The organism is Granulicella mallensis (assembly GCF_014203225.1).
Classification (GTDB): Bacteria; Acidobacteriota; Terriglobia; order Terriglobales; family Acidobacteriaceae; genus Granulicella; species Granulicella mallensis_A.
Genome location: NZ_JACHIO010000008.1, coordinates 115,344 through 230,686 on the forward strand (window position 1 = coordinate 115,344; position 115,343 = coordinate 230,686).

Below are 115,343 nucleotides of genomic sequence, written 5' to 3' on the forward strand. Positions count from 1 at the left end.
GGACGAGCCCCATCGCCCCCAAAAGAGCAACGATCAGGCGACGGCGAGCAAGGATAAGCCAGGGACGGATCATGCGGTGAAGCCTCAGAGGTTGGCGTTAGATCTCAAGACGGCGATAGAAGTAGCCGGCGAGCCATAAGAAGGCTGCCGACAGAACGATGGGAATGAGAAAGACGGCATACGGTGGTGGCGGCCCGGCGTCCATGTAGAGAAAACGAAACCAGGCAGAAAACCTGTGGCCGGCGTGGGCAAGATATCCGCCGAGGATACCCTCGCTCGCGCCGACGATCAGTATCAGGAAGATCGTGGAAGGCTTGATGTTGCCGGGCGCCGAAGTTTTCTTTCCCTTTCCCCACGGTTGCAGGTAGAGGGCGAGCAAAGCACTGAAGATCAGCGTGGCAGTCGTGAGAAGGGAGAGCATCAAGCGCGGGAGCGATGATTGCAGCAATCGGATCAAGTGCCATGCCTGGAGTGAACTCGTGTTGCCGAGGAAAACCATTCTGACGGGATGCGAACCGGAGGCCGAGCCAGGGGGAACGTGCGTTGCTATGTCCATAAGATGCCGCCAGACAGGACCGTAAACGGCGAGCAGAAGAAGAAACGAGACGAGGAGCGCGAAGATGATTCCGGAGAGAAGACTTGCGAGCGCGAGGCCAACGCGGCTCCAGAAAAGGAACGACAACGAGAGTGGGCGGGTACGGAAGAAGTCGGCCTGCTTCGGGACCTTCAGGGGAGCGACAGCGATTGCGCCGGTAAGGAAGGCGAAAAAAGCCGCAACCATCGTGACGGAAAGAAAGTTATGGAGGTAGCTATACCAGACACGTTGCGATAGCGTGAGGTCGATCCCTGAGCGGTCCACACTACTCGGCAAAAGGCTGGCACTAAGGAAGATGAAGAAAATCCAGGCAAGGAGGGATCCCCCTATCCGAGCGAGCGCCGCTTGCTGACGAAGATACGTCCGCTGCGGGAGCGGGAATCGACGGAGGAAGATTCCAGGTGTGGCTTCAGGAGCTGGATCGAAGGGCTTTGGCGGTACATCGCCGGCTAACCCGAGTGCGGCACGCTTACGGAGCACCCTGATGCGGCCAAAGACGATGAGCACAATCAGAGGTGCGAAAAGAGCCAGGACAATGGCGAAAGCGGAATCGATATTCATGCGAGGGTCTCAGACCTCCAGCCGGGTTACGAGATAGCGGGCAAGAGCCATGAAGATGACCGAAAGAGCAATCGGAACAAGGGCAAATCCATAAGGCGGTGGCGGACCGAGATAGTCATAAATAAACAACTCCTGCGGAAGGTGGGCATGCTCGAAAATATTGAAGAGGTTCCAAAGAGACGGGGCGGCAGCACCCACGATAAAGATCGGCACTAGGAAGCGGACTCCGGAGGTACCTGGGTTCTTGCGGGGAATAGTAACCATGACGAGCATGGCGCTAAAAAGCATCAGGATGGTCGTGAGAGTGGAAAGAAGCACACGTGGAACAGAGGTAACGAGGAGGTTGAGGTAATCCCGCGCAATATCGGCATCCTCGGGACCGAGAGACCGTGGAATAGCGCTGGGAAGATGCTGCCATATGGGTCCCTTGAGCGCGAAAACCAACCCATAGCCGATAGCAAGGCTTGTTGCCACGGCGACGATGAGTGCAAACAGGAGAGGAAGTAAGCGCGCCCAGAAAAGGAAATCGATGCTAAGTGGGCGTGTGCGATAGTAGCGGGCTTCTCCCCCCAAGCAGAGCGGAGATATCGTTATAAAAGCGTCGAAAAACAACATACTGCCCATCACATGGACAGCGCTGACCTCGCCGCCAAGGAACCGGAACCAGAAAAGCGCCGATGGATTAAACCAGAGGCTGGCTGTCGCCGGCTGTCCTAAAAAAGGCAGACTCAGCATAAAGAGGAAGATCCAGCCAAGAAAGAGATAGACCCAGGCAGACAACTTCAGCTGTTGCCTGAGATAGACACGTTGTGGAGGAGTAAAGCGACGAAGCAACGCTCCGGGAGACTCTGCTCGAGGCTCAAAGGGAGCAGCGTAGCGTTCGGCTTCCTTCATTGATCTGTTGATGCGCCAGATTTGGTAAAAGAGCGCACAGAGGAGCGGCGCTGCAAAGATAGTCAGGCCTATTGCAATGGCATAGGTAGAGCTCATGCAGAAACCTCTTCCCTGGTCTCTTCCGTCTTTTCGCTCCTGCGGCACACCTCGAGGAAGATTTCAGTGAGCGAGAGCGGCGCAGCATCGAGGATGATGGCGCCGTTGCGCTGCAGGTTTTGTGCAAAGGTGTCGGGCGCATCGCGAACGATGTATTGTGTCGCGTGCCCCTCTCGCTTCGTCGAGAGGATGGAGGGATCTTCAGCAGGCAGCGCGGCTCCGGTAACCGTGAGCCGGCGGAAGCTGGAGCGGATGTCGTCCAAGGAGCCTTCGAGGAGAATCTTGCCGCGATCCATAATGCCGATATGGTCGGCAATCTGTTCGATCTCGGGAAGCTGGTGCGTGGAGAGAAAGATGGTGCGCCCTTCCGCAGTGCAGTCTTCGACGAGCAGGCGAAGGAGTTCGTCCATGACCACAGGATCGAGACCTGTAGTGGGCTCATCGAGGATCAGCAGGCGCGAGCGCTGTGCGATGGCAGCAGCAAGCGTGGACTTGGTCTTGTTGCCCAGCGAAAGCCGCGGATAGATCGTATCGAGGGGCAGTTCGAGACGGTCGCAAACCTTGCGGGCAAGCGCGTCGGACCAGGTCGCGGGATAAAAGCTGCGGTTGAGCTCCAGAAGCTTGCGCGCGGTGAGAGACCCGACCAGCGTCTTGTCCTCGGGCACATAACCAACCTGTTCGAGGACACGGACACGCTCGGGATCTTTCGCCGGGTTGAGGCCGAAGACCTCGATGGAGCCGGAGGTGGGCCGGGCAAGCCCCATCGCCATGCGGATGGTGGTAGTCTTACCGGCGCTGTTGCGGCCGAGCAGCCCGTAGATGGAACCTTCCGGCACGTTGAGCGAAAGTCCATCGACGGCGCGGATCTGCTTGCGGCCGGTGCCGTAAGTTTTGACGAGAGAGTGCGTCTGAATGGCGAAGGTCGTCATTGGTCTCCTTCTGGCGAATCTGAAGTGGAGGGGGGAATGTGGCTGAGGCGGGACTGCTCGAGCTCCTGCAGCTCGAAGTCGAGCAGCTTATGGAGATCGGCGGAGGAGAAGCGGAGTTGCGAGGCTTCGACAGCCAACTGGGCCACGAGGGGACGCAGGCGGCGAAGCTTTTCGGCCTTCAACAGGCCGGGCCCGAGAGCAGTAAGGCTGGCAACGAAGGTTCCGCCGCCAGGTACGGTACGAATGACGCCTTCGCGTTCGAGGTTCTGGAAAGCACGAGCGACGGTGTTGGGATTGATCCGAAGATCGGCGGCGGTGCGGCGCGTGGAAGGCAGTGGGTCGCCGGCGTGCAGGACTCCGGAGGCGATTGCCTGCTTGATCTGCTGCTCCAGCTGCAGATAGACAGGAACGCCGGAGCTCGCGGAGATGCGCAACGACAGCATGACTGTACTAATACAATAATACGGTCAAGAAATGCAACACCGTTTCGCGAAAAGGCACAAAGTTAGAGGACATACGCCCTATAGAGCAAGCACGGAACTAAGCCCTGCAGGGGCGGCCCATCATAGCTTTTGCTTATTCCCGCCACAAAGACGTCATCCTGAGCGAAGCGTCCCGGCCCTTTGGGGACGCGGAGTCGAAGGACCCCGAGGATTGCAGTCTTGCCCATGCCCGTCGGAACCTTTTCCACTTCAAGCGCTCGAGCCTGCGCCTTCGTGCTGGAGAAGGTCCCAACATCATGGGCAAGATCAAATCCCTCGGGGTCCTTCGACTCCGCACCTCGCAAAAGCGCGAGGCGCTACGCTCAGGATGACGATTCTGGGGGAGAGATGAACAAGGCCCTTCGCTCTATCTGCAACATCTTCATTCTTCGATGAAACTGACACTCACCGCTCCGACGCAGGAGTTTAACAATCGCCAAAAATTGACGGAATCTTGTAGTCTGTCTGCGCATCCAATCGCAAGAAATGCAACACCTGTTGCGTAAAATGCATGTGTTGCTTATATTTCAAGTGTTGTCCAAGTTTCGAGGAGAGATTATGAAGAGTTTTGCAATGGCAGGTCTGGCCGCAGCAATCGTGCTGGCGGTGGGTGCGGGTTCGATGAGCGCGCAGGTGACGACGTGGAAGATCGATCCGATGCACTCGGAGAGCGATTTTGCCATCAAGCATATGGCGATCAACACAGTACACGGCTCGTTCCGCGGAGTTTCGGGAGTCATCACTCTGGATGAGAAGAACCTGTCGAAGTCAGGCGTGGAAGCCACGATCGATGTGACCACCGTGGATACCGGCGTGGCGCAGCGCGACGGCCACCTGAAGAGCCCGGACTTCTTCGACGTGGCGAAGTTCCCGACCATGACCTTCAAGAGCACCGGCGTGACCAAGGCCGGCGATCACTTTGACGTCGCCGGATTACTGACGATCCACGGCGTGACCAAGCCAGTCGTGCTGTCGCTCGAAGCACTAGCCAAGCCGCAGACGATGGACGGCAAGAGCCTGCATCGTGGATTTACCGCTACGACGGTCATCAACCGGCAGGACTTCGGCCTGACCTGGAATGGCCCGCTCCAGAGTGGCGACAAGGTCCTCGGAGACCAGGTCAAGATCGAACTGGATATCGAAGCAGTACAGCAGTAAGAGCAGGAAACAGGAAACAGTTGGGAGGGCGGACACTTCGGTGTCCGCCCTTTTTGTTTGTGGGCACAGATCGAAGAGGCTGTTGGATCAGATCGTGTGTTGTTGTATGTTTTTCGTCGTCATCCTGAAGCGTAGCTGAAGGCCCCCGCATTGGTAGTGGCACAGCCGCTCGGGGGCCCCTAGACGAACGTGTTGGGCTGGTGAGCAGCATTCGCTCCAGTGGCAACGTGCAGAATGCGGGGGTCCTTCGCCGATCCACCCCAGCAAGCGCAAAATGCGCGCTCGCCGGGGACCCCGGTATGGCTCAGGATGACGACGAAAAACAAACAACGGCAAAACAACAGGCAACGGCAACAACATCCGTAGCTTATGGACAGACTCTTGGGAAGGCCTTTCAGGCGGCGCGTAAGACAGCCTCAGCATCGTATGAGCAGGTTTGCCGGGAGGATTTGGATATGGCTACTTCTGCTGAGACGAAGGAACAACTCGGAGGAAAGACGATGCAGGGAGATCATGGGGACGCCAAGGCACAGCCCTCAGGGCCTCGTGGAGATAATCCTGCTACCGCTGGGCAGGGAGAGACCCAGGTGAAATCGAAGACCTCTGAAAATGCTGAGGAGAAGATTAATCCCTCTGCTCCGGGAGAGACGGGAACGACTCCGGGGACGAACGGGAAGGCGATCGCGGCGAAGGAATGAGGGTTCTTTCGTACTGATGCTGGATAGCTGTGTCTCCGCGAGCGGGAAGCAGATTCCCTCCGGGAATGACAACAAGAAAAGCAAAGGCAAGAACTGTGACGCGCCGTTCATTCATCCAAGAGTAGCTCGTTCAACGAACTAAAGGCTCAAGACAACATAACGGCAGAAACAAGAGCAAAAATAAAACGTCCCTGCCTTGCTACAAAGGAGGGACGTTTTATTTTTACGGTTGACGTTTAGTGGTTGTGACCAGGTGAGAAGCCGAAGATCACCGAGAACATAACACTGCGACCCGGCAGAATGCTGACAGCGTCCTGGCCGTTGATGGGTGTAGGCCCAATGGTATTGAGGTTGTCAGGATACGTCGTTCCATTCGCCAGGAGGTTCGCTGCCGGGACAGCCTTAGCAGAATACGAGATACCCGTGACATTGTGCTCGTCGAAGAGGTTATTGAAGCTCACGCGCAGTTTGGTCTGATCGAAGCGACCACCTGTGCGAAGAGTGTAGTTGATGAACGCGTTGGTCAGGCTGAAAGGTTGAACCGTTCCTTGATTATGATAGGCGCCGTTATCGAGATAGAAGGTACCGACGCGCTTGTTGAAGAGACCGAGGTCCCAGGCTTTGTGCTGATAGGTGAGAGCTTCTGTCTCGGTATCGGAGGGCGTCTGCTGCACCCAGAACGTACTCTTGGGGACTGGTTGAATCAGTTGCGGGGTTGTAGCGGTGCAAGCTGGCGCTTTGCCGCTGCAGGTGTCGTACTGATTGCCGGTGTAGTAGGCCCTGGCAACGGTGGCATTGAGATAGAGGCTGAGGCCGTTGTAGATATAGATGTTGCTCTCAGCCTCAAAGCCCTTGGTAATGGAGGGAGGCTGAAGGAAGTAGACCTCGGCGTTGGCATCTTCCTGATCGCTTCCTGAAGAGTAGCTGTTGTCGAAGCGGACGTGGTAGAAGTCCGCATCGAAGGTAGCGCGCTTCAGCTTGAGGACCGTGCCGGTCTGGTAGGTGGTGGACTTCTGTTGCTTGGGCAAGGTCTCGACGGGAATGAAGGCAGCGCCGGGAGTCGTCGATTGAGCGTAGTCGAAGGTGCTGCTCGGCGGAACGATGCTGCCTGTAGCCACCTGGCCATAGACGGACCAGTTGTTCATGATGCGGTAGTTTCCGTCGAGGGAGGGGAGCGTCTTGTAGTAGTTTCCGCCGTTGATGATGAAGGCATTTGGATTGCCAGTGCCGGCCGTACCAGGCGTAGGACCAGTGCCGAGGTTACCGATCGTCTTGCCGTCGTCCGCGTACTGTTTGGTGGAGATGGTGTAGTAAGAGAACTTCGTGCCAGCGGTTATATCGAGACGCTTAGTGACATGGAACTGATACTCGAGATAGGGCTGATAGGAGTTCGTCACAAACTTCTCGTTGAAGTTGGAGAGCGCCTGATCGGCCCAGTTGTTGAGCGGGTCGGAGGGAAACTGGTGACGGTTGGTGTTCGCCCACTCATACCAGGCGCCAGCGCGGAAGATGCCGAACTTTGAAGACTGACTGACCTGTCCGACTTCACCGTACTTGCGATAGCTGTTGTACTTGTCGACGCCGCAGGGCAGTTTGCCTTTGACCTGCACGTTGCAAGGCGCAACAGTGATTCCATACCAGGTCTTCGAGTTTGGATTGCCGTTGTAAGCAACCGTGGTGGATTCCGTAATCGGAGCGACGTTGCTGTACTTTTCAGAGTTGTCGTAGTCGTAGGTGTAGGGCTTGAAGTCGAACACGATACCGTGGCCGAAGGTCTTGTTTACATCGACGTATTCGAAGTCGGTGGGCACATGGTAGTAGTTGTACTTGTAGTCGAGGTAGTTGACCGGATCGGAGTTATTGGCATTGAGGAACTGGATGCCCGCACCGGTATACGGAAGAACGGGGGTTGTATCGCCTTTAGCGACAGGCCCTCCTGCTGAGGCTACCGTGCAACCATACGCGTTGGTTGCCGAGACACCGTACATCTGGCAGCGTGTGGCGCTGAAGTTCGGGGTATTGGCATCGAGCCAGATCACGCCGGAGAAACCAGTGATGACCATGCTGTCGGAAGGCCGGTACTGCACCTGGATGGCGCCGGCGTTGCGGGTCTGGTAGTTGAAGGTCTCATAGCCGTCCGATTGCAGATGATGGACATCGACCATCACATTGAACTTGTGGCCAGGGCCAAACTGTCCGCTGTCATACTCTCCGTCATAGAGAAAGGTATGGAAAGAACCGCCGGAGAACTCGCCGCGAACGTTCTGAATAGGATCAAACGGCTTGGAGAGCAGATGAATGGAGCCACCGAAGGGCGTGGGTCCGATGGTTGAGGCTGTGCCGGGGCTGCGATCGAAGTCGATGCCGCCGAGCCACTGCGAGGGGAAGAACGCCCAGGAGTGATGCGTCGGGCTATTCGTGTCGTAGAAGGGGATGCCATCGAAGTCGATGTCGTAGAAGCCATCGGGAAAGCCGCGGAAGAAGGTCTTCGACTGACCGAGGCCGACGCCGTTGCCGTTGGTGGTGAAGGTTCCGGGAGCCATCTCAACGGCTTCGCCGAAGTCGGCGACCGGTGACATGAAATTCTGGATGGTAGCTTCGGTGATCTCGGTGCGAGCGGAGCGCTCGTCGAGCAGAGCGTCCATGGGCGCGAGCGCCGCGGCGATGGAGCCTGTGGTGTCGGCATCGACCGTAACCTCGGTGGTGGTGGAACCGATCGCGAGGGTGAGGGAGACTTCACTCGGCTGGCCGTCGGCAACCTGCACCGACTTGCGGGTTACACCCTGAAAGCCGGGGGCGACGGCTACAACGGTGTACGATCCTGCACGCAGGCCGGAGATGGAGAAGTGTCCCTGGCCGTCGGCAGTGGTAGTTGAAGCGTGACTGGTGGCGTCGTTGCGAACCGTGATGCTGGCGTTGGCGATCAGGCCGCCTTTGGAGTCGGCGACGGTTCCCTGCAGCGTGTCGCCGGCAGTCTGGGCCGCGGCCTGCGAAAGCATTCCCACAGCGGAGAACAGAAACAGGCAAACGGTAACGGCGATCCGGAGAGCTCGACGATAGGGTTTGTTCGATTGAACTTCAAAAACTTTCACGTGTATTTCCTTCCACGGTTTGTCGTACGTTGGTCGGGCCCGGCGGCGTTACTTTGGGTGAGAGCAGAGAAACTCAAAGGGCTCTTGTTCGCTACGCGTAGACGCAGAAAGTCGAGCATGGCCCATGGGCCTGCCTTCCAATCCGAGAGATACAAATCTCTCCTGAACCGATATTGCGTTTTAACAAGAGTGCGTGCGCCCTATGAATAAAGCGTTAAAAAGAGGTGAATCTGTGTTAAATACAAAAGGTAAGTTATTCAAAACAGAGGACTTACATTTAAGGAAAACTTAAGGTTTGGGTGCTTTCTTAAGAAACGCTGAAGGCGGCTTTCAGGCGTTCTTCAACAGTGAAGGAATGGGTGCATAGGGCACTGATGCCTGCGGGAGACGGGGATGCCGGAGGGAGGCTTCAGGAGATAAGTTCTTCTCTTCCAGAGGCATCCATCTGGCATTGGTCACGATAGAACGCTGCTGGCTGGCGCGCTCTTACGGTATGTTCGCGCGCGCCGTCGGCTTGAGTGGGGGCTTCTCTGGCTGATTCGGCACGGTATTTGGGGAGAGATTTTCTGGTAGCAGGCTTTTTCGCTTCGATCAACACAGTCGTGTGAGTCTCTGTCGCGGCAGGGGCCGACACTTCTGGGTGACACGGGCGAAGAACGGGAGGAAGCAGATTCACTCGCTACGCTCGGAATGACAACCAGAAAAGCAAAGACAAAGGCGAGAGCAAGGTCGTGGAGGTGCGGAGATTTTGTACTGCACTCCTTACGCCATACAATATTGACTTGGCTCGCTGAATCGATGGAGTTGCTTCATCGGCTGTAAGTCATTGCGGGGCCTGTAGCTCAACGGTTAGAGCAGGGGACTCATAATCCCTTGGTTGGGGGTTCAAATCCCTCCGGGCCCACCAAATTTCAAAAACCTAGCGAATACATCTAAACATCACAAAATAATATATTTACAATGCCATATCGCCTTACAAGGGTGCTAGGTCAGCTTTAGCAAAAGTCACTTGATTTTGCGCTTCGGTACAATTGCGGTACAGCGCTCGGTGAGCCGGCCTGTCCAGGAGGTACCGTGGCGACTATCGTCAAGACTCCATCTGCTACGTGGAAAGCAGTCATCCGCAAGACCGGCTGGCCCACGACAGCGAAGACCTTTCGCACCAAACGAGACGCTGAAGATTGGTCGCGACGCACTGAGGACGAGATGGTGCGTGGCGCGTACATTCAGCGGGCAGGCGCTGATCGCCTTACAGTAGCTGATGCTCTGACGCGATACCTAGCGGAGATAACTCCAAGCAAGCGGCCAAGCTCTCAAATATCAGATCGGCAGAGATCGGCAATCCTCACGAAGCACTTGGGCAAATACTCCCTGGCCGCAGTAACTCCCGAAGTCGCCGCGAAGTTTCGAGACCTACGGCTTGCCGGCGAAGATCGGAAGGACGCCATAGGCGGGCCCGTTCCACGCTCAAACGACACTGTTCGGCTCGACCTGGCATTATTGGGACACCTCTTCACAATTGCGATAAAAGAGTGGGGTATCGGTCTACCCGCGAATCCAGTCATGAACATCCGTAGACCAACGCCCGCTCCTGGTCGCAACCGTCGCCTCACTGCTGGCGAGGAAGCTAAGCTCCTTAAGGCTGTGGCTCTCCACAGTAACCCCATGCTCCGCTGGATCGTGGGCATCGCCCTCGAGACAGGGATGCGCTCCTCCGAGATCACCGGGCTTCGTCGAGTGCAAGTGGACTTGGATCGTCGAATTGTGCGGTTGCTGGAGACCAAAAACACGACACCGCGTACTGTCCCTCTAAGCAAAGATGCCGTCGAGATTTTCCGTGAGGCGATAACGCATCCTGTGCGCCCCATAGACACCGATCTGATCTTCTTCGGAGAACCCGGTCGAGATGGCAAGCGTCGTCCATACAACTTCAATCCTGTATGGCTGAACATCAAGCGCGAACAGGGGCTTGCCGATGTCCGCTTCCACGATCTGCGGCATGAGGCAGTAAGCCGATTCGTCGAAGCAGGCTTCTCGGACCAAGAGGTCTCCGCAATCAGTGGTCACAAGTCGATGCAAATGTTGAAGCGTTACACACATCTGCGAGCCGAGGACTTAGTGGCTCGTATGGACGAAGCCGCGTTACGACATAGAGGTCAATTGCGTGAAGCGTAGCCGCCAATTGATCTCTGAACATGCCTCGTGGTTCCGATTGCGAAACTATGAGAGCTTGGAGACCGCGACACCGCTTGTTTGGTTCACACAGTTTGCATTGCGCATTGACCTCCAGAGAATGCGCTCACTTTTGATCGGACCAGACGATCCAAGCGTTCAAGTGTTGCGCTCCGTGCATGATGGTGCCGTCGCGCTTGTTCGCTCCAAAGGTGTCATCAAAGGGGTCGCTCTCGCAAAGCTATTGCAATATGGTGAGGCTCTGTCTCCTGAGGGATTTTCTACATTACGCATGGCTAATGCCAACGGTGTTTATCTCCGACCTATGAATCTCGAAGATTTTTTTCGAGTTAGTGACGCCCTGAAGGCCATTCCTCCTTCTGGGCTGACCGCAAATGACTCCGCAGGTCGCAACGGTGGAGGGCTCTACCGGTCTTCGGCAAAGCATAGCCCGTCGCTGGATCTCTCGGACTCTCTCGACCTTCATGTTCGTCGATCATTGGTCAATCTATATGAGACTTTTGTCACCGTTGATCTCCGCCTCCCTCGCGCACTATTAATCAAACAATTCGCAGAGGTCATCGACATGCAGCGAAAGACGCTGGGGCCATTGCTTCCGCCAGCCAGGCAAACCAAGATGCCATCCGGTGAGGCCTGGGCGAAATCACAAGTGCTCCCATATATCGACCTCTGCCAGTGGCGCGACGAACTGAAAGATAACGAGATTAGAAGCCGAATCAGCGATGCCGATATTGCATCGATTCTAGAAATCGACCCCAAAACGCTCTCTGAAACGACCAAGAATCATGCGGATGCTCTCACCGACCCGCTGAGTTGGGTTTTTATGCACCTTATGGAGTCCGCAAGCAGCGACCATAGAATTCCACTTACTCCATTACGTAAGCAGGAAAGACGCCGAAGAGACACCCCGAAAAATTGAAATTAGATTTCCTGTCGATTCAAGATGCTCCATTCCGTAAATTTGCCCTAACGAACCGATTCCACCGTAATCGTTGGGTGACTCATGAGCATAGAAGAAACACTGATTGGCCAATACGGCCCCCTGCTGACCACTTCACAGCTTGCCAAAGTTCTAAACCGATCTCCCGAGGGACTGCGAATTAGCCTGCGGTCGAGTAGTACTTGGGTCAGCCAGGTCAATGCGTCGCGGTTACGGCTTGGCAGACGAGTGTATTTTAGGACGGCCGAGATTGCACTGATACTCGCCGGCACCTCGGGAGTTTCGCATTGATCCGCCTTACAATTTCTAACCAGCGCGGCGGGGTTGCGAAGACTACCACCGCACTCACCCTGGCCCGCAGCTTTGTGGAGCGCGGCCTTCGAGTCCTTTTGGTCGACGCTGACCCTCAGGGGTCAATAGGCGCGCTGCTTTCCCTGAAGCCGAGCGCCTTCCTGCACGATCTGCTGATCCGCAGATTGGCGCTGCGGGAGTGCCTGATGAGTGTTCGACCGGGCTTGGACATCATCTGTGGCAATCGATACACCACCGAGGCCGAGACCACGACGATGAGCCTTCCCTTTCGAGAATTCATCTTCAAGCATTTGCTGGGTGAATACGAGAAGAACTATGACGCCGTTCTGATCGACGTAGCACCCTCGATTAGTCTCTTCCAGACCTGCGCGATGGTGTACACGCAGCAAGTTCTCATCCCGGTAGACATGGACATCCTGAGCGTGCAAGGTGCGACCGCCAGCATTCAGGCGGGCGAGATGTTGAATGGGATGCTGGCTGGCGGTCTCAATATCCGGGTGGCCGGGCTGCTTCCGGTTAAATTGGACCGGAGACTTGCGATGACGGACGTGGTGCTCAATACCCTGTCGTCCATTTCAGAAAAGCGTCAAGTACCCATCTATGCGGGGATACGCACCGACCAATCGGTCGTCAAGGCTGCTCGAAGCAGACAGTTCCTCGCAGACTTCGACCCCCGTTCAAAAGCCCTTGAGGACTATGAGTCACTGGCTACCCGCTTGCTAAATCAGTTTGCTCCTGGTGAGGTCGTACGCATCGATGAAAAGACAGCATAATACTACGGAGCTTCTGGACTGGGAAGAGCTTGAGGCGGCCCCTAACACTCGCGGCGCATTCTCATTTCTGCGTCCCTCAAATGGGGTCATCAATATCCAAGAGCATCGGCGAGAAAGGCTGGACGACTCTGCCGGTTCGGAACGTCACGACAAAGCGTCCACGGTGGATAGTATGTCCACCGTGGACGTTCCAGCCACTGGACCTGTACCTCTCACACGGACCAGACCGTACAAAATTCATCCCTGCCACACGGTTCAAGATGGGCAGTCAGCGGGTGAAAACCAGCTTCTGTCAGTTCTGTGGAGGTCTGGCGTTGCCGATGGAGCTGTGAGCGATGATCCCGATACCAAGCGGGTAACGATGGGATGGGATCGGATGGCCCGCCAAGCTCGAATAAGCGACAAGGGAGCCAAACGAATCCTTACAAGGCTGATTCAAAAGTTGGCAGTGGAGTTAATTGCGTTCGAGGATAGTGCGACGAGGACTGGCCGGACCTATAGGGTTTATTCGTATGGAGCGATTCTGCGTCGCAGAGCTGCTGCGGGAATGCTTTACGTGGTGAAGGATAAGGGTGTTCGCTTCCTGACCAATTCGGAAGTGGAGACATTCTTGACAGAGCAGACGGCGAAGCGAGTTCGCAATGGGACCACCGTGGATATACCGTGCACGGTGGACATACCGTCCCCCGTTAGGCGGGACATACCATCCACGGATACCGGGGACAAAACGTCCGGGGATACGGGGGGCAGTATGTCCACCCCTTTAAGAAGATCTTTAACAAGTAAGAAAAGAAGAACGACGACGACAGGCATGAACTTCGCTCCAATCGTCGAGGCGCTATCGGCCTATGTCACCGCAGACCAAAATGCGGCCAAGCAAATTGCCGACAGAAGCATCGCCGCTTGTGAGAACGCAGACGTCGAAGAGATCGTTTCCGTCATCCATGAAAAAGCGCCGTCGATCATGCGCGATCGTTCGATAAAGAATCCGCTTGGGCTTCTCATCCATGCTGTACCCAAATGCTTCGAGGGGACTGGCATTCTCCAACTTCGCAGGCATTGGGCTGCGGAGAAAGAGCGCGATGCATCGCAGGAAATGGAGCGTGAACGCCAACATCGAGAGTTTATCGATTTGGTGAGACGTGAACGCTGTCAATGTGAGGTTACGCTGGCTGATCCAGCTTCAACACAAAAACAGAAAGCATCGGCTGAAAAGCAGCTTTCAGAACTGATGCGCTATGAATGACTGATCAGTACCACGTTGTCCGACACTATTGAGAATAGTCCGTAGTTCTTCCCTTATCGCAGCCGTCGTGCCGCGCAAATTAATGGTGGCGAAGGTTATAGTGTGTCCTTGAATCTCTGCATGCTCGTAGGTGAAGCCATCGACCGACGGGTGTAGAAATAGGCCGGCAGTCTTGTCCCATTCGATGCCGTTACCTTCTTGCGATCTGACATAAGCGTACATCTGATATAGGTATCCGCTCTTAAGACTTTCCCCACCAAATCGGCGGTTACCGAGGATTGAAGCAAACTTAGTGTCGACTACGATGCGCCGTCCAGACTTCGGTGAATCCAAAACAATATCGGTCACCATCCTTGGGAGAATTGCCGCGAGACCCTCGGACTTGGAGGTGACCTGCCAGTTCAGTTGAATACTTTCTCGCACATTCCATCCGAGCGGTACAAGTTCAACCCGCGCGAATCCAACCACCGCTTTTTCAAATAAGCGGCGGACCCATCTTTCTTCTCGCTCTGGCGCTACAAACGCGGTCGTACCCGACTCCTCCGTTGGGAGTGCCAACTCGAAGGCAAGCTGCGCCAGTGCGACCATAAAGCGGTCCTGGTCGTCATTCCGACCCATTTGATCTAGAGCTATGTCCGCGCGTGACGGTCTTATGCCACCCACTCCTGATCTAGCGAGAACGGAAGCCAATCCTCTGCATCGGTGTCCTAAAGCCACATCCTCGACAGCTCGCGCCATCAAATCAAGCGCTGCCCTGACAAGCCTGTTGCGCGGTGTGTCGATTGTCAATTCTTGGAAGCGGCAGAAGACTTCGCCTCTAGAGAGCAAGAGGCGAGCCTCGGTAGTGAGAATATCGATTCGACCCCGCACCCGCGTGAGGGCCGTCTGGCGATCTCGATAGCTGCGGGTTAGATTTCGCCGGAGACGAAAGTCCACGGCGTCGACTAAAAGACGAGCCACCATGTCTGGGAGGTCGTCGGGGTCAGCCTCCACGAGTGTATTGAATTGGTTTCTGTATCTCGTAAGCTCGGAGGCGTACAGCATTAGCAGCCAGAGATTTCGGACAGGGATTCTCCCGACCATTCGCTCTCCAGCAATCGACACCAGGGTCGTCACGGAAGCTCCGAAAATAGCTTTGTCTGTTCTTCTTTGGCGCGTTCCGGTGAATCGTACCAATACTCATCGAGCAACGGGCCTATTTCGGTCTCGATTCGCGCGCGAAACCAGGCGACACCGTCACCGACTTTTTCCTCCGGGGTCACATACGAATGTCCAATCCTGAATTGTGGCCCCAGTGAGCTTGCTGACGAAATCTCCAGATTGAGGGCGACGATCCGAGTTTCAATCAATGTAAGCATCGCTTCATCGAGTCCTCGTTCCGAACACCAGGCGCGCCAAGCAGGTCCCAGGTTTGGCTCAAGATCAACGAATGCGAACCTCCTGCGCAGGGCCAAATCAACAATAGCCAGCGAGCGATCTGCGACGTTCATGGTGCCGATGACGTAGAGGTTATTGGGCACATGCACCCGCTCGTCCCGCTTTCTCCGGTAGGCCAGTTCAATCGCCTCTGAAGGATTTCGCTTTGTGCTTTCCAACAAGGTCAACATCTCGCCGAATATCTGGGCTGGATTACCACGATTGATCTCTTCTATGACGAGGACATACGGACGATCCGGCTCACTTAGCGCTGCTTCTACCGCCTCCATAAGGAGGCCATCTACAAGTTCCAAGCGGCCCTCTCCTGCAGGCCGCCATCCACGCACGAAATCTTCATAGGCGAGGGACGGATGAAACTGAACTACCCGGATTCGGGAGCGTGTAGTTTCTCGATCCTTGGAGCCAACGAGCGCATACCCAAGTCGCTTCGCCAACCAAGTCTTTCCTGTGCCGGGCGGTCCCTGGAGCACTAGGTTTTTCTTTGAGCTCCATCGGTCTAGCATGCTCTGAAGATTTTCGGCTGCGATAAAGCAGCCATCATTCACAATGTCGGCAACCGTGTAGGCAGGCTCGTCCTCTGCCTCAAGGATCTCCGGTTCCTCAGACTTGAGAGAAGAAGGGTCCTTGGAGATTGCATCAGCTCCCGCTCCGTATTTGTCAGCCCAATACGGCTGATTTAGAAACCAAGCATAGTCCTGAGCAGCGCGGTGAAACACGAAGTTCACAAGGCGCTGGGCATCCTCCCTCTCCATATTGGCTTCCACGACCGTCGTCCGATACGTAAAGAAGTACCAATCTCGCGCGGCCGACGATGGCTCCCAGGCTACGTTCACTTTCTTGCCATCTTGGCTAGTTTCCTTCACCGTGCCGGTCGCCTTAATTCGCATGACGGAGACGGGCTTTCCTCCAACATCAAATGGAAGGCCGCGCTTCTGTACGAAGCTGGCCTTGATCGCAATCCGGTCACCGGGTTTCATACGGCGGACCAGGTCTGAGAATTGGTCGTCGTACCCATTTTCCCAAATTCCCTCAGATAGGAATCGCGGCGTCTGATCGTCTGCGCCATTCCACAACGCTCCGACGAACCAGTAGGACTCTCCGTCCTCCTCCGCATCTGAGGATTGAGGCGCAGGCACCTTCTCTTCGTCCATAGTGGAGCCTAGATGAGTAGCATCACGGACGCGCACATATAGAGCCCAAGTGTCTTCCGGGCTCAAGTGCGTATCGACGCCCTGTGGTGTCAGAGCCCACAATCCGCGCTTCGGGGAGCCGATTAATTTTGCTTTGGCTAAATAGAAACGAGCCCAATGAACGTCGTTCTCAAAGGTCGTTTGCTTGCCATTCTCAATGAGGCGCATCAGGTCTTTTGCAGGCACGTCGCTGTGTGATTTGATCCAAGCTATCGCCTCGACAGGGCGCATCGGATTCGGGGTCGATCGAAGTGCGTCTAGTAGCAGCGGAAAATACTTTGTAAATCTGTACGCTTTTACCTCGGCCACCGTACATCCTCCAGACGCAATACTGGCGCTTTTAATCACTGGAGCTGAGTATAGCCGTGCGCTTAGGGACGGCTTCGGTCCGCTAAATCTGAGAGGGTGCCCGCCAACCCGATCCAATCACTCGCTTGACTCTCAACAACCTGGGACGGGAACCCAAGTCTCAGCCGAGATCAGCCAAGGAGCAAGATTGGCATTTAGGTGACAGGCATGGAATGTTTGGAGGAGCTGTGTTGTTCCTAAGAATGCGGTGCCAGGAAGGAGGAAGGTCGTATAGGAACATAAAGGAAACACCTTTTTCTTGGCTCAGCAAGGACCTATCTTATTTTGTTTCATATAGTTATAGAACCTTGTTTTTGTCCATCAATAAGGTGGAAACACCTTGTATAGTTCTTGCATGAAAAAGCAGGCCAAAAAGACGTCTCTAAAAGTACAGCAAACCATATATTTAGACGATTTGAGCGTCAGTTATATCAATGATTTAGTAGCAGAAAAGAACTACAGATCGCCAAGTGAGTGTATTCGTTCCATCATCACAAAACACAGGATGGGGGAAGATCCGGCGTTACAAAACGCAGAAGAAAAGATCAATGCGACGATGCAGCAGATCAGCAAACGACATACTCGCGATATGCGACGTTTGCAGCTTACGTGCGATGCGCTGGATGCTATGGTGCAGGTTCTAACGCGAATGCTTTTGCTGAATATTCCAGAGCCTTCAGCAGATGCGAAGGCAGCACTACGCGCGACAGCAGAAGGGCGGTACAACAATCTTCTACGGTTAGCGCACAAGCAGTACGAGACGCACATCAATGAGCGTAAAGAACTCGAAAGCATCGCAGACTTGTAAGCGAGCGACGAGCACCTATTTCGCCAACCGGCTGTCACTCTTTGGTGCAGAAAATTGGATGATCCGCGATTGCGCTTTTCGAGTCTCTTCGCCGCCTGAACGTACAAATTCAGGCGGCGAAGAGACTCAGTTGGAAGCCTGTCCGCAGCAGTAGCAATCGATCCGCATCGAATGATGCTATAACAGGCCAACGTACTCGTTGAGCAAGGATTTGAGACGATATAGGAACGTAATCGTAGAGAATGTTCTTCTCGCCAGTTAAGCGGTGCGAGAGACATCCTCCAAGGCTTAGTCTACGATTTTGGGGTTGGTATGGGACCCCCTAAGGGGGTCGTACTCACGAGCATAATTAAGTAGAGGTAGAAACATGAACGATGTAAAGGGTTCGGCTGCTGAGTCGTATTCAACACCACGCCGCAATAAGAGTGCCCCAGAAGTGATGACACCTTTATCAATGCGGCTGCGTCGCTCTGTGCATGTACGCTTTATCGAATACGCGGATGAGAAACGCCTGTCCTACCCTGATGCGTTGGAAGATTTGCTCAACAAGACATTGCAGCGAAGGTCGTCGAAACGTAGAAAATAGGAAACTTGGCGAACAGTATTGTGCGTTCGGGCGAGCCATTAAAGATGGTTTTTTACGTGCTACATATACAGCACATCTGTCGCGGAAGGAGAGAATTATGAAGTCAGAAAACGATGGTCTAAAAACGTCCCAGAACGCCATCAAGAACCTGAAATCATCGACGACGCCAGTTATGAGCAAGCTATCGGTCGAGCACTCTCCGAATACCTTGTCGATGGAAGAGTGGGTGCAGAACGGCATCAACCGCCTGAACGATCAGACAACACCCTTTCCAAAAGTGTTCTAAGACCACTTACACGCTCTGAGTGCGTCAGCACTCGCTACGTTAGCCCAACGACGTTTCAGCACGAATCTGCTAACCTCATCCCATGAAGCGTGTCGGCCCACTCCTCTCGCTCATGCAACAGGCAGGGCTCGCGCTCACTATCGGCGTCATCGCCTCTCTTTCCTGGTTCGTTCAGATCCTCTTTCGATCCCATTCCCGCACTTCTTTCACTCTTTGGTTCCTCCTGTACTTCGTCGTCGGGCTGGGGACCTTCATAGCTTCGATCTGGATCAGCTATGACCTCCGGACAGGCATCGAATCCGGACGCTGGCCGGAAACCGAAATTGAACGCTTTCGCACCATCTTCGACAAGCCGTGGCTCAACGGTCTAAACGTTACGCTCGCTTTCGCTGCGGTTTTTTTCATGTTCTTCGAGCTTCTCGCAAGCCATCTTCATCATGTCCCTGGCTATGGGTATGGCCTGCTCTTTTTCTCTCAAATCCTTTCGCAGTTCTCAATGGCTGTTCGTCGCCCACGCCCACGTTCCACAGACCAGCATATCGATTGGCGCAACGCACCTCCCATCACCTCCGACCACTGGGGATCCCCGTCATAGCCAGAGTCCCTTATGAACTTGCAGGGCGATAGGGCTCTATCGGCAGCCATGCCGGAGGATGCCCTGGTCTACGTCTTCAGCCACGGTCAGTTCATGCAAGCCGCGCGTTCCATCGTCATGGATTTCGAACTGACCGAACGAGAGATGATGTGGAAGTTCGGGGGAAGGAAAGCGCGAAAAACAACAGAAATACCTTTCTTTATTCCCGTGAACATTCACGGTTTGACCCAGCTTTGCTTCACAGTGTATTCTCCGTGAATGTTCACGGAAACAAAACCAGACTCGACGGCCTTAGAACGGCAGCAAAGACGCATTAAACGCCTCAGGCAGCAGGGAGTCGTTCGATCGACTGTACTCGTGCATCAAGATTGCAAATTGGCGCTTGAGGGCCTACGCCCGTATTTCGTAGACCCAATCAAAGCGAAGCAGCTCATGCTTCTCACCGGGCAGATTCATGGAGCTGCAAAACCAATTAACGTCGCCCAGGTACGTCAACTTAGCCCATTGCGCTATCCAGGCGGGAAGACGTGGCTGGTGCCAGAGATTCGGAGCTGGCTGATAACGGCCAAGCGTAAGCCGACTCTTTTCATAGAGCCATTTGCCGGCGGTGCAATGGCCGGTCTCACAGTCGCAGCGGAAGATCTGGCAGATCACGTGTTGCTCTGCGAATTAGATGATGATGTCGCAGCGTTGTGGGAAACGATCTTCCAGGGAAACGCTGCAGACGTTCGGTGGCTTTGCAACAGCATCACGTCGTTTGATGTAACCCTAGAAAACGTGCGCCAGGTGTTGGACAGCGCACCCAAGGCTGTAAAGGGCCAAGCGTTTCGCACGATCGTCAAAAATCGTATGCAGCGTGGCGGTATCATGGCGGCCGGCGCGGGACTGGTGAAAGAAGGAGAGGCTGGCCGGGGTCTTCACTCGCGCTGGTATCCCCAAACGCTAGCCACACGCATCGATGCGCTGCACTCTTTCAAAGATCGAGTCGCCTTCCAGCATGCCGACGCCTTTGATGTGATCCGCGAACATGCTGATGATTCTGGGGCATGCTTCTTTATCGATCCGCCTTATACGGCTGGTGGGAAGAAGGCAGGAAGCCGGCTATATACGCACAACGAGGTCGACCACGCGGGTCTATTTGCGCTCATGGCAAGCGTCCACGGAACCGTAATGCTCACCTACGACGACTCGCCGGAGGTGCGGAAATTAGCCAAGCAGCACAAGTTCCGCATCGTCGAAATCCCGATGAAAAACACCCATCACGTAATCATTCGAGAGTTGCTTATTCTGAAACCTTGAAGACCTTGTTTGTACGCTGCGGGTCGTTGATGACGCCCTTTAGATTGTTCGTGAAATCAGCTTTAGCCAGGGGCTCTGTAGCGTTCAGGGCTCGCCGCGAGCTATCTAGCGTTGTGTAGTGAATCTCTGCGGTTCTAAGGCGCAGCGCATCGTCATAGTCGACGATGAACCAGACAATCGCAGCGTTGTCGCGGCGGGCGCGTTCATCACCGCGGATGTAAACGTCATCGAGCTTATTCATGTTGTCGAAGAAGAATTTGTCGATAACAATCGCTACTTTCTTCCCCCAGGCCTGGAGCACAGGCACCTTTACGTCGAGCTGCGGGGAGAGACGCTTCGGGCCGCTGCTGCGGTAGTCCGGCCGTCGCTTGCCCAAGGGAAACAGAATCCCCGTGGGAGCTGCGGCATATGCCTGAAACTCAGTAATCATTTTGCCACCGGAGAAATATAGAGCCTGAGTTTCGACGGCAGCCCACTCCAGTTCGTTCGCTTGCATGCTGGGCGGATTCACCACTAGCCAGTCGATGCGGCCTGCTTTCTTTTCCGCCTCTTCTTCTTCGACGACATCCTCAGCCACATCTTCATCGTGCGCCGCTTCCATCGGCAGCCGTGCATCTGAGATTTTCCGCAGGAATGGCGTTTCTTTAACGATGATGGGTTTCGGTTGGTCGAGCATCTTTTCGGAGATCCAGCTAAACAGGCTCTTGCCGTCCTCCACCTCAGCAACAAAGCGAGTCGGGCAAGTCGTCACGATTTTGTCACCGGGGACAAAGACGCCGGCCTTGTCTTCACCAGGAGCATATTTGCGGATGGAGCAGACGCCGCCGCGTTTGTTGCATCGAGCCCCAGGAAGCAGCGTTTCAAGGAACGGGCATGGCGGAGCATCAGGAAGGCTCCGTACAGATGCTTCCATCTGTTTTACGGAGAGAGCGCCGAAGACTTGCCTCTCTTCTGGCGTCAACGTCCCCATATCTTTACCGAACCACTCGGCGATTCCATAGCGGGGTGTGGCTTGGCGCGGTGGTCGAGGCGTAGTGTTGCGTGGGACTCTGGGCATCGGGTCAGGGTTCTTCCAGTTTAGATTCTCACTGAATAGTACCTAGATGGCTCGCTCCGGCCGAGCCTAAAGTGTTGCTGTAGTCGGTACCCATTGATTTTCACAGGGCAATCGTCGGGAAGGGTTTACGCTTGGTGCGTTCTCCTGGAGGCAGCAAATGACTACGTCGAAGAAAGACGCAAGCAAGGCCAGCAAGCTTCTTAGGACCAGCAAGAGCGCCACCGTACGCAGTGTGGCCGGGTCAGACCTTGCCGGGGCTAAGAAGAAGGCCACCAAGAAGAAAAAGTAGTATTTGGTGACCCCGAAGTGACGATTTTGGGCGCAAAAAGGAGCCGCATTTGCGGCCCCCTTTTGGGTTTTTGCTGGATTACGTCTACGCAACGAGTTTGCAAGTTCCGTTGCACTCGGTAAGCGCCAGCAGGTTGTCATTCCACTTGCCGTCAGCGTATGTGCGGAGATAGGGGTTCTTCCCTGCCTCACGGACAACGTCGATGTACACCTTGCGGTTAGTGGTGCGATCGAGCGTATAGAACGCCTCGGACTTGGCATCGATACGGCGAATTACTTCCTCGCGCGTCAGCATCCACTGACCAGTGATATTTCCGATGTGGGTGATGTGCTCGTGGCGGCTTTCGCGATTGGGCTTGGTGATGCAGGTTGTCAGGAACTCGGACATGGTGTGTCTCCTTGTGTAGCTCGGTCACCCATGAAAGAATCGAATTAGTGAAGGCGATCCCATCATGGGTGAACCGAGGCCGTAAAGCGCCCGGCTGGAACCGGTCGCGTTCTGCGGTTTTGCATGCTGGCGAGCGGCCCGACGATTCGGGCCGCTTTTCAGTACACGCCTAAAGCTCTGGGGCTAGTTCTAGCTGGGTCGCTATATCAGCAGCGGTTTCCGTATCGGCTAAAACTTTGCTCAACTCCGTCTTCTCACGGATGTACTTCATCAGCGATCGAATCGTATTTGCGCCGGCTTTACCTAGCGCTATTCTCGGCCGGCCTTGCGCGTCACGTACTACGTTGCCGGCTTCGTCAATCTCCTGCTGGCCCAGCAGGTTCAGCCAGTCGGGGTTATGGCGTGACCAGTCAATCTGACCGATACGCTCAATAAAATAGGTTCTATCCACGGGTGTCAGGGTCGCGCGGAAAGTCAGGTCGTTGAACAGTAGGCCCAACACCTGCAGGCCTGGCGACGTGTACAGAAGTGAATCGCGATCCTTGAGCTTTGGCCCGAGGTGCTGACCCAACGTCAAAAAATAAGTATGCAACTCGTCAGCACGCGTCTCGAAGTTCGCCCAAGTCAGGTTTGGTGTTTCTACACGGGCAGAATCGCTCTCTTGGAAGCTGCGGCCTTCCATTGCTCCGCGCACCGTTCGGACTAACGACTGCTGTGTAGTAAATGCAGTTGACTTCTTACCCAGCGAGGCCTTCCTGCGTTCAACACCGCCATGAGACTCAAAAAAATGCATCTCCCCAAGCTTGTTAGCTAGCTGAATGTATACGTCGGATTGATCCAGGGCGAGCGCCATCGCCGACGCCACGGTGGTCTGCAGCGCGTTGAAGTCGAAGAACAACTGCCCGAGCTGTTCGATGGTTAGAGTTTTGCCAGGCGCAGGGGCATAGAGAACCGTAGGGAACAAAAATAAGTTTTCCAGGTCGGCACTTTTTGGTTGCTCTAGCGCCCCTGTGACTCGAGCCAAGCCATCAAGCAAAATCCGAGTGCTCGCCATGGAGACCCAGGACGTACCCGCCGCGGTTTCTTCCCCATACGAATCTTTGAAGGGAGTGAATTCGATGGATTCCGTCAGTCCGATGCAGATCGCTGGAAACGCCCCCGGCAGCTTCGAATTGTCGAAACGGTGCTGGATATATTCGCCCGTCCCGGCCGATCGATCGCTTTTTGTCTTGCGCTGGGTGTTGTCATATATCGCACGCAGCTCGACAGGAAGATTTTTCCAGTTAGAGGAGCGAGGGTCATGTCCGAGGACGCCCAAAACGTCAGCGGTCGTCAGCTGCGCCGTAAACGTCTGCAAATGATGGCCAAATTTTCCACGAACCGAGTAAACCGGTATTCCTTTAATTGTGCTTGCCATCGGAGCTCCAAATGGAAAATATCGACCTATTCGGGCAAAGAGCGCACGAAGCTGGCTGATATTTTTAAATATACACGATTTAAAATGAAAATGCTGTTGCCGGCAAGCAATTCCCCGCACCGATTCGTATATTTTTCGCGTGCGGCATCTTGTGAGTTCTGAAATGTCCGTTAGAGCGAACGGGCACAGATCTCCACACTCGATTCCTCTCCGGCTTTAACATATTTGCATTTTACATATGATAAAGGAAGTTATCATATATAAATGAGGTGAACATGGCTAACATTGAAAACACATATAACTATGGCCGGCAGAAGCTTTGGCAGGCTGTCCATTCTCTCGCTACCGGCACAGGCAACATCCAAGAGAGGCTGGAAAGCGCAATGATGGGTTTGAATGGGCTGCAATCGAATCAAGAATGGCTTCCGGTGGAAGTGCGCCACAAGTTAGAAGCGATCATTCAGGAGCTCACCAGAACGCCAGCCCAAGGAAGCGAAGGAAGGATCAAAGCCACCCTCCGAATGATGAGCAATGAGGAAGGTTCAGAGCTCGCAGGGCGAATCTTTAGTCTCTATATAGAGCTTCGCGGCGGGATCTGATCGTATGGGACAGAAGATCAAACTGCCGGAGCCGGTCGCCGATATCTACCGGGCAGTCGTCCGGCTCGAAGAGCTGTATCCCGGTCGGAAGTTTACGCCAGACGGTCACCTGGTCGGCTCCATCGGTGAAGTGATCGCGGCCGAAGCGCTTGGCCTCACCCTCTATCCTGCGTCCTATGCTGGCTATGACGCCCACGACGGTAAGGGCGGCGACGTGCAAATCAAGATGACGGCCGGCCACAGCGTGGCGATGTATGCCGAGTGCATCCGCCTCGTCGTCCTCAAGGTCATTTCATCCGAAGAGGTGGAAATTGCTTATGACGGGCCGGGTGCCCCGGCTTGGTCTGCCGCCGGCAAGGTCGGCAAGAACGGGCAGCGTGTCGTGCGGCTCTCCCGGCTGCGCGCTCTGGCTGCGGAGCATGACGAATGAACGAGATTACTTCCCTACGGCCCGCCGTTGTCTCTAATCGCTTGCCAGCGCTCTTTCGAGCCGTCCCTCATGGCGGTCGTCGCTTCTGGGAGTTCTTCACTGTCAACATCCGCACCCCGAACACCCGCCGAGCCTACTTCAAAGCCGCCGAGGGATTCGCCGCCTGGTGTGAGGTCAAAGGCGTGGGGGATCTCTCCGGGGTGACGCCGGTGCACGTTGCGGCGTATATCGAGCAGCTCGGCCGCACCCACTCGAAGCCGACCGTCAAACAGCACCTCGCCGCGATCAGGATGCTCTTCGATTGGCTGGTGACCGGGCACGTCATGGAGACCAACCCGGCTCATGCGGTACGCGGACCGAAGCACAGCGTTAGAAAAGGCAAGACCTCCGTGCTCTCGTCCGACGAGATGCGCGAGCTGCTTGCCGCGATCGACACCTGTTCCCTGCTCGGGCTCCGCGACCGCGCCCTGATCGCCCTGATGGGTTACACCTTCGCCCGCGTCGGCGCAGCCACCGGAATGAAGGTCCAAGACTTTTACGTGCACAAGCGACGCGGCTGGGTGCGACTTCACGAGAAAGGCGGCAAGGTGACCGAGCTTCCCTGCCACCATAACCTGGACCAGTATTTAGAGGAGTGGATTGCGGCGTCCGGACTTGGCACTGAACCGGAGGCTCCACTCTTTCCTACCCTGCGCCATGGCCGGCTGACGGATCGCACTCCTCTGCCACAGGCCAATGTGCACATGATGATTCAGCGGCGGGCCCGAGCTGCAGGACTACAAACCAAGATCAGCGCTCACAGCTTCCGCGCCACCGGGATCACCACCTACCTGCAGAACGGCGGTAAGCTTGAGATCGCCCAGCAGATGGCCGGCCATGAATCCGCGCGAACCACTGGACTCTATGACCGGCGCAACGATGAGATTGCTCTTGATGAGGTGGAGCGGATTGCCTTTTGAAGTGTTTATAAAAAGTCAGAATCGAGTTTATTCCTTTAACGCTTTACAGTCCGGCCACATCCATTCCAGTCCCAAAGCACATTTGAATAGCCACGCCGAGCGGGATTCTTTCGCTTGCGTGACTGGTAAACTTGCGGACATCGAGGAGAACGCCTGATGACGATTAATCCCTTCAACTCCATCAATGAAGTTAAGAAGCTGGCCGAGAATCGGGTCCATCACAACAACAACAAATGTCCTTCCGGCTACGACATCCCCAAAAAAGAGCGCAGACCCGGAACAGCCGGCTATAGGTTGTGCCAGCACTGCAAAGACCTGAATGCTAAGGCGCGTTCAAAGGGCTAACACAATCGTGGTCGATTAAGCCCAAAGCTTCTGGCTCACAGAATCTTCCAACCAGAGCAGCTCCCGAGAATTTTCTTCCATCTCCAGCGTGAGGAGGTTATATTTGGCCCTCGCAGGTCTGTGAGGTTCGCCTATGTCACTAAAATCGATAGTTTTGGCTGCCGCGCTTTTTGTTTCAGCTCTGTGCCCCGCTTACGCAAACCCAACACCGGTTCCACACTTCCAGTCAGAGCAACAGGCTCAACAGCACTGCCCGCATGACGCGGTCGTTTGGGTGAACACTAAAACGGGCGTTTATCACCTTAAGGGAGAACGCTGGTATGGAGCTACCAAGGACGGTGCGTATGTATGCCGCAAGGAGGCGGACGCCGAAGGTGACCGAGTGACGAGGAATGGTCAATAAGGCAAACTTTTGAAAACGTGGCAGAGTGCTAATGCAGCGCCATAAGCAGGACTGAGTTCCTGTGATAGTCAAGGAAGTGTCTCTGCCCTTCGGAGAACTCGCCGACGTTCACCGGCTGGTCTGTCGATACTCCCATTCTTTGAAGCGAGGGGAGATGTGCGACTGGCGCAATAATTAGTCGCCCGGTATTTTCGAAGCTAATGAAACCACGGTCGAAGAGGTGATCAATTGAAGGTGTCAGGAGAAGACCATTCTCGCCATCCAGTCGCTCCTCGTTACTGACACAGTCTCTCCACGGTTTGCAATGACTGGCTCGAAGATGAGCAGGATTGTCGACTTTGGTGATCCTGCATTTGGATTCAATCTGCATGACACGCTGCTTGTAGAGACCCTGACCTCTCCGAGCAATAACGAGCGACTCCCGCTCCGTCTCGGAAAGATCTGGTTCCTCCTGGATGGTTTTTTCGATATGATTTTCCCAAACTTCGAGGTCTGCAGTTTCTCGCGCAGGCGCAGAGAACGGGTCGATGGCTGGCAGGTATCGGACGAGATTGATCGCTTCTGTGCCGATCAGCCCGATCAAGGTTTGAGCTAAGGGTTCTGAAACCATCGTTAGATACACGCCCTGATTGCCATTTCCAGAGGTCTGCAGCGGGGAGTACTTCGGAGGCAACACACTTTGAAGGACGTCCATATGGTCTTTTGGGCGAACCTGCCGGTTGAGCCGAGTAAATGTCACGCGTACACGCCAACCGATCGTGTTCCAATATGTTCCGACACCTCCGAACTCAGCTGGCTTCGGGTTCTCGTAGCAGTAGGAAATGACGATTCCAATGGCAATGATCTTGGTGTCGACGAACGAGAACACCACATCCCCAGGTACGACTTCTCTCATGAATTCGTAGAAAGGGTTTCTGGCGTCGTTGGCATTGCGCTTAGGGGACCAGAGGTAGCCACCCTCTAATTCTTGCCGGTGCGTCTGATTTTGATTGACCCACCAATAGCGCATTCGTTCGTGCACCTCAAGATCGAAGCCAGCATTTTGCAAAGATGCTAGCAGATCGGCTCCGAAGCTGCGGAGCAGTACCGGAACTGCAAGCTGTTATCTGACTGTAAACCTTCGCACCACTCACTCGCAGACTGCGTTGGGGAGCTTGTCCATTGATCCCTCTTCTCGCGTCCAGCTCGCCCGACAGGGCCCGTTTGGGCGGTGCACTAAAACTTTGTCCACAATAGCGTTTAGAACCTCTGGCGCGTCCTTCATGCCGTCAACCTCGCATAGGTGAGGCGTATACTTTAAGTCTTCTTGTGGCTGGGCTTTGGGTTCGGGAAGAGGTAGGCGCGGATGGGGATGAGGCTGCCAGAGAGTAGGCCGTCTATGATGCCGAATGCCCACCTCATCGACGGGCCAGCAATTGAGGAGAAGGCAGCAAAGATCAAAGCCACCAAGACAACAACGAACGCCGCGAGGATCACGTAAAGCATGACCCTCGCCATCTGTACACGTTGGATTGTTTCCCAGACCCTAGCTTGTGCTTCCGTAACTGGCAGATTCGCTTGACTCATCGAGGCTATAGAAAACAACTTTCTTCAGCGTTTGCGTTGGTAGCTCAAGTTCTTCCGGAAAGCCCTCGGCGTCTTCAGACGAACAGTGAATCACTGGCGGTAGGCCATCTTCACTTTCGGCTTCAGCAGCCACATGGCCATCGGGGCACATCACACCGATCTTCTTTGTAAAGACTCCCTGCCTCACGGCAGTTTCGAGAATGTTTACGGCTTCCCGATGGGATACTCCGAGCAAGCTTCTAACGTTCTCTACATAAATCTGATGAGTATCTAGCTGCGACAGCAGGCGCAACTGCTGGGCTGTCAGAGCAGCAGGCAGCAGCGACTTAATTGCTTGCAAGAATTTGTCGAATAAGCTCATCGCCGCTGCTCCCATCTTTAGAATACCGGGTAAAACCGATGAAGCCCTCCGTGGGGCTTACTGAAAAATTGCCGACGGCAGTGTGGGGTCCATGGCCTACAAACGTACACATCCTTAGTGGTCGTAGCCGAACATCCGCGTATACGCCAGGATTTGTTTTCTTGAGTTGCTTGGCTCCGTTCATGCTCTTCGAATCTGCTGAATCTGGCATGTCGAATCTCAACCGCGTGGCATCAATAAGATCCTTGGCCCACAGTGCTTTGATGCCCTTATTCAGATCCGCAGCGTAGATGTTGCCATCAGAAAGCAAACTTCCCGTCATGGCCTCTTCCGACGGAGCTTTTGAGCGAACCATGATTTGGCGGTCAAAGTAAGCAGAGAGATCCTTCTCCAAGACGACAAAGCGCACTAAAAGGTACTTCTTCGTCAGTTCGAGGCGGATCGGCCAAAGGAAGTCCATACTGCTGTTCTGCGGTGGGTCAAGCTTCACAACCTCATAGTGACGCTTGGCGATGTAAAGCGCGTGGTCAGGTGCTGAAGCAACCCGTTCAGCTCCAGAGAAATCTTCTGGCAGCACAAGATCCCCATCGTGTTCAAATACGTAGACGTGCTGTTTACAGAACGTCATCGTGGTATCTACAAATTGCGCAATATGGGCGAGATTTACTGGATCTGCCGACTTCGCGATCGCGGATGCAAGACCTTCCTTCAATCCACTCTTCTTAAAGAAAGCGCGAAGATTTACGGCTGGGAACAGTTCCAGCAAGCGTCGGCGCAATTCAGCCGATGATTCTTTCAGGATGGGCACGCCGCCATCTTAGCACCCAAGAGACACCCTCTGACCTTGCCTACGCTCGCTCGGGCGCGAAAAAGGTGCCGGACTTCCCGTAGGCAGCTCAATCGCCCTTTGCGTAAAGTACATATTTCTGAACTCTTTCGCTCAAAGCTTTAAGCGATCGCCCGTCACGTCAGACGGCCCCGCCAAGCGCTATGTCTGGATGCTCGGATCGTTGAAGATCTTCTCGTCCCGCGTCGCCGATAATGGAAGTAAAGCCGCGCCTCCACGCGTTCGCAGGTACGGTTCAGGTACAGGCGTCAGCTTTTGTCACTTACGATAAACTGGTCTAAATTACGGTGGCTCAACTACTTAGGGTTACGCTCGGATACGCCACAATTCGCTTTATTTTGTTAGACTTGCGGTATTGCGGAGCAACTCATAATCCCTTGGTTGGGGGTTCAAATCCCTCCGGGCCCACCATTTCTGTCTGCGTTTTGCAGATATCCCGCCTATTCGAAATTTCGACAGGACATCTCACGAAAAAGTGCGAAATCGTGCAGATTTCGTCTCGCCACGCGTAAAACGCTATTCCTGAACAGATACCCTTTAGCGATGCGGCTGACCGCGTTCGCGCATAGCTTTTGGTGATGCGCCGCATAAAAATAAGCTCTTGTGCGCAAACAGTGCTTGCTGTTCCGTGCGGCACTGGGTACGGTACAGCTACTGCAAGACAATTCTCAGCCTCTTTCATTGCCGCCCGGGAGCCTGCAAGCCAGCTCCAAAAGGGCCTGCCCTACGTGTTTTTATCGGGGACCTTTACCCCTTTTGCTTACTTAACCCGATCAAGGAGTCTTGCCATGCCCTCCGCCCGAACCCAGGAAGCACGTCCCTCCTTCTCGCACAAACTCATGCGCCTCAGCACACGGCTGCGCGATGCAGAGTGGCGCCGCTACGGCGCTACGCTTCTTGCCGGTAAAGTCCTCGGCGTCACCGCCGTGATGGCGGTGGCCGCTGTGGTCACCGAGCTTTGTTTCGCGAAGGTGTTCGCCGCGGATACTCCAGCGGTCAAAGTAGCAGACGTGATCAGCCCGATCAACACCATGTGGACGCTGGTCGCGGCCTTTCTCGTCTTCGGCATGCAGGTCGGCTTCACCATGCTGGAGGCGGGCTTCTGCCGCTCGCGCGAGACCGTCAATGTGCTGATGGAGTGCATCGTCGACACCTGCCTTTGCGGCCTGCTCTTCTATGCCATCGGCTTCGCCTTCATGTTCTCCCATGGCAACGGCTTTATCGGCTACCACTGGTTCTTCCTGAAGGACATTCCCACCACCTATGAATCGAGCGGCGTCAGCTTCCTCGCCTTCTGGATCTTCCAGTTCGCGTTCGCCGATACCTGCTCCACCATTACTTCGGGCGCCATGATCGGCCGCACCGGCTTTGTGGGCGACCTGCTCTACAGCCTTGCGGTTTCGGGCTTCATCTACCCGATCATCGGCCACTGGGCCTGGGGGCCGGACGGCTTCCTGGCCACGATGGGCACTGCAGGATACTTTCTTCCGCACCTGGGGCAGAGCTTCCATGACTTCGCCGGTTCGACGGTGGTCCATACGATCGGCGGCATGGTGGCACTGGCCGGATCGATCGTCCTGGGACCGCGGCTGGGACGCACCTTCAAGCGCGACGGCGGCGGGCCTATGCTGCCGCACGACCTGACCATCGCCGCCTCGGGAGCGCTGCTGCTGTGGTTCGGCTGGTATGGATTCAATCCCGGCTCGACGCTCTCCGCCATGGACTTCGAAGGCATCGGGCGCGTCTCCGCGAACACCACGCTGGCGGCGTGTGCTGCCGGTCTCAGCGCGATGTTTATGTCTTACCCGATGAGCAAGAAATGGGACATCAGCTTCACGGTCAACGGCTTTCTGGCCGGCCTGGTTGCAATTACCTGTCCCTGCTACTGGGTCAGCCCGACGGGCTCGATCCTTATCGGAGCGGTGGCGGGCGTCGTCGTAGTTCTCGGCGTGGAGTTGCTCGAGTATCTGCGCATCGACGATCCGATCGGAGCGGTTCCCGTGCACGGTCTCTGCGGAATCTGGGGAACGCTGTCGTTGGGTCTCTTCGCGATCGGCAAGTACGGCGTGAGCGGTCCTACAGCGCCTGATAACAGCGCACCGCTGACAGGCCTCTTCTACGGCGGCGGTCTTACGTTGATGAAGGCGCAGTTGATCGGCAGCGCGATCATTACGCTTTCCACCTTTGCCGTAGCCCTGCTGGTGATGTGGCTGGTGAACCTGACCGGAACGCTGCGTGTCTCGCACGAAGGCGAACTGTACGGGCTCGACCTTCACGAGCACGGCATCACGGCCTATCCCGAGTACGTCATCACGAGCCTCGGCTCTCCCTCCGGCCTCTCGGTACCCAGCGAGAAGTAGACCCTATCTGCTTGAAGAAGACACGATAAGCGAGGAACGACAATGACGAAAGTGGAAGCTATCATTCGCCCCAGCCAATTCGATAAGGTCCAGGAAGCGCTTGCCCAGCTCGGGATTGAAGGCATGACCGTGTCCGAAGTTCGCGGACACGGTCGCCAGAAAGGCCACACCGAGAGCTATAGGGGAAGGGAATATGCCATCAGCCTGATTCCCAAGGTGCGCATCGAGATTGTTGTCACCGATGAGCGCGTGGAACCTGTGATCGATACGATTCTTGCGAACGCCGCTACCGGAGAGATTGGGGATGGAAAGATATTCCTCTACAAGGCTGAGGATGCTATTCGTATTCGCAACCAGGATCGTGGTGAGATTGCGTTGTAGTTGAATTCCAATTGCACTATGCAAATCGTTTGTTGAGGCAAGAATTGGAAGGGCATGGTTTCAGCCATGCCGCAAAGGAAGCACGGAAAGCTCACACCTTGCTGCCGCAGGCTGGAGTGCAGGCGCAGCCGGAACGACTGAATTGCCTTCCTCTCTGCCGCCAAGACTGTGCAAGGCTCACAGGGATGTATCCGTAGCGAGGGGTGACTGGTTTCGCCATGATCAAAGAAGGCAATTTAGTCGTTGCGCCCTGCGGGCTCCACTCCAGCCTTCGGCAGAAAGGTACGGCCTTTGGCCTGCTATTTACGGCATGGCTGAAGCCATGCCCTTAACGAAACAATGCCGCAGCAAGCTGTTTGCACAATCCAACTTCATCCCAGATGCAATTTGATGACACGCCCTAGTCAATTCCCGGTTCAGGCCGAGAGGCTCCAGCAGGGACCTTAGTTGTACTGGAGCTCGTGTGGCGCGGGCCAGGTCATCGTACCGTCGGCGCGGTTCACGTACATGAAGACCTTGTGGTCGCCGTTCACGCGAACGGCGACGATGATGCCCGTGCCAAATGTGCCCGTGCCGTCGGTCTTCGAGATATCGACGTGATGCGAGAGGACGGGCCCCTTGACCGGGCTGTCGATGGTCCAGTCTTCGGTGAAGCGATTGAGCGAATAGCCGGAGTACTTGTCAGGGTGCTGCTGCCAGTTGGGATCGTTGTTATAGATACCGTAAGCCTTGCTGTAGTCCTTCGCCTCAAGCGCGTCGAAGAAGGTGTTCACCTTGTGCTCGGTGCTGAGGTTGGAGAAGAGCCATCCATGGCCCAGCATGAAGCCGGCAAGCGTCAGCACGACGAAGAGCAGAATAAGCACACCGCCGGCGATCAGCAGGTTGCGGTTCAGGTTTTCGCGGCGGGCATTGTAGGCAGGGGCGTCCAGCAGACTCATGATTCGGTTTCCTCTTCTGGAATATTAGACACCGGAGCGGGGCAATTCGGCATGGGCGGAGAAAGCATCGCGAAAGTGTTCGAACGCCGCCCCCTCGGGCAGCAGGTAGACCGAGAGCACATCGAAGCGGGTCGGGATGCGATCACGATGGGGTTCGGGGATCTGGCGAAGGTACGCCGCGGCCATGCGGCGGAGGACGCGCTGCTTGTAGAGGTCGACCTGGCTCTCGGCGGTGGCGAGGTCCCGGGCCGTGCGGGTCTTGACCTCGAAGATTACGAGCGTGTCTCCGTCCCAGGCGACGAGGTCGAGGTCTCCCTTGATGCGATCGGCCTTCCAGCGGCGTGCGACGATCGTATATCCCAGCGAGCGGAGGTGGAAGCAGGCTGCGTCTTCGCCTTGTTCTCCGGTAAGAAGATGCTGAGGTCTGGGACTGCCGCTGGACCTCACCGCAGCCAGACGCTGCAGCGCAAGATAGGCACGGCGTTCCAGGCCGAGCGTGAACGTGGCAAGGCTCATGCGGAGAGAATAACGCGAGAATGGGGCGTTTGTGACGGGACTCTTCGCAAAAAGGCCCAAAATATCGCACGAATCGCCGGATAGAGCCCAATATAATCCCGCGCGGGCGAGTCTTGCACAGGATCAGCGATATACTTGGATGTGCACACCAAGCACAACCCAAACCACCATTTGAAGAGGTCGCGGCTATGTCAGCAAAGTACATCTTTGTGACGGGCGGTGTTGTGTCATCGCTGGGTAAGGGGCTCGCAGCAGCCTCGATCGGTTGTTTACTCGAAGCGCGTGGACTACGCATCAATCTGATGAAATTCGACCCGTATCTGAACGTCGATCCGGGCACCATGTCACCGTTCCAGCACGGCGAGGTCTTCGTCACCGACGATGGCGCGGAGACCGATCTGGATCTCGGCCACTACGAACGGTTCACGCACGCGAAGCTGTCGCGTGACAACAACCTGACGACCGGCCGCATCTACGAGCAGATCATCACCAAGGAACGTCGTGGCGACTACCTCGGCAAGACGGTGCAGGTAATTCCTCACGTGACCAACGAGATTAAGAACGCGGCCAAGAAGATCGGCGCGGACTGCGATGTCGCCATCGTCGAGATCGGCGGAACGGTGGGCGATATCGAGTCGCTTCCCTTCCTCGAGGCCATTCGCCAGATGCGGCAGGAGCTGGGCCGCGATAACACCTGCTTCGTGCACGTCACGCTGATTCCGTGGATCGCCGCCGCACAGGAGCTGAAGACCAAGCCGACGCAGCACTCCGTGAAGGAGATGCTCAGCATCGGCATTCAACCGGACATCCTGCTCTGCCGCGCCGACCGCGCGGTGCCGCAGGAGATGCGGTCGAAGATCGCAGCCTTCTGCAACGTCGAAGAAGCTGCCGTCGTCGTCGCACGCGATGTGCCTTCGATCTATGAAGTCCCGCTGAACCTTGCGGCCGAGAACGTCGACACGCTGGCGATGAAGTATCTGCGGCTGGAGACGAAGACTCCGGATATGTCGCAGTGGGTCGATATCGTGCACCGGGCCTACAACCCGAAGGACGAGGTGTCGATCGGCATCGTCGGAAAGTATGTCGAGTATGAGGACAGCTACAAGTCTCTGAAGGAAGCGCTGGTACACGGAGCGCTGGCCGAAAACCTGAAGCTGAAGGTGACGTGGCTGGAGGCCGAGGGTCTCGAAGTGGAGAACTACTCTTCTCAGCTTGAGGGTCTGGACGGAATCCTGGTCCCGGGCGGCTTCGGCAAGCGTGGCATCGAAGGCATGCTGAACGCGATTCGCTATGCGCGCGAGAACAAGGTTCCCTACTTCGGCATCTGCCTGGGCATGCAGACGGCGTGCATCGAGTATGCGCGCAACGTGTGCGGTCTGACGGACGCCAACTCGGGCGAGTTCGACCCGGCCACTCCGCATCGCATCATCTATAAGCTGCGCGAGCTGATCGGCGTGGAGGAGATGGGTGGAACGATGCGTCTGGGCGCGTGGACGTGCGTCATGGAGCCGGACTCGCTCGCCGCAAAGGCTTACGGAACGACAGAGATCTCAGAGCGGCATCGGCATCGCTACGAGTTCAACCGCGAGTACGAGCCGGCACTGACCGCTGCGGGCCTGCGGCTGACGGGAACGACTCCCGATGCGACCTATGTCGAGATCGTGGAGATTCCGGACCATCCGTTCTTCCTCGGCTGCCAGTTCCATCCGGAGTTCAAGTCGAAGCCATTGGAGCCGCATCCGCTGTTTCATTCGTTTGTGAAGGCGAGCTATGCGAATCGTGGATTGTTGAAGGCGCAGGGTTTGGTGGAAGCTGAGGTCAAGGCGTAAGCAGGATCAAAGCCCAGGGTGTAGTTTCAGACGCACAAAAGAGAAGCGGGGTGAGAGTAGATCTCACCCCGCTTCTACTCGTTGGGGAAAGAAGAATGACTGAACATGGAGAGACGCCCAGGCTTTTGCTTTTCTGGTTGTCATTCCGAGCGCAGCGAGCGAACCTGCTGTCTCCCGTTCTTCGCAAATATCACCACAAATGTATGCGTCCGCCCAAAACTGCCCGATTTTAGCTCATATGTTTCTGGGTGATACGAACGAAAAGCGGGAGACAGCAGGTTCGCTCGCTACGCTCGGAATGACAACCAGAAAAGCAAGTGCAAAGGCAAAAGCAACGGCAAGCAGAGGGTCGCACTTCTGGCCCTTGCGACCTAGGTGAGGATAATGTCGTCCCTGTTGGTCTTGAGTTCTACAACACTTGTTGACCTAGCCAACAAGTGTTTTATTAGCGAATCGTCATCTCTTCCTATCTCAAGAGACGTGGGCCTCTCTAAAAAAGATGACATCGGCACCTCAAGAATAATTCTCTCTGCTACCGCGTCTTCTGCCGCGCATTTCCGTCTCTATCGGTAAGGGTTACCCAAAGGCTGGAGGGACGGACGATGCGGCAAGGATTAGCCGGGGCGGCAGTGTTGACGATATTGGCAAGCGCGATGCTCTTCCCTGCTTTCTCGGCGCGGGCGCAGGAGCCGGCGGAGCAAGGCTCGCAAAGAGGGCAGTTCGCCGGAATGCAGCGCGTCAGCGGTGAGATCACGGCGGTTTCAGGCACGAACGTGACCGTCAAGACCACCGAGGGGGAGACCGTCCAGATCACAACCACCCCCAATACGCGAGTGATGAAGGGCCGCGGCGTCACCGTAAAGATCACCGACCTGAAGGCGGGTGATGGCGTGCTGGCGATGGGCAATCTCGATGCGCCGAACAAGACCCTGCATGCGGCGATGGTGATGGCCACCGATGCCGCGCAGTTAAAGGCCATGAAGGAAAATCTCGGCAAGACCTACATCCTGGGCAAGGTGACGGCCATCGATGCGGACAACGCGAAGATGACGGTGCAACGACTGGATGGCGTCTCGCAGACGATTGGCTTTAATGAGACGACCTCCTTCAAACGCGGTCGCATCGGGCGCGGCATGGGCATGGGAGACGCCGGTGCAGGAAATGCAGCCGCCCCCACCCCGGCAGCTACAGGGGAGAGCATCACCCTGGCCGACATCAAAGTTGGCGACACCGTGAGCGGAACCGGATCTGTAAAGAGTGGCGTCTTCGTACCGGCCCAACTGACAGTCGCGGCCCCTGGACAGGGACGGCGGCGCGAAGGCCAGCCCCAGAGCGCACCTGCAGAGACACCTGGGCCAGGAACCAAATAGCGCAGACCAGCTAACTTGCGCGAATCATCATCCACAGGGGATGGGGCCAGTTCGATTGTGATCCGCCGAAGAGTTCGGCGACAGAGGGAGTGTACGTGGCTGTTTGGATAACGAAACGACGGGCGGCGATGGGACTCGCAGCGCTGACTCTGGTTGTAACCGCCGAGGCGCAGAACCCGGCTTCGCCGGATGCAGGCAGCACTCCTCCCCAGACCTCTGCTGCGCCTGCTCCCGCACAGAACACCGCCAGTGCTCCTTCCGCGCAGGGTGGCACGATTCACGGCACCGTCGTTGCCGGAACAGCGGGCAAGGCAGGTGGGGTTCCTCTGCCGGGAGTCGCCATCACCGCGACCAATACTTTGACGGGCAAGAAGTACACGACCTCGACGGACATCGACGGGGCCTATGCGATGAAGATTCCTCGTAACGGACGTTATGTTGTGCGCGCGGAACTGGCAGGGTTTGCCACAACAACCCAGGAGACCGTGCTGACCGGTGTCGAGGCCGAAGCGGCGGAGAAAGCTATCACCATCGTGGCGAAGCCGACCGACTTCGGCCTGCAGTTGGCCAGCCGCGCCGAGGCTGCCGCAGCCAAGCAGGAGGCGGCCACAACGTCCTCGCAGGGAGCAGGCGCAAGAGGAGCAAACCTGGCGCGTGGCGTACAAAGCCTGAGCCTGAGCGCAGGCGAACAGGACACCGTCGATGCCAGCGCGACGACCGGCAATGCAGGAGGCGGTGCGGGTGAAGCGCCCCCTTCCCTTTCCGGGCTCGGGGATAGCGGTGGGGCTGATTCCATTGCGGTGAGCGGCCAGCAGGGCCAGACGAATCCGCTGGCGAACTACAGCGAAGATGAGATTCGGCAACGAGTGCAGGACGCCGTCGATCAAGCCAAAGCCAATGGACAACTCCCTCCCGGTTCCGATCCGACCAACGCTATCGTAGGCATGTTCGGCGGCTTGATGGGTGGCGGCGCGGGTGGTAGTGGCCGTGGTGGTGGAGGCGGCGGTGGTCGCGGAGGACGTGGCGGCGGTGGTGGTGGCGGTGGATTTGGAAGCGGAGGATTCCGCAACTTCAATCCCGCACAGCCTCATGGCAGCATCTTCTACCAGGGCAGCAACTCGTCACTGAACTCTGCGCCGTGGTCTCCCTCGTTGCAGCCCCTGACCAATCCGTCCGCATACTCCAATCGGTTTGGCCTGAGTATCGCCGGGTCTCCTTATATTCCGGGGCTGACGAAACCGAGCACCAAACAGTTTGTCTTCATCAATCTGACGGGGCAGAAGAACCTGAACGCGTTTCTCGCTACAGGCCGCGTGCCGACAGCGCTGGAGCGCGAGGGAGATTTTTCGCAGTCGACCCTGGGCTCAGGCAACAATGCCACCCCGGTAGAGCTCTTTGATCCAACGACGGGAAACCCCATATCGGGAAACAACCTGGCCAATACCAGCCTTCCCATCTCTCCCGTGGCCCAGCAGTTGTTGAACTACTATCCTGCGCCGAATATTCCGGAAAACTCCCAGGCCTACAACTACCAGACGATCTCGAATGCAGGCAGCAACAACGTTGCGATCAACACGCGTTACATTCGGACGATCGGCAACGCCCCAAGCTTCGGACGAGGCAGCGGCGGCGGTGGCAGGCGCGGCGGCAATACGAATGCCCCGCCGGCGCTGCGGCAGAACGTCAACATCGGCTACAACTACTCGCACTCCGCGCAGGATAACCGGAACATCTTCCTGGCGCTGGGCGGCGCGAGCGAGACAGACGGCAATTCGCTGAATGCGGGTTATACGATCGGCTATGGAAGGCTCTCCAACAATGCCAGCCTGAACTGGAACCGGCTGGACTCAAAGACCCGCAACTACTTCACGGACACGGCGAACAATCCGTCGGCAACCGTGGGCCTGAACGTTCCCAACCAGGCCGGCGGCTTTGCCGACCCGCGCTTTTACAACGGCCTGCCGAGCTTCAGCATCAGTAACTTCCAGACGCTCTCGAACCAGACGCCGAGCCAGACCATCAACCAGACCATCAGCTTCTCGGACTTTGTAGCCTGGCGGCACAAGAAGCACAACATGCGCTATGGGCTCGACATTCGCCGGGTTCACGCGGATTCTATCGGCGGCAACAACCCCCTGGGCTCCTACACCTTTACCGGCTTTGCGACAGCAAGCCCCGCGGATCAACGCGCCGGAACCGCAGGACAGGCGAATGCCAGCGGCGATGGCTTCGCCGACTTCCTGCTTGGCCTGCCCGGCAGCACCAGCCTGCAGGCCGGACTGTACAAGATCTACCTGCGCGAGAACGTCTACGACGGCTATGGTCAGGATGACTACCGCGTATCGGCCGATGTGACGATCAGTGCCGGCCTGCGCTATGAGTACTTCGCGCCCTACACCGAGAAGAACAACCGGCTCGTGAACCTGGATCACGACGCGACCTTTTCCACGGCCTCGATTCATCCTGTGCAGCCGGGAGCTCCGGGATTTCCCACCAGCCTTGTCAATCCTGACCGCACGATGTTCTCGCCGCGCTTCGGGATTGCCTGGAAGCCCAAGTTCACCAAGGATACGGCGGTGCGCGGCGGCTATGGCATCAACTACAACACCGGGCAGTTTGCGACCTTTGCGAAGTTACTCTCACACCAGGTTCCCTTTGCGAACACACAGACCAACGATGTTCCAACGCCCACCGAAACCAATCCGAATCCAACGCCTACAGGCTGCACCACGCTTACACCTTCAACGCCCAATCCCACCCTTACCCTGGCGAATGGATTCGGCTGCTCGACAGCCGAGACCATCCAGAACAACTGGGCCGTGGACAAGAACTACCGGCTGGGCATGATTCAGGTCTACAACCTGAATATTCAGCGGACCTTTCCGTTGGGCATTGTGTTCAACATCGGCTACAGCGGCTCCAAGGGCAGCAAGCTCGATGTGGTGGGCTCGCCGAATGGAACGCCTTCCGGCACGACCACGCCGGGGATTGCGCCGTTCGACTTTGAAGAGGCAGCGGCGGAGTCGCGCTCCAACCAACTGGTCGTCAGCGCACAGAAGCGGCAGCAGAGGGGCATCGCGCTGGGCTTTACCTATACGTATTCGCACACCATCGACAATGCCTCGGGCGTGGGTGGAGCTGTCGGCACTCCGATCCAGAACTTCTATCGCCTGGACCTCGAAGAAGGCAACTCGAGCTTCGACCAGCGACACAACCTGACCGGCAGCTGGCTGCTTGAGCTTCCGTTCGGACCGAATCGCGCGTTCTTCAATAAGGGCGGCATGTCCTCCAAGCTGCTGGATGGCTTTTCGTTGAGCGGCACGTTCACCTTTGCGACAGGAAACTACTTCACGCCCACCTACCAAGGCAATCAGGCGGAGGCCGCATCGGGCAATACCTTCACGCAACGTCCGGATCGTGATTTCACTCAACCGTTGAAGGGTCCGGGATCGGTACTGAATTTCTTCAACAAGTCGGCGTTCACAGCACCCGCCTCAGGCCAGTATGGAACCGCTTCGCAGGGCTCGATCGAAGGCCCCGGAGTAGTGTTGGTCAACGCCTCTCTATCACGCACCGTGCAGCTCGGCGGCACCAACTCGTTCGAGGTCCGCGCGACGGCAAGCAATGTGTTCAACACCGTGCAGTACAACGGCATCAACACGACGGAGAACAGCGCGAACTTTGGCGAGGTCACCAGCGCCGCGACCATGCGCACGCTGCTGGTGCAGGCACGGTACAGGTTCTAGCAGCGGTTGTTTGCTCTTGTGTGCAACGTGGCGGCAGGCAGTGGGCTTTATCAGCTACGAGCGATGAGGGATTTAGCTATGAGGTTTTTGAGTTGGTCAGGAGTTTAGTATGCGGCGTCTTGTAGCAGCTTTGACGGTAGTAGGACTGGGGTTGGGAAACCCGATGGGCATTGCTGCGCAAAATGCTCCGCAGCAAAATGCTCAGGGGCAGTACACGATGACGGTGAATGCCAATATCGTACTGACTAACGTGGTGGTCCGCGACAAAAAAACCGGCGAACTGGTGAAGGGGCTGAAGGCCAGCGACTTCCATATCGTCGAAGACAAGAGGTCGCAGACCATCGCCAGCTTCGACTACCAGAACGTCGATCAGGCCGCGGTGCTCGCGGAGAAGACGACGGCTGCGGGCAAGGCCTCGATCGCCGACCTGCTGGAAAACAACTTTGCGGCCAGCCCCAAGCAGTTGCACGACCATCGCCTGATCGTGATGTTCTTCGACCTGAGCTCCATGCAGGATGAAGATATCGACCGTGCGGTGGATGCGGCGAACGATTACGTCAACAAGAAGATGGAGCCCGCGGACCTGGTTGCGCTGGTCAGCATGTCGACCGGCCTGACCATGGACCAGGACTTCACCAACGACAAAGCCGCCCTGCTGAAGGGGCTCGCCAAGTACAACGGCAGTGACGAGACGGGCTTTGCCAACGGCGGCACAGGATCAACCGACGGCACCAGCGACGACACCACCGCCTTCGCCGCGGATGACACGGAGTACAACAGCCTGAACACGGACCGCGAGCTGCTGGCCATTCGCGCCATCTCCAAGAGCCTGGAGCGCGTCGACCAGCGCAAGTCGATGCTGTACTTCTCCGGTGGGCTGACACGCAACGGCATCGAGAACCAGGCCAGTCTGCGCGCCGCCACGAACGAAGCCGCCAAGGCGAATCTCGCGATCTACAGCGTCGATACGCGCGGCCTGCAGGCGCTGCCGCCGGTAGGCGACGCCAGCAAGGGCAGTCTGCGCGGCAACTCGGCCTATAACGGCGCAGCCGCGACGGCACAGTTCAGCGCCAACTACGGCTCCCAGGAGACGCTGTCTACCCTGAGCGCGGACACGGGCGGCAAGGCCTTCTTCGACTCCAATGATTTTGGCCCGGCCTTCCAACAGGTACAGCACGACACCGAGGCTTACTACATCCTGGGCTTCCACTCGACCAACCAGGCGCACGATGGAACGTTCCGCCATCTCACCATTACGGTCGATCGCAAAGACGTGAAGATCGATTTCCGTCCAGGTTACTTCGCTCCAGCCGACTTCCAGCACCAGAAGACCGAGGACCGAGAACTCGCGCTGACCGAGCAGATGCGCAGCGACCTTCCAGCGACCGACGTTGCCGTCTATCTCCAGGCGCTCTACTTCCGGCAGAGCGAGAATCTTTTCTACGTTCCGGTCAGCCTGCTCGTTCCGGGATCGCAGATTCCGTTTGAGAAGAATGGCGACCGCGATAAGGCGAGCCTCGATATTCTTGGCCAGGTACGGAACGCGCAGGGGATTGCCGTGGGCAATGTGCGCGACACGGTCAAGCTGGCGCTCGATCAGCCGCAGCAGGTGCAGCGAAAGAACATTCAGTACTCGACCGGCTTCTCGCTCGCTCCGGGCAAGTATCACCTGAAGTTCGTGGTGCGCGAAAACCAGACCGGCAACCTGGGCAGCTTTGAGACGGATATCAATGTGCCCGACCTGAAGAAGGTTCCGCTGAAGCTGAGTTCTGTTGTACTGGCCAGCCAGCGCACTCCCAACACAGCCAAAAACTCGAAGAACCTGCTGGTGCGCGATGGCCTGGAGTGGGTGCCGAATGTCGCCCATGTCTTCCGGCAGGACCAGCACCTGTACTTCCTCTACGAGGTCTACGATCCTTCGAGACAGAAGGGCGCGGCAGAGCCTGCGGCCTCTCCTGGACTGGGGCGGCGCGAGGGCGGCCCGGTGCATGTGCTGACCAGCATCGAGTTTCTGAGCGGTGGCACCAAGGTCTACGAAACGCCCCTGGTAACGGCAAATGTCGTCAATACTCCGGACCGCGGAGCCGTGGCGTTCCAGTTCGACGTTCCGCTCGCGCAGTTGAAGGCTGGAACGTACATCTGCCAGGTAAACGTGATCGACGATGCGGACGGCAGCTTCAGCTTCCCACGCATGGCGCTGAGGGTTACGCCCGCGGCGGTAACGGCAACTCCGGCAGACGCGCCCAAGACGCCTCCGGCGGCGCCTGCGCAGTAGCTTTTGTCATGAGGTCCAGGGCGTGCCATCCCCCGGGGCTCCTGGCTCTTGTGACAAAACTAAGAGACTTGCCGGCTGCCGTTAGCGTCTAATCCTTCCAGACCTCGTATGATTCCTGCGACGGGGCTATGCGACGGGGATAATTTGCGTCTCCGATCGAACGAAGGAACTTATGTTCATGCGGTCACGTCTCGGTCTTCTTTTTTTTGCCCCTCTTCTATCCCTGGCAACAGTCTCTGCACAACAACTCCTGCCAGTCCATCCGCCTGCCAAGGTCGACAACGGCACGATCCATCTTGATGTCGTTACTACCGTCAAGGGCGGAGGTCCTCCCTTCGGGGGGCTGCAGGAGAAGGACTTCACGCTGCTCGATAACAAGAATCCGCAGCCTATCACCTCTTTCCGCGCAATCGGCAGCGAAGAGGTTCCGGTAGAGACGATCATTCTTGTCGATTCGGTCAATACGAACTACTCGAATGTCGCCTACATTCGCGACCAGATCGACAAGGTTCTGCACGCCAACGGCGGCAAACTCGACCATCCCACCGCGCTCGCCTTCCTGTCGGACGACGGGGTGAAGCTGCAGAATGGATTCTCGAAGGACGGCAATGCGCTCAGTGCCAGTCTCGATAGCTACTCGATCGGGCTGCGGACGCTTCGCCGGTCTTCAGGCTTCTACGGAGCCGACGACCGTTTTCAGATCTCGCTCACGGCGCTGCATCAGATTGCGGCGCATGAAGCCACCGTTCCCGGACGCAAGCTCATCCTGTGGGTCTCGCCCGGCTGGCCGATCCTCTCCGGCCCCGGCATCGAATTGGATAGTAAGCAGGAGCAGGGGATCTTCAACGACATCGTAAGCCTGTCGACCCAGCTTCGCGAGAACCGCATCACGCTCTACGCCGTCAATCCGCTCGGTACCGCCGAGGGTGTTGGCCGTTCCACCTATTACGAAGAGTTTCTCAAGGGAGTCAGTAAACCCAGCCAGGTCAACATCGGGAACCTCAGCCTGCAGGTGCTTGCGGCACAGAGTGGCGGCCTTGTCGCCGACGCCAGCAACGATATCTCCGCGCTGCTGAAGCGGTGCCTGGAGGACACGACGGCCTACTACGAGATCACCTTCAAGGCGGCTCCGGCGGAGCGTGCCAACGAGTATCACCATATTGAAATCAAGCTGTCCAGGCCGGAACTCGTCGCACGCACCCGCGATGGCTACTATTCCCAGCCCTGATTTCCGGCGCGGAGGGGGTCCATCTGGGCCCATGCGGGGCCCCTCCGCACCTGGGCGTATCTTTTTCTGCACCTTCTGGATTCAGCCACTTGACGATGGCACATTGCAGGTGCATTATGGATGCCGCTCAAAGGAGGGGCTTTGTGATGCGCCTGCACACTATAGCTCTAGCTTCGCTTTTGGCCGTAACACTCCCATCGGCCGCACTCTTCGCTCAACAAACTATCTCAGCCAAAGATGCACCCATAACCTCTCCGGCGACCCGTGCGCTGCAGCACAGTAGTCCGGTGTGGGCCATGATTGCGCCGCATCTTCCCAACCCTGAAACAGCCAGCGCCAAGGACCTCGAAACAGCAGGCGATGTGCTGCGTGCTCGCCGCTTTCCCGAAGACGCCCTGGACTACTACGGTTATGCCATGGCTCGCGGTGGAGACGTGAGCGTGCTACTCAACAAGATGGGCGTCACCAGACTGGAGCTGCGCCAAAACGCCCTGGCCCACGAGATGTTCCTGCGCACCGTGCGGCTGCATAAGAAGGACTCCATTGCCTGGAACAACCTCGGCGTGACAGAGTACGCCACAGGCAACTACCGAGCGGCAATCTCGGATTACAAACGCGCGTCGAAGCTGGACTCGAAGTCGGCGGTATACCACTCGAACCTTGGGATGGCGTACTTCGGCGGCAAGGATATGGAAAGCGCACGCAAGCAGTTTGCGCTGGCTATCCAGTTAGACCCGGAAGTGCTGCAGCATCGCGATAACAGCGGGACCACGGCACAGCTCATCGGCACCGAGAACTACAGCCAGCTCTGCTTCGAGATCGCCAGGCTGTACGCAAAGGAGCACAACGAGGCTGAGACACGGCTGTGGCTGGCCAAGGCCAGCGAAAGCGGCTTCGATGTGCGCAATGGCCTGCGCAACGATGCCGTCCTGCAGGCCTACGAGAAAGACCCTCAGTTGAAGTTGATGCTGGACAATGCGGCACAACTTAGAGCTAAAGGAATGGAACCCTCAGCGCCAGGCCTCGGAGAGGCCCCGCAGAGCGGCAGCCAAAACGGACGGTAATCCCCTATCCACCTACTACCCCACCCTCGGCGCGTAATTTTCGCGCTGCAGGGTGGGGCTTTTTTGTGCCCCAGATTACTTGTAAGGGCAATGGCGGCAGCTGGAGTTGCAGCAATAACCGCGGCGCAGATGATAGGCCGCGGTAAAGACCATGTATGGTCCTTCCATGTAAAAGTCTTCGGGACGCAGAGGGCCGTTCTCCGCCTCGGCGGCAGTGATCTGAATCTGTTCCTCTTCCCTGTTGAATTCCGGCGTGTCGCTCATGGGAAGAGTCCCGGAGAAACCACCGGCTGTGCCGCACGCGGGGAAACCGCCGCGGCGCGAAGGATGTCGGAGATGGAACGCTTGCGCTTTGGCGCAGCGGGGACGACAGTTACGCTCTCCTCTTCCACCACCGCCCCATTGCGGAAGGAGACTTCGCGGCCGGGAACCGCGGACACGCGCTCGCCGGGGACGATGATACCTGCGAGGTTAAGCGGATCGGCAGCGGCAACAACGATAGGTGCTTCCTCGGCGCGTGCGGTGGCTTCGCGACGTGCTGCGCGAAGCGACTCGACGGCTTCGGGAAGCGCATACTGTTCTCCGAAGGGACCGCTCACAAAGCGTCCTCCGCGTATCTCGCCCCGGGCTTCGAGTCGGCGCAACACAGGCAAGAGGTCGCGCCATTTGGGGGCATTCGATTCGCGGGCCAGCAGGTCGCGGAAGAGCACACCGTAGCGGCACAGCAGGATGCGGGCGTGAGCATCGAGCGCCACGGCAGCCTGTTTAGCGCGGGCGATCGCACCTTGTGGTCCCAGCTCTGTTGATGTGTTGACGGGGTCACAGAGCAGCGACCATCGTCCTGCGGTGGTGCGGGCAGCGGCACGTTTGCGCAGACTGGTAGCAGCCGTTTGCGCAACGGCAGCGGACTTGCGGCGAGGGTCCATCATGGCGCGAAGCTGATCGAAGCCGTCCGCGGAGGCCAGGCCGGCAGTAGCGAGCTCCCAGAGCGCGGTTGTCGTTTGCAGCTTGGTGAGGCCGCTGAGACGTTGCAGATCGGCAGTGAAAGCCGCGCCTCGTTCGCTGAGCAGGGCACGAAGCTGCTGGGCTTCCGGAGAGAGAGACTGTGTGAGGACCTGCTCCTCGACACACTTCGCGGCAAGCGCATGATGAAGCCACTCGGCGGACTCGCGCAGGAAGAACGTAATCGGCGCGGCTGTCGTGGGAATGACGCGGCGTGGTGCGGTGGCATCTGTCGTGGAGAGCCACGCAGGATGCGGCGAGATGCGTCCCCAGCCGACGACGCCCGCGAGGCACAGGTTGTCGAGCCAGCGAGGATCGTAGTTCGCGACACGCGCGGGCAGCAGCGTGCGCTCCCACTCAACAGCAGGAGCCTCGAAGCCTTCCAGTTGTTCGAGCGCCGCGAGCACGCCTTCTTCCCCGGTGAGCTGTGTCTGCGGCGCTACGTGATGCCAGGCCAGCAGCCAGCGCATGAAGACATTGGGAGCAACAGGCTCGACCTGCTTGCGCAGCGTGCCGAGCGTGAGGCGATGGATACGCTGCAGGATGCGGCGCTCGCACCACTCGATCTCGTGCGGCGCATCGTCCGCGGGCTTTGCATGTTCGAAGACGCCGCGCATCGCGAGGCCCTGCATCTCCATTGCGAGCAATGCCTGATGCAGCGAGCGCGGATGCAGGTGCGTGATTGTGGCGAGGCGTGCTGCAGTGGTCGGGCCGAGGAGTTGCAGCCAGCCTTGTGTGAGCTGGGTCGTCGCGGCGTCCCGTGGGGCGACTGAGGATGACGGTGGTTCGGGGGTTTCAAGAGCTACGAGCTGCGAGGTTGTGAGCGACGAGTGCGGAACATTCTCTTCAGGCCAGAGGAGCGCGGCATCGGCGAGGCGCTCAGAGGCGATCCATGCGGGTGAGCCATCGAGTTCGACGACGTGTACGCGACCCTTTGCGGCGAGACGCTCGAAGTACAGCGGCCAGTGCTGCAAAGGCTGTGCCTTCCCTGCTGCTTCGACAAACGCAACGGGCAGTACGACGAGTTGCAGCAGCAGATCGTGAAGCTCGTGCTCGTCTCGGATGTCGGGCCAGAGCTGCTGACGCACCGTATCGATTGCTGCTTGATCCAGGCGTCCTGCACCATCCGACACCGCATCCGGCAAGGAACGGCGCAGCATGACGGCCCGCGCGCGGCGCTCTTCAAGGCCTGCGTCGTCGAGGAACGCATACGGCATCGCGTTGATAAGTTCGTGCGCGAACAGCGAGGGTACAGGCGTATCGACAGCGATGCACTGGATCGCACCCGACTCGATGCCGCGCAGGATTTCGAGCAGGCCTTCGAGGTCCATCGCCTCGCCGAGTGTGTCTTTCATCACCTCGCGGACGAGTGGGTGATCCGGAATTTCAATATCGCCGACCATCGTCTCAGGACAGGCTGAGGCGTGCGGGAAGACGCTCGCGAGAAGATCATCGGAGCGCGTGCGCTGGATCTGCGGCGCAACGCGCTTGCCCTTCTGCATGCGCAGCAGTTGCAGGGAGCGGCCCGCGGCCCAGCGCCAGCGGTTCTTGAAGAGCGGCGAAGGGATCGCGGCCTGTTCCAATAGCTCTTTCGCTGTGTGCTCGGTGAGGAACTGGAAGACATCCGCGAGCGGAAAGCTGTGCTGCTCTGCGAGCGAGATGTTGATGCCATTGTCGGTCGCCGCGGCCTGCAGCTCGAAGTTGAAGCCTCGGCAGAAGCGTTTGCGCAGAGCAAGACCCCAGGCCTTGTTGATGCGTCCGCCGAAGGGAGCGTGCAAAATGAGTTGCTGGCCGCCGCCTTCGTCGAAGAAACGCTCGGCGATGATGGTGGTCTTGGTCGGCACCGCTCCCAGGGCTGCGCGGCCCGAGACGATATAGGTAATGAGCTGCAGCGCGGCGGATTCACTGACGAAGCAGTTCTGCTGGAGCCAGGCGATGCACTCCGCGACCTCCGGATGCACGGCGCTGACGGCGCTCGGCACAACTCCACACGTGCGCGCGTCGATCTCTCCGCGAAGATCGCCTACACCATCGCAGAGGACAGACGTGCGCTGCGGCGCTTCACCCTCCCAGAATGGAATGCTCGGCGGTGCGCCGTGAGCGTCTTCGACCAGCACCTTGCCTGCGGGGTCCACGCGCTGGATGCGCCAGCTCGTGTTGCCCAGCAGAACGACATCGCCGGGAGAAGAGTCCACCGCGAAGTGCTCGTCGAGCGTGGCGATCTGCACGTTCTCGGGCTGCAGCATCACGCTGTAGAGCGCGGTGTCCGGGATCGCTCCGCCGTTGGAGATCGCGATCATGCGCGCGCCGCGGCGGGCGTGAAGTTGCCCCTGCACGCGGTCGCGCAGCAGGTACGCGCCATAACGTCCGCGTGAGCTTTCGATGCCGTTGTGCAGCAGGCCAAGGAGTTCGTCATAGTGCTCGCGGGTGAGGTTGCGATACGGCCACGCACGGCGCAGCACCTCGTAGAGCGTGGTCTCGTCCCACGACTCCGCGCCGCAGGCCGCAACAATCTGCTGCATCAGCACATCGATGGGAAGCTCGGGGACTTCGAGGAGATCCAGCTCACCGGCCACCATCTTGCGCAGCAGCGCGGCCTGTTCGAGCAGATCGTCGCGGGTCGTAGCGAAGAAGCGGCCCTTGGGGATGGCTCCGCGCCAGTGGCCCGCGCGACCTACGCGCTGCATCGCGACAGCTACGGCGCGAGTGGTTGCAATCTGGCAGACGAGGTCCACGCTGCCGATGTCGATGCCGAGTTCGAGCGAGGCGGTAGCGATGAGGATCTTGATCTCGCCATTCTTCAGGCGCTGCTCGGCGTCCAGACGCAGAGCGCGGGAGAGGCTGCCGTGATGGGCGGCTACAGAGTCTTCGCCCAGGCGCTGGGCGAGCTCAAAGCTGATCTTTTCGACGAGCTTGCGCGTGTTGACGAAGACCAGCGTCGAGCGATGTTGATTCGCCAGGCCTGCGAGCTTGTCGAAGATCTCGCTCCACATCGCGGTGCTGGTGACGGCGCTGAGTTCATCGGAGGGGACCTCGAGAGCGAGGTCGAGAGTGCGGCGCTGGCCTACCTGGATGATCGTTGCTGGCTGACGCATTCCCTCCGGGGCTAAAGCCCCTTGCCCTTCAGGAGAATCAACGGAGGGGCTGAAGCCCCTCCCCTTCAAAACAGCGCCAGAGGACAAGACTGGGCTTGAGTCCAGAAGGGGGCCTGAGTGCTCAACAGTGCTTGAGTTCACGCCGACCAGGAAGTTCGCGACAAGTTCGATGGGGTTCTGCGTAGCAGAGAGACCGATGCGTTGCGGAGGTTGCGAGAGACCGGTTACAAACGTGCCTGGCGATAGGCGATTTTCGCCGCAGACCAGCGCGTCCAGTCTTTCAAGAGAGAGAGCGAGATGCGCACCGCGCTTGTCGTCGGCGATGGCGTGAATCTCGTCGACGATGACCGTTCGCACGCGTGTGAGATTCTCACGTGGCTTGCCTGCCGTGAGCAGGATGTAGAGCGACTCCGGCGTGGTGACAAGAATGTGCGGTGGATGCTTGAGCATCGCCGTGCGGTCCTTCGCGAGGGTGTCGCCGGTGCGCACCCCGGTGCGAATCTCGGGGCAGAGATAGCCGCGCGTGAGGGCCAGCTGCTGAATCTCCGCCAGCGGCCCGTCGAGGTTCTTCTGCACATCGTTCGAGAGCGCCTTGAGCGGCGAGACGTACACCACCTCCGTCTGCTGCGAGAGACGGCCTTCGATGGCCTTGCGTAGCAGCGTGTCGATGCAGACGAGAAAGGCGGTGAGCGTCTTACCGGAGCCGGTGGGCGCGGAGATCAACGTAGCTTCGCCGCGAAGGATCGCGGGCCAGCCGGCGATCTGCGGCTCGGTGGGAGAACCGAACTTCGCGAGGAACCACTCCTGCACAACCGGATGCGCCCAGGCGAGAGCCTCATGCGTGGCGGTATCCGTACTAGGAGACCCGAGGTGCATGGGGATATTGTAGCTGTTCGCAGTTTGTTCGCCTTGGAGCTAGCGATTTAAACAGAAATTTCAGGCGATCTTCGAGGGCTGAAGAAAATGCTGAAAGAGGAGCGTTTCGTTAAGGGCACGGGTTCAGGCCTCCTATCGTGTCACTCGGGAATTGCTGTAGCTTGAATCCATGAAGATTCTCAAGGAAGAAACACGCAGCACGAAACAAGGTCCCGCCGATTGGTTCAGCGGAACGGTATGGCTCGACCCCGTGGTTGCGGGAGAAGCCCCCTCGCGCATGAAGGCGACGCGTGTCTCGTTCGGGCCCGGCGCGCGGACGGCGTGGCATACGCATCCTCGCGGGCAGGCCCTGCATGTACTCAGCGGAGTCTGCCACGTGCAACTGCGCGGCGAGCCTGTGCAGGAGATCGCATCCGGAGACTCCGTCTGGATCGAGGCTGGCGAAGTTCACTGGCATGGCGCTGCGCCTGGACGCACGATGGTGCACCTGGCGATGCAGGAGACCGATGACAACGGCGTCGACGTAGTTTGGCTGGAACACGTAAGCGAGTAGAACGCGAAGAAGAAGTGTAACTAAGACTTCTCCGAAGCACTCTTTTCTCTTTCGTTAAATGCGAACTCTTCTATCAGGAGTTCGTCTCGACCAGCCCTCGCGGCGACCTCGGGATGCGCGATGATCCTGCCGCCGCGGACAGTGGCGCCTACGATAAGCCCGGCTGAGATGAGGACAAAGTTCTTGATGATGTACTGGCCTTCGAAGGTAGGTAAAAAAGGGAAATGCACCCACGTCTCGCGATGAAGCAGGAGGAGCGGAAGGAACGTGCCAGGAAGCTGCAGGAAGAGCAGAAACACGGTGAGCCGGAGGAAACGCCCGGTGAGCATACCAAGGCCAATCAGGCATTCAAAGAAGGCCAGAGTGTGGAGGCAGGTCTCGGGGCGGAACAGATGGAAGGTGATGAGGGTGAGAATCTTCTCGGCAAGCAGGTCGATGGGGAGCACCATGGGAAGAAACTTCAGGATGCCGAACCAGAGAAAGATGATGCCGAGCGCAATGCGGGTGACGAAGAGGCCGTGGTAAGCCATTCTGCGCACGATCCATTGTTCGGCATGGTAAGCGGCGGACATCGGATGCACGGAAAAGAAACGGCACAGGCGAACGAAAGATCCGAAGGAGGGAATGTTGGGATCGGCGATGGAGGCGGGAGATTTTAAGGATTCCGTTGGGGGCACATTGCTGCTTTGATCTCTCAGGAAATCCATGGGCATGCAAGTACCTCGAGTGTGTCACTCTAAGTACGCTGACGGAAGCTCACTGGATTGGCATAATGTGCCAATCCAAAACTTAACCATCGCCTGCAAGCCGGGACCTATACGGAAATGGCTCCAGACATGATCTCCGCTACATATTGCCGACGCCGATATCGGCGCGTTGCGACTCGGGATTTTCGGCATCTAGATATCGTTCGATCATCTCGTCGAGAATGCCGCGCGCATTGAGGATGAAGTCGATGGCATCGCGGCCCGCACCGAAGCCGCCGGACATCGGCGTCGTGTAGTGCGCGGCGGCCTTGACCTGGGGACGCGCGTTGGCCGTCGCAATCGCAAAGCCGACCCGGCGCATCACCGGCAGGTCGATGATGTCGTCGCCCACGTAGGCCAGTTCGTCGAGCGTGCAGCCTTCAGCGACGAGGATCTTCGCGATGGCTTCCATCTTGTGCGCCTGTCCTTGATACACGTGGTCGATCTTGAGGTCTCGTGCGCGGATGGCCACGACCTGCGAGTTGCGCTTGGTGACGAAGCCGATCTTCAATCCTGCCAGCCGTGCCAGAGAGATTCCAAGGCCATCATGCGCGGAGAAGCTCTTGACCTCAACACCCTTGAGTTCGGTATTGGGCGCACCGTTGGGGATGATCGTGATTTCGCCGTTGGTGAGGACACCATCGACATCGAAGAGCAGAACTTTGACGCGACGGGCACGATCTTCAGGGGAGAGCATCACAGCAGACATGAGGCGATGATACAAGGTGAGGGATGAGGGCTCAGAGCTCAGGGGCAAGAAAGCATCGCCTTCTGGCCCCTGAACCCTGAGCCCTCATCCCTGTTTCTTACCGGTGCCAGTGTCCTTCGATCCAGACATAGCCGCCACCGCGATTGGCCCAGTGGCCGGGGTCCCAGTGGGCATGCTCATAGGGAGGCTCCGCATAATGGCCCGGAACCCAGATGTAACCATGACCGTCCCAGCGGTGATAGCCCTCTTGCCAAACCCATCCGCGATGCTCGAACGGGGGAGGCGGAACACGCTCAACAGGGCGCGGAGGCGGTGGGCCGATGCGTACAACCACCTGTGCTCCCGCTGAAAGGGTTGCGGCCAGCATAAGACCGCCAACGATCGTAAATAAGTACTTCCTGGTACTGTTCATGCTCGAACTCCCAACGAGGGATGCCTCGTTCTTTTCTCAATCAGACGTGAATACGCCGGGGAAGTTGCGGAGAAAATGGAGCGGTTCGATGCAAGGCATCGGGTCGGCTATGCGTGCCGATGTTGGGCAGCGTGCAGCATCTCTACGGTGCGCGCGGCGAGAACGGGAAGACCGAACAGAGCGGCAGAGACCAGGCCTGTCGAAGCAAGGTCGTTGGCATAGAACGGGACAGCCGACGCATAGCAAGCGCTCAGACCTGCAAGGCTGTGCGCGTACATGCCGGAGCTGACCCACACCACAAAGTTGCTCAGCAGGAAGAAGCTGGTCGCCGAAGCGAAGACGCTCGCAACCACACGCAAGGCCGTTACCTTGCGCAGAAGGCTGCTGCCGATGAGGCAGACCGCCGCATACCATGCCCACGTCACCAGGTAGGCGCTCACGTGGAACGAAAGGCCGTAGACAGCCTTCGTCAGGTAGATATCGGTGAGTGCCATGACGGCGGCGGCTACGACAGCCTGCCAGCGCGGACGGCGCGAACCGAAGAAGAGCAGACCCGCACCCACAGCCGTAAAGTTCAATCCTACGGCGTGCATCGCGTGCGGAAGAAGTCGGCTAAGCGCGGCAAGCAGGAGAACGAGAATGGCTAGCATGGGGGGACCTCCCAAAAGGAGAAGTTGGCGCGCAAACAGCCTGTTCAATCATTGTAGTCCAGCGGCCAGAGACGCATTCCTGGCATTTTGCTTATTTCCCCACAAAATCGTCATCCTGAGCGTAGCGTCCCAGCCTTTGGGGACGCGGAGTCGAAGGACCCCGAGGGTTACCATCCTGCCCATGCCCTTCGCCCCTTTTCTACCTCGAGCGCTCGAGCCCAGGTTTTCGTGCAGGAAAAGGTCTCAACATTCTGGGTGAGATCAAGTCCCTCGGGGTCCTTCGACTGCGCGCCTCGCAAAAAAACGCGAGGCGCTTCGCTCAGGATGACGATTCTGCGTGGGGCGTGAAAATTCCTGATTAAAGTCGTTGCCCAGCTACTATCGCTACGACGCCTTTACTTCTGCTCTCGGCCATCCATGATCTGCCCGACAACACGATTGTGCGAGTCGATCTCGACCACCGCCGTAAGAGGAGTGTGATCTTCCGAGCGCAGCATGGGGACATCGCCCATAAAGCGCGGATCGCGGAAGATCACCCGCGTCGGAGCAAAGGGTTCCGGCTGGATGGCATCGATCAAGGGCATCGGCGACCAGTCGATGAAGGCGCGGCCCAGCGGGCTGGCCTCGGCGGCCAGCACAGCGGCGCTGCGATTCGGCTTGGGCAGTGTATGGTCGGCGAGATCAACCACCCCGTTGCGCGTGTCGATCTCCGCCAGCTGATAGAACGGCCCATAGTCGAGCACCGCTGACCAGTGGAACGGGCTGAGAGGATCGGGATTGGCAAGCACATGCTGCGGAGCGAGATAGGACTGAGGAGGCGCAGGTGGGGCCAGGGGGGCGTCTGCGGAGGCGGACGGGTCTACCACTGGCGCTGACGGAGCCACCGTGCTCTGCGCCAGCGCCAGCTGGATCGCGCGGGTATGCTCGACCTCGCGCAGCGTCCAGAGGGACACGATGCCCAGCAGTGCTGCAATAGCCAGGCCTCGTCCGGGGAACGGCTGCCGTCGCGCGCCGACCTCTGAACCAACCAGGCGAAAGAGGGCCGGAAGCACGAGACCTCCCAGCAGCAGCGCAAAGATCAGCGGATCGAAGATGAAGACGATGGAAGCCGCATACCAGTGGGAGTTGAACGGGAAGAACGGCCGGAGGCCGTAGTTGTTGGTGTAGTCCAGCAACAGGTGGCTGAGCAGCGCGAGCAGCGTGAAGAGATAGAGCAGGCCCCAGCGGACCGGGGCAGCGGTCAGCGGCTTTCGGGGAGATGAGCTCTCCCCGGTGACGCGCTGGCTTCTGGCCAGGCGCCAGCGATGCAGGCCGTAGATGGCCGCTACTACCAGCGCGGCCTCAAAGGGCAGGCCAAGGAACGTATGCGTGATGCCACGATGGTGCTGGAAGCCCTCGACCGGGCCGCGCAGGCTCCAGAGCGTGTCGATGTCGGGTAGTTCTGCCGCGACGGCCATGGCGAGCGTCGTATAGGCCGCTCGGCGGTTGAAGCCGGTGCGTGCCAGGCAGGCTCCGGTGAGGATGTGGGTGACCGGTTCCATTCGCGCAGTCTATCTTGAGCGCGCTCGCGAGGGAAGAGGCGGAGCATGACCGGCTCCGCGTATGCTCATGGAAGACGATGTCCCGCACTCCTCATCCCCGCAGTGACCGCGATCTACTCGCCAGGATCAGCCGCTCACCCGGCGGCAAAGCCGGCTACAAACAACTCATCCGCGAGCTTGGACTCGGCGGGGGACACGAACGCCGCCTGCTGGTAGAGCAGTTGACCGCCATGGTGGCACGCCGTGAACTGGTAGCGCTGCGCGAAGGCCTGTGGGCCATCCCCAAGCCGCCGGAGAGCGCGACTAACTCCTCCACCCCTCAGGCTCGAGATACAGGACGCCCGAAGTGGGATGGCATGGAGGCCGCCGCGCGTTCGGGACGGGATCGCCTGTTGAGCGGGCGGCTCGATCTGCATCGCGACGGCTTTGGATTCGTGCGGCCCGAAGCCGGTTCGGCAAGCGCCCAGAAGCTCGAAGACATCTTCATCCCGCCGAACGAGATCAACGGCGCCATGCAAGGCGATCTGGTGCTCGTGGACGAAGCTCCGCCGGGACGTGACGGGCGGCGCTCAGGCCGGATTGCGCGGGTGCTGACACGGCGTAATCCGACTGTGGTCGGAATCTTTCACTATGCACGGCCCCAGGGGCGGCGTGGCAACCGTGACCACGACTTCAACGACGCGGGCATGAGCGAGAACTACGTGACGCCGCTCGATGAGCGCATTAGCGGAATGATTGCGATCCCTGAGGGCGCGGAGGTTGTGGCTTCGACGGTCGATTCTCCCCACAGAATGCTGGGGGAAGAGGCGCGGAAGCAGGCCCTGGGGTGGAGTGGCGGCGAGAAGCAGATTCCCTTCGGGAATGACAACAAGAAAAGCAAAGGCAACAGCAAAAACGATATTGATTCGCAGTGGCCGCTCGAAGGTTTGGCGGTCGATGTCGAGATTACAAGTTTCCCCTCTGCCGGCAGGCCTGCGCGCGGGCGCTTGATCGAGGTGCTTGGTCCGCCGGATGCCTTCGGCGTCGATGTCGAGATCATCATCCGCAAGCACCATCTGCCGCATGCGTTTCCTGCGGCAGTGTTGGCGGAAGCCACCGAGCAGGCGCAGGAGACCGTCGCTTCCCTGCCCGCCGAAGATCTCGAAGCACGTGAAGATTTTCGCGGCCTGCCCATCGTCACCATCGATGGCGAGACCGCGCGCGACTTCGACGATGCCGTTCTGGTTCGCGAACTCGCAAACGGCAACACCGAACTGCAGGTCCACATCGCCGATGTGAGCTGGTATGTGCGGCCGGGGGCCGCGCTCGACACCGAAGCCCGACTGCGCGGAACCAGCGTCTACTTCCCCGACCGCGCCGTGCCAATGCTGCCGCATGCACTTTCGAGCGGCATGTGCAGCCTGCTGCCGAACGAAGATCGCCTCGTCCTGAGCTGCGTGATGGAGATCGACCCTCGCGGCGAGATCGCCGGCTATCGAGTGGCGGAAGGCGTGATTCGTAGCGTGCGACGCATGACCTACACGAGCGTTCAGAACAGCCTCAACGCGTCGCCGAACGCGGAGACATGGAACCAGGGCAAACAAATCACCGCAGCCGCCAGCGCCGAAGATATCGCCGAGCGCGAGCGCATTGCCGCTGAACAGCCGGACCTTCCGGCAGCCTTCGATGCGATGCTGGAGCTCGCTCTCCGGCTGAATGCGAAGCGCGTGCGGCGCGGATCAATCGACTTCGACCTTCCTGAGCCGGTCGTCGAGTTCGATCCCGACGGCAACATGAAGGCCATCGTGCGCTCGGAGCGCGGATGGTCGCACCGGCTGATCGAAGAGTTCATGCTCTCGGCCAACGAGTGCGTCGCAACGTGGCTGGAGCGGCAAGGGATTCCGTCGATCTATCGCATCCACGAGATGCCTGATCCGAAGCGCATCGTCGAGTTCGAGGAAACGGCGTCTGGCTTTGGGCACTCGCTGGGGCTGGGAAACCTGCCGGTGCGCAAGCTCACGATGAAGACCGATCGCCGCGATGCGCAGCGCAAGAGTGCGCGCGGACGCGACTCGCGCTCACCGCAGCAGCATGAGATTCCCGACAGCATTCCGGTCACACCGCAGATGTATCAGAAGCTGGTGCGGCGCATCTCCGGTACGCCGACCGAGCGCATCCTCGCGTACCTGATGCTGCGTTCGCTGAAGCAGGCTCGCTACGCTGAGAAGAACGAGGGCCACTTTGCGCTGGCTTCGCCTTCGTACACGCACTTCACCTCACCGATTCGGAGATATCCGGATCTGATCGTGCATCGGCTGGTGCGGGCGATGCTGCGGCGTGGCGCGGATGAGCGCGGCGGTGCGATTCTGTCGACCGATCCGCAGCCGTGGCAGGGGGAGTTCGATCGGTCGCGCGCACCTAAGTATCTGGCATCTCGCGCGAAGACAGCGTCATTTACCGTCGCAGCAGAGAGACCCGCAGTGCAGTCGGACCACGCCCCTGCAGGTCTCTCCACTCCGTCGCAAAAGCGCGCCTCCGGTCGAGATGACAAGGCTGTGGGGAACGCGGACGGTGTTGAACCCATCGCCGCGGAAGAGTTGAACGACATCGCCTCTGAGAGCTCGCAGGCCGAGCGCCGTGCGGCTGATGCCGAGCGCGAACTCATCGAGTGGAAGAAGATGAAGTTCATGGCTGACAAGGTCGGCGAAGACTTCCACGCGGTGATCCTGTCCGCTACGAAGTATGGGTTCTTTGTCGAGCTCGACGACATGTTCATTGAAGGGCTGGTACCGCTGGCCTCGCTCGTCGGCGACTTCTACAGCTTCCGCGACACCGATCGCACCATCGTCGGTGCGCGCACGGGGCATGTCTTCGGGATCGGGCAAAAGGTTGAGGTGATTCTCGACCGGATCGACCGCCAGCAACGGCGGCTACAGTTCGCGCTGCTGCCCGGCACGGAGCCGAAAGCTACTTCGCTGCGTACGCGTACAAAGGCTGAACCGAAGGCGGAGAGGCCCCTGTCTCCAAAGCGTAGTGGGAAGACGAAGACACGAGCACGGAACAAGAAGAACAAGGGACGGCGGTAGGTTGGATTATTCGGCCAGAAGGGTCTGATACCCAACACTCGCGGCGGAGTTCTTCATTACGGGGAAGACGGATGCCCCGCTGAACACAGCGCAAAGTGCGTTCCCTGACGCTTTAGCGTCAGGGAGACGGAGGGAGCCGTAGCCTTTAGGCTACGGAATTGGAGGCCTAACGAGAATTGGCCTTTAGGCCCGGGCCTTCTTTCGGCGGCGAACAAAAGGCCCGGGGCTAAAGCCCAATTCTTGCCTGCCCTTGATTCCGTGGCCTAAAGGCCACGGCTCCCTCCGCCCCGTGACGCTAAAGCGTCGCGGTTTGCGCTTCGCGCCTCAACACCCCATACTTCTTCGCCAATGAAGAACCCCGCCGCAAGCGGCGGGGTATCACACCCTTCGCATTAATTAAATGAACGACTCATCGTACTAACGGTGACAATGACCTACAGTTTCTGCGGCGCCGATTCAGCGTTTGATCCATTCAATATGAAGTTCACCATGATGTTTGTTTCCACTTCGGTGGGTTCACCATTGAGGAGATAGGGTTTATAGGTCCACTGCTTGACAGCAGCCCACGCTGCTTTCTTGAGTTCCTCCGGCCCGGAAACGATCTGTAGCGCCCGGAACTCACCATCCTTTCCGATGACCGCGCGTAGCACAACCGTGCCCTGAATTCCTGCGTCCTTTGCCTCTTGCGGATAGACCGGCTGCACCTTGGTCAAGATGTTGCCTGCCATCACGTTGCCAGAGACCCGAACGGTCTTACTGGAGGCCGAGGGCGTTTCGCTCTGTGCCACCGGTGTGGACACATTCATCCGCAGAGCCAGCGCGGACGCACAGGTTCCAAGTCCCAACACCACACACGCCACCACTGTTGCCAGCCGACGCACGCCCCTCAGTTCCACATACTTCTCAGTCAAGTTCATAACTCTCCTCTCAAAGATGTTGGCATCGAAGATTCCGATGGCGTGAAGTGTCCTGGCCGGCGTCCCGTGCACAAGCAGGGAGGCCAACCGCAGCAGCGATCGTGCATAGTTCTCTCTTCCCGCGACAGTCTCCGCGGCCATGGCATCGCACACCATCTCTCGACTCCCCACCATCCGTGTGCGCGTCAGCCACAGCAGCGGATGGTAGGCCACCGGCAAGGCCAGCGCCTCGTACAGCAGGTTCTTCGCGAAATCCCGCCGGTGCATGTGTGTGCGAACTCATGTGCGATTACGGCGTCGAAGTCCTCGTCCAACAGATGCCCCTGCAAGTCGACCGGCAGCAGAATGGCCCGGCGGAAGATACCCATCGTCATGGGTCCGGCGATATCGCGGGACACCCTGATCTCCGCATTCTTGACTCTGAAGACGCGGCAGGAGCACTCCCAGCTCTCGGCCTCCTCTCCTGTCAGAACCAGCGGCTCTGCCCGGTCGTGGATCGCGTCCGTCCGCCACCATCCCCAGGCCAACCGACCGGCGAAGTAGACCACGCTGCCGGCATACACCAACGCAACTCCCGCCAGCATGGCTACCGGAAGCCTGAGGGCTCCGTGTCCAGCACCCTCGCCAAACGCCACCGTAACCCTTACCCCGGCCTTCGCCGTGCTCGTTCCCCAGATTCCGGGCAGGAATTGCCATACCTCGCGCAGCAGTTGGACAGGCTGCACGGAACACGCCGGTAGAAGCACTTCGAGAGCCAGGGCGCTCACCCAGATACGGTGTTCCATCCGGGGTCCGTTGCGCCGAACGGCTCGCGCCGTGATCCAGGCCGCGAGAAAGACCAGAGGAACCTGCCACAGCGAGTTCAGCAGATAGGCCAGCAGCCAGGTCTCGAAGGCTCTCATGCGTCACCGCCCTTCTCTTCCAACCGCTTGCTCAACTCCGCGATCTTTTTCGCGTCGATCTGCCGGCTTTTGATCAGGCTCATTACCAGGTCTTCGCTGGACCCGCCGAACATCCGATCCACCAGGTCCTTTACGGCATGGCCCAGGGCCTTGGCTTCGGTGACCGTCGCGCTGTACTCAAAGGCTCGTCCTCGCAGCTCACGCTTCAGCTTGCCCTTTCGCTGCAGGATGTTCAGCATCGTCTGCACCGTCGTATAGGCCAACTCCTGCTCCAGCCCCTCCTGGACCGCGCTTACATTGCTGGGCCCGCGCTTCCATATCACCTGCATGATCTGCAGTTCTAGCTTGGTTAAAGCGTTCTTCTCTCGTTCTCCCATGGCCACCTCCTATTGAGTTAGGACATTACGCCGTGACGGGAGAATTTGTCAACTAAGTTCTTAGGAGTTGCGGGTGATGGAAACGAAAATCATCCGAATGGCCCTGTTTATTGGGAACATCAGCCAATTTGCGCGAAGCGCATTCCGTGACGCTTCAGCGTCGCGGAGACGGAGGGAGCCGTAGCCTTCAGGCTACGGAATAAGGGCCAGGTGGGAATCGGGCTTTAGGTAGTGTCTGACGAATCGGAGATAGTGGCTTTTGTTTTTGTCTTTGCTTCTGAGATAGGTCCGGGCTTTAGCCCGGACATTCAGGACAGGCGATAAAGGGGCTTCAGCCCCTGGGATAGGCTCTCCTCTCCGCAGGCAGAGATGCCAAGAGAGAGGAAGGCTTGTCCCAGGGGCTGAAGCCCCCTTCCTATTTGTTCCGTAATACCCGGGCTAAAGCCCGGGCCTATCTCAGAGACAACAGCAAAAGCGTACTCGTCGATGCGTCAGAAACTACCTAGCCCGTGCCTTTTGTTCGCAGCCGAAAGAAGGCCCGGGCCTAAAGGCCACATTTTGCTAGGCCTAAATTCCGTAGCCTAAAGGCTACGGCTCCCTCCGTCTCCGCGACGCTAAAGCGTCAACGAACGCGCTTCGCGCTGTGGGGCAACGAGTTCTAGAAAAGTATGTATCAGGCCTTCCCCACCACCAGCAACTGCTCGATCTTGCCGTCGGGTTTCAGGTACACATCGACCAGCAGGGTCGTCCCCCCGGAGAAGGCCACACGATATAGGCCGAAGGTCATGCCGCCGCGAAGGGCTGTCCGGGTGCGCGTAATGTCCGTGATCGTACCGAGAGGGCTGAGCGTCGACTGGAAGTCGCTCAGCGCATCCTGGTTGAAGTAGTCGTTGGTGTCGGACGTAAAGAGTGAGCGATCGATCTGGCTATGCTGCAGGCCGGACAGGATGGTCTTCAACTGCGCTACAAAAGGATCGGCGGAGGCTTCCACCACCGGCGCGGCGGCGGGCAGCAGGAGCGGGGTGATGGCGTTGACGACCTCGCTGGCAGCACTCGAAGCGACTTCGTTCGTGAGAGCGACGATGGCCAGGCCGTCGTCGGGATAGACGACGTTCTCGGCCACGTAGCCGCCGACTTCGCCGCTATGCTCCAGCTCGCGATGACCGTCCTTCTCCCGTACGAACGTACCCAGCCCGTAGCCTGAGCTGGTGCCGTTCTGAAGCTTGTAGGCGGTCTCGAACTCGGCGTAGCTTGCGGGGGAGAGCAGCGACTTGTTCATGATGCCGAGATCCCACGCCAGCAGCGTGGCAGCGGGCATGGCCAGATCGCCGTCGCCAAAGTACCAGCCGGGGGCCTCCAACGGCTGCACGCGAGGCGTGGCCATCGCGTAGGAGACGTAGCCTAGGACCTGCAGCTTCTCGCGCTGCGTATAGGTGTTGAAGACTCCCTGGAGGTGCAGCGGGTCGAGCACGCGCTCCCGGATGAATTTGCCCAGCGGCTCTCCGCTGACCTTCTCGACGACCAGGCCGAGCAGCACGTAGTTCGTGTTGGAGTACTGCCACTGCGTGCCGGGCTCAAAGTCGAGCGGCTTCTCCGCCCACTCATGCACGTTATCGATCGGGGCTATCGGCTTCTTCCAGGCGGGGATGATGTAGTCCTGCGGGGCGAAGTCCTCGTAGCCGGAGGTCATGGTCATCAGGTTGCGTAGCTTGACGTCGTTAGCGCGCGTGAGCTCGGGGAAGTACTTGCCGACGGGATCGTCGATGGACAGCTTGCCCTCCTGCTGGAGCAGCAGGATCGCCGTTGCGGTGAACTGCTTGCTGATCGAGCCGATGGGGTAGGCCATCGCCGCGGCGGCGGGTGTCGCCGGCTGGAGCTGCGCCAGGCCGAAGGCATGAGTGTAGACGATCTTGCCGTGCTGCACGATGCCGATGGAGACAGAGGGGACACCTGTGTCGTGGAGGGCTTTTTGGGCGGCGGCGGCGATATTGGCTTCAGTGTCGGCGGGGAGTTGGGCGTGGGCGGCGGTGGCTGCTAGCAGAGCAGCGGCAAGAAGAGTGCGCATGGCTGGATGGAGGATAGCAGGCCTGTGGAGACGGGGGAAGCACAGGCGTTCCATAGGCAGAAACAAGGCAAGCAGAGAGCGGTAGGAGGATAGGCACGATATCGAGACAGACACGGCTCCAAGCCCCGAAGGGGCGACGCTATACCAGCCCAGGGCGCAGCCCTGGGTCATGTGCAGGAAAAGATCGGGGGCTGCAGGTCCGGCCTATCTGGTCGGATTACCAATTAGGTTGGGCTTTCAGCCCTCTGCTCGATTTATGATCCGTAACCTAGGGCTTCGCCCTGGGCTGGTATGACGTCGCCCCTTCGGGGCTTGAATCTGTGCCGATTGAAACTGCATTTACTCAATTTGGCATTCACGTCATCGCCTTCATGCTTATGCCATTGCCCTGTGAGCGCCTCGCCAAAGGCAAACATCGTGAAGAAACAAAAGCCACGAGAAAGGCCGCCCGTTTGGGCGGCCTTTCTCGTCGCTCGATGATATGAGCTAGTTGTTGTCTTCGTTCTCGGACTGCTTCCACTTGAGGAGGTCGCCGAGGGTGGTGGAGGACGACGAGCTCGAGCTGCTGCTCTGGCCGTGGTTTCCCTTGCCCTTGTTCGATTCCTTGTAGCTCTCGACCTCGGCGCGGCTGGCTTCTTCGCCAACGGCCTTGATCGACAGTCCGACTTTCTTCTCTTCCTGGTTCATCTTGACGATCTTGAACTCGTGCTCGTCGCCGACTTCCAGGGTGATCTGCTTGCCGGTCTCGTCCACCGCTTCGGAGACGTGGCACAGGCCCTCGACTCCTTCGGCGATCTCGACAAAGGCTCCAAACTGCGCCGTGCGCAGAGTCTTGCCCTTGATGACGTCGCCAACACGGTGCTGCGCGAAGAAGGTATCCCAGACATCAGGCTGAAGCTGCTTGACGCCGAGCGACAGGCGGCGGTTCTCAGGCTCAACGCCCAGAACGATCGCCTTGACCTTCTCACCCTTCTTGAGAACTTCGGAGGGGTGCTTGATGCGCTTGGTCCAGCTCAGGTTCGAGACATGGACGAGGCCGTCGATGCCGTCTTCGATCTCGATGAAGGCGCCGAAGTCGGTCAGGTTGCGGACGCGGCCTTCGATGACAGCACCGATCGGGTACTTGTCCTCGAGAGCTTCCCACGGATTGTCCTGAAGCTGCTTCATGCCGAGCGAGATGCGGCGGTCGTTCGGGTTCACACTCAGGATGATGGTGTCCACGATGTCGCCGGGCTTGACCATCTTCGAGGGGTGCTTCATCCGCTTGGACCAGGTCATTTCGCTGACGTGAACCAGGCCTTCGATGCCCTGCTCCAGCTCGACGAACGCGCCGTAGTCGGTCACCGAGAGAACGCGGCCACGAACCTGCGCACCGATCGGGTAGCGCTCGGTCGCGTCGAGCCATGGGTCAGGCGTCAACTGCTTGAAGCCCAGCGAGACGCGCTGCTTTTCCTTGTCGAACTTGAGGACCTTGACCTGGATCTCGTCGCCAACATTGACGAGGTCGCGGGGGTGGGTCAGACGGCCCCAGCTCATGTCGGTGATGTGGAGCAGGCCGTCGAGGCCGCCCATATCGACGAATGCGCCGTAGTCGGTCAGGTTCTTGACGACGCCGGTGAAGACCGAGCCCTCTTCGAGAGTCGAAAGGGTGACAGCCTTCTTGGCGTTCTGATCTTCCTCGAGCAGCTCCTTGCGGGAGATGACGACGTTGCCACGCTTCTTGTTGAGCTTGATAACGCGAACTTCGATCTCGGTGCCGATATAGCCGTCGAGATTGCGCACGGGGCGAACCTCAACCTGCGAACCGGGCAGGAACGCCTTGATGCCGATATCGACAGTCAAACCGCCCTTGACGCGCGAGAGCACCATGCCCTTGACGGGCGTCTTGGTGTTCGCGGCTTCTTCGAGCTTGTCCCAAACCTTGTGACGGAGGGCCTTCTCGTAGCTGACGAGATAGCCGCCTTCCTGCTCTTCGCGCTCGACAACGACCTCAACCTGATCGCCGATATTGAACTTCGGCGCTCCGGCGTGATCCAGAACCTGCTCCAGAGGAATGAGACCCTCGGACTTGAGCCCGATATCGACGACAACATGCTTATCCGTGATCTTGACGACGGTGCCGGTAACAACGGCTTCCTCGGCAGTCAGGGATTGAGCGGCGTCTTTCTCGGCTGCCTGTTCGCGGTCGAAGCTCTCGAGCGCACGGGCAAAGTCTTCAGCGTCGTACTCGGGCTCGTATGCTTCAGCGGAGACAGCAGCGACGGCCGTAGCCTCAGGCACGGTCTGCTCGCTTTGTGCACTGGCTGCGGCAGTCTCGTGAGGCTGGACTTCAGGGTTGGAGGTGTGGTCGGTGGGGGCCGTCAACTGCTCGGCCGACGTTTCGGGCGCGGTGGGTTCCAATGTGGTGTTCAGGGCTGTACTCTCGGGGTTCGAAGGATTGTGGTCGGACATGGGAATGCGTGTGCTCCGGGATCCAGTGATTCACTTGGCCGGCTTCGGCTGGAAAGGCTACAGGGGCGGCAAGTCGCCGTCTGCTGTGGACGTATTCCTAGTCGATGATGTCGGATGGAGTGAGGTAAAGCATCTTTCAGAAGCCGCCGTGACTGGTTCCCGCACACAGTAGCTCAATTAGAAGTGTAGCAGTCGTACAAGTAAGGGTCAATGAATCACAACGATGATCGGACAAGACTACGTTCGTTTTGCCGCTCGATTGCATGAAACTTCGATGAATGGACGAGCCAAAAGTAACAAAGAGTTTCAGCCCCCGTGTTCTTTCCCAGGGAAACGGGCAAATAGACCCACAACTCTGTCCCCTATACTTTCGGGATGGACAGGCTATGGACGCCGTGGCGCTACTCTTACGTTACCGGCCAGGACAAGGGGACATCGAAACGCGGCGTTCCGGCTGCCCTGTCGGCGTGGCCGGGTGAGACCCATTGCGTCTTCTGCAATATGCTCGCGGCAACAGAGTACGCCGTGGCCCACGGCATGGCACAGGACGAAGCCGATGCCGCCGTCTACATCCTGGAGCGCGGCCAAAACTGCTTCCTGGTGCTCAACGCCTTTCCCTACAACACCGGGCATCTCATGGTGCTTCCCTACCAGCATGAGGCAAGCCTCGCCGCGCTGCCGGCGGAGACAGCCGCCGAGCTGATGACGCTGGCACGGCGTGCGGAACGGGTTCTGCGCAAGGCGTATCGGCCCGGTGGATTGAATTTGGGTCTGAACCTGGGCGAGTCGGCCGGCGCAGGTGTGGCCGAACATCTGCATCTTCACGCGGTCCCTCGCTGGTCGGGGGACAACAACTTCATGAGTGTGCTCGGAGAGACTCGCATCCTTCCGGAGATGCTCACGGAGAGCTATCAGCGATTGCGCCTAGCACTCCTCGCCGAACCTGCGGAGTGATTCGACGAGGCGGAATCTTTTTGTGCAACTCCCTTTCGATAACAGCCATCTCACCAACAGGTGCTACTTCTCCTGTGAGGTCATGTGATGAGACGGACGATTTCCAGCTTGAAAAACGTTGAGATTCCCTGGAGCCGCTTCGCTTCTGCGTTCCGGCGCAACGGACATGGTGGAACCCCCTGGGCCAGGACCTCAGAGATGTCCCAGCCCCAGGACGGCGCCCTCGGAACCCAGGCACGCATTACTGAGATCAACACACGTCTGAACACCGGCCCCCTGGAAGTGATCAGCTTCATGGATGAGCCCGAAGACGCACAGATTACGGGGGGAACGCGTTCCCTGAGCCGTCGGCTTACAGGACTGAACATCATGCCCCGGAGAGCTTTGACGGCAAAATCCGTTCAGAATGTGATCCCGGTTGCCAGTCAGTCCCAAGTCGCGTAGCCGCGTAAACGATTGGGATGATTCAAAACAAAGGGCCCTCGGGCCCTTTTGCTTTGCGCCAAAGAAGCTGCAAAACATTGTCATCTCGACTGGAGCATGACGGTTTTATGTCATGCGTAGTGGAGAGACCCCTGTATTTTGCTTGTGCTGGCAATGCCGCTTGCCATTAGGAGAATGGGCAGCAATGGCACCCTCGAAATACAGCGGTCTCTCCACTACGGCGCAAAAGCGCGCCTTCGGTCGAGATGACAATGTTTTGGGTGGATCAAGAGGATATGACCTTGGTGAACGCTACTTCGAACCGGGCGAATCAGACTTATCCGTTGCGGCGGGTATCTCCTGGGCCCTCTTCCCCGTAAGAATGCGCGTAGCCTCAAAGCTCGTAATCTTCCACATCCCGCCGGGCAGGTGCTGGTAGACGCGCGTGTAACGATAGCTGCCGTCCATGGAATGGCCATCGACCGACCCTTCGAGCTTCGCCAGAGAGTTGACGATGGCGATATGGCCAATCAGCTTGACCTTGATATCGGAGATATCGAGCGAGGTGATAACGATCTGACGTAATCGCATGTGATCGAGCTGTTGGGCCTTGGTCAGGACCTCGCCAGTCCCGCTAATCCCCAGGTAATCGTCGGAGAGCAGTTTATCCATCGCCGGAACATCGTTGCCCAGCTCGGCCTGACGCCACTGCTGCTCCAGGGCGACCACCTGTTCGCGGGTTTCGCGCTTATGTTGGGGCGCAGCAGCCAGCCGCAGGGGCACCGCCGTTGCAAGGAGGAGGACGAGGGCGACAGATCTTGTATGCACGGCGCAGCGACGCATGGACGTACCGGATAGTAGACCGGAAGTCGGGCGCGAGTCAAAGGCAGCGATATGCGAAGGCCTCATGGGAGGTTGGATGCAGGGCCGGGGCAACAGGAATGTGTTCGTCTTGTCTGAATTATCTGAATACTGCCTGGGGAAATCAGGCAATAAAGGTCAGATTCTCGACCTCGCGCTCGAGCATCTTCTGGTAAAGACCCCCGATAGCGAACTGGGCGAAGTGCGGCGTCGCGCGATGATGCTCGACTGCGGCTTCGTCGCGATACTGTTCGTAGATGACGACGGTATTGGCGTCTCCATCCACAAAATGAGGAACATAGGTGACGCAACCGGGCTCGAGACGCGATTCGCGCGTGAGCTCGCGCAGGATGTTCTCGATGGAATCATGGTCTTCCGGGGAGAAACGCAGACGGACAATAAAGCTGATCATAAGGGCCTATGGGTACTACGTAAAAATTCTGGGTAAAGCCGGTAGAGGGTAGACAGAGAGCTTTGCGGCGCTGCCTACCCTCTACTGGCGGTCTGTTTAGAGCAGTATTGCTGATACTATCCCCCAGAAGACGGAGAGGAGTGTCGTTTTTGTTGAGAAAAACGACCTTGAGATTCACGCCCCCGGGTACACCTTCAGCAATACTGCTCTAGCCGAGCGCTTCGTCGAAGCCGGGCTGTGTCATGGTCTGTACACGGTCGGGGCCGGTGGAGATCATGCCGATCTTGGCTCCGCTCTCGCGCGAGACGAACTCCAGGTACTCCTGTGCCAGCTTCGGCAGCTTGTCGTACTCGGTGATGCCCTCGGTCGGGGCCATCCAGCCCTTCAGCGTGGTGTAGATGGGTTCGATCTTCTCGAAGCCCCGGATGTCGGCCGGGATGATGTCCGTGAACTTACCGTCGATCTTGTAGCCGGTGCAGACCGGAATCTCGGGGCACTCGTCCATGACGTCCATCTTGGTGACGACGAGCCATTCCGTCGCATTGATCATGTTGGAGTAGCGCAGCAATGGGATATCCAGCCAGCCGCAGCGGCGTGGACGACCGGTGACGGCTCCGTACTCCTGCCCGCGAGCGCGCAGCAGTTCGCCGGAGGCGTCCGAGATCTCGGTCGGGAACGGTCCTTCGCCGACGCGGGTGACGTAGGCCTTGGTAACGCCGATGACGGTGCCGATCTTCGTCGGGCCGACGCCGGTGCCGGTAACGGCTCCGCCGGCGGTCGAAGAGGAGCTGGTAACGAACGGATAGGTTCCGTGGTCGATGTCGAGCAGCGCACCTTGCGCGCCCTCAAACATCACATTCTGGCCCTGGTCGATCGCGTTGTTGAGCAGGTAGGCGGTATCGGTGACGAACGGAGCAATCTGCTCGGCGAGGCGGGCGTACTCCTCGTACATCTGCCGGGGATCGAGCGGCTCGGTGCCGAAGAGCGCATGCGCGATGGTGTTCTTCTCGTGGCAGGCGTTGTTGATGTGCGTGCGCAGCAGCGAGTTGTTCAGCAGGTCGACGACGCGAAGCCCGTTGCGGTGGATCTTGTCCTCATACGCCGGGCCGATGCCGCGGCGCGTGGTGCCGATGGTCTGGCGGCCGGGAGCGGTCTCCGCCGCCAGCTCAATCATGCGGTGGTACGGCAGGATGACCTGGGCGCGGTTCGAGACGAAGAGCTGCTCGTCGACAGGGAGACCGGCCTCGCGAAGCTTCTTGACCTCGTTGAGGAAGGCCTGCGGGTCGAGTACGACGCCGTTGCCGATGACGCCCTTGCAGCCTGGGCGCAGTACGCCGCACGGGATGAGCTGCAGGACAAACTTCTTGCCGTGGATGATGACGGTGTGACCGGCGTTGTGGCCTCCGGCATAACGGGCGACGATGTCGAACTTTTCGCTGAGGACATCGACGATCTTGCCCTTACCTTCATCGCCCCACTGGGCTCCAAGGATGACGGCGGACGGACGCTGGCTCTTGCTCTGGGATTGACTCACGGGGTGGTTGCTCCGGGTGTACTGCTGGTGGGAGTGCGCGTGCGGGTTTCCACTCGCGCCCATGAGTCATTTTATACTGTTCGCCACAGCGCGAAGCGCGTTCCCTGACGCTTCAGCGTCAGGGAGGCGGAGGGAGCCGTAGCCCTTAGGCTACGGAATAGAGGCTCAGCAAAGATTTGGCCTTTAGGCCGGGCCTTCTTTTGGCTGCGAACAAAAGGCCCGGGGCTAAAGCCCGATTCTCGCCTGCCCCTTATTCCGTGGCCTGAAGGCCACGGCTCCCTCCGACCCGCGACGCTGAAGCGTCACGGTTTGCGCTTCGCGCTATCTACAACATCCCATTCTTAGGCCCATTATCAACTCGCCACATTAGCAAGTAAGCAGATATCCCAAATCAGACAAAGCCTTGTTCGCTCTACCGTTTGCGCGGCATGGAGAGGTCGAGGTCATCGGCCACGAGCTGCTTGGTCAGCAGGATGATCTGGCCGGTATGCAACTGAATATGCCCGGTGACCAGGGAGATCGCCTCGAGGATGGTCGGGTTGCGCCACATGCTGTTGGGTTGCGGGTCGATGACCGTGAGCAGCCGCTCCGGAGAGCCGCCGGAGAGCGTGGCGATCACATTGCAGGCCTCTTCGAGCGTCGCCGAGAACCGGGCGCGGACCTCACGGACCGCAGCCGTGGGCTGCAGGGCGAACTCGTCATCCCGCTGCCGCACATCGGGCTGGCCGTCGATCCCGTGCAGGATCCACTGGCGCGTATTGCCTTCGAGATGCAGCAACAGGTTGGCGATGGAGTTCTCGTAGTCCCCGCCACGCTGCCATATCTGCGCCGGGGTCAGCCTGTCGAGACAGCGATCGATATCCTGCACCGAAAGGCGCAGGCGTTTGACCGCAAAGGCGAGAAAATTTTCGGCTACAGCGTTGTTTGGCATGTTCTCCATCTTATTCCTGGCTCCCTCCGGGAAAGCTAAACGATCTCCGAGGAGAGACCTCAGGCAAAACGCTTCGTCAGACGCCCCATCATGCTGGAGAAGACCTCCCGGACGTGGAAGACCTGCCAACCAAGCCCCCCGACCAGTGCGGCTGACAGAACCGCGATCAAGGCCTGGGTCACCAGGGGAAGAGTCGAGGTCCGGGTCAAAGCGGCAAATGCCGCGAAAAGGCAGACAATGCAGATTAGCAGCAGCCGGGTGATGTAGACCGTATCGATCTTCTCGATGTGGGCAAAGAGCTTTTCGTTCAGCCGGATGAGGCGCACCGTCTGCAGGGTCTCGACGACGAGCCACGTCCAGAGGAAGCCGGTGACCCCGCCATAGTAGATGGTCCCGACAGAGACGATCACCATCCCGAGATAGCTGAAGAACATCACCTTGGCCAGCTCAACGTGCGTGTTGGTGGAGAACTGGAACTGGAACTTGTGCTCCTTGAGGCTGATCACGATGGAGAGCGCCGAAGAGAGCACGTAGGGGTAAACCGCGAAGAGTTCGCTGACGTTATGGTGCGGCGCTCCCGCAATAGCCTTCTTATGCACCCAGAGCGTGATGATGACCGGCGAAAGCATCAGGACACTGAGATTTACCAGAGAGATGAGGAAGAAGATCAGCCGTTCGGAGTAGTCGTAGAGACGGGTGAGGGCGGGCCAGTCGCGGCGACCGAAGAGGTTGGTGATCTCCGGCCCCATGGATTGTGTAAACATCGCCAGCACCTGCCGGCACATGGAGAAGATGATCCGCATCAGGCCGAAGCCGGCCACGGCCACCGGCCCGGCCATGCGCTGCAGCAGAAGCAGAGGGGCCGAGTAGGTGAGGAACGTGCTCATCTCGATGAGGCCGAAGTAGCCGCTGCCCTTGAGGATGTCCTTGACCGCCGGGCCGTCCCAGAAGCGGAGGCTGGGAAAGAGCTCGGGCGCGGTGCGGCGAAGGTCGATGAGGACGCCCACGGAGCAGATCAGGAGACAGGAGAGCTGGATCCCCGCCAGCACCGGAAACGGCGCGTGGAGCACAACGCCGGCCAGCAATCCCAACGAACTGGCCAGGGCCTGCGCGTTGTTCCAGTGGGCTCCCCGGTGGGCCATGGCCACGCCCATGAAGATACCGCTCAGATATCCGAAGAGGATCATGAACAGTACCTGCAGGGCGAGGAGGTAGAGCGCCCACTGCGCGGCGGAGCGCGAGATGTGGAGCTTGAGCAGCGTGTCGAACGGAATCGCGAAGAAGGCGAGCAGCAGAACGGCAGCGGTGAAGACGACGCCGATGAGCAGCCGCAACGCGGTCGACTGACGGATGTGGTAGCCCTGGGTCTCTCCGCGCTGGAAGCGGACGGCGAGGTCCTGGTTCATGTAGGTCTGGACACCGAAGTTGAGCATTCCGAGCGCGGAAACCGCCCCGGAGAGGGCCAGCCATTCGCCGAATCCGGCGGTGCTGTAGCGATAGATGAAGATCGGCGGGATCACCACCTGTTGAATGATGGAGATGATCTTGCCCGCAAACATGGCTCCCAGATTTTTGAGGATTCGCTGAAATGGGCCCATCGAGGCTGAGGTCTCCGTCACTTCCGGCAGGCGATCTATATATCCGGCTTTGGGGTTAGTCTATCGCGGACAGGGCCGGCCCCTTTACTCTGATAGCTATGCCGGAGTTACCTGAGGTCGAAACCGTTGCCAATGGGGTCGATGCCCGCGTCCGTGGACAGCGAATCGTAAGTGTGTGGACCAGTGGGAAGCCGCAGACGTTTAAGTCTCCCGAAACTGAGATCGTTGAAACGCTGACTGGAACAAAGATTGAAAAAGTGCGGCGGGTCGGCAAGACGATCGTGATGGACCTGGTACGCGGTGGCAGTGGCACGAAGCAGATTCCCTCCGGGAATGACAACCAGAAAAGCAAGGGCAAAGGCAAAGACAAGAACAAAGGCACGAAAGATACGGCGCAGTTTCTAGTTCATCTGGGGATGACCGGGCGGCTGCTGGTGTCGCAGGCGGAGGTTCCGCTGCCGCCGCATACCCATGCGGTGCTTGCGCTCGCTGATGGCCGTGAGGTGCGGTTTGTCGACCCGCGACGGTTCGGGCGGCTCTCGGTGGTGACCACCGAAGAGGGTTACACGGGGCCGGGTGTCGAGCCGACGACCGTGAGCGAAGAAGAGTTTGCCGGACTGTTCAAGGGGCGCAAGCTGGCGATCAAGGCCGCACTCCTGAACCAGTCGATCCTGCATGGGGTGGGGAATATCTATGCGGATGAGAGCCTGTTTCGCGCGGGCATCCGGCCACGGAAACAGGCAGGCAAGCTGACGCGGGCAGAGCTTGGCCGCCTGCATGAGGCCTTGCAGCAGGTGCTGGCGCATGCCATCAAGCTGGGCGGGTCGTCGGTCTCGGATTACGTGGACGCGGATGGGGTGCGCGGGTTCTTTCAACTCGAGCACAAGGTCTATAGCCGGGCGGGCGAAGACTGCAAAGACTGCGGGGCGGGGCTGAAGAAAATTGTCGTCGGCGGGCGAACGACAGTGTATTGCCCGACGTGCCAGCGATAGATTGCGCAGCGGCAGCTACACGCCCTCTACACACCCACCCCAAATGCTGTCATCTCGACCGGAGCATGACGGCTTTATGTCATGCGCAGTGGAGAGACCCCTGTATTCTGCCGAAGCAGCGATATTGCTTTCGGTTAGGGATATGGGCAGCCTATGCACCCTCAAAATACAGGGGTCTCTCCACTACGGCGCAAAAAGCGCGCCTTCGGTCGAGATGACAAGGTATGGGTAGTAGAAGAGGCTGCCTACCGCCCGTGAGCCTGCTCCGCCGCCACCGCCGCACCAATCACCCGGCTAAGCTGCTCGTCATCGACGACCTCGATGGAATACCCCTGGATCGGACTCATCTTCACCATCTGGTGCATGTAGTCCTTGAACAGCTTCAGGTCCAGGAAGCGCACGTTATAGCCGGTGATGAAGAACTTGCCTGAGCCGGCCATATGAATCGAGCTGGCGGTCGCAGCGGCCAGGGCCTTGTGCCACAGGTGCTTGAACTCCACGCAGCGCGGGTCGGGATTGACGCGGCGATTGGCGGCCTCGAAGACCTCTTCCGGTTCCATGTCCAGGAATCTAAGCCGCATCGACCGGTGGCCCATGATGCCTTCCAGATGTCCTCGGCCTCCGCAGCCGCAGTAGTTTTCCTTCTCGTCGAGCGTCACCACGGAGTGCCCGCCCTCCCAGACGCCCTCGGCGAACGGATACCGGCCATAGCCGATGCCCGTGCCCAGCGTCCAGACGCGAATAAAGTGGTCGAGCTTGTCGTGCTGCGAGGCCAGGCCCGCAGCCATCGCGTCCGCGTCGTTCAGGACGCAGACCGACGCCGAGATACCGTACGCGGCCAGCCCGGTCGAAACCAGTTCCTGAATGCGCGCGCCCTTGAGCTGCGGAAGATTTGGAGCCTCTTCGACGACACCGTTGCGAATCAGTCCGGGCAGCGCGATTCCGACCGCCGAGATCGACTTCTCGTTCCCCTTCGCCACCTCGGAGACCACACGGCAGATCGCCTTGACGATGGACTCCGTGGGCAACTCGATCAGGGTGCCCTCATCCTCAGAATCGGCGGATACAGCGGAAGCATCGCCTGCCGGATAGCTCGTCAGCTCGCCGGTAAGCTTGTGGCCCACGATCAGACCTGCATAAACGCGTTCGGAAAGGATGACACCTACGGTCTGCAATGAATCATCCTGGGATTTCGCCATCGTTTGCTGCCTTTCGCTGAGGGGAGTTCACGTCCCACCATCAAAGCCTTAAGTTCTGAGACATTAGCTGGACGAAGGCTCGTCCGTCAAACGCGTCAGACGTTGGCGACGCGATTGAGACCGTTAAAGGCCGCTACCTTGTAGCACTCAGCCAGCGTCGGGTAGTTAAAGACAGTCTCGACAAAGTAGTCGAGCTTGCCCCCAAGAGCCATCACGGCCTGCCCGATGTGCAGCAGTTCGCTGGCCCCCTCCCCTATGATGTGAACGCCAAGCAGTGCGTGGCTTTCGCGATGGAAGATGATCTTCAGGCGTCCGGTCGTATCTCCCCGGATCTGGCCGCGGGCGATCTCACGGTAGTACGCCACACCAACCTCGTACGGTACGTCTTCCTCGGTGAGCTGCTCCTCGGTCTTGCCGATGAAGCTGATCTCGGGGATGGTGTAGATGCCGTAGGGGTAAAAGCTCGGGTTGGAGACGATGCTCTCGTCGCCGAAGGCGCGGGCAGCAGCGATGCGGCCCTGCTCCATGGAGACCGACGCCAGCGAGGGGAAGCCGATCACGTCGCCCACCGCGAAGACCGTCGGCTGCTTGGTACGGAAGTCCTTGTCGACCGGGATGCGGCCGCGAGAGTCGGAATCCACGCCCACCATCGCCAGGTTCAGCTCGTCGACGTTGCCCTGCCGTCCGACGGCGTACAGTAGCGCATCGGCCTGGACCTTCTTCTTCGACTCAAGATTGGCGACCACGGTGCCGTCGGCCATCTCCTCGACCGACTCCACCTCTTCGTTGAGCCGCATGGTTACGCGGGCGTCGCGAAGGTGGTAGCTGAGGGCTTCGATGATCTCCTGATCGGCAAACTCCAGCAGCCTGGGGCGGCGCTCGATGAGCGTTACCCGAACGCCAAGTGCGGCGAACATGCAACAGTACTCGACGCCGATCACGCCGCCGCCGACGATAATCATCGTCTTGGGCAGGGTTGTCAGGTTGAGCACCAGATCGGAGTTAATGATGGTGGTCCCATTGATCGGGACCTTCGCGGAGGTGGCGGGCTTGGTCCCGGTGGCGATCAGGATGTTCTTCGCCTCGTAGACCGTCGAGCCCTTGGTGTTGGTAACCTTGACGTGCGTGGCGTCTTCAAAGCTGGCGACGCCGACCAGCATCTCGATGTTGTTGCGCGAGAGCTGCGCTTCGGTCACATCGATCTCGGTCTTGATGACGTGCTGCACCCGGAAGGCCAGGTCGGCCATCGTGATGCGCTCTTTCACCCGGTAGTTCATGCCGTAGATCGACTTGTAGTTGTAGCCGGAGAGATGGAGAACCGCCTCGCGCATCGTCTTCGAGGGAATAGTGCCGGTGTTAATGCAAGCGCCGCCGACCACCTCGCGCATCTCGACGAGGGCGATCCTTTTGCCCAACTTGGCGCCGTAAATGGCGGCACGCTGCCCTGCAGGGCCGGAGCCGATGACGATGAGGTCGTAAACAGTGCCCATAGGCGTCTTGAATATCTCCAAAAATTATTGTTAAGCGCTGAACTGCGGGCAAACCTTTGCCACCGGTGTCTATCATATGCCTTCGTGCGAGGAGACTTTGTGAATACACTGTGCGAAGTGCTCCGCTACGCCATTACCGACGGTTCGCGTTTCGAAGATGCCGTGACCCGGCATGATGAGTTGATCGCCGATGCACGGCGATGGGCCCGCCAAGAGATTGATTTCGTGCAACTTCGCGAGAAGACGATCGAAGCCGGAGAACTCCTGGCGTTGGCGGAGGCGATGGCGGCGATCTTCCGCGAAGAGGGCGGTCACACAAAACTGCTGATCAACAGCCGCGTGGATGTGGCCATCGCCGCCCGGGCTGACGGCGTCCATCTGACGGGACAGCACGAGGGCCTGACGCCCGCACAGGTGCAACAGCTTTATGCGAACGCGGCTATCGTCAGCATGTCGTGCCACAGCCTCGTTGAGGTCGACCAGGCTTGTGCCCTGGGCGCCAGCCTGATCCTGTTCGGGCCGGTGTTCGAGAAGCGCGTCGGCAAGGTTGTCGTGACGGAAGGCCGTGGAATCGATAGCTTGCGGCAAGCGTGCGCAGTGGCCAGGAACATCCCCGTGCTTGCGCTGGGTGGGGTGACCCCCGAGAACGCCGGGGCTTGTGTTGAGGCTGGAGCGGCGGGGATCGCAGGGATTCGGCTCTTTGGTTGAAGTTCGGCAACGACTAAAAACCAAATCGTGATGAAACCGTCCATTACGTAAGCCACTGCGATACAAACCACGACAAAGACATGACAATAAGCACAAATCTTTCTCCAAAAAGCGGGTTTACACTTTTGAGCATTGTGCCAGCGTGCACAAAGGAGAAAGTCATGCCGTCGACCCAGCGCTTTTCGCTATCCCTCCCTAAAAGTCGCCGGGTATGGCCACTCGCCTTTGCACTTTTTCTGGCCCCGATGGCCGTTCAGGCCCAGGAGGCACAGATTGCGCCCCCTCCCCAGGACACGGTCGATACCGCGCAGCCCGATCCACCGTCTGTCGTGGCTCGGATTAGCGTGCTCAACGGGAATGTCTCGCTGCAACCGGCGAGCGTCACCGACTTCACCCCCGCCGGCCTCAACTATCCGCTGACGACCGGGGACCGTCTCTATACCGACAACGGAGCCGATGCCGAACTCGAAACCGGACAGGTCTCCGTGCGACTGGGTTCGCAGACCGATCTTACCGTCACTGCGATGACCGATCAGCTCGAGCAGTTCGGGCTGGCACAGGGTAGCGTGCATCTGCGCACCTTTACGCTCGACCAGGGAACGACGCTCGAGCTCGATACCCCCAACGCCGCCGTGACCGTGCTCGGGGCAGGCGATGTGCGCATCGACGTCAACCCCGATACCGACACCGCCGTCTTCACGCTGCTCGCCGGACAGGCGCAGGTCGAAGCCCAGGGCTTCCGGCAGACGCTGCAGCCGGGCGAGTCGTTGCAGCTTACCGGAGCCAACCCGGTGACCCCGCAAGAGGTAGAGCGCACGCAGCCGGATGACCTCGACAGCTTCTCCGCCGAACGCGACGACAGCTACCAGGACGCTGCCTCCAGCGAAGAGGCCTATGTCGATCCGAACACCATCGGGGCGGAAGACCTCAACGGCTACGGAGACTGGGACAACTCCTCTGCCGATGGCGGGCCTGTGTGGTATCCGGCCGGAGTCGCCGTGGACTGGCAGCCCTATCGCAATGGGCGCTGGGCCTGGATCGCACCCTGGGGATGGACCTGGGTCGAGGCTGAACCCTGGGGATTCGCTCCCTTTCACTATGGCCGCTGGGCACGCTTCGGCAATCGCTGGGGATGGTCGCCGGGGCCGCGGGAAACAGGACCACGGGTGAGACGTCCGGTCTATGCTCCTGCCCTGGTGATGTTCGTAGGCGGCGCAGGCGTCACCGCCTGGTTCCCCCTGGGACCGCACGAGCACTATGAGCCCTGGTATCACGCCAGCGTGCGGTATCAGAATCGCGTCAACGAAAACCTTGCCGGCAATGGGGCCGCGGCCTTCTACAACCCTCACGGCAATGGTTCAGGGCAGCCTTCGAACGCCAATCGCGTTTACGTCAATCGCCAAATCGCGACGGTGGCCATGCCGCAGCAGTCCTTTGCGAGCGGTCAACCGGTAGCCCGCAACGCATTACGGACGCTGCCACCGCAACTGGCGTCAGCCCCGCTGCTGTCGCACCCGCAGGTCACGCCGACACGGGAGATCGTGGCTTCGATACCTGCGCGGGCAGTGCCGCGTCAGATTGCACGGCCAGTGCTGGAGACACGCGTTCCGCAGAGTCAGCCGGTCTCCTCTCCGGCTACATCTTCGGCGAGTGAGGTTTATACAACGGGAGGCAAACAGCCTGTCTCGCCTTCGCACGAGGGAGCGAACAACTCCGAACTGCACGCCGCGCCTGCGGCCCGCCCGCTGGTCAATCGCGCAGTGCCTCCGCCGCCCAGCCCGAGCTTCGAGCAGCAACGGCAGGCCATGGAAAACACCGAGCCGGGACGACCCCTGAGCCCCCGGCAGATGGACAATGTTCGTGAGAATCGGCCGGTGGGATTACCGCAGCAGCAGGCACCGCACTTCGCGCCACCACCGCCGCACCCCATGCCTCAGCCGGTCGTTCACGCTGCTCCTGCGCCGATTAGTGGCAAGCATTAGGGATGTAGTTGCCAAATTGCGCAAAGCGCGTTCCCCGGTGCTTCAGCACCGGGGAGGCGGAGGGAGCCATAGCCTTTAGGCTACGGAATTCAGATTTGGCAAAGATGTGGCCTTTAGGCCCGGGCCTTCTTTCGGCTGCGGACAAAAGGCCCGGGGCTAAAGCCCAATTCTTGCGTGGCCCCTTGTTCCGTAGCCTAAAGGCTACGGCTCCCTCCGTCTTCGTGACGCTGAAGCGTCACGGAACGCGCTTCGCGCAATCGAATGCCATGCATTACGAGATGGACAAACTACTCCCCAAACGGATGCGGCCCAGTGATCTTCCAGGATTTACCGGCCATGAGTATCCACGCATAGCGCATCCCCACAAGGGCGAATAACAGCTGCAGCGCCGCGAGGCTGAAATGTCCGATGAAGAGTTGGATCAGCGGCGCAAACAGGAGCAGCGGATAAAGCCAAAGGGGCAACTCATGCGATCCGACAAGAACCAGGGTAGACGCCAGAACGACCGCCATATAGGTCAACAGCGCGGCCATCACCTGGTAACGGCGCCCGCCGAAGCCGTAGGAGCCAACGCGCATCGCCTTGCCAATGGCATAGCCGACGCCGATCGCGGCGAAGACCATCCAGGAGCCATTGGTAAGACGGTAAAGGGAAAAATAGACGAGGCCTGACATCGCTGCAGCGAGGACTCCGGTAGCGATAGATCGCAGGAACACTTTCGAGGTATTCGCAGCCTGCATAGCATCCACGCGAGCGGCACAGGGTCCGCAGGCACGATGATGGTCCACGCTGAAGTACTCGCCACCCAGCCCGCGCGTGCAGAATTCGCAGTTCTCCGCGAGGGGAGTAGCGCTACCGTACTCGGCGCGATGGAAGTTAAGGGAATCGAGAGGCATCAGTTGATGTTACCGGGCCGGAGGAGTGAGGGACATGGCGGTTGCAGCGAAGAATACCAGAGTATAAGTCGCGGCTTCGTCAATTTCCTGAGATAACCGCAGGAGTTTCAGGCCTCAGCCCTGTCTATCCCACAGTCGCCGTGAGAAAATATAGTTGATGATTTCCGTCTCTAATGTGACCATGCGCTACGGCGCAAAGCTGCTCTTCGAGGACGTCTCCGTGACGTTCACCACCGGCCGTCGCTACGGCCTGACCGGCCCCAACGGCGCTGGTAAATCCACCTTCATGAAGGTTCTGACCGGCGAGATCGACGCCCAGAAGGGCACCGTCGTCCGCCCCAAGAAGCTCGGCGTGCTCAAGCAGAACCAGTACGAGTTCGACGCCTATCGCGTCGTCGACACCGTCATTATGGGCAACAAGTCCCTGTGGGCGGCGATGGAAGAGCGCGAGATTATCTATAACAAGCCAGAGATGACCGACGAAGACGGCTCGCGGCTGGGTGAGCTCGAAGGCATCGTCGGCGATGAGGACGGCTACGAGGCCGAGGCCAACGCCGCCGTCCTGCTCCAGGGTCTCGACATCCCGGATGAGCTCCACGACCGCAAGATGAGCGAGCTGCAGGGCGGCCAGAAGGTGCGCGTGCTGCTCGCGCAGGCGCTGTTCGGCAACCCGCAGGCGCTGCTGCTGGACGAGCCGACGAACTATCTCGATCTCGAATCCATCCACTGGCTCGAGGAGTTCCTCAACCGCTACGACGGCACCGTCATCACCATCTCGCATGATCGGCACTTCCTCAACAATGTCTGCACGCACATCGCCGACATCGACTACGAGACGATCATTACCTACAACGGCGGCTACGACGACATGGTGCTGCAGAAGACCAGCGTCCGCACCCGCATCGAGAGCCAAAACGAGCAGCGCGAAAAGAAGATCGCCCAACTCAACGACTTCATCGCCCGCTTCTCGGCCGGTACGCGCTCCTCGCAGGTGAACTCGCGTAAGAAGGAAGTCGAGCGCCTGGCGACCAGCGAACTGGCTCGCTCCAACATTGCGCGCCCCTTCATCGCCTTCAAGATGGAGCGTCCCTCCGGCAAGAACGTTCTGGAGTTCGAGAAGGTCAACAAGTCCTACTCGCAGCCCGACGGCAAGACCGAGCACGTCATCAACAACTTCACGGCGTCTGTAAACCGCGGCGACAAGGTGGTTCTCATCGGCCGTAACGGCCAGGGCAAGACCACGCTGTTGAAGGCGCTGCTGGCCAACGGTCCGGGCGTTGAAGAGAAGGACGTCTCGATCGACTCGGGTACTGTGAAGTGGGGCCACGAGGTCCAGATCGGCTACTTCGCGCAGGACCACAAGGGTTCGATCCAGCTCGGCATGACCGCCAGCGACTGGCTGCATCAGTACGACCCCAAGGCCACGAAGGAAGACATTCGCGGCATCCTCGGCCAGATGCTCTTCCGCGGCGAGGAAGGCCTGAAGAAGACCGACGCCCTCTCCGGCGGCGAGGCCGCACGACTGCTCTTCTGCAAGATCATGCTGCAAAAGCCAAACGTGCTGGTGCTCGACGAACCGACGAACCATCTTGATCTGGAGAGCATCAACGCGCTCAACCAGGCGATCCAGAAGTACGAAGGCACGGTCTTCCTCGTCACACACGATCAGGACCTGATCGAAGAGGCCGGTACACGCATCTGGCACTTCGAAGGCGGCCCCACCGACTTCCGCATCACCGATCACAAGGGACCGTACGAGGAGTACCAAGAGCAACTCAAGATGACTGCGAAGTAGCTATCAGGGCTTCCGCCTCGTAAACCGATAGCCCACACAACTATTGCCGCGTTCTTACAGTCTGATAGCTTGGAACCTGTATGAAGAAGAGCAGCGTATACCGCCTCTTGATGACGGGCGCGATCCTTGTTGTAGCGCTGAATACGTGGATGGTCGGACGGGCGCTGAATAAGCTGTTCACGACGCAGGGCTGGTTGTCGCAGACCCTGGACGTTCTGTCGCACACCGAGAACCTGGCCCTGAATATGCGCTCGGCCGATAGCGCTGTCCGCGGATATATCCTCACGGGCTCACCCACCTTCGAGAGGCAGTATCGTGCCTCGTCCCAGGGCGTGTTCGCGGAACTCGACCAGGTCCAACGCCTCACGGCCGATAGCGCCACACAGCAGCAGCGCATCGGGTTTCTGCGCACCCGTGTGGCGGCCAAGATGGGGACGCTCGACTCCGCCAACGCCATGCGGGCGGGCAACTCTACCGGTCCGATCGAACCCGCTCTACTCGAACCTCTGCTCACCGACTTTCCCGGCGGCGGCCAGAGCGTCTCCTACGCCATCAGCCAGATCGAATCCGAAGAGCATCGTCTGCTCATCGACCGCACGCGTGAGACGAAGAATGCCAGCCAGGAGGTCTGGATCAGCTTTATCGCCATCTCCCTGCTCGATATTCTTCTGATCGCAGCCGCCTTCGAACAACTGGTTCGCGCCCACCGCAGCCATCTCCAGATCGCCGAAGGGGCAGCCTCCATCGAGGCCCTCAACAATGAGCTGACGAGGGTCAACACCGAACTCGAAGGCCGTGTCCAGGAGAGGACCCAGGCACTGGCGGAGTCAAACCAGGAACTCGAGGCCTTCAGCTATTCCGTCTCGCACGACCTGCGCGCGCCCCTGCGTACCATCGATGGATTTTCGCTGGCGTTGATGGAAGACTTCGCCGAGAACCTGAACGATGAAGGCCGCGACTATATTGCGCGCATCCGCAATGGGGTACAGCGCATGGGCATGCTGATCGATTCCCTGCTGCAGCTCTCGCGCGTGACCCGCTCCGAGGTCCATCGCGAACGCATCGATCTCTCCCAGCTTGCGACCCTGGTGTTCGATGAGCTGGCCGCCGGCGATCCCGACCGAAAGATTCTGTTCATCGCCCAGCCGGGCGTCCTGGCACAGGCCGATCCTCGCCTGGTGCGTATCGCACTGGAAAACCTGATCGGCAACGCCTGGAAATTTACCTCACGAACCACGGACGCACGCATCGAGTTCGGCAGTGACGTGCGGGAGGACGTCACCGTATACTTCATTCGGGACAACGGTGCGGGATTCGACATGCAATACGTCGACCGCCTGTTTACGGCCTTCCAGCGGCTGCACGGGGATCGCGACTTTAAAGGCTCCGGTATCGGCCTGGCAACCGTCTCACGTATTATCCGCCGGCATCAGGGTTCCATCTGGGCTGAGAGCGAACTCGGCCACGGCGCAACCTTTTTCTTCAGCCTCGCCGCGTGATGGCCCCCAGGCCCCGTGGCGCGCACCATGATAGGAAGGGATTTGATTGGCTATGATTCTCCTGGTGGAAGACGATCCGGACCACGAAGCACTGGCCATGAGAGCGCTTCGCAAAGCCAACGTGGCCAATGAGATTCGCGTTGCGCGCGATGGCACTGAAGCCATCGAATATCTCAACGGCATCGCGACCGGAAACCCCATACCCCAACTTGTGCTGCTCGACCTCAAGCTGCCCAAGGTCGATGGCCTCGAGGTGCTGCGCACCATTCGCGCGTCCGATAAGACGGCCATTCTGCCCGTGGTCGTACTGACCTCGTCGGACGAAGAGCGCGACATCGTCGCCAGCTATCGCCTTGGAGTGAACAGCTATATCCGCAAGCCCGTAAACTTTACCGACTTCGCCGAGGCAACCAAGCAGCTCGGCATGTATTGGTTGTTGCTGAATCAATGCCCACCGTCGCAATAAACCCCGAAGCGTTGCTACGTGTCCTCATCATCGAGGACTACGAAGAGGACGCGCTGTTGCTCCAACGCCATCTCGCACGCGCGGGATACAAGGTCGACGCGCGCCGCATCGAGACGGCTGCGGAGCTGAAGGCCGCTCTGGAAGAGCCCGCGGCCTGGGATCTCGTTATCGCCGACTACACGCTGCCGACCTTCGGCGCGCGCGATGCCCTGAAACTGATTCAGAAGAGCGGCATCGACCTGCCCTTCATCATCGTGTCGGGCACGATCGACGAGGTCTCGGCCGTCAATGCCATGCGCGCCGGGGCACACGACTATGTGTTAAAGGGCCACCTCGAACGCCTGCTGCCGGCCATCGAACGCGAACTGGCGGATTCTGCCCGGCGCCAGGAGCGGCTGCGCACCGAGGCGGAGTTACGCCTGGCCCAGCAGCGCTTTTCGGCGACCTTCAACCAGGCTGCGGTCGGCATGGCCCACACCTCCATCGAAGGACGCTTCCTGCTGGTCAATCAGCGTCTGGCCGGCATGCTGGGAGAGCCCATCGACAAGCTGCTGGCACTGCAGTTGCGTGACTTCCTGCTGGCATCCGAACGCGAGCTGGACCGCACCATCCATGCCGAACTGATCTCGGGAGGCAGAAGCGGCTATCGCGTGGAGCGCACCCTCATCCGCCATGATGGCTCGACCTTTCCCGCGCAACTGACCGCTTCCCTGCTCAAACCGGACGGCCATCTTCACCCCACGGTGCTGTGGGTCGTGGAAGACATCTCCGCGCGCAAGGCCGCGGAGAAAGAGACCACCGAGCTGATGACGAGGCTCATCAACTCCGAGCGATTGGCCGCTGCCGGACGCATGGCCAACACGCTCGCGCACGAGATCAACAATCCTCTCGAAGCGCTGACCAACATCTTTTATCTGTTGCAGACGCATGAGGACCTGCCCACGCAGTCGCGGGAGATGGTCGAAATCGCTGCTCGAGAGATCGAACGCGTGGGCCATATTACGCGCTCAACGCTGAGTTTCTATCGCAAGCTGCCCGGTCGCACCATCGACCTGCGCACCATGCTCGAAGAGGTCGTCCAGCTCTTCCAGTCGCGCGCGCGCCAACACAATGTAAAGATCAACACGCGCTATGCGGACGATACGAGCTCCGTGCACTACGATCCGGCGCTGCGACAGGTCTTCGCCAACCTGGTCGGCAATGCCCTGGAGGCCATGGAAGGACGCAGCGGCAGCATTACCGTGCGCGCCCGCCTGGCAGGCGGCTTCGCCGCGGTGACGGTCTCCGACACCGGTCATGGCATCGACCAGGCCAATCTGCAATCGATCTTCGAACCGTTCTTTACCACCAAGGGCGAACGCGGCACCGGACTTGGGCTCTGGGTGACGCGTGGCATCGTCGAAGAACAGGGCGGAACGCTGCGGCTGCGTTCCTGTATCTCGGGCAAACGAGGTACAACGATCCGCATTCGGCTACCGATCAGTGCCCCGGCCAAAATCATTCCAGCGCTATTGTGAGTTGAGATCAGTTGGGCCAGAGATATGTCGTCCGATTGCACCTGGAGTCCGGTCGAACCGTGCAGTCAGCTTGTTGAGGTAGGAAACGGAAGGTCATAGCTGATCTTCGTACCCTTTTCTCGCCCTGGCCTTTGGCGATGACGTGCATTGTGCCCTTATGGTCCATGTACTTCATGAATCTGAACACAACAGGCAGTAGAATCGTGCCATGGCACAAAGCTACCAGCTCTCGCCCCAAAAGAATGTTCTCGGCCAGCCGATAGAAGCCTGCGGCCTTGACCCTCTGACCGGCTTCTATCGCGACGGCTGCTGCAATACCGGACCGAACGATCTTGGCGTACACACCGTGTGCTGCATCGTGACGGAGACCTTTCTCGCGGCCTCCGCGCGGCTGGGCAACGACCTCTCGACACCGATGCCGCACTACGGCTTTCCGGGATTAAAGCCGGGCGACCGCTGGTGCGTCTGCGCGGCAAGATGGCTGCAGGTACAACAAGCCGGAGCTGCCTGCCCGGTTGTGCTGGAAGCCACGCACGAGGCCACGCTCGAGATCGTACCTTTCGATATTCTGCTGCAGTTCGCCGTCATCCCCGAGACCCTGCACTAAGCTTCAGCATGTAGATCGAACAGATAAATCCTCAAACAAACAGAACGGCCCGGATCGCTCCGGGCCGTTCGTTTTGCTGCGTTGAGGGTTAGAAGTTGAGATGCAACGACATTTCGATGGCACGCGAGCCGCCGATCGTGTTGCGAACGGCGCCGAACGTGGACGTCGTGGAGCCATCCGAGTTTTTGGTCGGCAGCTTATAGAGTTGAGCCAATGCACCTGTGCTTGTAACAGTTGTTTCGGTGTTGCTAAGGGTTCCTTCCCCTCCCGGGGCGACTACGACCTGCCCGAAGCCGGGGGTCGTGATACTGGCACTGGGAATGCTTGCGCTGGCGGTTGCTTTGAGATCGCCCTGACCGATGGACGCCGAGTTGCTCGGCACGTCGAAGCTAGGGGTATTCGTCACGTTGTAGACGTTGAAGGAGTACATCGCAGAGTAGCGCCCTGCGAAGCGAACGGTCTTCGTCAGTGAGAGATCGGCACGCTTCTGGAAGGACTGACGGAAGATATTCCGCTGACCGGGCGTGAAGTCATTCTCGAATTTGTCGCATGGCTCGTTGGCTGTGCAAAGCGGGATGCCCTTCTGCCCTGGTTGAAGCAGGTTGACATTCAACTGAGCTACATCGATGGCCCCGAGATAGCCACCACTGGAGGTCTGGAACGCACCTACATGGCCAGTCATGGCCGACTTGGGGTTGCCTCCGTTCTTGATGCCGAGCACGGGGTTAGCCAATGTGGGGAAGTTACCAAAGTACAGGCTGCCCACAGCACCATCAAATTCATATAAGCTGTAGGGCTGGCCGCTCTCCGCCACCACGATACCGCTCAACTGCCAGTCGTTGACGACCTTTCCGATCATGCTGGACTTCGGGGCCAGGTCTGGCGACGTGAAGACGAACTGTGCGGTCAGCGTGTGGGTACGATCGAAGTCAGCCGACGAGTAGGAATCACGCAATCTGTCCGGGTTATCGCCCGTGAAGAACAGACCTACATCGCTCTGCTCATCGAGAGCATGGCTCCAGGTATAGGCAACGGTCGCCTGCACATGGTTGGACATGCGCTTTTCGATCTGTGTCTGGAGGGAGTTGTAGGCAGAGACACCCGCAGCCGTGAACAGCGCAGCATTGGGGCTATAGCCAGTGTAAGGAACGCGAAGGTCGATGTTACCGCCGTCATATGTGTTGTAGGGTTCGGTAGAGATGGGCTGAAAGTAGTTCTTGGAACCCACCTTCACTGGCCGAGCCTGATTGAGCACTTCATAGCCGTAGCTCGAAGTCTGATCGTGGATAGGGTTGGTGGGCGTTGCGATTCCAGGCTCATTGAAAGGCACTGGGATCACACCATGCCGACCGACATTGCCGACATAGCCAATCGTGATGGCCATGTCATTCGTCGGCTGCCACTGCATATTGAAGCTGTAGTTGATTGAGTACGGCAGCTTGTTCGCACGGTTATAGGCACCGAAGTTGAGGGGGGTCACGCCGCAATCTCCACCGGCCTGTTCGGCCAGAAGACCCGCGCAACCAGCTTCGATCTGGGCCTGGGTAGGCAGCTTGCCGGTAAAGCTGGCAGGGTTGGAACTGGGCACAGGGATCGTTGCGGAACCAAGGGGATTTTCCAGCGTTCTGGTTCCCGAACCGGTAACGTAGTCCACCAGAGGAGGGGCTTCGGTGACGCCAAAGGGGCCACCGGTACTACCGCCTGCTGGCTGCGAGAGATAGCTGAAGAGTTCGCCACGGTCATAGTAGAAGCCCGTGCCGCCGCGGAAGACGACCTTGCCATTATCCTGCTTGGGGGAGAAGGCAAAGCCGATGCGCGGCCCGAGACCCCACTGGCGGCCAGTGAGCGTCGAGTTGCTGACACCGGGAGTCGGGTTGAACTTGTTATTGCCAGCCACTACAAATCCAGCGTTGTTCACCGTGGTGGCTGAGGCGCTGTACAGCGAAGGATCGAAGTTGAACATGTTGCCGTACTTCTCAGAGAACGGACCGGTATAGTCGTAACGAATTCCAGCAGTAATGGACAGATTGGACAGTACCTGCCACTTGTCCTGGATGTAAGAGCCGCTTTCATTGGAGCGATAGTAGCGGTTCGCATTACCGACCAGGTAGTTGCTGCTGCTTACCGATCCCTGCAGGAAGGTCTCGAAGTTTGTGGTGTTGACCTCTCCCTGACCACCGCGGTCGTTGCGGATGTTGAGCTGGGTGTAGTTGTAGGACGTACCAATGGCCAGGCTATGTTTGCCAATGGTATAGAAGAGGTTGGTGGAGGGGTTCCAGCGGCTCTGGAAATAACCGGCGTCTACGAATGCGCTGTCAGGCCCCGTAGTGATGGCACTCCCTGAAGAGTAGCCGAACTTGCTGAGTCCCAGGCCGGGAAGGCCAGGGCCGGGAAGGCCTACGCCCACATTGCCGACCTGCGGGTCGAAGTAGTTGTAGACCTTCTGGCGCGAGAAGCCGAAGAGCTGCTCCCAGTTGATACGAGAGCCGATGGTGATGGTATTGCTCAACGCACCCACCTGCGCTCCGCTATCTGTAATAGAAGGAAAGCCCCCCGTATTTGCAATCGTGAAGGGAGAGCTGTCCGGGGTGTGCTGGTAGTAGTACTTCGCCGAGAGGCGATCGTTCTTGGTTACGTTATAGTCCAGGTCGCCGACGACCTGATGGGTCTCGAAGAGCGAGGAGCCAGGGAGGAAGACATTCCCGGCGCCGCTGAAGAGAGAGCTGACGTTTGTATTTTGAACCGATGGGATCAGGTACTGACCGTTCGGCAGCTTGGCATTGAGGATCGCAGAGGCTACTCCATCGATCGGCCCCGGAAAGGGAGCATAGCTCGATGGCGCTGGCTGCGTCGTATAGCAAGCTGCCCGGTCGGCCGTCGTATTGAATGTGGTGTAGCAGGCGGACGCGAGGAGATACGAGTTGGCCGCTGCGGTAAGCCCGGCCGCGCTACGGTCATCGGTCAGGCCAATGGGCACGGTGGGGGTTGAGAAACCCTTGAACTGATCGCTATCGTGCATGAACTGATAGCCGGCAAAGAAGAAGAGCTTGTTTCGGATGATCGGGCCGCTGATGGAGCCACCGATTAGTTCCTTGTGCAACTGCGGATTGACCTCGGAGAGCGGAACGCTGGCGTTGGGGCCCAGAGAGTCCTGCTTGAAGAAAAAGGGAGCGGCGTTGGCAAAGTTCGTTGCGCGCGTGCCGTAGAGCTGGGCGTGGTACTGGTTGGCTCCGGTAGCAGTACTGACTTCCACGTGTGCACCGCTGTTGGTTCCGCTCTGCGCGTCATACATGGAGGTCTGAACGCTGATCTCCTGAATAAACTCGGGGGGAGGCGTTGCAAGGCCGTTGCCGTTCGATCCCGCCACAGAGTTGCTGGTTTGTGCCTGGCCACCGAGGCTGGAGCCCTGGCCGATGTTGAAGGCATAACGCTGCGAGGCGTCCTGACTGGCGCTCTGGCCGTTGAAAAGATTGGTTACGTCGACACCATCGACACGGAAGGAGTTGCTGGTAGCGCGCTGACCGTTGGCCCAGATGTCCTGGTTGCCCAGTCCCGCATTGGTTCCAATGCCGGCGAGCAGCTCTGCGCTTACGCCAGGGGCGAGGATGGCGGCCTGCGTGAAGCTGCCTGTAGCCAGAGGAAGATTCTGGATCTGCTGATGGTCAAGCGTGTATCCATTAGTTGCATCGGTCGCGTTGAGTAGCGGGTTCTCCGACACAGTCACGCTGGTCGTTACCTGGCCGACTTTAAGCGCAGCAGTGACGGTAGAAGCACGAGTCTCCACCACATTGATATGGGGCAGAAGAAGCGTATCAAAGCCATCGCGAGTAACGCGCACGGTGTAGGTGCCAACCGGTAGGTTCAAAATCTGGAAATAGCCATCTTTCGCGCTGGTAGCCGAACGCTTGAGCGCGGTGTGCTCTTCCATCACGTTTACCGCTGCATCCGGCACTGCCGCGCCGGATACGTCCGTGACTGTTCCGTTGATGGAACTCAGTGTCTGCTGGGCGCTTAAAGGCAGCGCAAATAGACATAGGGCACCAAAAAACAAAAGAAATTTCTGCATGACTGACTCTCCTAAAATATTGCAAGGGAATAAAAGGCTCTACTTATTGCAATCGTGAATGCGGATGCGTTAATGACTAACAAGCCAATGTGAATCGCAGGTTAGAAAATTGTCTTTAATGTGGGGTTTTACTGAGGTACGGACAAGTACAACAGGGGCTTCAGTCGCGAAGAAATTCTTTGCTGAGCGAGCATTCCCTCCGTGGCTGAACAGGCTGCGGAAAACTCTCAGGTAAGGAGAGAGTCTTGATCTTTAGGGCCAAGGGCCCGTTTCATCCCAGCCTGGGGTGGAGCGGAGCAGCGAGCGGTTTCTAGCTCGCTGCCAGCGTAGCCCCAGGTACGGAATCAACTCGAAAGCAGAGGGCTGTAAGCCCGATTCATCGTGCACTGCACAGAAGATGAGTCGGGCTTACAGCCCTCAACTTCTACTCCTGCACTAACCTGGGGCGTCGCTCCCCGAGCCACCACGCTATCGCGTGTTGTCCCTGGTTCGCTGTGCCCCAGGCTGGTATGAAACGGGCCGTTGGCCCTAAAGATCAAATGGGGGCTTTCCGCAATCTGTCTAGCAACACCAACAGGTCGGGACGGCGGGACTGAAGTCCCGCCCCTTCAAAGCAAAGGCTGTAACTAAGAACAAAAGCCAAATGACAACAAAAGCACTGACAAAAACAAAAAGCAGGTAGTTCCGATTTGTCGGATACTACCTGCTGCTTTGCAGATGAGCTTTGATTGCGGTCTTACCCACTTACAGGAAGAGGTCCGTACAAGCTCCCTATACCGACTGCCCGCTTGCGGTTTCCTTGGCATCCGAAAGTGTAACCTTCACGCTTATCTGCTGATGGCCCCGAAAGATAACCAGTGAGATCGTATCGCCTGCGTGATGCGCATTGAGCACATTCGACAGGTCCTGGGGCGTCGTGATTGTCTGGCCGTCGGCTCCTACGATCAGATCGCCACCCAGCATGACCGGCGTGTTGCCCTCCCAGGCCTTCTGCGTGCCGCCATGCAGTCCAGCTCGTTCCGCTGCGCCGCCGGGAAGCACACGCTCAATCAGAATGCCGTATTCCGCAGGCAGACCGATCTGATCCGCGATGTCCGGGCCGATGGGCAGCGTAACGATATCGAGCGAAGGCCGGCGAACGTGACCATACTTCGCGAAGTCGTCCAGCACCGCCTTGGCGGTATCGATGGGGATTGCAAAGCCGATGCCGGCAGATTGATCTGCGCCGCCATTGGGGTTCGAGGCGATCAGTGTCGTGATCCCGATGACCTCGCCGCGCGAGTTCAGCAGCGGACCGCCGGAGTTGCCGGGGTTGACGGCAGCGTCGGTCTGGATGGCATCCTCGATGGGATTGCCCTCCTGCCCGCGGATGGAACGAATCGCCGAGATGATACCGCGCGTCATCGTTCCAGACAGGCCAAAGGGATTGCCGATGGCGTAGACACGCTGGCCTACCGTAAGCCCCTGCGAACCAGCCAGGGTGGCCGGAACGAGATTGGGTGCGTTTTCGATCTTGATGAGAGCAAGGTCATGGGCCTTGTCAGTCGTCAGCACCTTCGCCTTGTACTGGTGCTTGTCAGAGAGAGTCACCTCGACGCGCTGGGCGTTGTCGATGACGTGGTTGTTGGTCAGGATGAGGCCTTCCTTATTCAGGATGAAGCCGGAACCCTGTCCCTGCTGCGGAACTGGCCCGTAGAAGAAGTCGAACGCGACCGCAGTGCTGGTGATGTTGACCACTGAAGGAAGCGCACGCTTATAGACAGCGATGTTCTGCTGTTCCTCGGCGTCGAAGGCCGGGGCGGCGGCGGCTTCGGTCAGAGAGAAGCTCCCCGCGGGACCGCTGAGAGTAGCAGTTGTCGTGTTATCGAGGGGCAGGGAGTGATGCAGCAGGCCAGCAAGCGCTCCCACCGGCATCATGCGGGTGGTGAGGTAGTAAAAGCCGCAGACAATCAGAAGTACGAGCAGAACGGGACGCAGTTTCATCGGCATTAACCTTGGCGGCGCCCTGGGAAGAGCGCGCTACTAGAATTTTAGCGTTTTCGGGGGTTGCGAGTAGAGTTACGGTTCAAATCGAGCCACCTGACACAACTCCCGCCAAACGACGCCAACCCGCTGCAGCAACGTTACGAGATCCCCGTTGTTCTGAATCACAAGGCACTCCGCTGCATGCGCCTCGTTCGCCGTCTGCATCGCGAGGCGCGCACGCGCATCGGCTTCGAGCGCTGCCCGCTCTTGAGGATCGAGCAAGCGGCCTGCGGCAGCCCGCTCCACAAACCGCGCGATCTTCTGCTCCTCCGGCGCGGTCACCAGCACCATGCGGTCGAAGCGATCACGCCAGGGCTGGCTGGAGTTGCCGTACTTCGTCGTGAATAACAGAGCGGACTCGACGATGACGATAGCATCCGGATGTTTGCGAGCAAGCCCTTTTATCAGGCGCGCCTGCTCGGCAATCACCGCCGGATGCACAATCGCGTTCAACTCCTCGACTCGGCCTTCGGTAAAAGCCAGCCGGGCCAGAACGCGGCGATCGAAGGCGCCGTCCTCCGCGACGACGGTCCCTCCGAAGTGCTCGACAATAGCGGCGTAGACAGGCTGACCGGGCTGCATCAACTTGCGCCCCATCTCGTCGGACGACAGCACCACGCCGCCGCGCTCGGCGAACATCCGCGCGACGGTCGACTTGCCGCTGCCGAGATCGCCCGTCAGACCGACGCGCAGCATCGTACTACTTTCCGCTGCGCCGCATCTTCGCGGCCTTCACGGTATTGCTCATCAGCATGGCGATGGTCAGGGCTCCGACTCCGCCCGGTACGGGAGTGTAAGCCCCTGATAGCGCAAACGCCGCCGGATCGATATCACCGATGACCGTAGAGCCACGCTTCAAAAAGCCTTCGCGCCGCGCTTCATTGTTCGGGAAGAACTTCTCCACCTCGGCCGCATCGGTCAGGCGGTTGATGCCGACATCGATCAACGTCGCGCCAGGCTTCACCATCTCCGGAGTCACAAATCCCGCGCGCCCGATGGCCGCCACCAGGATGTCAGCCTCGCGCGCGATCTCCGCGAGCCCCTGGGTGCGCGAGTGGCAGACTGTCACCGTAGCCGAAGCATTGATCAGCATCGCGGCGATGGGCTTACCCACGATATTCGAGCGCCCGATAACGACAGCACGCTTACCCGAAACAGGAATATCGCTGCGGCGAAGAACTTCCATGATGCCCGCGGGCGTGCAGGGTGCAAGCACCTGCGCGTCCGGAGCTCCGCTCAGCAGCCGCCCCGCGTTGATCGGATGAAAGCCGTCTACGTCCTTCTCCGGCACGACGGCTTCCAGCAGGCGTTCCGTGTCGACGTGCTTCGGCAGCGGCAACTGGATGAGGATGCCGTCGATCTCGTCGCGCGCATTCAGTGAAGCGATCAGCTCCAGCAGCTCTTCCGTTGTGATGCTGGCGTCGGGAGTGTGCATCTCGGAGTAGATACCGAGCTCCCCACAGGTCTTTACCTTGCTGCGCACATAGATCTGCGACGCGGGCACATCGCCCACCAGCACGACCGCAAGCCCCGGCGTATACCCGGCCTCACGAGCTGCTACTACCTCGCGTGCAACTTCGGCTTTAATCTCGCCGGCTATCGCTACGCCATCCAGAACACGCGTTTTCATATCCAAATCGGGCATTAAACCATTTCCCCTAACAGGTGTAGAGCCAGTCACTGATCTCGCACCATTTCCACGGGAAACGGCGCTGCTTGCCCCCTTCGCTTCCAGGAAGCGGGGAAACTGCTCTCACTCCATCGTACCGCGCCTGCTTATGGCACTCTTCAACAAATGGAACAGTTTTTTCAATAGGGAATATTCGACGGAACAATTCATCATCCATGCATCTCCTGCCGCGCAAATCAATCTAACTAATCAGGCGCAGAGATCAAGAGATATGCGTCTAAGACGAGGTGCACTGAATGAGTGAAAGTTTCAACCAGCAGGACATCACCTACGGAATTGAAAAGTTTAGCGCCAACGATCTCACCATGCTCCGCAACGAGCTTCTCCGGTCGGGCGTGGATTCCTTCCAGTCTGCGGAGATCGTGGCCAGTTTCCTGACCGGACGCGGCTACGGGTGCTCAACGCACGAAGCCCGCAACGCCGCCTCAAAGATTGAGGTCTATGGCTGCACCGCTGAGCGTATCCAGGCGGCCCTGGAGCTTGCAGCACGGGTGATGTAAGAGATTACTGCAGAATCTCGCCTTCAGCATCATCGGTCGGCGACTCAATCTCCGCGTGGAATCCTTCCAGCATTCTTTCGAGAAACGCGTCAGCATCGAACTCCTTGCGATGCATCGACTCCGCGTTCACAATGTGGCGTGCAAGATCCGCAAGCACAATACCCCACGCAAAGGGGTCGTCCCACGTGCCCGAGCGCAGGCTTACATGCTGCCCCTGCTCGGCGACCCACACGCGCAACAGCTCAAACGATGCCTTGTCCCGCACCGCCGCTGGCGGCGGATCCAGATATTTATTGCTCATACAACCCTCCCGGTCAGGTGCCGCTGGCAACGGTGCGCTGACAGCCCGCGTTCATGACTGCCGATAGTATCACTTGGATTTAGCGTGCGCTGAGTGCGGTTTCGATTCCCTGGTTGACCTCAGCCTGCGCAAACTCCGCAGCCACCCGGATGCCGTTCATGATGGCGCGCTCGTTCGACGATCCGTGGCCTACGATGCTGACGCCGCGCACCCCCAGCAGGACCGCTCCGCCGTACTCCGAGTAGTCGAGCCGCTTCTTGAAGTCCGCAAAGGCCTTGCGCGAGAGCAGCGCACCCACTTGCGACGTAACCGTCGACTTCAGGCTCTCCTTCAGGGAGACGGTCAACAGCTTCGCCGTGCCTTCGCAGGTCTTCAGGGCGACGTTCCCCACAAATCCGTCGCACACGATGACATCGGCATGTCCGTTGAAGAGATCGCGGCCTTCGACGTTGCCGATGAAGTTGATTCCCTTCAGCTCGCGCAGCAGCGGCAGCGTGTCGCGTGTGAGCGAGTTGCCCTTGCCGTCCTCTTCTCCGATGGAGAGCAGGCCCAGGCGGGGATTCGGAATGCGCAGCACGTTCTTCGCGTAGACATGGCCCATCACGGCGAACTGAACAAGATTTTCAGGGTCGGAGTCGACGTTGGCGCCGACATCGAGCAGCAGCGAGGGACGCCCGGTCGTCGTCGGCACAATGGTCGCCAGCGCGGGCCGGTCGACGCCCGAGAGCGAGCCCAGAACCATCTTCGCGGTGGCCATGGCGGCGCCGGTGTTGCCGGCAGTCACAAAGCCCGCGGCACGGCCTTCGCGCACCATCTTGAGTCCCACGCGCATGGAGGAGTCACGCTTGGAACGGACCGCCTGCGCGGCCTTGTCGTCCATGTTGATCCATTCACTGGCCTGGGAGATGAAAACGGGCAGACGCTCGCCCCTGGCGTAGGCCTTGAGGGCCTCGCGTAGTTTGGGACGCAACAAATCTTCTGGCCCGGTCAGGTGAACGCGAACGTCCAATTGACGGCAGGCCAGAATGGCCCCGCGAATTTCAGGCTCGGGGGCCTTGTCGGATCCCATGGCATCGAGAACGATGTCGATCGGCATAAACGCGCGCGGGCTACGACGCTTTCTTCAGAATTTGTAAGGTTACTCGGCGGTCTTGACAGCCAACACGGCGCGTCCCTTGTACTCGCCGCACTTCTTGCAAGCGCGGTGAGGCAGCTTGCGCTCGTGGCAGGTCGGGCACTCGGAAACACCGGTGGGGGTCAGGAAGTCGTGGCTGCGGCGCTTGGCGGTGCGCTGCTTGGAGTGGCGCCGTTTCGGATTAGGCATGGTATTCCTCTCAACATCGTTGGCCGGGAAGCGCTATTGCGTCTTCCAGTGGCCGAAGCTTGTTCAAAATATTCAAAAACTCACGGGCTCAGGCTTTCGGAGCGGCGATTCCAGCAAGCGCGTGCCAGCGGAGATCTACCGGCCGTTCCTCGCAGCCGCACGGGGCGGTATTGCGATTGGCGCCGCATTGCGGGCAGAGGCCTTTGCAGTCCTCCCGGCAGAGCGTCCGACCGGGCAGAGCCAGAAGTACCTGCTCACGCACGGCGTCCTCCAGCAGCAGGCCGCTCTCTTCATAATAACCGATTTCCGTCTCGTCTTCCGTAATTGCGTGCTCGCCGGGCTGATTATCCACGCCGCCGGGCCGGAAGATGAGGTCGAAGTCCCCGCTGAGGAACTGTTCGACGGGTTCGACGCACCGGGCGCAGAGCAGTTCAAACGTGCCGGCAAAGTGCGCGCGCAGACGGATATCGTCGACAAAGTCCTTGGGGCCGCGATGTTCGACGATCAGTTCGGCCTGGCCCTCGAGCTTCAAGGGACCAATCTGGCGGACATCCTGGGCATAGTCGATCGCCCCCGCTGCGAGGCTTTCGTCCAGCTTGAGAGGCTCTTCGACGAGTTGTACGGGAGTGATGAGCATGGATTAAGGGTAGGACTTGCGGAGGGGGGAGTCAATGAGCCGGAATATGGGGTGGTGCATCCACAGGTATTGCGCAAGCCAAACGGGTAGCGAAGATTCAGATTTATCGCCCGTCCCTTCATCATGGTCGGGACGGGGGATGTTGCTGCAGGGCGCACTGAAACTGATGGCGCAAAGCTCTGCCCCCGAAGAGACGCGAGCGTCTAAAACTCAACTTTGCGTCAAACTAGAGGAGGGAGTGCATCAGAGATGGCGAGAAGCCGGGAGCAGCTTGCGAACACGGAGTCCGTGGATAACTACCTGAAGGCGATCTTCCACCTGGGAGGCGGGCAGAAGGAACGCGTCAGCAGTGGAGATCTGGCGGAACGGCTTGGAGTCGCACCGGCATCCGTGACCAGCATGATCCAGAAGCTCGCTGCTTCCACCCCGCCGCTTGTCGACTACGAGAGGCACTATGGGGTCTGCCTCTCACACGCCGGGAAGAGACGTGCGCTGGAGATTATTCGTCACCATAGGCTCATCGAGACCTTTCTTTACGAGGTCCTCAACTACCCCATCGACGAGATTCATGATGAAGCCGAACGCCTGGAGCACTTCATCTCCGAGACCTTCGAGAAGCGCATCGCGGATAAACTTGGGAACCCTCAGCTTGATCCGCATGGGCACTGCATCCCGTCTCTCGACGGGACGATGCCTGCGATCCATCGAGTCACCTGCAACTGCGAATGAGCCCTGCCGCAAGCGAGCTGCGGCGGTGCGTATACTCCGTATAATTCTCGAACGTCACCTCTGGAGTTCCTGCTTGCGCTCACTTCCCCTTGTCGCCCTCTTGCTCCTTGCCTCCCCGGTCTTCGCCCAACAGGAAGCTGTCCATGCCACAGGACCGGCCTACGTGCCGCAGCCTGCCTGGATCGCGCGTTCCAACGCCTTCACCCAACAGATTCTCGACATCCAGATCAAGTACTCGCCCGAACAGGCTTCCTCGGAGGGCCTGGCGAAGTACGACACCGAGATCGGCGATGTGTCGCTGGCCGCGGAAGAGGCGCAGCGCAAGGAAGAGGAAGCAGCAGTCGGCAAGCTTGAAGCTGCACTCAAGACCGAGCAGGACCAGAACGTCGCCGAAGACCTCGAGATCATCCTCCACAACGAGCGCCTCGGCTTTCGCACGCAGGACTTCGCTCACAAGCGCCGTGTGCCCTTCATCAACGCCACCAGCTTCGTCTACTCCGGCTTGGAGCCCCTGCTCGATGACCAGCTTCCTCAGTCCCGCCGCGAGTCCGCAGTCGCTCGTTTGAAGAAGTATGCCGGACAGGCGCCGGGCTACCGGCCCGTCACGCTGCAGCTCATCGAGCGCATGAAGCAGCAGATGGCAAAGCCGGGCATGATCTATCCCTCCAGATCCGATGTGGAAACGCAGCTATCGCGCAACGCCGCCGTCGTGGACGGAATCGCCGACCTGTTCCAGAAGTACAAGCTGACTGGATGGGAACCGGCGTATGCCGCGCTGAAGACCCAGCTCGCCGACTATGACTCCTGGGTGAGGACCAACCTCCTGCCCAAGACCCGCACCGACTTCCGCCTTCTTCCCGAGGAGTACGCGCTCGCCTTCGAGGGCTACGGCATCGACATTCCGCCCGCGCAGATCGCGGAGATGGCGCACAAGGCGTTCCTCGACTACCAGGCCCAGATGCAGCCCCTGGCAGCGGAGATCGCCAAAGAGCATGGCTTCGCTTCGAGCGACTATCGCGACGTGATCCGCGAGCTTAAGAAGCAGCAGATCACCGGCGATGCCATCCTGCCGTTCTACGAAAAACGTCTGCACGAGATCGAGAAGATCATCGTCACCGACAAGCTTGTCACCCTGCCCAACCGCCCGGCCATCATTCGCCTGGGCACACCGGCCGAGAGCTCGCAGATCTCTGCACCGCACATGGTTCCTCCTCCGTTCCTGCACAACACGGGACAGCGCGGCGTGTTCGTGCTGCCGCTCAACATGCCGGCGGGCCCCGGCGAGGCGAAGGCTGCCAAGGTCGACGACTACACCTTCGACGCTGCCTCGTGGACCCTGATCGCGCACGAGGCCCGTCCGGGACATGAGCTGCAGTTCGACTCGATGGTGGAGCACGGCGTCTCACTGGCGCGCGCACTGTTTGCGTTCAACTCAACCAACGCCGAAGGCTGGGGCCTTTACTCGGAGTACATTACGCTGCCCTACATGCCGAAGGAAGGCCAGCTCATCAGCCTGCAGTTCCGGCTGCTGCGCGCGGCACGCGCGTTCCTGGACCCAGAGCTGCAGGCCGGCAAGATTCAGCCTGCAGACGCGATGAAGGTGCTCACGCAGGATGTTTGCTTCTCCGTGCCGTTTGCCAATCAGGAGGTCGAGCGCTACACGCTCCGCTCGCCGGGACAGGCCAACAGTTACTTCTACGGCTTTACGCGGCTGCTGGAGCTGCGCAAGGAGACCGAAGCCGCGCTGGGCCCGAAGTTCAGCGCCCTGCGCTTCCATGACTTCATCCTCGCGCAGGGACTACTGCCGCCAGGCCTGATGAAAAAGGCTGTAGAGGAGCACTTTATTCCGCAGGAGAAGGCGCGTCAGCCGTAGGGCGTTAGCCAGATTTTGTCGCTGTCATTGCTTCTGAGATAGGTCCGGGCTTTAGCCCGGACATTTACGACAGCAACGACTCACATATTTTGTTTCCCACTGAATCGTCATCCTGAGCGGAGCGCCTCGCGTTTTTTGCGAGGCGCGGAGTCGAAGGACCCCGAAGAACTCGATCTCACCCTTGCTGTTAGGACCTTTTCCAGCACTAGAGTCCAGGCTCGAGCGCTCGAGGGGGAAAAGGGACGAAGAGTATAGGCAAGATAGCAACCCTCGGGGTCCTTCGACTCCGCGTCCCCAAAAGCCGGGACGCTCCGCTCAGGATGACGATTCAGTGGAGAGACGTAAAACAAAACTGAGTCTCCCTCTGGTCCATCATTTGCATCTGCACGTTGGATGACACGCCATAAGATTCCCATCTTTGTAACAAGTTCATTACAATGTTGGAACCATCAAGCCACAACGCGCGTATCCTGTCTGCGTAGAACTATGTCTCCACCCAGCAGCGCGGGAGATGCACGAAACTTTCTCGATCGAGGTTGATTTCCAATGCACCTTCTCCGTTCGCTTGTGATCCCTGCTTCGTTAGCCACCCTGCTGCTCGCCGGCTGCCACGTCTCCACCCATAAAGACGGCAAGAACGAGAATGTCGACATTGGAACTCCATTCGGCTCGATGCAGGTCAAGACCAACGGTAAGGGCGATACCACCGCGATCGGCATCGCAGCCTATCCCGGCGCTACACTGGTCAGCAATAACGGCAAAGACTCGGACGAAGGCTCCGCCGACATCAACATGAACTTCGGCAGCTTCCATCTCGGCGTAAAGGCCGCAAGCTACCAGACCAGCGATCCCCAGAGCCGGGTAGAGGCCTTCTACCGCAAAGAGCTTGCCCATTATGGAGACGTGATCGAGTGCCGCCACGGCAACGCGGTCGGCCAGCCCACGCGAACCTCCCAGGGCCTGACCTGCGACACGAAACATGGCAATCACATCAGCACGGACGACTCCGATTCCGACCTGGATCTGCGCACCGGCTCCGAGCAGCACCAGCACATCGTCGGCCTCACAGCGAAGGATGGCGGCACCAGGATCGGACTCGTCGCTCTGGATCTGCCCACCGGTCACGAACACAAAGACAGCGAGTAGCGCCCCGACGAGTTGCCGCAAAGCTCCCGCTCCGGTAGCCTTCGAGAGGTGATTCAACGCCATTGTCCCCGCTGCCGGTCTGTCCTCCACTTTGAGGACCACGGAACCCTCGTCTTTTGTTGGAACTGCGGAGCCCCGCAAATCACCCTCTCCGAAGAGCTGCTGGAGCAGGCCCAGCAACAGGTGCAGGATGCGGCCGCCGGCGCACAAGGCAGTAGTACGATCCAGGTTCAGGCCCCCTCCGCCGTGAACTGGAAGGCCGCCATCCACATCGCCCTGATCGTCGCCGGGGCGCTATCGGCGATTGCCATGCTGGTGCCGCCCGCCGAGATGCTGGCCTGGCTGGCGCCGTCCATCGTGCTCGCCCTCTACGCCTCCCGGAACCGCCAGACGCGCATCACCACGGGGCTGGGAGCGCGTATCGGACTGCTCTGCGGGGTGCTCTGCTCCCTGGGCCTGATGCTCATCACCGCCCTGCAAATGCTCGTCCTGCGCTTTGGGATTCATGGAATGGCTGAGATGGAAGCCAACATGAACTCCGTGATGCTGGAGGCAAAGACCCGAGCCGTGGCGCAATCAGGGCAGGCAGCGGCCAGTATCTTCGATCTCTTCCTGACCGCTCCCGAGTTTCGTGCGGGATTCTTTCTGGCTGGACTGGCGATGGTAGCGGCGATTCTCATGGTGCTGTCCACCGCCGGTGGCGCATTTGCGGGCTTTGTCCGGTCGCGGCAAACAAAGACTATTCTTTAGAACAGTTTGGCCCGTGTGATAGCAGGACCAAGGCAACGATGTGCCTCTGCTCTTCTCATCCCCTCCACAGAAACGTCATCCTGAGCGGAGCGCCTCGCGTTTTTGCGAGGTGCGCAGTCGAAGGACCCCGAGGGCCTTGATCTCACCCAGGAAGCTAGGACCTTTTTCCGCACGAAAGCCCGGGATCGAGCGCTAGAGGTAGAAAAGGAGCGAAAAGCAGAGGCAGGATTACAACCCTCGGGGTCCTTCGACTCCGCGTCCCCAAAAGCCGGGACGCTCCGCTCAGGATGACATCTTTAGGGTGAGATTAAAAAAGACGATGGGTACACGTCGTCTTTTCGCTCTGACCGCATGAAATCACGCGGCACTCCTTGTCTGGTTCTTCTTTATGACGAAACTGCCCTGACGCAACCGCTCGCTCCGCTGCTATCATCAACACCTATCATGAGCGACAATCACCCATCCTCTCCGGCCACCGAAACGAGCGAATCCACCCAGTCCACACGGTCGCCACGCCTGCGCGAAAAAGGCCGCCTCATGTCCGGCTCCGAGATCGAGCGCACCTTGGTGCGTCTTGCGCACGAGATCGTGGAGCGCAACCACGGCTGCGACAACCTCGGCCTGGTCGGCATCAAGCGCCGCGGCGTGCCGCTGGCGCAGCGCATCGGCGCGCTGATCGAAAAGATTGAGAAGCAGCCGGTCGATACCGGCATGCTCGACATCAGCTTCTATCGTGACGATCTCTCGACGCGCGATATCCGGCCCGTCGTCGAAAAAACCGATATCGGCTTCGACGTTACCGGACGCGACATCATCCTGATGGACGACGTGCTCTACACCGGCCGCACCATTCGCGCCGCGATGGACGCGCTCTTCGACCACGGCCGTCCCAAGAGCGTGCAGTTGCTGGTCTTGATCGATCGCGGCCACCGCGAGCTGCCGATCGAAGCCCGGTTCATCGGCCGCACCGTACCCACCTCGCGCCGCGAGATCATCGAAGTCAAGCTGCGCGAGATCGACGACGACGAACAGGTGACCCTGGTCGAGCTGCTGGACTAGAGCAAATTTCCTGTAGGTGTATAGCGGAACCGAGACATTGATGGCCGTTTTTCCCCAGAAAAACGGCACTGCACGCCCGATTCAACTTCACAGTAACAGGAAATTTACTCTAACCCCACACGAAACCGAGCCAATCCCCATGAGCGAACAGGTCCTCACAGAGCCGACAGAGGGTCTTCCTCTGCCTGCGCCCAATGAACCGGAACCCATGAGCATGGGCGCGGTGCTGCGCGTCGTCACGATGCGGCGGCTCTGGTACGCGCAGATCGTCTCGGTCTTCGGCGACTTCCTCGCGCTGTTCGCAGTCATCACCGTCATGACGTTCAAGCTGCATGCCACCGCGCAACAGGTGACGACCGGACAGATCGCCTACCTGCTGCCGATTGCGCTGCTGGGTATCGTCAGCGGCGTGTTCGTCGACCGCTGGCCGGTGAAGATCACGCTGGTCTCGAGCGACTTCCTCCGCGCGGGCCTCTGCCTGCTCCTGCTGCTCGTGCACTCGGTCTACGGCTTCTACATCGTCCTGGCGGCGATCAGCGTCGTCTCGAGCTTCTTCACGCCCGCGCAGGGTATTGCTCTGCGCAGCGCGGTCCCCAAGCACGGCCTGCGTTCAGCCAACTCGCTGATGCAGCAGGTCATGTTCATCATGCGCATCATCGGCGGCCCGATCGCGATCTTCGTCGTCTCGCGCTTCCACGAGCAGACCTGCTACATCCTCGACTCCCTCAGCTTCATTGCCTCCGGCTCGCTCATCGCCTCCCTTGCGCTCAATGTTCCGAAGAAAAGCGCAGTCGTGGTCACCCCGGAGCAAGAGCAGCCGACTTCCAAAGACGGCAAGACCGGCATCGCCCTCATCCTTGAAGACATGAAGGAGGGCGCGGGCTTCGTGCTGCATCACGCGGCCCTGCTCTTCGTGATCGTCGCCCTGGCTGCCGGCCTGTTTGTGATGGCCTGCTTCGGCCCCCTGATCGCCATCTTCGTGCGCGACACACTGCATGCTTCGACCAACGTCTTCGGCATCTCGAGCGCGATGATCGGGCTCGGCCTGCTCGTGGGTATCTCGATCCTCAACGCCGTGGCCAAGAACGTGAAGAACACCACCCTCGTCTACTCAGGCCTGGGAGGCATCGCCCTCTCCACGCTGTTGATGGCGACAGCCCCGCACATCGTCTTCCAGCTCGGAAGCCACGCCATCGGGGTCGATAGCCTGCTCACCATCGTCGGCTGCTTCATGATCGGCTTCTCGGCAGGAGGCATCATCGTTCCTTCGCAAACGATGATCCAGCAGGAGACCCCGCCGGAGATGCTGGGCCGCGTAGGATCGACGGTCATGTCGTTCATCTTCAGCGCGCAGATCGCAGGGCTGGTGCTGAGCGGTATCCTGGCCAATCACACCAGCGTACGGCGCGTCTTCCTGCTCTGCACGGGGATGCTGGCGGTGCTGATCGTCGCAGGCAAGCTATGGATGGAACCGAAAGAGCACATGACGGCTTAGGGCCTCGTTCGTAGTGAGCAAATATTTTGCTGTGGCAAGCCTCGGAAGGGCACGGTTTCAACCGTGCCGTAAAAGCTGCTCCGTAGGCGCCGTACCGCTCTGCCGAAGGCTGGAGTGAAGGCGCAGCCGCAACGACTGAATTGCTTTCTTTGGTTGCGGCGAAATAGGCGGCAACATCTACGAATGTATTCCGGGCTGTCCCCCCGCAATCTAGGCCGCACGAAGGAAGATAATTCAGTCGTTGCGGCTGCGCCTTCACTTTGGCCTTCGGCAGAGCGGTAAGGATTTTTATTCCTAGCGTCTGTGGCAGGGTTGAAACCCTGCCCTTCCGAGACTTGCCACAAACACTGGCTCAATTCACCCTTCCCCGGTGTCTAAGCCCTTAGCAGCCGAATCAGACTTCGGCTCCGGCTCTCGCCAGCCGCTACCACCCGCAGGTCCGAGCGCTCGCCCACCACTTCTGATCGAGGTGCTCCTCATGGCGTTCTCCGCAAACTCTACCGCCGAAATCAATGTCACGCCGCTGATCGACGTGCTGCTTGTGCTCCTCATCATCTTCATGGTTCTCGTCCCTGTGCGGCCCCGCGGGCTCGACAGCTCCATCCCGCAAGGCGCTCCGGCGTCTGTGGCGTCTCAGTCTCCTCTGGTGGTGCGAGTCTCAGCAGGCTCCGCCGGCAGTAGCCCAACCTACCGCATCGGTCAGCAGGACGTGGCGCTCGCGGACGTACGCCCTGCCCTGCTGCAGCTCTTCGCCACGCGGCAGAATCTCACCCTCTTTGTCGAAGCCGATCCCACGCTCAACGTCCAGCAGGTAGCCGAGGTCGTCGCGGAGGCACGAGCGGCAGGCGCAGGCCAGATCGCCCTGGGCTCGCTGGCGAAACTCTGACCGCAAAGAGCAAGGCCTCCCGAACGGGAGGCCTTGCGGTACAGCAGGAAGCGCAGCTTACTTCGTCATATCGACGCCGCCGCCCAGCTTCTTCTCCTTGGCCGCTTCGTTGGCCTTGCGAGCGCCGGCAGCTCTCTGCACCCACTCATCAGCCTTGGCGAGGTCGTCCTTGCGGGCAGCATCGTTGCCGCACTCCAGGTCGGCCTTACGGCGATAGGTAAGGTTCAGGTACGACATAGCGTCGTCGTAGTTGGGGTTGATCTCGACAGCCTTGGTCAGGTACTGCAGGGCCTCATTCACGAGATCGGTGTTGGCTGCCACGATCTTCGCGCAGACGTCCTTGGACTTCTTCACGTTGCCTTCGCCATCATCCGTCATGCCGGCAGCAGCGAGGATCGTCGTCGCATTCTTATAGGCCTTGTTCCAATCGATCCAGGCGATCGTGTAGTTAGCCTCGGAGTCCTTCGGATCAAGAGCGATGACCTTCTGCTCCGTAACCTTGGCTTGATCCAACTGCTTGATGTTGCGCTGGATCGAGGCGATCTGCTTGAGTGCGCCAATATCGTTCGGGTCCTTGGCAAGCACCTCGTTGAAGCCGTCCATAGCCTTCTGGGCGATCTTCAGGTTGCCTGGGGTGTCGTCGTTCGGCACCACCTGGTAGCTATACGAGGTCGCGAGGTACAGCCGCGCCGTGGCGTAATCAGGATCGAGAGCGATGGACTCCTGGAACTTGTCGACGGCCTGCTCGTAGTGGCCGGCCTTAAATTCCTGCACACCCTTCACGAGCCTATCGCGCGCGCGCAATTTGGTGCATCCAACGGTGCTCGCCAGCACTACCAACATCGTGGCGCTGACAGAAATTCGTGCGCTAAGCTTCATGAGAACCTTTCCCCTTCAAACAATGTCGCCGCAGGCCCCTCTCAGGAGGCAAAAGTTCCGTAGCCGAGAGTGATCGCCTTGCCGTTCGATTGTAAAGGCAGAAGGCGAAGGTTTACCAGAGGGAGCCCCGGTCTGACAATGCTTTACGCATCATTTCGTATTTTGCGCTCCTAGGCAAGAGGATCTCCGATCTATTGTTCACGGCATAGAAAGAGGCTATTGGTAGCATCAAACCCAGAGAAAGAGCGGACCGGCGCAATCGATCCAAATCCATTCAGGATGGCCAACCGCACGGGGAAACAAGATGTCGGCAACAAAATGGACGGCAGAACAAATTCCTTCACAAACAGGCAAAACAGCCCTGATTACGGGCGCAAACAGCGGTATCGGCTACCAGGCGGCAGTAGAACTGGCACGCCACGGAGCCCACGTTCTGCTGGGTGTCCGTAGCCTCGAAAAGGGCCAGGCGGCGCTCGATCGCCTGCATCGGGAGGTTCCGGGAGCCCAGGCCGAACTTGCTCTGCTGGATATGGCCTCGCTCGCCTCCATCCGTGATTTTTCTCAAAAATTTACAGCCGCCGGGCGAGGGCTCGATTTGCTGATAAATAACGCCGGGGTCATGGCTTTACCTACCCGCGAACTCACTGCCGACGGCTTCGAACGCCAGTTCGGCACCAATCACCTCGGCCATTTTGCGCTCACAGGCCTGTTGTTGCCGCGGTTTGTAGCCTCGCCTGCACCACGCGTCGTGACCGTAGCCTCTTTGGCACACCGCAACGGCAAGATCGAGTTCGACAACCTCCAGAGCGAGCGCAGCTACGTGCCCTGGGATGCGTATAACAACTCCAAACTGGCAAATATTCTGTTTGCACGGGAGCTTGACCGCCGGGCAAAGGCTGCTGGGAGCAGACTGATCAGTCTGCCGGTGCATCCGGGCATCTCCCGGACAGCCATCGTCAGCAACGGCCCAGGGGCCGGCAGCAAGGACTTCAAGGTCATGCTGCTGGGCCTGCTGGCGCCGATCATCACGCAGGACGACAAAATGGGCGCGCTGCCGACGCTCTACGCGGCAACCGCCCCCGAGGCCAAAGGCGGCGAGTACATCGGCCCCGATGGATTCAAGGAGTTCAAAGGCTATCCGAAGGTGGTGCAGCCACTCCCACGCGCGCTCGATGAGGCGGTAGCAAAGAAGCTGTGGTCGGTAAGCGAGGAGCTTACCGGGGTGAAGTACCCGTTCTTGGCCTAAGCATCGTCTGGAAACAAGGAGGACAGAAGGACGCAGTGCCTTTGCAGCTGATGTCTTTGCCTTTCTGGTTGTCATTCCCGCAGGGAATCTGCTGTTTGCTCGTAGCGGCTCAAATGCCATCCGCGGGCACAAATGAAGGGGGCACGGTTAAACCGTGCCCCCTTCATTTGTGCCCGCGCCCCTAACCTTATGGGTAGTGCACGCGGACAGCAGATTCCCTTCGGGAATGACAACCAGAAAAACAAAAGCAACGATTACGCTACCGCTTAGCTTTTTTCGCGACAGTCTTCTTGGCTACGGCCTTCTTCTTCGCCACAACAGTCTTTTTGACCGCAGCCTTCTTCTTCACCGCGACCTTCCTCACTGGCAACGTCTTCGACGGGAGCCGCTTGGCGGCAGACTTCTTCACCGCCTTCTTCGCGACCGCTTTCTTTGCAGGCGCAGCTTTCTTTGCCACTGCCTTTTTCGCGGGAGCCGCCTTCTTTGCAGCCTTAGGCTTCACAGCCGCCACCGGCTTAGGAGAGTTCGCCAATTTAGCCGTGTGATTCTCCATCAGCCTCTCAAGCTGCCCGATCAGGGCGCCTGTCTGCATCGGCTTCACCAGCATCTTGTCGGCGCCCATCTCCTGCCAGTCCTCCTCGCTGAAGGGGAGCGCGGTAAGCAGCGCCACCGCGGGCTGATACGGCGCGGACCGGGCAGCCAGAATGACCTCACGCCCGGAGGCATCGTGCTCCATGCGCATGTCGGTAATCACCATGTGGTACTCGTTCAGCTTGAGCTTCGACTTCCCCTCCCGCGCGCTCGCGGCAGTATCCACATCAAACCCGCTGATCTCCAGCACAGCCTTCACGGTAAGCAAAATAGAGACTTCATCATCGACCAATAAAACACGGCGCTTTGCCATAAGTGGGGTTCTCCTCAAAGACTATAAAGACTATTCAGTAACTTGTGCGTAGCCTTGTGTCCGCCTGCTGCTCTGCCGGGGACATCCGACACATCCTCGCAGTTTCTCCGCAAGGGTGCAAGCTGTCATCCCAGGCGAAAAACGTAAGAGGCCTCCAGTGGATGGAGGCCTCTAGACTACTCTGTTTGCTACCCGACACTTCTAAGCGTCTTCGCCGGGCCACTTCCACCCGTTGATCTCCGGGCTATCGATTCCGTTCTCATGTGCGTAGCTCACGCTCTCGATGATCTGGTCCTTCAGCCATTCCTTGACGTGCGCGGCGCTCGCCTGCAGGGTCGGCACGCGGTCGATCACGTCGATAGCCAGATCGAAGCGATCGATCTGGTTCAGGATTGCCAGCTCCAGCGGCGTGTTGATATTGCCCTTCTCCTTGTATCCGCGCACATGGAAGTTGTCGTGGTTCTTCCTGCGGTACGTGAACTTATGGATCAGCGAAGCATACGCATGGAAGTTGAAGATGACCGGCTTGTCCTTCGTGAACAGGCTGTCGAACTCACGCTCCGACAAACCATGCGGATGCTCTTCCGAAGGCATCAGGCGGAACAGATCGACCACATTGACGAAGCGAATCTTTACCTCCGGGCAGCGCTCCCGGAGAATCGCAACCGCCGCCAGGCACTCCGAGGTGGGGATGTCTCCCGCGCACGCCATCACGACATCGGGCTCCTGGCCCGCGTCGTTACTGGCGAAGTCCCAGATGCCGATGCCCTTGGTGCAATGGTTCACTGCCGCGTCCATGTCCAGATACTGCAGATGCGCCGCCTTGTCGGCGACGATGACATTGACGTAATCCACGCTGCGCAGGCAGTGGTCCGCCACGCTCAGCAGGCAGTTCGCATCGGGCGGAAGATAGATGCGCGTCACCTCGGGGCTCTTGTTCGTCACCAGGTCGAGGAAGCCAGGGTCCTGATGCGTGAAACCGTTGTGGTCCTGCCGCCAGACCAATGAGGTGATGAGCAGGTTGATCGACGAGATCGGGGCGCGCCAGCGCAGTTCCAGCTTGCTCTTTTCCAGCCACTTCGCGTGCTGGTTGAACATCGAGTCGATGATGTGGACGAACGCTTCATAGCTCGAAAAGAAGCCGTGGCGTCCCGTGAGCACGTAGCCCTCGAACCAGCCTTCGAGCGTGTGCTCGCTGAGCATCTCCATCACGCGCCCGTCAGTGGAGAGGAAGCCGCCATCGGCATCCTCCGGCTTCATCTCCGCCATCCACGCCTTGCCGCTCGCTTCATACATTGCATCGAGCTTGTTGGAGGCGGTCTCATCCGGCCCGAAGACGCGGAAGCTCGTCATGTTCTGGCGAATGATGTCGCGCAGAAACTGCCCCAGCGTAGCGGTCGATGAGACCTCGATCTGTCCGGGCTTCTCGACCTTCACGGCATACTGGCGGAAGTCCGGCAGCTCCAGCGGCTTGCGCAGCTCACCGCCGTTCGCGTGCGGATTGCCGCTGATACGCCGCTGTCCTACCGGAGCCGTCTCTCTGAACTCGGCATGGAGCTTGCCGCTCTCGTCGAACAACTCTTCCGGCTTGTAGCTGCGCAGCCACGCCTCCACCTGCTTCAGATGAGCGGGGTTCGTAACCGGGTCGAGGATGGGCATCTGGTGCGCGCGCCACGAGCCTTCCAGCTTATGTCCATCGACCTCCTTGGGACACGTCCAGCCCTTCGGCGTGCGCAGGATGATCATCGGCCAGCGCGGCCGCTCAGGCACCGTGCCCGCAGGGGCGCTGCGCGCCTTCTGCTGAATCGCGCAAATCTCGAGCACACACTGCTCCATCACGGAGGCCATCTGCTGGTGCATCAGCGCCGGATCGTCGCCTTCGACCACATAGGGCGTCCAACCATAGCCGCGGAAGAGACTATCCAACTCTTCGCGCGAGATTCTGGCGAGGATCGTGGGGTTAGCGATCTTGTAGCCGTTCAAGTGCAGCACCGGCAGCACAGCGCCATCGTGGATCGGGTTCAGGAACTTGTTCGAGTGCCACGAGGTCGCGAGCGGCCCGGTCTCGGATTCTCCATCGCCCACCACCACCGTCACGATGAGGTCAGGATTATCGAAGGCCGCGCCGAATCCATGCGAGAGGCTATAGCCCAGCTCGCCGCCTTCGTGAATCGAACCCGGTGTCTCCGGCGTGCAGTGGCTTCCGATGCCGCCCGGAAACGAGAACTGCTTGAAGAACTTCTGCAGGCCGGTGATGTCTTCGCTCATCGCCGGATAGACCTCGGAGTACACGCCTTCGAGGTAGCTGTTCGAAAGCGTCGCAGGCGCTCCGTGGCCCGGTCCCGAGACGTAGATCAGGTCGAGGTCATACTTCTTGATCAGCCGGTTCAGATGCACCCAGGTAAAGGTCTGTCCGGGGTCGGAGCCCCAGTGGCCCAGCAGCCGGTTCTTGATGTGCTCAGGCTTCAGCGGCTCGCGCAACAGCGGATTGTGGCGGAGGTACAACATGCCCGCACAGAGATAGTTGCAGGCTCGCCAGTAGCCGTCGATCAGGCGAAGCTCTTCAGCCCCCAGTGGGTTGTTCGTAGTTTGAGAAGAATTTGGCGAAGAAGAAAGAGAGGAGGTGCTATTCATAGATGCCCTCGTTCGATAACTGCCTGCGCAGGTGTTTGGGTCGTGTGGATTACGGTTTCGATCGAGCCATGCGGTCGACGTGCACGGCGATCATGAGATCTTCCTGGGCGGGTACGACAAAAATCTCCGTCTTAGACTGTGATGCGCTAATTCGTTGCAACCCCGTTGGCTTCCCGGCATTTAACGGAAAATTGATGAGGATCCCCATAGCGTCCAGACCGCCGAGTACCTCCGCGCGCGTCAGGGCATCGTGCTCTCCGATGCCTCCGGCAAACACAATGGCATCGAGGCCACCCAGCAGCCAGCAGAACCCGCCGATGGCCTTCGTCACGCTACGCGTAAAGATCTTCAGCGCCAGCGCGGCCTGCGCATTGCCGTCCGCCGCCGCCTTCCGCACCGCCTTCATATCGTTCGCCATCCCGGTCAGAGCCACCATCCCCGATGCATGGTTGAACATCGTCTCGAGCTTCGAGGCAGCCTCGTTCCCCTTACCCTTCTGCTGCCGGAGCAGGTACAGCATCAGGCCTGGATCGAGGTCACCGGGGCGGGTACCCATCACCACGCCGCCCGTCGGTGTCAGTCCCATCGTGGTGTCCACGGAACGGCCCTCCAACAGGGCCGTCACGCTGCAACCGCTGCCCAGGTGCGCGATGACCATGCGCTTGGGCAGCTCTCCGGCAACCTGCATCTGGCGCACAATCGACTCGCAGCTCAGCCCATGAAAGCCATACCGGCGAGCACCCTGCTCGCGATAGGCTACGGGCACCGGATAGGTCGTCGCCTCCTCCGGCATCGTCTGGTGAAACACCGTGTCGAAGCAGGCGTAGTGGGCGACCTTCGGAAATCGCTCCCCGCCTGCGCGAATCATCTCGATGACCTCAGGATCGTGCAACGGCGCAAAAGCCACGGCCTCCTCCAGATCACGCAGCACCTCAGGCGTAATCTGCTGATGATCCTTGAGCTTCGCACCCGGATGCACGACGCGATAGCCGACGGCCTCGACCTCCGGCATCTGCTTCCCGGACACGGTATCCAGAACAAGTTGGATCGCCTCCTGCAGCGTCTGGGCCTTCACACTGGAAGGCTCATGGCTCAGACCGGGTGTATCCGTTGCATGGATCTCCAGCGTAGCTTCCGCCCCCCCCACGCCGCTCAGTTCTCCGTCGTACAGCAGACGTGGATCAGCTTGCTCCTGGACGTCGAACATCGAAAACTTGATCGAGGAAGAACCGCTGTTGAGTACGAGTATGCGCATGCCCCACCGCTCCGCGAAGATCCGCCAAACCGACGTTACACCCAGCACGTCAATCGACGATCAAGCAGGTAAAAACTATTAGAGGGCGAATGGTGAACGAAGGATTTCTAAGCCAAAGAGCAATAAGTCCAGACGCGCCCCAGAAACAGCGCCATAGGCGCGGCTCATCCCAGCCTGGGGCGCAGCCCCAGGTAAAGGGCCAATAAGCCCCAGAGGGCTGAAAGCCTGACTCATCGTTCAACCACCCATATCGTCGGGATCACCCAATCACCTTAATCCCACACATATCGTTCATCGCAAGAAATACCGTACTTGGCTAAAAGCACCCGGTACTCCTCCTGGAAAGAACACTTCCGATGATGCTCTTCTTGCCTATCGATATAGGTCCTCAAAGCCTCCAGTTGAGAAGGCCCGAGAGAAAACGCACCATACCCTCGCTGCCAGGCGAAACTCGCCAACTCGGGAAATTCATCTTTGATCCACTTGGAAGACGATGCTTTCAACTTCTCGACTATTTTAGAGACCGTAACGGTGCGGGAGAGACGAATGGCAAGATGAACGTGATCTTCTACACCACCAGCGCGATAACACTCACAACCGATATCGCGAGCAACCGTAGCAAGATACGCAGTAACGCAACACGGGCGGGAGCCTTCAAAACCGGCATCCGGTCTTTTGTGCTGAAGATGACATGAATGAGGAGATAGGAGTTGGATTGTGGCATAGCGCAGGCAGCGATGAATCAGGCTTTCAGCCCTTTATCGTTTCTCTGGCATGATACCTGGGGCTCCGCCCCAGGCTGGGATGAGTCGCGCCGTTGGCGCTCTATTGCCGCCAGACCGACGTTACACCCAGCACGTCAATCGACAATCAAGCAGATCAACCTGATGGATGCTTAGAGGGCGAATTGTGAACAAAGGATTTCTAGATCAGGGAGCCACGAGTCCAGACGCGCCACAGAACCAGCGCCAAAGGCGCGTCTCATCCCAGCCTGGGGCGAAGCCCCAGGTAAAGGGCCAATAAAATCCAGAGGGCTGAAAGCCTGACTCATCAAGCTTGCGGCCGATACCCTTGGAGACGTAGTCTGAAAGAGGCAATGCGTCTTCTTCGCCAATTCGGTGTGTTCGTCCTGCTGCTGGTGACCTGCCTGGCTCCGGCCATGGCGTGCATGGTTCCCGATGTGCAGATGAGCGCGCAAGAGCGTGCCTGCTGCCGCGCGATGAAGAATCAGTGCGGCCAGATGGAGATGCCGGCGTCCCAGGATTGCTGCCAGACGACTCCGCCGAGCGTCCACGATAACGCGTTGGGCACAAAGGCAGTGACGTACCACCCGGTCATGCTTCCAGTGATCTGGCTGGCGGCTGTCGATCTGCTAAGGCCGACCTCTCCTCTCCCCGGATGGGTTGAGCGTCCCGACTACTCGCCTCCGCAGTCCCCGCCCACCACCATTTCCATTCTAAGAATCTAGACCTCTCCTCTCTCGCACTTCGTTCGAGTTGCGTACGCGCACTCGTGTCTGAACTGTTATCGAGACAGGAGATTTCCCTATGAAGGTGGCCTTGTACTGGACCGCCGCATGGGTGCTGGCAAGCGGCGTCCTCGCATCCGCGCAGGATATGCCCGCCAAGCCAACACCCGTTGCCCAATTGATCGCTGAAGCAGAGGCGAACAACTCACAGATTTCCGCCGCAGACCATTCGTGGAAGGCGGCAACCCACGTCGCCCAACAAGTAACAACGCTACCCGACCCGCAGTTCACGGTGCAGCAGTTCAGCGTGGGCAGCCCGAAGCCCTTCGCGGGCTTCAGCAACAGCGACTTTGCCTATATCGGTCTGGGCGCCTCTCAGGATCTCCCCTATCCCGGAAAGCTCCGGCTCAAGGGAGAGGTGGCAAACCGGGAGGCAGACACGCAACACGCACAGGTAGATGTCCTGCGCTCCTCCATTGCAGAGCAGATCAAGCTCGTCTATCTGCGCCTGGCCTATCTCGACGCGACGCTCGCCATTCTGAATCAGAATGACGCCGTTCTGCAGCCGCTGATTCAAAGCGGGCTCGCACGTTACAGCGTGGGTCAAGGCAGCCAGGCCGATGTACTCAAAGCTCAGATTGAACACACAAAGATTCTGCGCGAAGTCACGATGCACCACCAGGAGATGGGCCAGCTCCAGGCAGATCTCAAACAGTTGTTGCATCGTTCGCAGGACTCTGCCGACATCCTCCCGGAACCGCTTGCGGCTACACCGCTGCGCTCTACCGCTGAGGAACTGCAAGCGCTGGTCGAGGAACACAACCCCGCGGTTCACAAAGATGCAAACGCCGTTCAAACGCAGAATGCACAGCTCAAATCAGCCCAACGCGATGGCAAGCCGGACTTCAATGTCGGCTATATGTTCCAGCAAACAGGCAGTGGGTATCGGGACTATTACGTGATGAGCCTCAACCTGAGGCTGCCCCGGCATAAACGAGTGGAGGCAGAGGTAGCAGAGGCGACAGAGCGGCTGAACCAGTCCAGGCAGGCACTCGACTCTCAAACGCAGCAGCAGCTTGCCGAAGTCCAGAAGCAATACATCGCTGTCACCAGCACGGAAGAGCTGCTGAAGGAGTACCAGGAAGGCTTGATTCCGCAAGCGGATGCCGCCTTCCATTCAGAGGAAGCGGCCTACCAATCGAACAAGCAGCAGTTCGCTCCGGTTCTCTCTTCGCTGCTCGATGTCCTGTCGTTTGAGCACGACTATCAACAAGCGCTCTTCGATCACGAGACAGCTTTAGCCCACCTTGAAACGCTGACTGGAGCGACACTCCGATGAACAAGTACATCCTGCGCACCTCTCTTCTCTGGCTCTTGATCTTCGCCATCGTCCTCAGCGTCATGGCCTATCGCTCCCATCGACGGACACAGCCCGCCGCCTACTCTGAGGGTATTCAGCCGATCGCATCCGGCCCGTCGCCGCAGCCTGCGATGGCACCGGCAGAGAACGGCATGGCCATGTCTTCGCAAAAGATGGAAGCCCCTCTGGTCCCCGTGCAACTCAGCACCGAACAACTGCAAAGCATCGGGGTAAGGACCGGCACCGTCGAGTACAAACAACTCAACGATGACATCCGGGCAACCGGCACCGTGGATATCGACGAGCGGCTTCTTTCCTATGTGCAGGTGCGTTTTCCGGGCTACATACGCAGGGTCTTTGCCGATGCCACCTACCAATATGTAAGAAAAGGCGAGCCGCTCTTCACCATCTACAGCCCCGATCTTGTCGCCACACAACAGGAGTATCTGCTGGCCCGCCAGAACCAGAAGGCCATGAGCGCCAGCAGTGTTGAGGGCGTTGCTTCCGGAGCGGCCTCTCTCTCCTCTGCCGCGGAACAACGGTTGCAGCAATGGGATATTCCGCAAAGCGAGATCGCAAAGCTGAAAGAGACGGGCAAAGCCATCTCCGATCTGACGATCGACGCACCGGCGTCAGGGTACATCACGGAGCGCAACGCCTTACCCAACATGTACGTCGAGCCCAGCACACGCTTGTACACCGTGGCCGATCTGTCGCGTGTCTGGGTAAACGCGCAGGTGTTTCAAAACGATATCGGCAGGCTGAAGCCCGGGGATCGTGCCGCAATCACAGTCGATGCCTACCCTGATCGAACCTTTTCAGGGCGCATTGAAGACATCCTTCCCCAGGTCGACATGACAACGCGCACCGTGCGAGTGCGGCTTGCGATCAGCAATCCCGGCGTCAAGCTCAAGCCGGGGATGTTCGTGAACGTGGATCTGAAATCGGCACTAGGACGGCAGCTTACGGTTCCCGCCTCCGCCGTCTTCCAGACCGGCACACGACAGGTCGTCTTTCTCGATCACGGCAATGGAAACCTGGAACCGAAGGATGTGGTTCTCGGCCCGCGCGTCGGGGATGACATTGCTGTCCTCAAAGGACTGGAAGCGCATCAGCAGATCGTCACCTCGGCCAACTTCCTGCTTGATTCGGAGAGTCAGCTACAGGCGGCATCAGGCGCCTACACGCCACCGCCATCGAGCACAGGCAATGCAATGCAGCAGGCTGCAATGGTGAACATCGATTTCACCACGGATCCCAACCCAGCACACAGAGGGTCCAACACGTTCCGCGTAAAACTCACGGATGCCCATAACAGCCCCATCACCGGAGCGGATGTCAGCGTGACCTTCTTCATGCCTTCGATGCCTGCCATGGGCATGGCGGCGATGAATGCGACCACCAGGCTCATGCCCAAAGGCGCTGGACTGTATGAAGGCCAGGGCAATCTTGACACTGGCGGAACATGGCAGGTCACGGTCACCGTGCAGCAGAACGGACAAACCATCGCCACGAAACAACTGCATGTAAACGCAGAAGGAGGGATGTAACATGCTCTCCAAAATTATCGATCTTTGCGCGCGCAATCGCTTTCTCGTCTTTGCCTGTGTTCTGTTGCTCACGTTCGCAGGCATCTGGTCGCTTCGACACGTTCCGCTCGATGCGCTGCCCGACATCTCGGACGTGCAGGTAATCGTTCATACAAGCTGGGCGGGCGAGCCACCGGATGTCATCGAAGACCAGGTGACCTATCCGATTGTGACGAGCCTGCTGGCTGCGCCTCACGTCAAAGCTGTGCGTGCGCAGACCATGTTCGGCGACTCCTACGTCTATGTCGTCTTTGAGGATGGCACCGACCTGTATTGGGCGCGTTCCCGCGTTGTCGAATACCTTCAGCAGATCAGCGGCCGCCTGCCGGCTGATGTCCATCCGGCTATCGGTCCCGATGCAACCGGTGCAGGATGGGTCTTCGAGTATGCCATCGTGGACAAGAGCGGAACGCACAGTCTTGCCGATCTGCGCAGCCTGCAGGATTGGCATCTGCGTTACGCCCTGGAGACAGTGCCTGGCGTCTCTGAGGTAGCCAGCATCGGCGGCTATGTGCGCCAGTACCAGGTCCGTCTCGACCCGAATAAGCTGCTGGCCTACAACATCCCGCTCTCTACCGTGATCGACCGCGTAAAGGCCAGCACCAGCGAGGTGGGCGGCAGGGCGCTGGATCTAAGCGGAGCGCAGTACATGATCCGCGGCCTCGGCTATCTGCGTTCGCTGAACGACCTCGAAACAGTAGCGGTCGGCAGCAAGAACGGTACACCGATCTTGCTGCGCGATCTCGGCAGCGTGGCCTTCGGTCCGGATATTCGAGAAGGGGTCGCGGAGTGGAACGGGGATGGCGAGACTGTCGGCGGCATTGTGGTCATGCGTCAGGGGATGAACGCGCTCAATGTCATCCAGGGAGTGAAACAGAAGCTTCGCGAGATCGCCCCTTCACTTCCGGCGGGCGTCCAGATCGTCTCCGGCTACGACCGTGCGGGATTGATTCAGGATTCGATTGCCACGCTTCAACGCGACCTGCTGGAAGAAGCAGTCATCGTAAGCCTGGTGATCATCGTCTTCCTCTTTCACTTCCGGTCAGCATTGATCGCAATTATCGCCTTGCCCATTGCGGTCTTAGTCTCTTTCATCCCGATCTACTTCCTGGGTGTCAGCGCCAACATCATGTCTCTCGGAGGCCTGGCACTCGCGATCGGAGTGCTGGTCGATGCGGCGATCGTCATGGTCGAGAATGGCTATCGTCACTTGTCGGAGCGGCAGCAGTCGGACGACACACCGGTCTCCGAGCCGGAGCGCCACGAAATTCTCATCAACTCCGCCAAGCAGGTGGGCCCAGCGCTCTTCTTCTCGCTGCTCATCATCGTGGTCTCCTTCCTTCCCGTCTTCCTGCTCGAAGCCCAGGAGGGGCGCATGTTCCGCCCTCTTGCCTGGACGAAGACCCTGGCCGTAGGT

At 58.8% G+C, this 115,343-nt stretch carries 102 protein-coding genes and 1 tRNA gene (2 of these 103 cut by a window edge); 51 read left to right on the forward strand and 52 right to left on the reverse strand.

The window, feature by feature from the left end; genetic code table 11:
• The 5 genes in view from HDF15_RS10850 to HDF15_RS10870 are tightly spaced (at most 24 nt apart) and all read right to left on the reverse strand, a layout consistent with a single transcriptional unit that may run on beyond the window.
• Positions 1-73, reverse strand: partial view of a hypothetical protein gene (locus tag HDF15_RS10850; protein ID WP_184255433.1) — the beginning only. It extends 749 nt beyond the left edge of the window; 73 of the gene's 822 nt are visible here — the first part of the coding sequence; the start codon lies at positions 71-73; its stop codon lies off the left edge, out of view.
• A gap of 24 nt (positions 74-97) precedes the next feature.
• Positions 98-1,156 carry a hypothetical protein gene (locus HDF15_RS10855; protein ID WP_184255435.1) on the reverse strand — a complete coding sequence of 353 codons (1,059 nt, stop codon included), beginning with the start codon at positions 1,154-1,156 and terminating at the stop codon, positions 98-100.
• 9 nt (positions 1,157-1,165) lie between these two features.
• A complete protein-coding gene (locus HDF15_RS10860) occupies positions 1,166-2,146 on the reverse strand; it encodes a hypothetical protein (RefSeq protein WP_184255437.1) in 981 nt (326 codons plus the stop codon).
• Complete coding sequence (locus HDF15_RS10865; RefSeq protein ID WP_184255439.1) at positions 2,143-3,075, reverse strand: ABC transporter ATP-binding protein; 933 nt, start codon at positions 3,073-3,075, stop codon at positions 2,143-2,145. The genes HDF15_RS10860 and HDF15_RS10865 overlap by 4 nt, the downstream gene beginning before the upstream one ends.
• Positions 3,072-3,518 (reverse strand): GntR family transcriptional regulator, encoded by a 447-nt coding sequence (locus tag HDF15_RS10870; protein WP_184255441.1) that lies wholly within the window; start codon positions 3,516-3,518, stop codon positions 3,072-3,074. The genes HDF15_RS10865 and HDF15_RS10870 overlap by 4 nt, the downstream gene beginning before the upstream one ends.
• A gap of 597 nt (positions 3,519-4,115) precedes the next feature.
• Between HDF15_RS10870 and HDF15_RS10875 the strand changes: the two genes are divergently transcribed.
• Together HDF15_RS10875 and HDF15_RS25525 are read left to right on the forward strand one after the other, a co-directional pair.
• Entirely contained in the window at positions 4,116-4,715 is a 600-nt protein-coding gene (locus HDF15_RS10875; protein WP_184255443.1) for a YceI family protein, read from the forward strand.
• A 200-nt stretch (positions 4,716-4,915) separates the two neighbouring features.
• On the forward strand, positions 4,916-5,413 hold the full coding sequence (locus HDF15_RS25525; protein WP_221314373.1) for a hypothetical protein: 498 nt from the start codon (positions 4,916-4,918) through the stop codon (positions 5,411-5,413).
• Positions 5,414-5,649: 236 nt separating this feature from the next.
• Here HDF15_RS25525 and HDF15_RS10885 read toward each other — a convergent pair whose 3' ends face one another.
• Entirely contained in the window at positions 5,650-8,505 is a 2,856-nt protein-coding gene (locus HDF15_RS10885) for a TonB-dependent receptor (protein ID WP_184255446.1), read from the reverse strand.
• Positions 8,506-9,336: 831 nt separating this feature from the next.
• Between HDF15_RS10885 and HDF15_RS10890 the strand changes: the two genes are divergently transcribed.
• From HDF15_RS10890 to HDF15_RS10910, 5 genes are all read left to right on the forward strand, one after another.
• Positions 9,337-9,412 (forward strand) — tRNA-Ile (locus HDF15_RS10890).
• 167 nt (positions 9,413-9,579) lie between these two features.
• The gene (locus HDF15_RS26240) at positions 9,580-10,680 is read left to right on the forward strand and encodes a site-specific integrase (RefSeq protein WP_184255447.1); all 1,101 of its coding nucleotides are present in this window, start codon (positions 9,580-9,582) and stop codon (positions 10,678-10,680) included.
• A 55-nt stretch (positions 10,681-10,735) separates the two neighbouring features.
• Entirely contained in the window at positions 10,736-11,617 is an 882-nt protein-coding gene (locus tag HDF15_RS10900; protein ID WP_184255448.1) for a hypothetical protein, read from the forward strand.
• Between the two features lie 308 nt (positions 11,618-11,925).
• Positions 11,926-12,723, forward strand: coding sequence for a ParA family protein (locus HDF15_RS10905; protein ID WP_184255449.1), 798 nt, complete (start codon positions 11,926-11,928; stop codon positions 12,721-12,723).
• A gap of 751 nt (positions 12,724-13,474) precedes the next feature.
• Positions 13,475-13,969 carry a hypothetical protein gene (locus HDF15_RS10910; protein WP_184255450.1) on the forward strand — a complete coding sequence of 165 codons (495 nt, stop codon included), beginning with the start codon at positions 13,475-13,477 and terminating at the stop codon, positions 13,967-13,969.
• Here HDF15_RS10910 and mcrC read toward each other — a convergent pair.
• Together mcrC and HDF15_RS10920 are read right to left on the reverse strand one after the other, a co-directional pair.
• Positions 13,946-15,052 carry a 5-methylcytosine-specific restriction endonuclease system specificity protein McrC gene (gene mcrC, locus HDF15_RS10915; protein WP_184255647.1) on the reverse strand — a complete coding sequence of 369 codons (1,107 nt, stop codon included), beginning with the start codon at positions 15,050-15,052 and terminating at the stop codon, positions 13,946-13,948. The genes HDF15_RS10910 and mcrC overlap by 24 nt on opposite strands.
• Positions 15,053-15,081: 29 nt before the next feature.
• Positions 15,082-16,905, reverse strand: coding sequence for an AAA family ATPase (locus HDF15_RS10920; RefSeq protein ID WP_221314375.1), 1,824 nt, complete (start codon positions 16,903-16,905; stop codon positions 15,082-15,084).
• 394 nt (positions 16,906-17,299) lie between these two features.
• On the opposite strand from HDF15_RS10920, the gene HDF15_RS10925 reads away from it, so the two are divergent.
• The 6 genes from HDF15_RS10925 (at position 17,300) to HDF15_RS10950 (ending at position 20,518) form a co-directional block, all read left to right on the forward strand.
• Positions 17,300-17,752 (forward strand): hypothetical protein, encoded by a 453-nt coding sequence (locus tag HDF15_RS10925; protein WP_184255451.1) that lies wholly within the window; start codon positions 17,300-17,302, stop codon positions 17,750-17,752.
• A 367-nt stretch (positions 17,753-18,119) separates the two neighbouring features.
• Entirely contained in the window at positions 18,120-18,338 is a 219-nt protein-coding gene (locus HDF15_RS10930) for a hypothetical protein (RefSeq protein ID WP_184255453.1), read from the forward strand.
• Positions 18,339-18,435: 97 nt separating this feature from the next.
• The gene (locus tag HDF15_RS10935; RefSeq protein WP_184255455.1) at positions 18,436-18,624 is read left to right on the forward strand and encodes a hypothetical protein; all 189 of its coding nucleotides are present in this window, start codon (positions 18,436-18,438) and stop codon (positions 18,622-18,624) included.
• Between the two features lie 82 nt (positions 18,625-18,706).
• Entirely contained in the window at positions 18,707-19,219 is a 513-nt protein-coding gene (locus tag HDF15_RS10940; protein WP_184255457.1) for a hypothetical protein, read from the forward strand.
• A 12-nt stretch (positions 19,220-19,231) separates the two neighbouring features.
• On the forward strand, positions 19,232-19,477 hold the full coding sequence (locus HDF15_RS10945) for a hypothetical protein (RefSeq protein WP_184255459.1): 246 nt from the start codon (positions 19,232-19,234) through the stop codon (positions 19,475-19,477).
• Between the two features lie 174 nt (positions 19,478-19,651).
• Positions 19,652-20,518 carry a DNA adenine methylase gene (locus tag HDF15_RS10950; protein ID WP_221314376.1) on the forward strand — a complete coding sequence of 289 codons (867 nt, stop codon included), beginning with the start codon at positions 19,652-19,654 and terminating at the stop codon, positions 20,516-20,518.
• Here the strand turns inward: HDF15_RS10950 and HDF15_RS10955 are convergent.
• Complete coding sequence (locus HDF15_RS10955) at positions 20,502-21,488, reverse strand: NotI family restriction endonuclease (RefSeq protein ID WP_184255463.1); 987 nt, start codon at positions 21,486-21,488, stop codon at positions 20,502-20,504. The two genes, HDF15_RS10950 and HDF15_RS10955, sit on opposite strands and share 17 nt — an antisense overlap.
• A gap of 244 nt (positions 21,489-21,732) precedes the next feature.
• Between HDF15_RS10955 and HDF15_RS25890 the strand changes: the two genes are divergently transcribed.
• Positions 21,733-21,864 (forward strand): hypothetical protein, encoded by a 132-nt coding sequence (locus tag HDF15_RS25890; RefSeq protein ID WP_260331007.1) that lies wholly within the window; start codon positions 21,733-21,735, stop codon positions 21,862-21,864.
• Between the two features lie 84 nt (positions 21,865-21,948).
• Here HDF15_RS25890 and HDF15_RS10960 read toward each other — a convergent pair whose 3' ends face one another.
• The gene (locus HDF15_RS10960) at positions 21,949-22,251 is read right to left on the reverse strand and encodes a DUF3892 domain-containing protein (protein WP_184255465.1); all 303 of its coding nucleotides are present in this window, start codon (positions 22,249-22,251) and stop codon (positions 21,949-21,951) included.
• 169 nt (positions 22,252-22,420) lie between these two features.
• Positions 22,421-23,668, reverse strand: a complete 1,248-nt coding sequence (locus HDF15_RS10965; protein ID WP_184255467.1) for a DNA sulfur modification protein DndB — start codon at positions 23,666-23,668, stop codon at positions 22,421-22,423.
• A gap of 275 nt (positions 23,669-23,943) precedes the next feature.
• Between HDF15_RS10965 and HDF15_RS10970 the strand changes: the two genes are divergently transcribed.
• The 4 genes from HDF15_RS10970 (at position 23,944) to HDF15_RS10985 (ending at position 26,001) form a co-directional block, all read left to right on the forward strand.
• A complete protein-coding gene (locus HDF15_RS10970; RefSeq protein WP_184255469.1) occupies positions 23,944-24,267 on the forward strand; it encodes a hypothetical protein in 324 nt (107 codons plus the stop codon).
• A 4-nt stretch (positions 24,268-24,271) separates the two neighbouring features.
• Positions 24,272-24,697: a DUF6998 domain-containing protein gene (locus HDF15_RS10975; RefSeq protein ID WP_184255471.1), complete on the forward strand. Its 426-nt coding sequence runs from the start codon at positions 24,272-24,274 to the stop codon at positions 24,695-24,697.
• A complete protein-coding gene (locus HDF15_RS10980; RefSeq protein ID WP_184255473.1) occupies positions 24,694-25,656 on the forward strand; it encodes a tyrosine-type recombinase/integrase in 963 nt (320 codons plus the stop codon). The genes HDF15_RS10975 and HDF15_RS10980 overlap by 4 nt, the downstream gene beginning before the upstream one ends.
• Before the next feature lie 156 nt (positions 25,657-25,812).
• Positions 25,813-26,001 carry a hypothetical protein gene (locus HDF15_RS10985; RefSeq protein WP_184255476.1) on the forward strand — a complete coding sequence of 63 codons (189 nt, stop codon included), beginning with the start codon at positions 25,813-25,815 and terminating at the stop codon, positions 25,999-26,001.
• 431 nt (positions 26,002-26,432) lie between these two features.
• On the opposite strand, the gene HDF15_RS10990 is transcribed toward HDF15_RS10985, so the two are convergent.
• The 4 genes from HDF15_RS10990 to HDF15_RS11005 form a co-directional block, all read right to left on the reverse strand.
• Entirely contained in the window at positions 26,433-27,413 is a 981-nt protein-coding gene (locus HDF15_RS10990) for an HNH endonuclease (protein WP_184255478.1), read from the reverse strand.
• Positions 27,414-27,700: 287 nt separating this feature from the next.
• Positions 27,701-27,889, reverse strand: a complete 189-nt coding sequence (locus HDF15_RS10995; RefSeq protein WP_184255480.1) for a hypothetical protein — start codon at positions 27,887-27,889, stop codon at positions 27,701-27,703.
• A gap of 40 nt (positions 27,890-27,929) precedes the next feature.
• Positions 27,930-28,331, reverse strand: a complete 402-nt coding sequence (locus tag HDF15_RS11000) for a hypothetical protein (protein ID WP_184255481.1) — start codon at positions 28,329-28,331, stop codon at positions 27,930-27,932.
• Complete coding sequence (locus tag HDF15_RS11005; RefSeq protein ID WP_184255483.1) at positions 28,297-29,139, reverse strand: hypothetical protein; 843 nt, start codon at positions 29,137-29,139, stop codon at positions 28,297-28,299. Before HDF15_RS11005 ends, HDF15_RS11000 begins: the two co-directional genes overlap by 35 nt.
• A gap of 827 nt (positions 29,140-29,966) precedes the next feature.
• Between HDF15_RS11005 and HDF15_RS11010 the strand changes: the two genes are divergently transcribed.
• Positions 29,967-31,538, forward strand: a complete 1,572-nt coding sequence (locus tag HDF15_RS11010; protein WP_184255485.1) for an ammonium transporter — start codon at positions 29,967-29,969, stop codon at positions 31,536-31,538.
• Positions 31,539-31,580: 42 nt separating this feature from the next.
• Positions 31,581-31,919 (forward strand): P-II family nitrogen regulator, encoded by a 339-nt coding sequence (locus tag HDF15_RS11015; protein ID WP_184255487.1) that lies wholly within the window; start codon positions 31,581-31,583, stop codon positions 31,917-31,919.
• A 443-nt stretch (positions 31,920-32,362) separates the two neighbouring features.
• Here HDF15_RS11015 and HDF15_RS11020 read toward each other — a convergent pair whose 3' ends face one another.
• Together HDF15_RS11020 and HDF15_RS11025 are read right to left on the reverse strand one after the other, a co-directional pair.
• The gene (locus HDF15_RS11020) at positions 32,363-32,857 is read right to left on the reverse strand and encodes a hypothetical protein (protein WP_014267466.1); all 495 of its coding nucleotides are present in this window, start codon (positions 32,855-32,857) and stop codon (positions 32,363-32,365) included.
• Between the two features lie 24 nt (positions 32,858-32,881).
• The gene (locus HDF15_RS11025; protein ID WP_184255489.1) at positions 32,882-33,373 is read right to left on the reverse strand and encodes a YraN family protein; all 492 of its coding nucleotides are present in this window, start codon (positions 33,371-33,373) and stop codon (positions 32,882-32,884) included.
• Between the two features lie 188 nt (positions 33,374-33,561).
• Here HDF15_RS11025 and HDF15_RS11030 point away from each other — a divergent pair, with 188 nt between their 5' ends.
• The 6 genes from HDF15_RS11030 to HDF15_RS11055 all read left to right on the forward strand — a co-directional run bounded on the left by HDF15_RS11030 (position 33,562) and on the right by HDF15_RS11055 (position 44,885).
• Positions 33,562-35,202, forward strand: coding sequence for a CTP synthase (locus tag HDF15_RS11030; RefSeq protein WP_184255491.1), 1,641 nt, complete (start codon positions 33,562-33,564; stop codon positions 35,200-35,202).
• A 602-nt stretch (positions 35,203-35,804) separates the two neighbouring features.
• Positions 35,805-36,572 (forward strand): hypothetical protein, encoded by a 768-nt coding sequence (locus HDF15_RS11035; RefSeq protein ID WP_184255493.1) that lies wholly within the window; start codon positions 35,805-35,807, stop codon positions 36,570-36,572.
• Between the two features lie 95 nt (positions 36,573-36,667).
• Positions 36,668-40,318, forward strand: a complete 3,651-nt coding sequence (locus HDF15_RS11040; protein ID WP_311733079.1) for a TonB-dependent receptor — start codon at positions 36,668-36,670, stop codon at positions 40,316-40,318.
• A 109-nt stretch (positions 40,319-40,427) separates the two neighbouring features.
• Positions 40,428-42,593, forward strand: a complete 2,166-nt coding sequence (locus HDF15_RS11045; protein WP_184255495.1) for a VWA domain-containing protein — start codon at positions 40,428-40,430, stop codon at positions 42,591-42,593.
• Between the two features lie 178 nt (positions 42,594-42,771).
• The gene (locus HDF15_RS11050) at positions 42,772-43,821 is read left to right on the forward strand and encodes a VWA domain-containing protein (protein WP_184255497.1); all 1,050 of its coding nucleotides are present in this window, start codon (positions 42,772-42,774) and stop codon (positions 43,819-43,821) included.
• A gap of 146 nt (positions 43,822-43,967) precedes the next feature.
• Complete coding sequence (locus HDF15_RS11055) at positions 43,968-44,885, forward strand: tetratricopeptide repeat protein (protein WP_184255498.1); 918 nt, start codon at positions 43,968-43,970, stop codon at positions 44,883-44,885.
• A 75-nt stretch (positions 44,886-44,960) separates the two neighbouring features.
• Here HDF15_RS11055 and HDF15_RS25530 read toward each other — a convergent pair whose 3' ends face one another.
• Both HDF15_RS25530 and HDF15_RS11065 read right to left on the reverse strand, forming a co-directional pair.
• Positions 44,961-45,149 carry a DUF5522 domain-containing protein gene (locus HDF15_RS25530; RefSeq protein WP_221314377.1) on the reverse strand — a complete coding sequence of 63 codons (189 nt, stop codon included), beginning with the start codon at positions 45,147-45,149 and terminating at the stop codon, positions 44,961-44,963.
• Positions 45,146-49,858 (reverse strand): DEAD/DEAH box helicase, encoded by a 4,713-nt coding sequence (locus HDF15_RS11065; RefSeq protein WP_184255500.1) that lies wholly within the window; start codon positions 49,856-49,858, stop codon positions 45,146-45,148. The genes HDF15_RS25530 and HDF15_RS11065 overlap by 4 nt, the downstream gene beginning before the upstream one ends.
• Positions 49,859-50,027: 169 nt before the next feature.
• Between HDF15_RS11065 and HDF15_RS11070 the strand changes: the two genes are divergently transcribed.
• Entirely contained in the window at positions 50,028-50,411 is a 384-nt protein-coding gene (locus tag HDF15_RS11070; RefSeq protein WP_184255502.1) for a cupin domain-containing protein, read from the forward strand.
• 20 nt (positions 50,412-50,431) lie between these two features.
• On the opposite strand, the gene HDF15_RS11075 is transcribed toward HDF15_RS11070, so the two are convergent.
• The 5 genes from HDF15_RS11075 to HDF15_RS11095 form a co-directional block, all read right to left on the reverse strand.
• A complete protein-coding gene (locus tag HDF15_RS11075; protein ID WP_184255504.1) occupies positions 50,432-51,124 on the reverse strand; it encodes a hypothetical protein in 693 nt (230 codons plus the stop codon).
• Between the two features lie 133 nt (positions 51,125-51,257).
• Positions 51,258-51,914 carry an HAD hydrolase family protein gene (locus tag HDF15_RS11080; RefSeq protein WP_311733080.1) on the reverse strand — a complete coding sequence of 219 codons (657 nt, stop codon included), beginning with the start codon at positions 51,912-51,914 and terminating at the stop codon, positions 51,258-51,260.
• Between the two features lie 49 nt (positions 51,915-51,963).
• Positions 51,964-52,278: a YXWGXW repeat-containing protein gene (locus HDF15_RS11085; protein ID WP_184255506.1), complete on the reverse strand. Its 315-nt coding sequence runs from the start codon at positions 52,276-52,278 to the stop codon at positions 51,964-51,966.
• Positions 52,279-52,385: 107 nt separating this feature from the next.
• Positions 52,386-52,928 carry a DUF6580 family putative transport protein gene (locus HDF15_RS11090; RefSeq protein ID WP_184255508.1) on the reverse strand — a complete coding sequence of 181 codons (543 nt, stop codon included), beginning with the start codon at positions 52,926-52,928 and terminating at the stop codon, positions 52,386-52,388.
• Between the two features lie 395 nt (positions 52,929-53,323).
• Entirely contained in the window at positions 53,324-54,469 is a 1,146-nt protein-coding gene (locus tag HDF15_RS11095; protein ID WP_184255510.1) for a metal-dependent hydrolase, read from the reverse strand.
• Between the two features lie 77 nt (positions 54,470-54,546).
• Between HDF15_RS11095 and HDF15_RS11100 the strand changes: the two genes are divergently transcribed.
• Entirely contained in the window at positions 54,547-57,534 is a 2,988-nt protein-coding gene (locus HDF15_RS11100; protein ID WP_260331010.1) for a ribonuclease R family protein, read from the forward strand.
• 434 nt (positions 57,535-57,968) lie between these two features.
• Here HDF15_RS11100 and HDF15_RS11105 read toward each other — a convergent pair whose 3' ends face one another.
• The 5 genes from HDF15_RS11105 to HDF15_RS11125 all read right to left on the reverse strand — a co-directional run bounded on the left by HDF15_RS11105 (position 57,969) and on the right by HDF15_RS11125 (position 64,246).
• Positions 57,969-58,718, reverse strand: a complete 750-nt coding sequence (locus HDF15_RS11105) for a TonB family protein (RefSeq protein ID WP_184255512.1) — start codon at positions 58,716-58,718, stop codon at positions 57,969-57,971.
• On the reverse strand, positions 58,637-59,353 hold the full coding sequence (locus tag HDF15_RS11110) for a M56 family metallopeptidase (protein WP_184255514.1): 717 nt from the start codon (positions 59,351-59,353) through the stop codon (positions 58,637-58,639). The genes HDF15_RS11105 and HDF15_RS11110 overlap by 82 nt, the downstream gene beginning before the upstream one ends.
• Positions 59,350-59,730 carry a BlaI/MecI/CopY family transcriptional regulator gene (locus HDF15_RS11115; protein ID WP_184255516.1) on the reverse strand — a complete coding sequence of 127 codons (381 nt, stop codon included), beginning with the start codon at positions 59,728-59,730 and terminating at the stop codon, positions 59,350-59,352. The genes HDF15_RS11110 and HDF15_RS11115 overlap by 4 nt, the downstream gene beginning before the upstream one ends.
• A 673-nt stretch (positions 59,731-60,403) precedes the next feature.
• Complete coding sequence (locus tag HDF15_RS11120) at positions 60,404-61,795, reverse strand: serine hydrolase (protein ID WP_184255518.1); 1,392 nt, start codon at positions 61,793-61,795, stop codon at positions 60,404-60,406.
• A gap of 486 nt (positions 61,796-62,281) precedes the next feature.
• On the reverse strand, positions 62,282-64,246 hold the full coding sequence (locus HDF15_RS11125; protein WP_184255520.1) for a 30S ribosomal protein S1: 1,965 nt from the start codon (positions 64,244-64,246) through the stop codon (positions 62,282-62,284).
• Positions 64,247-64,621: 375 nt separating this feature from the next.
• On the opposite strand from HDF15_RS11125, the gene HDF15_RS11130 reads away from it, so the two are divergent.
• Together HDF15_RS11130 and HDF15_RS11135 are read left to right on the forward strand one after the other, a co-directional pair.
• Positions 64,622-65,200: an HIT domain-containing protein gene (locus HDF15_RS11130; RefSeq protein ID WP_184255522.1), complete on the forward strand. Its 579-nt coding sequence runs from the start codon at positions 64,622-64,624 to the stop codon at positions 65,198-65,200.
• 87 nt (positions 65,201-65,287) lie between these two features.
• Positions 65,288-65,644 (forward strand): hypothetical protein, encoded by a 357-nt coding sequence (locus tag HDF15_RS11135; protein ID WP_184255523.1) that lies wholly within the window; start codon positions 65,288-65,290, stop codon positions 65,642-65,644.
• 291 nt (positions 65,645-65,935) lie between these two features.
• Here HDF15_RS11135 and HDF15_RS11140 read toward each other — a convergent pair whose 3' ends face one another.
• From HDF15_RS11140 to HDF15_RS11160, 5 genes are all read right to left on the reverse strand, one after another.
• Positions 65,936-66,451 carry a nuclear transport factor 2 family protein gene (locus HDF15_RS11140; RefSeq protein ID WP_311733081.1) on the reverse strand — a complete coding sequence of 172 codons (516 nt, stop codon included), beginning with the start codon at positions 66,449-66,451 and terminating at the stop codon, positions 65,936-65,938.
• Positions 66,452-66,608: 157 nt separating this feature from the next.
• Positions 66,609-66,896 carry a putative quinol monooxygenase gene (locus HDF15_RS11145; RefSeq protein ID WP_014267489.1) on the reverse strand — a complete coding sequence of 96 codons (288 nt, stop codon included), beginning with the start codon at positions 66,894-66,896 and terminating at the stop codon, positions 66,609-66,611.
• A 208-nt stretch (positions 66,897-67,104) separates the two neighbouring features.
• Positions 67,105-68,430: an adenylosuccinate synthase gene (locus HDF15_RS11150; protein WP_184255527.1), complete on the reverse strand. Its 1,326-nt coding sequence runs from the start codon at positions 68,428-68,430 to the stop codon at positions 67,105-67,107.
• A 412-nt stretch (positions 68,431-68,842) separates the two neighbouring features.
• Positions 68,843-69,361, reverse strand: a complete 519-nt coding sequence (locus HDF15_RS11155; protein WP_184255529.1) for a DUF1572 family protein — start codon at positions 69,359-69,361, stop codon at positions 68,843-68,845.
• 59 nt (positions 69,362-69,420) lie between these two features.
• Positions 69,421-70,959 carry a hypothetical protein gene (locus tag HDF15_RS11160; protein ID WP_184255531.1) on the reverse strand — a complete coding sequence of 513 codons (1,539 nt, stop codon included), beginning with the start codon at positions 70,957-70,959 and terminating at the stop codon, positions 69,421-69,423.
• A gap of 98 nt (positions 70,960-71,057) precedes the next feature.
• Here HDF15_RS11160 and mutM point away from each other — a divergent pair, with 98 nt between their 5' ends.
• Positions 71,058-71,951, forward strand: coding sequence for a bifunctional DNA-formamidopyrimidine glycosylase/DNA-(apurinic or apyrimidinic site) lyase (gene mutM, locus HDF15_RS11165; RefSeq protein ID WP_184255533.1), 894 nt, complete (start codon positions 71,058-71,060; stop codon positions 71,949-71,951).
• Between the two features lie 245 nt (positions 71,952-72,196).
• Here the strand turns inward: mutM and HDF15_RS11170 are convergent, their stop codons facing one another.
• Positions 72,197-73,150: an ROK family protein gene (locus HDF15_RS11170; RefSeq protein ID WP_184255535.1), complete on the reverse strand. Its 954-nt coding sequence runs from the start codon at positions 73,148-73,150 to the stop codon at positions 72,197-72,199.
• A gap of 95 nt (positions 73,151-73,245) precedes the next feature.
• Complete coding sequence (gene sthA / locus HDF15_RS11175; protein WP_184255537.1) at positions 73,246-74,640, reverse strand: Si-specific NAD(P)(+) transhydrogenase; 1,395 nt, start codon at positions 74,638-74,640, stop codon at positions 73,246-73,248.
• A gap of 99 nt (positions 74,641-74,739) precedes the next feature.
• Here sthA and HDF15_RS11180 point away from each other — a divergent pair, with 99 nt between their 5' ends.
• Positions 74,740-75,348, forward strand: coding sequence for a thiamine phosphate synthase (locus HDF15_RS11180; RefSeq protein ID WP_184255539.1), 609 nt, complete (start codon positions 74,740-74,742; stop codon positions 75,346-75,348).
• A 161-nt stretch (positions 75,349-75,509) separates the two neighbouring features.
• Positions 75,510-77,330: a DUF6600 domain-containing protein gene (locus HDF15_RS11185; protein ID WP_184255541.1), complete on the forward strand. Its 1,821-nt coding sequence runs from the start codon at positions 75,510-75,512 to the stop codon at positions 77,328-77,330.
• A gap of 287 nt (positions 77,331-77,617) precedes the next feature.
• Here HDF15_RS11185 and HDF15_RS11190 read toward each other — a convergent pair whose 3' ends face one another.
• Complete coding sequence (locus HDF15_RS11190) at positions 77,618-78,226, reverse strand: hypothetical protein (RefSeq protein ID WP_184255543.1); 609 nt, start codon at positions 78,224-78,226, stop codon at positions 77,618-77,620.
• Between the two features lie 157 nt (positions 78,227-78,383).
• On the opposite strand from HDF15_RS11190, the gene HDF15_RS11195 reads away from it, so the two are divergent.
• The 5 genes from HDF15_RS11195 to HDF15_RS11215 all read left to right on the forward strand — a co-directional run bounded on the left by HDF15_RS11195 (position 78,384) and on the right by HDF15_RS11215 (position 84,110).
• Complete coding sequence (locus HDF15_RS11195; RefSeq protein WP_014267503.1) at positions 78,384-80,021, forward strand: ABC-F family ATP-binding cassette domain-containing protein; 1,638 nt, start codon at positions 78,384-78,386, stop codon at positions 80,019-80,021.
• 80 nt (positions 80,022-80,101) lie between these two features.
• On the forward strand, positions 80,102-81,520 hold the full coding sequence (locus HDF15_RS11200) for an ATP-binding protein (RefSeq protein ID WP_184255545.1): 1,419 nt from the start codon (positions 80,102-80,104) through the stop codon (positions 81,518-81,520).
• Between the two features lie 52 nt (positions 81,521-81,572).
• Complete coding sequence (locus HDF15_RS11205) at positions 81,573-81,986, forward strand: response regulator (protein WP_014267505.1); 414 nt, start codon at positions 81,573-81,575, stop codon at positions 81,984-81,986.
• Complete coding sequence (locus HDF15_RS11210) at positions 81,968-83,503, forward strand: ATP-binding protein (protein WP_184255547.1); 1,536 nt, start codon at positions 81,968-81,970, stop codon at positions 83,501-83,503. The genes HDF15_RS11205 and HDF15_RS11210 overlap by 19 nt, the downstream gene beginning before the upstream one ends.
• Positions 83,504-83,711: 208 nt before the next feature.
• Entirely contained in the window at positions 83,712-84,110 is a 399-nt protein-coding gene (locus HDF15_RS11215; protein ID WP_014267507.1) for a DUF2237 family protein, read from the forward strand.
• Between the two features lie 88 nt (positions 84,111-84,198).
• Here the strand turns inward: HDF15_RS11215 and HDF15_RS11220 are convergent, their stop codons facing one another.
• The 5 genes from HDF15_RS11220 to HDF15_RS11240 form a co-directional block, all read right to left on the reverse strand.
• Positions 84,199-88,176, reverse strand: coding sequence for a TonB-dependent receptor (locus HDF15_RS11220; protein ID WP_184255549.1), 3,978 nt, complete (start codon positions 88,174-88,176; stop codon positions 84,199-84,201).
• 771 nt (positions 88,177-88,947) lie between these two features.
• The gene (locus HDF15_RS11225; protein ID WP_184255551.1) at positions 88,948-90,159 is read right to left on the reverse strand and encodes a S1C family serine protease; all 1,212 of its coding nucleotides are present in this window, start codon (positions 90,157-90,159) and stop codon (positions 88,948-88,950) included.
• Between the two features lie 75 nt (positions 90,160-90,234).
• The gene (gene coaE, locus HDF15_RS11230; RefSeq protein WP_184255553.1) at positions 90,235-90,897 is read right to left on the reverse strand and encodes a dephospho-CoA kinase; all 663 of its coding nucleotides are present in this window, start codon (positions 90,895-90,897) and stop codon (positions 90,235-90,237) included.
• Between the two features lie 4 nt (positions 90,898-90,901).
• Positions 90,902-91,831, reverse strand: a complete 930-nt coding sequence (locus tag HDF15_RS11235) for a bifunctional 5,10-methylenetetrahydrofolate dehydrogenase/5,10-methenyltetrahydrofolate cyclohydrolase (protein WP_184255555.1) — start codon at positions 91,829-91,831, stop codon at positions 90,902-90,904.
• Positions 91,832-91,859: 28 nt separating this feature from the next.
• The gene (locus HDF15_RS11240) at positions 91,860-92,048 is read right to left on the reverse strand and encodes a hypothetical protein (protein WP_184255557.1); all 189 of its coding nucleotides are present in this window, start codon (positions 92,046-92,048) and stop codon (positions 91,860-91,862) included.
• Positions 92,049-92,127: 79 nt separating this feature from the next.
• On the opposite strand from HDF15_RS11240, the gene HDF15_RS11245 reads away from it, so the two are divergent.
• Entirely contained in the window at positions 92,128-92,391 is a 264-nt protein-coding gene (locus tag HDF15_RS11245) for a hypothetical protein (protein ID WP_014267512.1), read from the forward strand.
• A 4-nt stretch (positions 92,392-92,395) separates the two neighbouring features.
• Here HDF15_RS11245 and HDF15_RS11250 read toward each other — a convergent pair whose 3' ends face one another.
• The 4 genes from HDF15_RS11250 to HDF15_RS11265 all read right to left on the reverse strand — a co-directional run bounded on the left by HDF15_RS11250 (position 92,396) and on the right by HDF15_RS11265 (position 94,653).
• Positions 92,396-92,692, reverse strand: coding sequence for a DUF5076 domain-containing protein (locus tag HDF15_RS11250; RefSeq protein WP_014267513.1), 297 nt, complete (start codon positions 92,690-92,692; stop codon positions 92,396-92,398).
• Positions 92,693-92,771: 79 nt separating this feature from the next.
• On the reverse strand, positions 92,772-93,788 hold the full coding sequence (gene plsX, locus HDF15_RS11255) for a phosphate acyltransferase PlsX (RefSeq protein WP_184255559.1): 1,017 nt from the start codon (positions 93,786-93,788) through the stop codon (positions 92,772-92,774).
• Between the two features lie 42 nt (positions 93,789-93,830).
• Positions 93,831-94,016 (reverse strand): 50S ribosomal protein L32, encoded by a 186-nt coding sequence (gene rpmF / locus HDF15_RS11260; RefSeq protein ID WP_014267515.1) that lies wholly within the window; start codon positions 94,014-94,016, stop codon positions 93,831-93,833.
• Between the two features lie 88 nt (positions 94,017-94,104).
• Positions 94,105-94,653, reverse strand: coding sequence for a DUF177 domain-containing protein (locus HDF15_RS11265; RefSeq protein WP_184255560.1), 549 nt, complete (start codon positions 94,651-94,653; stop codon positions 94,105-94,107).
• 249 nt (positions 94,654-94,902) lie between these two features.
• Between HDF15_RS11265 and HDF15_RS11270 the strand changes: the two genes are divergently transcribed.
• The 7 genes from HDF15_RS11270 (at position 94,903) to HDF15_RS11300 (ending at position 102,591) form a co-directional block, all read left to right on the forward strand.
• On the forward strand, positions 94,903-95,382 hold the full coding sequence (locus HDF15_RS11270) for a metal-dependent transcriptional regulator (RefSeq protein WP_184255562.1): 480 nt from the start codon (positions 94,903-94,905) through the stop codon (positions 95,380-95,382).
• Positions 95,383-95,455: 73 nt separating this feature from the next.
• Complete coding sequence (locus tag HDF15_RS11275) at positions 95,456-97,255, forward strand: DUF885 domain-containing protein (RefSeq protein WP_184255564.1); 1,800 nt, start codon at positions 95,456-95,458, stop codon at positions 97,253-97,255.
• Between the two features lie 546 nt (positions 97,256-97,801).
• Positions 97,802-98,401 carry a hypothetical protein gene (locus HDF15_RS11280; protein ID WP_184255566.1) on the forward strand — a complete coding sequence of 200 codons (600 nt, stop codon included), beginning with the start codon at positions 97,802-97,804 and terminating at the stop codon, positions 98,399-98,401.
• A gap of 48 nt (positions 98,402-98,449) precedes the next feature.
• Positions 98,450-99,151, forward strand: coding sequence for a hypothetical protein (locus tag HDF15_RS11285; protein ID WP_184255568.1), 702 nt, complete (start codon positions 98,450-98,452; stop codon positions 99,149-99,151).
• Positions 99,152-99,595: 444 nt separating this feature from the next.
• On the forward strand, positions 99,596-100,210 hold the full coding sequence (gene pyrR / locus HDF15_RS11290) for a bifunctional pyr operon transcriptional regulator/uracil phosphoribosyltransferase PyrR (RefSeq protein ID WP_311733082.1): 615 nt from the start codon (positions 99,596-99,598) through the stop codon (positions 100,208-100,210).
• A 139-nt stretch (positions 100,211-100,349) separates the two neighbouring features.
• Complete coding sequence (locus tag HDF15_RS11295; RefSeq protein ID WP_184255570.1) at positions 100,350-101,705, forward strand: MFS transporter; 1,356 nt, start codon at positions 100,350-100,352, stop codon at positions 101,703-101,705.
• A gap of 478 nt (positions 101,706-102,183) precedes the next feature.
• Positions 102,184-102,591, forward strand: a complete 408-nt coding sequence (locus HDF15_RS11300) for a biopolymer transporter ExbD (protein WP_184255572.1) — start codon at positions 102,184-102,186, stop codon at positions 102,589-102,591.
• Positions 102,592-102,648: 57 nt separating this feature from the next.
• On the opposite strand, the gene HDF15_RS11305 is transcribed toward HDF15_RS11300, so the two are convergent.
• The gene (locus tag HDF15_RS11305; protein WP_184255574.1) at positions 102,649-103,470 is read right to left on the reverse strand and encodes a tetratricopeptide repeat protein; all 822 of its coding nucleotides are present in this window, start codon (positions 103,468-103,470) and stop codon (positions 102,649-102,651) included.
• 304 nt (positions 103,471-103,774) lie between these two features.
• Here HDF15_RS11305 and HDF15_RS11310 point away from each other — a divergent pair, with 304 nt between their 5' ends.
• Entirely contained in the window at positions 103,775-104,716 is a 942-nt protein-coding gene (locus tag HDF15_RS11310; RefSeq protein ID WP_184255576.1) for an oxidoreductase, read from the forward strand.
• A 259-nt stretch (positions 104,717-104,975) separates the two neighbouring features.
• Here HDF15_RS11310 and HDF15_RS11315 read toward each other — a convergent pair whose 3' ends face one another.
• The 5 genes from HDF15_RS11315 to HDF15_RS11335 form a co-directional block, all read right to left on the reverse strand.
• Positions 104,976-105,620: a response regulator gene (locus HDF15_RS11315; RefSeq protein WP_184255578.1), complete on the reverse strand. Its 645-nt coding sequence runs from the start codon at positions 105,618-105,620 to the stop codon at positions 104,976-104,978.
• A gap of 201 nt (positions 105,621-105,821) precedes the next feature.
• Positions 105,822-108,254: a phosphoketolase gene (locus HDF15_RS11320; RefSeq protein ID WP_184255580.1), complete on the reverse strand. Its 2,433-nt coding sequence runs from the start codon at positions 108,252-108,254 to the stop codon at positions 105,822-105,824.
• A gap of 49 nt (positions 108,255-108,303) precedes the next feature.
• Positions 108,304-109,509, reverse strand: coding sequence for an acetate/propionate family kinase (locus HDF15_RS11325; RefSeq protein ID WP_184255582.1), 1,206 nt, complete (start codon positions 109,507-109,509; stop codon positions 108,304-108,306).
• Positions 109,510-109,781: 272 nt separating this feature from the next.
• Positions 109,782-110,255, reverse strand: coding sequence for an IS200/IS605 family transposase (tnpA, locus tag HDF15_RS26445; RefSeq protein WP_221314387.1), 474 nt, complete (start codon positions 110,253-110,255; stop codon positions 109,782-109,784).
• Positions 110,256-110,438: 183 nt separating this feature from the next.
• Entirely contained in the window at positions 110,439-110,606 is a 168-nt protein-coding gene (locus HDF15_RS11335; RefSeq protein ID WP_184255584.1) for a hypothetical protein, read from the reverse strand.
• Between HDF15_RS11335 and HDF15_RS11340 the strand changes: the two genes are divergently transcribed.
• The 4 genes from HDF15_RS11340 to HDF15_RS11355 form a co-directional block, all read left to right on the forward strand.
• A complete protein-coding gene (locus HDF15_RS11340; protein WP_184255586.1) occupies positions 110,606-110,977 on the forward strand; it encodes a hypothetical protein in 372 nt (123 codons plus the stop codon). The two genes, HDF15_RS11335 and HDF15_RS11340, sit on opposite strands and share 1 nt — an antisense overlap.
• 79 nt (positions 110,978-111,056) lie before the next feature.
• Positions 111,057-112,316, forward strand: a complete 1,260-nt coding sequence (locus tag HDF15_RS11345) for a TolC family protein (protein WP_184255588.1) — start codon at positions 111,057-111,059, stop codon at positions 112,314-112,316.
• Positions 112,313-113,887, forward strand: a complete 1,575-nt coding sequence (locus HDF15_RS11350; protein WP_184255589.1) for an efflux RND transporter periplasmic adaptor subunit — start codon at positions 112,313-112,315, stop codon at positions 113,885-113,887. Before HDF15_RS11345 ends, HDF15_RS11350 begins: the two co-directional genes overlap by 4 nt.
• Position 113,888: 1 nt before the next feature.
• Positions 113,889-115,343, forward strand: partial view of an efflux RND transporter permease subunit gene (locus tag HDF15_RS11355; RefSeq protein ID WP_184255590.1) — the beginning only. 1,734 nt of this gene lie beyond the right edge of the window; 1,455 of the gene's 3,189 nt are visible here — the first part of the coding sequence; the start codon lies at positions 113,889-113,891; its stop codon lies beyond the right edge, outside the window.

Bases quoted from the DNA above. Each gene is read 5' to 3' on its own strand.
- HDF15_RS10855 (WP_184255435.1), bottom strand. From the start codon at position 1,156: ATGAATATCGATTCCGCTTTCGCCATTGTCCTGGCTCTTTTCGCACCT.
- HDF15_RS10860 (WP_184255437.1), bottom strand. From the start codon at position 2,146: ATGAGCTCTACCTATGCCATTGCAATAGGCCTGACTATCTTTGCAGCG.
- HDF15_RS10865 (WP_184255439.1), bottom strand. From the start codon at position 3,075: ATGACGACCTTCGCCATTCAGACGCACTCTCTCGTCAAAACTTACGGC.
- HDF15_RS10870 (WP_184255441.1), bottom strand. From the start codon at position 3,518: ATGCTGTCGTTGCGCATCTCCGCGAGCTCCGGCGTTCCTGTCTATCTG.
- HDF15_RS10875 (WP_184255443.1), top strand. From the start codon at position 4,116: ATGAAGAGTTTTGCAATGGCAGGTCTGGCCGCAGCAATCGTGCTGGCG.
- HDF15_RS10910 (WP_184255450.1), top strand. From the start codon at position 13,475: ATGTCCACCCCTTTAAGAAGATCTTTAACAAGTAAGAAAAGAAGAACG.
- mcrC (WP_184255647.1), bottom strand. From the start codon at position 15,052: ATGGTCGGGAGAATCCCTGTCCGAAATCTCTGGCTGCTAATGCTGTAC.
- HDF15_RS10925 (WP_184255451.1), top strand. From the start codon at position 17,300: ATGAAAAAGCAGGCCAAAAAGACGTCTCTAAAAGTACAGCAAACCATA.
- HDF15_RS10930 (WP_184255453.1), top strand. From the start codon at position 18,120: ATGAACGATGTAAAGGGTTCGGCTGCTGAGTCGTATTCAACACCACGC.
- HDF15_RS10935 (WP_184255455.1), top strand. From the start codon at position 18,436: ATGAAGTCAGAAAACGATGGTCTAAAAACGTCCCAGAACGCCATCAAG.
- HDF15_RS10940 (WP_184255457.1), top strand. From the start codon at position 18,707: ATGAAGCGTGTCGGCCCACTCCTCTCGCTCATGCAACAGGCAGGGCTC.
- HDF15_RS10945 (WP_184255459.1), top strand. From the start codon at position 19,232: ATGAACTTGCAGGGCGATAGGGCTCTATCGGCAGCCATGCCGGAGGAT.
- HDF15_RS10950 (WP_221314376.1), top strand. From the start codon at position 19,652: ATGCTTCTCACCGGGCAGATTCATGGAGCTGCAAAACCAATTAACGTC.
- HDF15_RS10955 (WP_184255463.1), bottom strand. From the start codon at position 21,488: ATGGGGACGTTGACGCCAGAAGAGAGGCAAGTCTTCGGCGCTCTCTCC.
- HDF15_RS25890 (WP_260331007.1), top strand. From the start codon at position 21,733: ATGACTACGTCGAAGAAAGACGCAAGCAAGGCCAGCAAGCTTCTTAGG.
- HDF15_RS10960 (WP_184255465.1), bottom strand. From the start codon at position 22,251: ATGTCCGAGTTCCTGACAACCTGCATCACCAAGCCCAATCGCGAAAGC.
- HDF15_RS10965 (WP_184255467.1), bottom strand. From the start codon at position 23,668: ATGGCAAGCACAATTAAAGGAATACCGGTTTACTCGGTTCGTGGAAAA.
- HDF15_RS10970 (WP_184255469.1), top strand. From the start codon at position 23,944: ATGGCTAACATTGAAAACACATATAACTATGGCCGGCAGAAGCTTTGG.
- HDF15_RS10975 (WP_184255471.1), top strand. From the start codon at position 24,272: ATGGGACAGAAGATCAAACTGCCGGAGCCGGTCGCCGATATCTACCGG.
- HDF15_RS10980 (WP_184255473.1), top strand. From the start codon at position 24,694: ATGAACGAGATTACTTCCCTACGGCCCGCCGTTGTCTCTAATCGCTTG.
- HDF15_RS10985 (WP_184255476.1), top strand. From the start codon at position 25,813: ATGACGATTAATCCCTTCAACTCCATCAATGAAGTTAAGAAGCTGGCC.
- HDF15_RS10990 (WP_184255478.1), bottom strand. From the start codon at position 27,413: ATGCGCTATTGGTGGGTCAATCAAAATCAGACGCACCGGCAAGAATTA.
- HDF15_RS10995 (WP_184255480.1), bottom strand. From the start codon at position 27,889: ATGCTTTACGTGATCCTCGCGGCGTTCGTTGTTGTCTTGGTGGCTTTG.
- HDF15_RS11000 (WP_184255481.1), bottom strand. From the start codon at position 28,331: ATGAGCTTATTCGACAAATTCTTGCAAGCAATTAAGTCGCTGCTGCCT.
- HDF15_RS11010 (WP_184255485.1), top strand. From the start codon at position 29,967: ATGCCCTCCGCCCGAACCCAGGAAGCACGTCCCTCCTTCTCGCACAAA.
- HDF15_RS11015 (WP_184255487.1), top strand. From the start codon at position 31,581: ATGACGAAAGTGGAAGCTATCATTCGCCCCAGCCAATTCGATAAGGTC.
- HDF15_RS11020 (WP_014267466.1), bottom strand. From the start codon at position 32,857: ATGAGTCTGCTGGACGCCCCTGCCTACAATGCCCGCCGCGAAAACCTG.
- HDF15_RS11025 (WP_184255489.1), bottom strand. From the start codon at position 33,373: ATGAGCCTTGCCACGTTCACGCTCGGCCTGGAACGCCGTGCCTATCTT.
- HDF15_RS11030 (WP_184255491.1), top strand. From the start codon at position 33,562: ATGTCAGCAAAGTACATCTTTGTGACGGGCGGTGTTGTGTCATCGCTG.
- HDF15_RS11035 (WP_184255493.1), top strand. From the start codon at position 35,805: ATGCGGCAAGGATTAGCCGGGGCGGCAGTGTTGACGATATTGGCAAGC.
- HDF15_RS11045 (WP_184255495.1), top strand. From the start codon at position 40,428: ATGCGGCGTCTTGTAGCAGCTTTGACGGTAGTAGGACTGGGGTTGGGA.
- HDF15_RS11050 (WP_184255497.1), top strand. From the start codon at position 42,772: ATGCGGTCACGTCTCGGTCTTCTTTTTTTTGCCCCTCTTCTATCCCTG.
- HDF15_RS11055 (WP_184255498.1), top strand. From the start codon at position 43,968: ATGCGCCTGCACACTATAGCTCTAGCTTCGCTTTTGGCCGTAACACTC.
- HDF15_RS25530 (WP_221314377.1), bottom strand. From the start codon at position 45,149: ATGAGCGACACGCCGGAATTCAACAGGGAAGAGGAACAGATTCAGATC.
- HDF15_RS11065 (WP_184255500.1), bottom strand. From the start codon at position 49,858: ATGCACCTCGGGTCTCCTAGTACGGATACCGCCACGCATGAGGCTCTC.
- HDF15_RS11070 (WP_184255502.1), top strand. From the start codon at position 50,028: ATGAAGATTCTCAAGGAAGAAACACGCAGCACGAAACAAGGTCCCGCC.
- HDF15_RS11075 (WP_184255504.1), bottom strand. From the start codon at position 51,124: ATGCCCATGGATTTCCTGAGAGATCAAAGCAGCAATGTGCCCCCAACG.
- HDF15_RS11085 (WP_184255506.1), bottom strand. From the start codon at position 52,278: ATGAACAGTACCAGGAAGTACTTATTTACGATCGTTGGCGGTCTTATG.
- HDF15_RS11090 (WP_184255508.1), bottom strand. From the start codon at position 52,928: ATGCTAGCCATTCTCGTTCTCCTGCTTGCCGCGCTTAGCCGACTTCTT.
- HDF15_RS11095 (WP_184255510.1), bottom strand. From the start codon at position 54,469: ATGGAACCGGTCACCCACATCCTCACCGGAGCCTGCCTGGCACGCACC.
- HDF15_RS11100 (WP_260331010.1), top strand. From the start codon at position 54,547: ATGTCCCGCACTCCTCATCCCCGCAGTGACCGCGATCTACTCGCCAGG.
- HDF15_RS11105 (WP_184255512.1), bottom strand. From the start codon at position 58,718: ATGCACCGGCGGGATTTCGCGAAGAACCTGCTGTACGAGGCGCTGGCC.
- HDF15_RS11110 (WP_184255514.1), bottom strand. From the start codon at position 59,353: ATGAGAGCCTTCGAGACCTGGCTGCTGGCCTATCTGCTGAACTCGCTG.
- HDF15_RS11115 (WP_184255516.1), bottom strand. From the start codon at position 59,730: ATGGGAGAACGAGAGAAGAACGCTTTAACCAAGCTAGAACTGCAGATC.
- HDF15_RS11120 (WP_184255518.1), bottom strand. From the start codon at position 61,795: ATGCGCACTCTTCTTGCCGCTGCTCTGCTAGCAGCCACCGCCGCCCAC.
- HDF15_RS11125 (WP_184255520.1), bottom strand. From the start codon at position 64,246: ATGTCCGACCACAATCCTTCGAACCCCGAGAGTACAGCCCTGAACACC.
- HDF15_RS11130 (WP_184255522.1), top strand. From the start codon at position 64,622: ATGGACAGGCTATGGACGCCGTGGCGCTACTCTTACGTTACCGGCCAG.
- HDF15_RS11135 (WP_184255523.1), top strand. From the start codon at position 65,288: ATGAGACGGACGATTTCCAGCTTGAAAAACGTTGAGATTCCCTGGAGC.
- HDF15_RS11145 (WP_014267489.1), bottom strand. From the start codon at position 66,896: ATGATCAGCTTTATTGTCCGTCTGCGTTTCTCCCCGGAAGACCATGAT.
- HDF15_RS11155 (WP_184255529.1), bottom strand. From the start codon at position 69,361: ATGCCAAACAACGCTGTAGCCGAAAATTTTCTCGCCTTTGCGGTCAAA.
- HDF15_RS11160 (WP_184255531.1), bottom strand. From the start codon at position 70,959: ATGGGCCCATTTCAGCGAATCCTCAAAAATCTGGGAGCCATGTTTGCG.
- mutM (WP_184255533.1), top strand. From the start codon at position 71,058: ATGCCGGAGTTACCTGAGGTCGAAACCGTTGCCAATGGGGTCGATGCC.
- HDF15_RS11170 (WP_184255535.1), bottom strand. From the start codon at position 73,150: ATGGCGAAATCCCAGGATGATTCATTGCAGACCGTAGGTGTCATCCTT.
- sthA (WP_184255537.1), bottom strand. From the start codon at position 74,640: ATGGGCACTGTTTACGACCTCATCGTCATCGGCTCCGGCCCTGCAGGG.
- HDF15_RS11185 (WP_184255541.1), top strand. From the start codon at position 75,510: ATGCCGTCGACCCAGCGCTTTTCGCTATCCCTCCCTAAAAGTCGCCGG.
- HDF15_RS11190 (WP_184255543.1), bottom strand. From the start codon at position 78,226: ATGCCTCTCGATTCCCTTAACTTCCATCGCGCCGAGTACGGTAGCGCT.
- HDF15_RS11195 (WP_014267503.1), top strand. From the start codon at position 78,384: ATGATTTCCGTCTCTAATGTGACCATGCGCTACGGCGCAAAGCTGCTC.
- HDF15_RS11200 (WP_184255545.1), top strand. From the start codon at position 80,102: ATGAAGAAGAGCAGCGTATACCGCCTCTTGATGACGGGCGCGATCCTT.
- HDF15_RS11205 (WP_014267505.1), top strand. From the start codon at position 81,573: ATGATTCTCCTGGTGGAAGACGATCCGGACCACGAAGCACTGGCCATG.
- HDF15_RS11210 (WP_184255547.1), top strand. From the start codon at position 81,968: ATGCCCACCGTCGCAATAAACCCCGAAGCGTTGCTACGTGTCCTCATC.
- HDF15_RS11215 (WP_014267507.1), top strand. From the start codon at position 83,712: ATGGCACAAAGCTACCAGCTCTCGCCCCAAAAGAATGTTCTCGGCCAG.
- HDF15_RS11220 (WP_184255549.1), bottom strand. From the start codon at position 88,176: ATGCAGAAATTTCTTTTGTTTTTTGGTGCCCTATGTCTATTTGCGCTG.
- HDF15_RS11225 (WP_184255551.1), bottom strand. From the start codon at position 90,159: ATGAAACTGCGTCCCGTTCTGCTCGTACTTCTGATTGTCTGCGGCTTT.
- coaE (WP_184255553.1), bottom strand. From the start codon at position 90,897: ATGCTGCGCGTCGGTCTGACGGGCGATCTCGGCAGCGGCAAGTCGACC.
- HDF15_RS11235 (WP_184255555.1), bottom strand. From the start codon at position 91,831: ATGAAAACGCGTGTTCTGGATGGCGTAGCGATAGCCGGCGAGATTAAA.
- HDF15_RS11240 (WP_184255557.1), bottom strand. From the start codon at position 92,048: ATGGATGATGAATTGTTCCGTCGAATATTCCCTATTGAAAAAACTGTT.
- HDF15_RS11245 (WP_014267512.1), top strand. From the start codon at position 92,128: ATGAGTGAAAGTTTCAACCAGCAGGACATCACCTACGGAATTGAAAAG.
- HDF15_RS11250 (WP_014267513.1), bottom strand. From the start codon at position 92,692: ATGAGCAATAAATATCTGGATCCGCCGCCAGCGGCGGTGCGGGACAAG.
- plsX (WP_184255559.1), bottom strand. From the start codon at position 93,788: ATGCCGATCGACATCGTTCTCGATGCCATGGGATCCGACAAGGCCCCC.
- rpmF (WP_014267515.1), bottom strand. From the start codon at position 94,016: ATGCCTAATCCGAAACGGCGCCACTCCAAGCAGCGCACCGCCAAGCGC.
- HDF15_RS11265 (WP_184255560.1), bottom strand. From the start codon at position 94,653: ATGCTCATCACTCCCGTACAACTCGTCGAAGAGCCTCTCAAGCTGGAC.
- HDF15_RS11270 (WP_184255562.1), top strand. From the start codon at position 94,903: ATGGCGAGAAGCCGGGAGCAGCTTGCGAACACGGAGTCCGTGGATAAC.
- HDF15_RS11280 (WP_184255566.1), top strand. From the start codon at position 97,802: ATGCACCTTCTCCGTTCGCTTGTGATCCCTGCTTCGTTAGCCACCCTG.
- pyrR (WP_311733082.1), top strand. From the start codon at position 99,596: ATGAGCGACAATCACCCATCCTCTCCGGCCACCGAAACGAGCGAATCC.
- HDF15_RS11295 (WP_184255570.1), top strand. From the start codon at position 100,350: ATGAGCGAACAGGTCCTCACAGAGCCGACAGAGGGTCTTCCTCTGCCT.
- HDF15_RS11300 (WP_184255572.1), top strand. From the start codon at position 102,184: ATGGCGTTCTCCGCAAACTCTACCGCCGAAATCAATGTCACGCCGCTG.
- HDF15_RS11305 (WP_184255574.1), bottom strand. From the start codon at position 103,470: ATGAAGCTTAGCGCACGAATTTCTGTCAGCGCCACGATGTTGGTAGTG.
- HDF15_RS11310 (WP_184255576.1), top strand. From the start codon at position 103,775: ATGTCGGCAACAAAATGGACGGCAGAACAAATTCCTTCACAAACAGGC.
- HDF15_RS11315 (WP_184255578.1), bottom strand. From the start codon at position 105,620: ATGGCAAAGCGCCGTGTTTTATTGGTCGATGATGAAGTCTCTATTTTG.
- HDF15_RS11320 (WP_184255580.1), bottom strand. From the start codon at position 108,254: ATGAATAGCACCTCCTCTCTTTCTTCTTCGCCAAATTCTTCTCAAACT.
- HDF15_RS11325 (WP_184255582.1), bottom strand. From the start codon at position 109,509: ATGCGCATACTCGTACTCAACAGCGGTTCTTCCTCGATCAAGTTTTCG.
- HDF15_RS11340 (WP_184255586.1), top strand. From the start codon at position 110,606: ATGCGTCTTCTTCGCCAATTCGGTGTGTTCGTCCTGCTGCTGGTGACC.
- HDF15_RS11345 (WP_184255588.1), top strand. From the start codon at position 111,057: ATGAAGGTGGCCTTGTACTGGACCGCCGCATGGGTGCTGGCAAGCGGC.
- HDF15_RS11350 (WP_184255589.1), top strand. From the start codon at position 112,313: ATGAACAAGTACATCCTGCGCACCTCTCTTCTCTGGCTCTTGATCTTC.